General features: G+C 43.9%; 104 protein-coding genes, 1 tRNA gene and 2 pseudogenes (2 of these 107 cut by a window edge). 41 read left to right on the top strand and 66 right to left on the bottom strand.

The window, feature by feature from the left end:
• Both HF888_RS01060 and HF888_RS01055 read right to left on the bottom strand, forming a co-directional pair.
• On the bottom strand, positions 1 to 61 hold the 5' end (the start) of the coding sequence (locus tag HF888_RS01060; protein ID WP_007018037.1) for a DUF3127 domain-containing protein. 320 nt of this gene lie to the left of the window's left edge; the window shows 61 of its 381 coding nt (coding positions 1-61); the start codon lies at positions 59 to 61; its stop codon lies off the left edge, out of view.
• A 79-nt stretch (positions 62 to 140) separates the two neighbouring features.
• Positions 141 to 2,336 (bottom strand): VIT and vWA domain-containing protein, encoded by a 2,196-nt coding sequence (locus HF888_RS01055; RefSeq protein ID WP_007018038.1) that lies wholly within the window; start codon positions 2,334 to 2,336, stop codon positions 141 to 143.
• A gap of 159 nt (positions 2,337 to 2,495) precedes the next feature.
• On the opposite strand from HF888_RS01055, the gene HF888_RS01050 reads away from it, so the two are divergent.
• Both HF888_RS01050 and HF888_RS01045 read left to right on the top strand, forming a co-directional pair.
• Positions 2,496 to 3,095, top strand: coding sequence for a TetR/AcrR family transcriptional regulator (locus HF888_RS01050; protein WP_007018039.1), 600 nt, complete (start codon positions 2,496 to 2,498; stop codon positions 3,093 to 3,095).
• An 11-nt stretch (positions 3,096 to 3,106) separates the two neighbouring features.
• Positions 3,107 to 5,017 carry an MFS transporter gene (locus tag HF888_RS01045; protein WP_007018040.1) on the top strand — a complete coding sequence of 637 codons (1,911 nt, stop codon included), beginning with the start codon at positions 3,107 to 3,109 and terminating at the stop codon, positions 5,015 to 5,017.
• An 80-nt stretch (positions 5,018 to 5,097) separates the two neighbouring features.
• On the opposite strand, the gene HF888_RS01040 is transcribed toward HF888_RS01045, so the two are convergent.
• The 6 genes from HF888_RS01040 to HF888_RS01015 form a co-directional block, all read right to left on the bottom strand.
• Positions 5,098 to 6,549 carry a WG repeat-containing protein gene (locus HF888_RS01040; protein ID WP_007018041.1) on the bottom strand — a complete coding sequence of 484 codons (1,452 nt, stop codon included), beginning with the start codon at positions 6,547 to 6,549 and terminating at the stop codon, positions 5,098 to 5,100.
• A gap of 165 nt (positions 6,550 to 6,714) precedes the next feature.
• The gene (locus HF888_RS01035; protein ID WP_007018042.1) at positions 6,715 to 8,124 is read right to left on the bottom strand and encodes an NAD(P)(+) transhydrogenase (Re/Si-specific) subunit beta; all 1,410 of its coding nucleotides are present in this window, start codon (positions 8,122 to 8,124) and stop codon (positions 6,715 to 6,717) included.
• 14 nt (positions 8,125 to 8,138) lie between these two features.
• Positions 8,139 to 8,423 carry an NAD(P) transhydrogenase subunit alpha part 2 gene (locus tag HF888_RS01030; RefSeq protein WP_007018043.1) on the bottom strand — a complete coding sequence of 95 codons (285 nt, stop codon included), beginning with the start codon at positions 8,421 to 8,423 and terminating at the stop codon, positions 8,139 to 8,141.
• A gap of 4 nt (positions 8,424 to 8,427) precedes the next feature.
• Positions 8,428 to 9,564 (bottom strand): Re/Si-specific NAD(P)(+) transhydrogenase subunit alpha, encoded by a 1,137-nt coding sequence (locus HF888_RS01025; RefSeq protein WP_007018044.1) that lies wholly within the window; start codon positions 9,562 to 9,564, stop codon positions 8,428 to 8,430.
• Positions 9,565 to 9,605: 41 nt separating this feature from the next.
• The gene (mqo, locus tag HF888_RS01020; protein ID WP_007018045.1) at positions 9,606 to 11,093 is read right to left on the bottom strand and encodes a malate dehydrogenase (quinone); all 1,488 of its coding nucleotides are present in this window, start codon (positions 11,091 to 11,093) and stop codon (positions 9,606 to 9,608) included.
• Between the two features lie 301 nt (positions 11,094 to 11,394).
• A complete protein-coding gene (locus tag HF888_RS01015; RefSeq protein WP_207798124.1) occupies positions 11,395 to 12,120 on the bottom strand; it encodes an HNH endonuclease family protein in 726 nt (241 codons plus the stop codon).
• Between the two features lie 165 nt (positions 12,121 to 12,285).
• Here HF888_RS01015 and HF888_RS01010 point away from each other — a divergent pair, with 165 nt between their 5' ends.
• From HF888_RS01010 to HF888_RS01000, 3 genes are all read left to right on the top strand, one after another.
• Positions 12,286 to 14,646 carry a CCXG family PEP-CTERM protein gene (locus tag HF888_RS01010; protein ID WP_133308477.1) on the top strand — a complete coding sequence of 787 codons (2,361 nt, stop codon included), beginning with the start codon at positions 12,286 to 12,288 and terminating at the stop codon, positions 14,644 to 14,646.
• A gap of 93 nt (positions 14,647 to 14,739) precedes the next feature.
• Positions 14,740 to 15,987 carry a hypothetical protein gene (locus HF888_RS01005; RefSeq protein ID WP_007018048.1) on the top strand — a complete coding sequence of 416 codons (1,248 nt, stop codon included), beginning with the start codon at positions 14,740 to 14,742 and terminating at the stop codon, positions 15,985 to 15,987.
• A 21-nt stretch (positions 15,988 to 16,008) separates the two neighbouring features.
• Positions 16,009 to 17,295 (top strand): hypothetical protein, encoded by a 1,287-nt coding sequence (locus tag HF888_RS01000; protein ID WP_007018049.1) that lies wholly within the window; start codon positions 16,009 to 16,011, stop codon positions 17,293 to 17,295.
• Positions 17,296 to 17,332: 37 nt separating this feature from the next.
• Here the strand turns inward: HF888_RS01000 and HF888_RS00995 are convergent, their stop codons facing one another.
• Together HF888_RS00995 and HF888_RS00990 are read right to left on the bottom strand one after the other, a co-directional pair.
• Positions 17,333 to 17,785, bottom strand: coding sequence for an NfeD family protein (locus tag HF888_RS00995; RefSeq protein ID WP_007018050.1), 453 nt, complete (start codon positions 17,783 to 17,785; stop codon positions 17,333 to 17,335).
• 5 nt (positions 17,786 to 17,790) lie between these two features.
• Complete coding sequence (locus HF888_RS00990) at positions 17,791 to 18,735, bottom strand: SPFH domain-containing protein (RefSeq protein WP_007018051.1); 945 nt, start codon at positions 18,733 to 18,735, stop codon at positions 17,791 to 17,793.
• A gap of 164 nt (positions 18,736 to 18,899) precedes the next feature.
• On the opposite strand from HF888_RS00990, the gene HF888_RS00985 reads away from it, so the two are divergent.
• The 3 genes from HF888_RS00985 to HF888_RS00975 are packed head-to-tail and all read left to right on the top strand — an operon-like array spanning position 18,900 to position 26,590.
• Entirely contained in the window at positions 18,900 to 22,547 is a 3,648-nt protein-coding gene (locus HF888_RS00985) for an EAL domain-containing protein (RefSeq protein WP_007018052.1), read from the top strand.
• Positions 22,544 to 23,773: an ABC transporter substrate-binding protein gene (locus tag HF888_RS00980; protein ID WP_007018053.1), complete on the top strand. Its 1,230-nt coding sequence runs from the start codon at positions 22,544 to 22,546 to the stop codon at positions 23,771 to 23,773. Before HF888_RS00985 ends, HF888_RS00980 begins: the two co-directional genes overlap by 4 nt.
• A complete protein-coding gene (locus HF888_RS00975; protein WP_007018054.1) occupies positions 23,774 to 26,590 on the top strand; it encodes a hybrid sensor histidine kinase/response regulator in 2,817 nt (938 codons plus the stop codon).
• Between the two features lie 123 nt (positions 26,591 to 26,713).
• Here the strand turns inward: HF888_RS00975 and HF888_RS00970 are convergent, their stop codons facing one another.
• Both HF888_RS00970 and HF888_RS00965 read right to left on the bottom strand, forming a co-directional pair.
• Positions 26,714 to 27,037: a hypothetical protein gene (locus tag HF888_RS00970; protein ID WP_007018055.1), complete on the bottom strand. Its 324-nt coding sequence runs from the start codon at positions 27,035 to 27,037 to the stop codon at positions 26,714 to 26,716.
• Between the two features lie 38 nt (positions 27,038 to 27,075).
• A complete protein-coding gene (locus HF888_RS00965) occupies positions 27,076 to 28,509 on the bottom strand; it encodes a phospholipase D family protein (RefSeq protein WP_007018056.1) in 1,434 nt (477 codons plus the stop codon).
• A 121-nt stretch (positions 28,510 to 28,630) separates the two neighbouring features.
• Here HF888_RS00965 and HF888_RS00960 point away from each other — a divergent pair, with 121 nt between their 5' ends.
• Positions 28,631 to 29,230 carry a pyridoxamine 5'-phosphate oxidase family protein gene (locus HF888_RS00960; protein ID WP_007018057.1) on the top strand — a complete coding sequence of 200 codons (600 nt, stop codon included), beginning with the start codon at positions 28,631 to 28,633 and terminating at the stop codon, positions 29,228 to 29,230.
• A gap of 12 nt (positions 29,231 to 29,242) precedes the next feature.
• Here the strand turns inward: HF888_RS00960 and HF888_RS00955 are convergent, their stop codons facing one another.
• The 11 genes from HF888_RS00955 to HF888_RS00905 all read right to left on the bottom strand — a co-directional run bounded on the left by HF888_RS00955 (position 29,243) and on the right by HF888_RS00905 (position 41,907).
• Positions 29,243 to 30,592: an ABC1 kinase family protein gene (locus HF888_RS00955; RefSeq protein ID WP_007018058.1), complete on the bottom strand. Its 1,350-nt coding sequence runs from the start codon at positions 30,590 to 30,592 to the stop codon at positions 29,243 to 29,245.
• Positions 30,593 to 30,685: 93 nt separating this feature from the next.
• The gene (speB, locus tag HF888_RS00950; RefSeq protein WP_007018059.1) at positions 30,686 to 31,555 is read right to left on the bottom strand and encodes an agmatinase; all 870 of its coding nucleotides are present in this window, start codon (positions 31,553 to 31,555) and stop codon (positions 30,686 to 30,688) included.
• A gap of 17 nt (positions 31,556 to 31,572) precedes the next feature.
• Positions 31,573 to 32,772: a carboxynorspermidine decarboxylase gene (nspC, locus tag HF888_RS00945; RefSeq protein ID WP_007018060.1), complete on the bottom strand. Its 1,200-nt coding sequence runs from the start codon at positions 32,770 to 32,772 to the stop codon at positions 31,573 to 31,575.
• 66 nt (positions 32,773 to 32,838) lie between these two features.
• Entirely contained in the window at positions 32,839 to 34,062 is a 1,224-nt protein-coding gene (locus tag HF888_RS00940; RefSeq protein WP_007018061.1) for a saccharopine dehydrogenase family protein, read from the bottom strand.
• Complete coding sequence (speA, locus tag HF888_RS00935) at positions 34,059 to 36,002, bottom strand: biosynthetic arginine decarboxylase (protein ID WP_007018062.1); 1,944 nt, start codon at positions 36,000 to 36,002, stop codon at positions 34,059 to 34,061. The genes HF888_RS00940 and speA overlap by 4 nt, the downstream gene beginning before the upstream one ends.
• A gap of 381 nt (positions 36,003 to 36,383) precedes the next feature.
• Positions 36,384 to 37,145, bottom strand: a complete 762-nt coding sequence (locus HF888_RS00930; protein ID WP_007018063.1) for a phosphate/phosphite/phosphonate ABC transporter substrate-binding protein — start codon at positions 37,143 to 37,145, stop codon at positions 36,384 to 36,386.
• Positions 37,146 to 37,322: 177 nt separating this feature from the next.
• Positions 37,323 to 37,568, bottom strand: a complete 246-nt coding sequence (locus HF888_RS00925; RefSeq protein ID WP_007018064.1) for a YfhL family 4Fe-4S dicluster ferredoxin — start codon at positions 37,566 to 37,568, stop codon at positions 37,323 to 37,325.
• A 111-nt stretch (positions 37,569 to 37,679) separates the two neighbouring features.
• Complete coding sequence (gene coaD / locus HF888_RS00920; RefSeq protein ID WP_007018065.1) at positions 37,680 to 38,159, bottom strand: pantetheine-phosphate adenylyltransferase; 480 nt, start codon at positions 38,157 to 38,159, stop codon at positions 37,680 to 37,682.
• Positions 38,160 to 38,281: 122 nt separating this feature from the next.
• On the bottom strand, positions 38,282 to 39,874 hold the full coding sequence (locus HF888_RS00915) for a GMC family oxidoreductase (RefSeq protein ID WP_007018066.1): 1,593 nt from the start codon (positions 39,872 to 39,874) through the stop codon (positions 38,282 to 38,284).
• Positions 39,875 to 39,882: 8 nt separating this feature from the next.
• The gene (locus tag HF888_RS00910) at positions 39,883 to 40,437 is read right to left on the bottom strand and encodes a hypothetical protein (protein ID WP_007018067.1); all 555 of its coding nucleotides are present in this window, start codon (positions 40,435 to 40,437) and stop codon (positions 39,883 to 39,885) included.
• A gap of 27 nt (positions 40,438 to 40,464) precedes the next feature.
• Complete coding sequence (locus tag HF888_RS00905; RefSeq protein ID WP_007018068.1) at positions 40,465 to 41,907, bottom strand: coniferyl aldehyde dehydrogenase; 1,443 nt, start codon at positions 41,905 to 41,907, stop codon at positions 40,465 to 40,467.
• 139 nt (positions 41,908 to 42,046) lie between these two features.
• Between HF888_RS00905 and HF888_RS00900 the strand changes: the two genes are divergently transcribed.
• A complete protein-coding gene (locus HF888_RS00900) occupies positions 42,047 to 42,709 on the top strand; it encodes a TetR/AcrR family transcriptional regulator (RefSeq protein WP_007018069.1) in 663 nt (220 codons plus the stop codon).
• A 144-nt stretch (positions 42,710 to 42,853) separates the two neighbouring features.
• Positions 42,854 to 43,945, top strand: coding sequence for a chalcone isomerase family protein (locus tag HF888_RS00895; RefSeq protein ID WP_007018070.1), 1,092 nt, complete (start codon positions 42,854 to 42,856; stop codon positions 43,943 to 43,945).
• Here the strand turns inward: HF888_RS00895 and rsmD are convergent, their stop codons facing one another.
• Both rsmD and HF888_RS00885 read right to left on the bottom strand, forming a co-directional pair.
• Complete coding sequence (rsmD, locus tag HF888_RS00890) at positions 43,946 to 44,515, bottom strand: 16S rRNA (guanine(966)-N(2))-methyltransferase RsmD (protein ID WP_007018071.1); 570 nt, start codon at positions 44,513 to 44,515, stop codon at positions 43,946 to 43,948.
• 3 nt (positions 44,516 to 44,518) lie between these two features.
• A complete protein-coding gene (locus HF888_RS00885) occupies positions 44,519 to 45,655 on the bottom strand; it encodes a M16 family metallopeptidase (protein WP_007018072.1) in 1,137 nt (378 codons plus the stop codon).
• A gap of 123 nt (positions 45,656 to 45,778) precedes the next feature.
• Here HF888_RS00885 and ftsY point away from each other — a divergent pair, with 123 nt between their 5' ends.
• The 4 genes from ftsY (at position 45,779) to rpoH (ending at position 49,658) form a co-directional block, all read left to right on the top strand.
• A complete protein-coding gene (ftsY, locus tag HF888_RS00880) occupies positions 45,779 to 46,858 on the top strand; it encodes a signal recognition particle-docking protein FtsY (RefSeq protein WP_007018073.1) in 1,080 nt (359 codons plus the stop codon).
• Between the two features lie 9 nt (positions 46,859 to 46,867).
• The gene (gene ftsE, locus HF888_RS00875) at positions 46,868 to 47,566 is read left to right on the top strand and encodes a cell division ATP-binding protein FtsE (protein WP_007018074.1); all 699 of its coding nucleotides are present in this window, start codon (positions 46,868 to 46,870) and stop codon (positions 47,564 to 47,566) included.
• A complete protein-coding gene (gene ftsX / locus HF888_RS00870) occupies positions 47,559 to 48,539 on the top strand; it encodes a permease-like cell division protein FtsX (protein ID WP_007018075.1) in 981 nt (326 codons plus the stop codon). Before ftsE ends, ftsX begins: the two co-directional genes overlap by 8 nt.
• 252 nt (positions 48,540 to 48,791) lie before the next feature.
• Positions 48,792 to 49,658, top strand: coding sequence for an RNA polymerase sigma factor RpoH (gene rpoH, locus HF888_RS00865; protein WP_007018076.1), 867 nt, complete (start codon positions 48,792 to 48,794; stop codon positions 49,656 to 49,658).
• 54 nt (positions 49,659 to 49,712) lie between these two features.
• Here rpoH and HF888_RS00860 read toward each other — a convergent pair whose 3' ends face one another.
• Positions 49,713 to 50,816, bottom strand: a complete 1,104-nt coding sequence (locus HF888_RS00860; protein ID WP_007018077.1) for a GGDEF domain-containing protein — start codon at positions 50,814 to 50,816, stop codon at positions 49,713 to 49,715.
• A 271-nt stretch (positions 50,817 to 51,087) separates the two neighbouring features.
• Here HF888_RS00860 and HF888_RS00855 point away from each other — a divergent pair, with 271 nt between their 5' ends.
• Entirely contained in the window at positions 51,088 to 51,426 is a 339-nt protein-coding gene (locus HF888_RS00855) for a hypothetical protein (protein ID WP_007018078.1), read from the top strand.
• A 34-nt stretch (positions 51,427 to 51,460) separates the two neighbouring features.
• Here HF888_RS00855 and HF888_RS00850 read toward each other — a convergent pair whose 3' ends face one another.
• The 10 genes from HF888_RS00850 to HF888_RS00805 all read right to left on the bottom strand — a co-directional run bounded on the left by HF888_RS00850 (position 51,461) and on the right by HF888_RS00805 (position 59,557).
• Positions 51,461 to 51,949: a hypothetical protein gene (locus tag HF888_RS00850; protein WP_007018079.1), complete on the bottom strand. Its 489-nt coding sequence runs from the start codon at positions 51,947 to 51,949 to the stop codon at positions 51,461 to 51,463.
• Between the two features lie 43 nt (positions 51,950 to 51,992).
• Positions 51,993 to 53,171, bottom strand: a complete 1,179-nt coding sequence (locus HF888_RS00845) for a hypothetical protein (RefSeq protein ID WP_040297807.1) — start codon at positions 53,169 to 53,171, stop codon at positions 51,993 to 51,995.
• A gap of 231 nt (positions 53,172 to 53,402) precedes the next feature.
• A complete protein-coding gene (locus HF888_RS16795) occupies positions 53,403 to 53,504 on the bottom strand; it encodes a helix-turn-helix domain-containing protein (RefSeq protein ID WP_425321726.1) in 102 nt (33 codons plus the stop codon).
• 289 nt (positions 53,505 to 53,793) lie between these two features.
• Positions 53,794 to 53,869, bottom strand: a tRNA-Phe gene (locus HF888_RS00835).
• Positions 53,870 to 53,993: 124 nt separating this feature from the next.
• Complete coding sequence (locus HF888_RS00830; protein ID WP_007018081.1) at positions 53,994 to 54,266, bottom strand: oxidative damage protection protein; 273 nt, start codon at positions 54,264 to 54,266, stop codon at positions 53,994 to 53,996.
• Positions 54,263 to 55,315 carry an A/G-specific adenine glycosylase gene (gene mutY, locus HF888_RS00825; RefSeq protein ID WP_007018082.1) on the bottom strand — a complete coding sequence of 351 codons (1,053 nt, stop codon included), beginning with the start codon at positions 55,313 to 55,315 and terminating at the stop codon, positions 54,263 to 54,265. The genes HF888_RS00830 and mutY overlap by 4 nt, the downstream gene beginning before the upstream one ends.
• A gap of 64 nt (positions 55,316 to 55,379) precedes the next feature.
• On the bottom strand, positions 55,380 to 57,782 hold the full coding sequence (locus HF888_RS00820; RefSeq protein ID WP_007018083.1) for a sensor histidine kinase, YfiR-like protein-associated: 2,403 nt from the start codon (positions 57,780 to 57,782) through the stop codon (positions 55,380 to 55,382).
• Positions 57,782 to 58,330: a YfiR family protein gene (locus HF888_RS00815; protein WP_007018084.1), complete on the bottom strand. Its 549-nt coding sequence runs from the start codon at positions 58,328 to 58,330 to the stop codon at positions 57,782 to 57,784. Before HF888_RS00815 ends, HF888_RS00820 begins: the two co-directional genes overlap by 1 nt.
• A gap of 121 nt (positions 58,331 to 58,451) precedes the next feature.
• Positions 58,452 to 59,048: an MlaC/ttg2D family ABC transporter substrate-binding protein gene (locus HF888_RS00810; RefSeq protein WP_007018085.1), complete on the bottom strand. Its 597-nt coding sequence runs from the start codon at positions 59,046 to 59,048 to the stop codon at positions 58,452 to 58,454.
• A gap of 95 nt (positions 59,049 to 59,143) precedes the next feature.
• A complete protein-coding gene (locus tag HF888_RS00805) occupies positions 59,144 to 59,557 on the bottom strand; it encodes a GNAT family N-acetyltransferase (protein WP_007018086.1) in 414 nt (137 codons plus the stop codon).
• A 148-nt stretch (positions 59,558 to 59,705) separates the two neighbouring features.
• Here HF888_RS00805 and hisB point away from each other — a divergent pair, with 148 nt between their 5' ends.
• From hisB to hisF, 3 genes are read left to right on the top strand one after another with little or no spacing between them, the layout of a single operon-like run.
• On the top strand, positions 59,706 to 60,299 hold the full coding sequence (gene hisB, locus HF888_RS00800; protein WP_007018087.1) for an imidazoleglycerol-phosphate dehydratase HisB: 594 nt from the start codon (positions 59,706 to 59,708) through the stop codon (positions 60,297 to 60,299).
• Between the two features lie 2 nt (positions 60,300 to 60,301).
• Positions 60,302 to 60,946, top strand: a complete 645-nt coding sequence (hisH, locus tag HF888_RS00795) for an imidazole glycerol phosphate synthase subunit HisH (RefSeq protein WP_007018088.1) — start codon at positions 60,302 to 60,304, stop codon at positions 60,944 to 60,946.
• 2 nt (positions 60,947 to 60,948) lie between these two features.
• Positions 60,949 to 61,722 carry an imidazole glycerol phosphate synthase subunit HisF gene (gene hisF / locus HF888_RS00790; protein WP_007018089.1) on the top strand — a complete coding sequence of 258 codons (774 nt, stop codon included), beginning with the start codon at positions 60,949 to 60,951 and terminating at the stop codon, positions 61,720 to 61,722.
• A gap of 9 nt (positions 61,723 to 61,731) precedes the next feature.
• On the opposite strand, the gene HF888_RS00785 is transcribed toward hisF, so the two are convergent.
• Positions 61,732 to 62,454, bottom strand: coding sequence for a LytR/AlgR family response regulator transcription factor (locus HF888_RS00785; protein WP_007018090.1), 723 nt, complete (start codon positions 62,452 to 62,454; stop codon positions 61,732 to 61,734).
• Complete coding sequence (locus HF888_RS00780) at positions 62,451 to 63,500, bottom strand: sensor histidine kinase (protein ID WP_007018091.1); 1,050 nt, start codon at positions 63,498 to 63,500, stop codon at positions 62,451 to 62,453. Before HF888_RS00780 ends, HF888_RS00785 begins: the two co-directional genes overlap by 4 nt.
• Before the next feature lie 141 nt (positions 63,501 to 63,641).
• Here HF888_RS00780 and argH point away from each other — a divergent pair, with 141 nt between their 5' ends.
• Entirely contained in the window at positions 63,642 to 65,033 is a 1,392-nt protein-coding gene (gene argH, locus HF888_RS00775; protein ID WP_007018092.1) for an argininosuccinate lyase, read from the top strand.
• 79 nt (positions 65,034 to 65,112) lie between these two features.
• Here the strand turns inward: argH and HF888_RS00770 are convergent, their stop codons facing one another.
• The 6 genes from HF888_RS00770 to HF888_RS00745 form a co-directional block, all read right to left on the bottom strand.
• Positions 65,113 to 65,493, bottom strand: a complete 381-nt coding sequence (locus tag HF888_RS00770; protein ID WP_007018093.1) for a RidA family protein — start codon at positions 65,491 to 65,493, stop codon at positions 65,113 to 65,115.
• A gap of 33 nt (positions 65,494 to 65,526) precedes the next feature.
• A complete protein-coding gene (locus tag HF888_RS00765) occupies positions 65,527 to 67,659 on the bottom strand; it encodes a RelA/SpoT family protein (RefSeq protein ID WP_007018094.1) in 2,133 nt (710 codons plus the stop codon).
• Positions 67,660 to 67,712: 53 nt separating this feature from the next.
• Entirely contained in the window at positions 67,713 to 67,940 is a 228-nt protein-coding gene (rpoZ, locus tag HF888_RS00760; RefSeq protein WP_007018095.1) for a DNA-directed RNA polymerase subunit omega, read from the bottom strand.
• A 128-nt stretch (positions 67,941 to 68,068) separates the two neighbouring features.
• Positions 68,069 to 68,698, bottom strand: a complete 630-nt coding sequence (gene gmk, locus HF888_RS00755) for a guanylate kinase (protein ID WP_007018096.1) — start codon at positions 68,696 to 68,698, stop codon at positions 68,069 to 68,071.
• A gap of 64 nt (positions 68,699 to 68,762) precedes the next feature.
• Positions 68,763 to 70,256 (bottom strand): putative bifunctional diguanylate cyclase/phosphodiesterase, encoded by a 1,494-nt coding sequence (locus HF888_RS00750; protein ID WP_007018097.1) that lies wholly within the window; start codon positions 70,254 to 70,256, stop codon positions 68,763 to 68,765.
• 155 nt (positions 70,257 to 70,411) lie between these two features.
• On the bottom strand, positions 70,412 to 71,272 hold the full coding sequence (locus HF888_RS00745) for a YicC/YloC family endoribonuclease (protein ID WP_007018098.1): 861 nt from the start codon (positions 71,270 to 71,272) through the stop codon (positions 70,412 to 70,414).
• Positions 71,273 to 71,409: 137 nt separating this feature from the next.
• Here HF888_RS00745 and rph point away from each other — a divergent pair, with 137 nt between their 5' ends.
• From rph to hemW, 7 genes are all read left to right on the top strand, one after another.
• Entirely contained in the window at positions 71,410 to 72,126 is a 717-nt protein-coding gene (gene rph, locus HF888_RS00740; RefSeq protein WP_007018099.1) for a ribonuclease PH, read from the top strand.
• Positions 72,127 to 72,146: 20 nt separating this feature from the next.
• Complete coding sequence (locus HF888_RS00735; RefSeq protein ID WP_007018100.1) at positions 72,147 to 72,728, top strand: YggT family protein; 582 nt, start codon at positions 72,147 to 72,149, stop codon at positions 72,726 to 72,728.
• Positions 72,729 to 72,801: 73 nt separating this feature from the next.
• Entirely contained in the window at positions 72,802 to 73,947 is a 1,146-nt protein-coding gene (gene metX / locus HF888_RS00730) for a homoserine O-succinyltransferase MetX (RefSeq protein WP_007018101.1), read from the top strand.
• A 68-nt stretch (positions 73,948 to 74,015) separates the two neighbouring features.
• Positions 74,016 to 74,606, top strand: coding sequence for a methionine biosynthesis protein MetW (gene metW / locus HF888_RS00725; protein WP_040297865.1), 591 nt, complete (start codon positions 74,016 to 74,018; stop codon positions 74,604 to 74,606).
• 24 nt (positions 74,607 to 74,630) lie between these two features.
• Positions 74,631 to 75,065 (top strand): DUF4426 domain-containing protein, encoded by a 435-nt coding sequence (locus HF888_RS00720; protein ID WP_007018103.1) that lies wholly within the window; start codon positions 74,631 to 74,633, stop codon positions 75,063 to 75,065.
• A 79-nt stretch (positions 75,066 to 75,144) separates the two neighbouring features.
• A complete protein-coding gene (gene rdgB, locus HF888_RS00715; RefSeq protein WP_007018104.1) occupies positions 75,145 to 75,762 on the top strand; it encodes an RdgB/HAM1 family non-canonical purine NTP pyrophosphatase in 618 nt (205 codons plus the stop codon).
• A 2-nt stretch (positions 75,763 to 75,764) separates the two neighbouring features.
• A complete protein-coding gene (gene hemW, locus HF888_RS00710) occupies positions 75,765 to 76,925 on the top strand; it encodes a radical SAM family heme chaperone HemW (RefSeq protein ID WP_050758019.1) in 1,161 nt (386 codons plus the stop codon).
• A gap of 3 nt (positions 76,926 to 76,928) precedes the next feature.
• Here hemW and HF888_RS00705 read toward each other — a convergent pair whose 3' ends face one another.
• Genes HF888_RS00705 through HF888_RS00695 form a run of 3 tightly spaced genes read right to left on the bottom strand, consistent with a single transcriptional unit; the run spans position 76,929 to position 78,367 of the window.
• Complete coding sequence (locus HF888_RS00705) at positions 76,929 to 77,222, bottom strand: PA4642 family protein (protein WP_007018106.1); 294 nt, start codon at positions 77,220 to 77,222, stop codon at positions 76,929 to 76,931.
• A 17-nt stretch (positions 77,223 to 77,239) separates the two neighbouring features.
• The gene (gene trmB, locus HF888_RS00700; protein WP_007018107.1) at positions 77,240 to 77,965 is read right to left on the bottom strand and encodes a tRNA (guanosine(46)-N7)-methyltransferase TrmB; all 726 of its coding nucleotides are present in this window, start codon (positions 77,963 to 77,965) and stop codon (positions 77,240 to 77,242) included.
• A gap of 9 nt (positions 77,966 to 77,974) precedes the next feature.
• The gene (locus HF888_RS00695; RefSeq protein ID WP_007018108.1) at positions 77,975 to 78,367 is read right to left on the bottom strand and encodes a DUF423 domain-containing protein; all 393 of its coding nucleotides are present in this window, start codon (positions 78,365 to 78,367) and stop codon (positions 77,975 to 77,977) included.
• Between the two features lie 100 nt (positions 78,368 to 78,467).
• Between HF888_RS00695 and ggt the strand changes: the two genes are divergently transcribed.
• Entirely contained in the window at positions 78,468 to 80,210 is a 1,743-nt protein-coding gene (gene ggt, locus HF888_RS00690; protein ID WP_007018110.1) for a gamma-glutamyltransferase, read from the top strand.
• Position 80,211: 1 nt separating this feature from the next.
• Complete coding sequence (locus HF888_RS00685) at positions 80,212 to 80,982, top strand: ElyC/SanA/YdcF family protein (RefSeq protein ID WP_007018111.1); 771 nt, start codon at positions 80,212 to 80,214, stop codon at positions 80,980 to 80,982.
• Here HF888_RS00685 and HF888_RS00680 read toward each other — a convergent pair.
• Together HF888_RS00680 and HF888_RS00675 are read right to left on the bottom strand one after the other, a co-directional pair.
• Positions 80,976 to 82,343 carry a sensor histidine kinase gene (locus tag HF888_RS00680; RefSeq protein ID WP_007018112.1) on the bottom strand — a complete coding sequence of 456 codons (1,368 nt, stop codon included), beginning with the start codon at positions 82,341 to 82,343 and terminating at the stop codon, positions 80,976 to 80,978. The two genes, HF888_RS00685 and HF888_RS00680, sit on opposite strands and share 7 nt — an antisense overlap.
• Before the next feature lie 31 nt (positions 82,344 to 82,374).
• The gene (locus HF888_RS00675) at positions 82,375 to 83,421 is read right to left on the bottom strand and encodes an AraC family transcriptional regulator (RefSeq protein WP_165837037.1); all 1,047 of its coding nucleotides are present in this window, start codon (positions 83,419 to 83,421) and stop codon (positions 82,375 to 82,377) included.
• A 208-nt stretch (positions 83,422 to 83,629) separates the two neighbouring features.
• Between HF888_RS00675 and HF888_RS00670 the strand changes: the two genes are divergently transcribed.
• A complete protein-coding gene (locus tag HF888_RS00670; RefSeq protein WP_040297812.1) occupies positions 83,630 to 85,285 on the top strand; it encodes an alpha/beta fold hydrolase in 1,656 nt (551 codons plus the stop codon).
• A gap of 48 nt (positions 85,286 to 85,333) precedes the next feature.
• On the opposite strand, the gene HF888_RS00665 is transcribed toward HF888_RS00670, so the two are convergent.
• From HF888_RS00665 to HF888_RS00640, 6 genes are all read right to left on the bottom strand, one after another.
• The gene (locus HF888_RS00665; protein WP_007018115.1) at positions 85,334 to 86,041 is read right to left on the bottom strand and encodes an HAD family hydrolase; all 708 of its coding nucleotides are present in this window, start codon (positions 86,039 to 86,041) and stop codon (positions 85,334 to 85,336) included.
• A gap of 11 nt (positions 86,042 to 86,052) precedes the next feature.
• Positions 86,053 to 86,703 carry a DUF484 family protein gene (locus HF888_RS00660; protein ID WP_007018116.1) on the bottom strand — a complete coding sequence of 217 codons (651 nt, stop codon included), beginning with the start codon at positions 86,701 to 86,703 and terminating at the stop codon, positions 86,053 to 86,055.
• Between the two features lie 326 nt (positions 86,704 to 87,029).
• Positions 87,030 to 87,866 carry a diaminopimelate epimerase gene (gene dapF / locus HF888_RS00655; protein WP_007018117.1) on the bottom strand — a complete coding sequence of 279 codons (837 nt, stop codon included), beginning with the start codon at positions 87,864 to 87,866 and terminating at the stop codon, positions 87,030 to 87,032.
• Positions 87,867 to 87,874: 8 nt separating this feature from the next.
• Positions 87,875 to 89,128, bottom strand: coding sequence for a diaminopimelate decarboxylase (gene lysA, locus HF888_RS00650; RefSeq protein WP_007018118.1), 1,254 nt, complete (start codon positions 89,126 to 89,128; stop codon positions 87,875 to 87,877).
• A 15-nt stretch (positions 89,129 to 89,143) separates the two neighbouring features.
• A complete protein-coding gene (gene lptM / locus HF888_RS16790; protein WP_083771917.1) occupies positions 89,144 to 89,302 on the bottom strand; it encodes an LPS translocon maturation chaperone LptM in 159 nt (52 codons plus the stop codon).
• A 55-nt stretch (positions 89,303 to 89,357) separates the two neighbouring features.
• Positions 89,358 to 92,216 carry a class I adenylate cyclase gene (locus HF888_RS00640; RefSeq protein ID WP_007018120.1) on the bottom strand — a complete coding sequence of 953 codons (2,859 nt, stop codon included), beginning with the start codon at positions 92,214 to 92,216 and terminating at the stop codon, positions 89,358 to 89,360.
• A 373-nt stretch (positions 92,217 to 92,589) separates the two neighbouring features.
• Between HF888_RS00640 and rpmB the strand changes: the two genes are divergently transcribed.
• From rpmB to HF888_RS00620, 4 genes are all read left to right on the top strand, one after another.
• On the top strand, positions 92,590 to 92,826 hold the full coding sequence (rpmB, locus tag HF888_RS00635) for a 50S ribosomal protein L28 (protein ID WP_007018121.1): 237 nt from the start codon (positions 92,590 to 92,592) through the stop codon (positions 92,824 to 92,826).
• 8 nt (positions 92,827 to 92,834) lie between these two features.
• Complete coding sequence (gene rpmG, locus HF888_RS00630; protein WP_133308479.1) at positions 92,835 to 93,002, top strand: 50S ribosomal protein L33; 168 nt, start codon at positions 92,835 to 92,837, stop codon at positions 93,000 to 93,002.
• 141 nt (positions 93,003 to 93,143) lie between these two features.
• Positions 93,144 to 93,980, top strand: a complete 837-nt coding sequence (mutM, locus tag HF888_RS00625) for a bifunctional DNA-formamidopyrimidine glycosylase/DNA-(apurinic or apyrimidinic site) lyase (RefSeq protein WP_007018123.1) — start codon at positions 93,144 to 93,146, stop codon at positions 93,978 to 93,980.
• 87 nt (positions 93,981 to 94,067) lie between these two features.
• The gene (locus tag HF888_RS00620; RefSeq protein WP_007018124.1) at positions 94,068 to 94,394 is read left to right on the top strand and encodes a hypothetical protein; all 327 of its coding nucleotides are present in this window, start codon (positions 94,068 to 94,070) and stop codon (positions 94,392 to 94,394) included.
• A 64-nt stretch (positions 94,395 to 94,458) separates the two neighbouring features.
• Here the strand turns inward: HF888_RS00620 and HF888_RS00615 are convergent, their stop codons facing one another.
• Entirely contained in the window at positions 94,459 to 95,610 is a 1,152-nt protein-coding gene (locus tag HF888_RS00615) for an IS4-like element ISOsp1 family transposase (protein ID WP_007018125.1), read from the bottom strand.
• Positions 95,611 to 96,041: 431 nt separating this feature from the next.
• Here HF888_RS00615 and HF888_RS00610 point away from each other — a divergent pair, with 431 nt between their 5' ends.
• Positions 96,042 to 101,261, top strand: coding sequence for a M26 family metallopeptidase (locus HF888_RS00610; protein WP_133308480.1), 5,220 nt, complete (start codon positions 96,042 to 96,044; stop codon positions 101,259 to 101,261).
• 97 nt (positions 101,262 to 101,358) lie between these two features.
• Here the strand turns inward: HF888_RS00610 and HF888_RS16785 are convergent.
• The 3 genes and pseudogenes from HF888_RS16785 to HF888_RS00600 form a co-directional block, all read right to left on the bottom strand.
• Positions 101,359 to 101,772 (bottom strand): annotated as a pseudogene (locus HF888_RS16785) (NAD(P)/FAD-dependent oxidoreductase); the annotation flags it as partial.
• A pseudogene (locus HF888_RS16780) lies at positions 101,764 to 102,051 on the bottom strand (DUF4372 domain-containing protein); the annotation flags it as partial. The pseudogenes HF888_RS16785 and HF888_RS16780, both read right to left, overlap by 9 nt.
• Positions 102,052 to 102,198: 147 nt before the next feature.
• Positions 102,199 to 103,056 (bottom strand): SDR family oxidoreductase, encoded by an 858-nt coding sequence (locus HF888_RS00600; protein ID WP_007018128.1) that lies wholly within the window; start codon positions 103,054 to 103,056, stop codon positions 102,199 to 102,201.
• Between the two features lie 72 nt (positions 103,057 to 103,128).
• Between HF888_RS00600 and HF888_RS00595 the strand changes: the two genes are divergently transcribed.
• From HF888_RS00595 to HF888_RS00580, 4 genes are all read left to right on the top strand, one after another.
• Positions 103,129 to 104,031 carry a hydrogen peroxide-inducible genes activator gene (locus tag HF888_RS00595; protein ID WP_007018129.1) on the top strand — a complete coding sequence of 301 codons (903 nt, stop codon included), beginning with the start codon at positions 103,129 to 103,131 and terminating at the stop codon, positions 104,029 to 104,031.
• Complete coding sequence (gene recG, locus HF888_RS00590) at positions 104,016 to 106,103, top strand: ATP-dependent DNA helicase RecG (protein ID WP_007018130.1); 2,088 nt, start codon at positions 104,016 to 104,018, stop codon at positions 106,101 to 106,103. The genes HF888_RS00595 and recG overlap by 16 nt, the downstream gene beginning before the upstream one ends.
• Before the next feature lie 94 nt (positions 106,104 to 106,197).
• The gene (locus HF888_RS00585) at positions 106,198 to 106,944 is read left to right on the top strand and encodes a substrate-binding periplasmic protein (protein ID WP_040297815.1); all 747 of its coding nucleotides are present in this window, start codon (positions 106,198 to 106,200) and stop codon (positions 106,942 to 106,944) included.
• A gap of 159 nt (positions 106,945 to 107,103) precedes the next feature.
• A complete protein-coding gene (locus HF888_RS00580) occupies positions 107,104 to 108,501 on the top strand; it encodes an HDOD domain-containing protein (RefSeq protein ID WP_007018132.1) in 1,398 nt (465 codons plus the stop codon).
• Here HF888_RS00580 and HF888_RS00575 read toward each other — a convergent pair.
• From HF888_RS00575 to HF888_RS00545, 7 genes are all read right to left on the bottom strand, one after another.
• A complete protein-coding gene (locus HF888_RS00575) occupies positions 108,422 to 109,246 on the bottom strand; it encodes a hypothetical protein (RefSeq protein ID WP_007018133.1) in 825 nt (274 codons plus the stop codon). The two genes, HF888_RS00580 and HF888_RS00575, sit on opposite strands and share 80 nt — an antisense overlap.
• On the bottom strand, positions 109,233 to 110,525 hold the full coding sequence (locus tag HF888_RS00570) for a dicarboxylate/amino acid:cation symporter (RefSeq protein ID WP_007018134.1): 1,293 nt from the start codon (positions 110,523 to 110,525) through the stop codon (positions 109,233 to 109,235). The genes HF888_RS00575 and HF888_RS00570 overlap by 14 nt, the downstream gene beginning before the upstream one ends.
• Before the next feature lie 4 nt (positions 110,526 to 110,529).
• The gene (locus tag HF888_RS00565; RefSeq protein WP_007018135.1) at positions 110,530 to 110,904 is read right to left on the bottom strand and encodes a hypothetical protein; all 375 of its coding nucleotides are present in this window, start codon (positions 110,902 to 110,904) and stop codon (positions 110,530 to 110,532) included.
• A gap of 170 nt (positions 110,905 to 111,074) precedes the next feature.
• On the bottom strand, positions 111,075 to 111,350 hold the full coding sequence (locus HF888_RS00560) for an HU family DNA-binding protein (protein WP_007018136.1): 276 nt from the start codon (positions 111,348 to 111,350) through the stop codon (positions 111,075 to 111,077).
• A 32-nt stretch (positions 111,351 to 111,382) separates the two neighbouring features.
• Positions 111,383 to 112,525, bottom strand: coding sequence for an FAD-dependent oxidoreductase (locus HF888_RS00555; RefSeq protein WP_007018137.1), 1,143 nt, complete (start codon positions 112,523 to 112,525; stop codon positions 111,383 to 111,385).
• Positions 112,526 to 112,538: 13 nt separating this feature from the next.
• Positions 112,539 to 112,718 (bottom strand): rubredoxin, encoded by a 180-nt coding sequence (locus HF888_RS00550; protein ID WP_007018138.1) that lies wholly within the window; start codon positions 112,716 to 112,718, stop codon positions 112,539 to 112,541.
• A gap of 155 nt (positions 112,719 to 112,873) precedes the next feature.
• The gene (locus tag HF888_RS00545; RefSeq protein WP_007018139.1) at positions 112,874 to 114,064 is read right to left on the bottom strand and encodes an aromatic ring-hydroxylating oxygenase subunit alpha; all 1,191 of its coding nucleotides are present in this window, start codon (positions 114,062 to 114,064) and stop codon (positions 112,874 to 112,876) included.
• A gap of 154 nt (positions 114,065 to 114,218) precedes the next feature.
• On the opposite strand from HF888_RS00545, the gene HF888_RS00540 reads away from it, so the two are divergent.
• Both HF888_RS00540 and HF888_RS00535 read left to right on the top strand, forming a co-directional pair.
• Entirely contained in the window at positions 114,219 to 115,211 is a 993-nt protein-coding gene (locus HF888_RS00540) for a GlxA family transcriptional regulator (RefSeq protein ID WP_007018140.1), read from the top strand.
• Between the two features lie 91 nt (positions 115,212 to 115,302).
• Positions 115,303 to 115,343 carry the 5' portion of a chorismate--pyruvate lyase family protein gene (locus HF888_RS00535; protein WP_007018141.1) on the top strand. It continues 484 nt past the right edge of the window, so only the first 41 of its 525 coding nucleotides appear in the window; its start codon is at positions 115,303 to 115,305; its stop codon lies beyond the right edge, outside the window.

The following is a 115,343-nucleotide window of genomic DNA, read 5'->3' as shown; positions in this document are numbered from 1 at the left end:
CGTATTCTTTGGTATCGTCGATTGAGTGAATGACGCCTTGAGCGTCGAAGCTTTTAGACATAATGCTGCTACCTTCTTTTTTGATTAGCGAATGGTAGCAGCATTTTAGTTTCCTGACTAAGGCAGACCCATTAGTAGGGCTAACTCATCAACTTTGACATTTTCCGGCGGCCATAGAGCACAACCACCACCAATGCGATCAGCAAGAAATCCATTGAGCCACCTCCGCTACTTCCACCTAAAGTAGAGCGTGGTTGAGATAGCTGTTGGTGATTCTGAGCTTGATTACGTTGCTGAATCGGTTTTTGCTGACGCTGTGTTCGGGCTTGCTCTTCTTTTTGAATGCGAGTGCTATTGCTGCGTTTAATGTTATAAGCTTTAAACTGTTGCTCTTCTAATACCAGCATATTGGTATACGGCGTTACCAAACCATATTCTTTAGCCAAAGATAAGACCGCATCTTTTCGATCAGCACTCTCGCCAAAGTCTTCTTGCTCACTTAATAATCTTTGTATTTGAGAAAACGCCCACATGCGCTCTAACTCAGGGTATTCGGTATCCACTTCTGGCAAAGTAAACGGGACTTCATAGCGAACCGGCGTGCCGTTTCGTTTTGCTGTGACTTCAATTATGCCCTTGCCCGCTTGCCAATAATGAGCAAACAATTGTAGCTGAGCACCACGGTATAGACTCGTAATCTCTGTTGGTTCAACGTCTTTAACATTTAAACCTTTGAAACGAACTTTAATATCGCGCAGTGCTTCGTGTGTCACTTTACTTGCAGCTTTTTCTAACTGACCAATGATGTCATCGCTATTCGAAACATTGATGGCAAAACCATTGCTGGCTTTGGTGATGGCTTTCAAGAGTGGACGGTTCGCTCCATTACCCATAATGAAGGTAAACACGCGAATATCTTTTTGCTTAAGTAAATCGACGAATTTACGTTGCTTGGTTTCACCGACATTGGTGACACCATCAGTGACCAACCAAATGGCCGACGTTCGGTCTGCATCCAAACCACTCAGCGCAAAACGCACACCATCCATTAAGTGGGTCCCACCATTAGGGAGTACTAAATCCAGCTTGCGAATGATCTCTGCAATATTTTTCTGCGTTGCAGGCAAGAAACCGCCAGTTAAGTTGCTTGCATAATCATTAAACAATACCACTCGTACGCGATCTTGCGGATTGAAGCGTTTGAGACCTTTCTTTACACCTTCGATCAAAGTTTGAAATTTGCCTTGCATTGAACCACTGATATCCAATAACAGTGTCCAATCGGTACCGCGCTGGATAGGTTGCAAGTCATCCCCTGGTGTCAACGTCATCATCAAGGTTCCAGTTTTATTGGCTGATTCTTTATAGGCCAAGACATCTAGCCCTCCGGGTGTCCCCGGCTGTAAGCGCCAATAAAAGACAAGGTCGTTATTCAATTGATAAACATTGCTCGAACGAGCTACTGAATTTTGTACTGCAACTTGCTCAGCCGCTTCTTGCTGCGCTTGTTGATACTGCTGCATTTCATACTGCGAAATCTGTCCTTGAGGTTCGCCATCTGCTTTCAAAGTTTCTAAAGTCGTTTTTGTAGAGGGCGTTGTTGTGGAAAGAGCTAGCGAAGAACCACCTTCCGTGATGGAGACGGTCCATTCCTGAGAAGACAGTTGCTGAATATTTGCATTGGCTTGGTTTGGCACACGTACAGCATCCACCGGATAACCCGATCTCAACTTTGCATTAAAGCTAAAACGTTTTTTCACTTGGCTTTGCATGGTCCAAAACGCTTTTTGTTCTTCATCGGTACCGCCATCTTCAAGTGGATAGACATAGCGCCCGATGCCATGATCAATCTGTATTTTTTGTAAGTAGACCAGCTTCACTCGCACGTCCTCGCCAGGCATTAGATTGGCAACACGAATATCGAAGTGCTTATATCCTTGCTGCTCTGACATGGCCACCTTGCGGCCTTGCTGTTGCTCTTGCTGATAGATTTGCTGTGCTTTCTGTTTTTCAACAACTTCGCCGTGAATAGGCTGACCTGCTATCCAGTAAGTGAATTGACCAATCGCCGCTTCATCCGGCAGCGGAAACCGATAGTGTGCGTCTTCTACGGATTGACCTGGGTTTGCGAATACTTGCTCAACGGTGGTCATGGCAATGCCGTCTTGGAGTTTCACGTCGACATCATGGCTTACCATCTCTAGGGAGCTACTCGAGCCCGTAGGCACGAGTAGCCCCGCGCCATGGGTGATCGTGGATAAGCAGCTGGCAGCAATGCCCGTGGCCATAACCGCTGTGGTTTTTATCCATTGTTTGAGTTGGCGTAATGATCCCATTTCTTTCTCCTTGTGGGTGGTTGGCGCCTAAATTGAACACCGTTCAAAATAAAGCTAAAAAATATTGGACAGTGTTCAAAATAAAGGTATTATTGTGAACAGCGTTCAGAATGATAGAGCCAAATTCGCTCAAGTCAAGAATTTTTAACGGTGTTCAAAATGGCAAGAAGAAAAGACCATAGCCCTGAAGAGCTATCGGAACTGGTGCTAAAGCAAGTATTAGAGTTTCTACAGTCCGAATCCGCGGACCAGCTGAGTTTGCGTAAGTTAGCCAAAATGGTGGGGTATTCGCCTGGTACGTTGATTAACCTATTTGGTAGTTACGATAAGTTGATTCTAGCGGCGAATGCCAAGACGCTGGATATCATTGCGGACCAGATTGGCGAGGTGATGACCAAGATAAATGATCCCGAAAAGCGACTGCAAGGATTTGCTCATAGCTATTTCGATTTCGCGCAGCAGCATCCTTTTCAGTGGCAGATTCTATTCGAGCATCACATCGAAGATGATGAGATACCTCAATGGCAAATGAGCCGCATCGACCGATTGTTTGATGTTATCGAAAACTGCCTTGAATCCATTAAACCTAACTCTGATTCTGCCGATCGCCATCAAGTATCCCGCGTGATTTGGGCGGCGGTTCATGGTATTTGCACATTGGCCACCGATGATAAGTTGTTTGCCAAAGACAGCATCAATGGTCAAAGTATGATTGATTCACTATTAACCCATTACCTCGGTTCTTGGAAAAATTCATAAGGAGATACGTCATGTCACAGCAAGGACAGTTCAGTTTATTAAAGCACCGACGATTTTTACCCTACTTTGTCACACAAGCACTAGGTGCGTTCAACGACAACTTATTCAAAAACGCATTACTGTTATTCATTACCTTTGGTGGCTTGGCCGCCCAAGAAGATGCTGCCTTATATACAAACCTCGCGGCGGGCCTTTTTATTCTGCCTTTCTTTTTATTCTCACCTATTGCGGGTCAAATCGCGGATAGTCGAGAGAAGTCTCAATTAATCCGTTGGATCAAGTTGCTCGAAGTATTCATTATGGGCGTTGCCGCCATCGCACTGTTTTTAGATAGCGTCATATTACTGCTCAGCTTATTGTTTTTAATGGGGACTCAATCGGCATTTTTTGGTCCCGTAAAATTTGCGCTGTTACCACAACAATTAAAAGAAGAAGAATTAGTGGGTGGTAACGCACTGGTTGAGATGGGCACCTTCTTAGCCATTCTTGCTGGGACCATTACCGCGGGTCTCATGTTTGACCTAGAGGCCGCTAAGTATTGGATTGCCGCGGGTGTTATTTTCTTTGCTGTCACTGGCTACTTAAGCAGCCGAGCTATTCCAGAGGCGCCTGCCAATGATGCAAACTTGGTAATGAATTGGAATCCATTCAGTGAGTTAAAAAACACGTTAAGACAAGCTAAGCAAAAGCGTTCTGTCTTTCTATCGATTTTAGCCATCAGCTGGTTCTGGTTTTTAGGGGCAAGTTACCTAACGCAATTTCCAAATTTCGCGCGAGACTATCTAGGTGGTAATACGCAAATCGTTACGCTTCTACTGACTTTGTTTTCGTTAGGTGTAGCGGCAGGTTCTTTAATTTGTGAGCGTTTATCTGGCCATAAAATCGAATTAGGCATTGTCCCTATCGGCTCTATTGGTATGAGTATATTTGGTATCGATATGTATTTTGCTAGCCAGCATATCCATGTTTTAACAGACATGACCGCCATGATGTTCATTCAAGAAGAAGCTAACTGGCGCCTGATGTTTGACATTGCCATGGTCAGTGCTTTTGGTGGTATCTTCGTGGTACCACTTCAGGCATTAATTCAAAACCGCAGTGACGAAAAAAGCCGTGCTCAAGTAATAGCTGCGAACAATGTAATGAACTCGCTATTTATGGTGGCCAGTGCTGCTATTAGTATTTTGTTATTGACCGTGCTCAATGTATCTCTACCCGAGTATTTTTTGATTCTGGGTGTCATTAATATTTTTGTTGCTGCGTATGTTTATATGCAAGTACCCGAATTTGTCTTACGCTTCTTTATCTGGATTTTGACTCATACTATGTATCGCGTTAAAGACCATGACTTAGATAAGATTCCTGATGATGGTCCTGCAGTATTGGTATGCAACCATGTTAGCTATGTGGATGCGCTTATTATTGCAGGCTGTCATCACCGACCAATTCGTTTCGTGATGGATCGTAGTATTTCTGAGATGAAAGGCTTGAAAACCTTTTTTAAATGGGCAAAGACCATTCCTATCTGTTCACCCAAAGCTGATGCTGATGTTTATGAAACGGCCTTCAAACGTATTAAAGAAGAACTGGCTGAAGGCGAGTTGGTTTGTATATTCCCTGAAGGTAAGCTCACTAAATCTGGGGAGATCAACGAGTTTAAAGCGGGCATTGAACGTATTATTGCAGAAACACCCGTGCCGGTTATTCCTATGGGTTTAGAAGGGTTATGGGGCAGCGTGTTCAGCCATAAAGACGGCTATGCCCTCACCAAACGACCTAAACGCTTTTGGTCAAAGGTTCAGTTAAAAGCCGGAGATGCAGTTGCGCCAGAGAATGTAAGTGCCGTGGACTTGCAAGATAAAGTACAGGCCTTAGTTAGCGAACTGGAAGAAACCAATCCTGCTGTTAATAAACCAGCTTAATACCTTTCGTTGAACACATACTCCTAAGCATAAAAAAAGCCCGCTGATTTTCATCGGCGGGCTTTTTCATTTTTACTACATTACAAAGAGATAGATTCCCATTTCCCACCTACTTTCCCTTTCATCACTTTACTAGAAACTGGCTTAATTTCTTCATATTTAGCCTCTGTTACTAATCTAGCTTTCTTAAAATCGTACACTCCCCAATGTTTCCCCTTTAAAACAAACGCTAAATCATTAAATGGAATTTCGAGCCTATCAAAAATTGGCTCAACAACTACTTCGTTTCGATTATTTACAACACCCCATCTCCCATTCTTTTTAATCGTTATCAAGTCGTGAGAGAAAGGCCTAACATCATCGTAAATAGGCTCAGCAATAATATTTCGACTGCTATCAATAATGCCAATCAAACCAATCGCTTCTGGTTTTTCTTCACTCGGGTTTTTAACACCAATTTCCGCGTAGAGCTTCCCTTCTTGATCGGCTATATATTTGAATCTTTTCGTCATACGGTCCTCATCTTTTAAGAAAAAGAAATGTGTGACCTTGTAAAACCCATCTCGATCTAATTCAATATCTCTAAATTGTGGCTCTATAACCCAATTCCCCTTAAGGTCTATCACTCCTGTATGGACCTCTCTTTTTACACTTGTAAACGCAAGTACTGGAGAATCCTCGCTATGTTGAAAAAACTCTACTTTGTTAAAAATATAATCTGTCAGTAGTTTTCCGGTCTTGTCCATAAGAGCATTATAACTTCTAGAGCTACTGCTCCATTTACTTCGAGCAACAGAAACACCATGTTTGAATGGCATTGCCAGATGAGCCATGGCTGGAATCGCTATACTTCCGTCAAGATTGAAGAATAGCGTTTCATCCTCTGTCCACGCTGTGATTAAGCCATCCGATGGTTCAAATACACGCTTGTATACCGTTGGTAGTATTATTTTTCCCTTACTATCTATTAAGCCATATTTTCCATTCTCATAGACAACCGCAAAACCATCATTGAATTTCTCAATTTTCTGGAAAACAGCATCATCAAGTAATCCCTCATCAATTGAATATAGACTCGTAAGCTGCTTGTTCTCTCGGTAATGATGGTGACTAATCTTAAATAGTTTAATTTCCGGTATGTATTTGATGTTAAACTTATTTGGAGTGACTACTTCTTCACCTTTCTTGTTTACAAGGCCTTGCCGTTGCTTAGTAACACCGTTTTCTTCGTAATTATAGGTTACTATTGCGAGTTCTCCTTCGTAAAACTGTGTTATTTTCTCGTATTTTGGAGACACAATAACGATGCCAGAAGAATCAACCAGACCATACTTTCCTTCAGACTCAAACTTACGAACAATATCAGTACGTACGGTAACGTCACTGTCACTGTTTTCTAGTTTAGCGGCATCCTCAGGAACCTCGTGAAAATTCTGTTGAGACTTCTCTTTAATTGCCGTCAATTCTTCTTCGAAAATAAAAATTATGGCACCGACCAACAATAGACCTGCCAAAAGAGTGTTACTGTTCACCTTTAATCCTCTAAATCAAAAGCCAATGAAGGTAGGCAAAACATTTGCTCCGGTAAATAATACTTTAATCTTATTATTGCGCATATTTAGGCTCTTCATAAAAAAAGCCCGCTGATTTTCATCAGCGGGCTTTCTTTCCTTTTGTCTGATCGATCTACGAATTGATTATAGCTCTTTCAGTGCACTAATGGTTTCTTGCAATACGTCTTTCGCATCGCCTTTCACCATTAGTGAGTTGTCACGGGTAAACAATCCGTTTGGAATGCCAGCAAAACCTGGTGACAAACTACGCTTAACGTTAACCACGGTTTTCGCGTGGTGTACATCAAGAATAGGCATACCGTAAATTGGAGAGTTTGGATCGTCAGCCGCCGCTGGGTTAACAACGTCGTTTGCGCCTAATACGATTGCCACATCCGTCTGAGAGAACTCAGGGTTGATGGCATCCATTTCTACCAATTGATCATATGGTACCTCTGCTTCTGCAAGAAGAACGTTCATGTGACCAGGCATACGACCCGCTACTGGGTGGATCGCGTATTTAACGTCACAACCATTCTTCTCAAGCATATTCGCTAGTTCACGTGTTGCGTGCTGGGCTTGTGCTACCGCAAGACCATAACCAGGAACGAATACAACTTTTTGTGCACCGTCTAGCAACATGGCTAGTTCGTCTGGGCTTGAGTACTTCACTTTGCCTTCGTAGAAAGCGTCGTTTTCTGAACGGCTTACACCGCTCTGCTCAGACATTGAACCACCGAACAATACATTGGTTAATGAGCGGTTCATAGCTTTACACATGATGCTGGTTAGGATGATACCGGAAGCACCCACCAAAGAACCTGTGATGATCAAACCATTGTTGCCCAATACAAAACCTGCTGCTGCACCGGCCAAACCTGAGTAAGAGTTTAGAAGTGCAACCACCACTGGCATGTCGGCACCGCCGATTGGCATAACCAGGCAGATACCAAGAATCAAACACACAACAATCAAACCAATGATTAGAAGATCTGCTTGAAGTGGGTTGTACATGGTGAAGTAAACCGCACCGGCAATCAGGGTAGCGAAGCAAAGTTTAACGATCCACTTGTATAGACGCACTTTATTTGAATCGCCGATACTGCCTTTTAGTTTACCCACAGCGATGAAAGAACCGGTTAGTGTCACTGCACCGATTAGAATCGACAGGATAACCGCTAGCGACCAATCATAAGTTGGTGTGAACTGACCCATTTCGGCAAGCTTTTGGCTTTCAAGATAGTTGGCTGCGGCTACTAATAGTGAGGCACCACCACCGATACCGTTAAGCGTTGCTACCATTTCTGGCATGCCGGTCATGGCAACACGCTTAGCCATGATGAAACCGATCGTGCCACCAAGTAGTAGGCCAATAATGATGTATTCGAAGCTAACAACGTTGTGGTCTAGTAGTGCTGAAACCACAGCGATAAGCATACCTGTTGCTGACATCTGGTTACCGCGTACTGCAGTTTTAGGCGATGTCATACCTTTGATGCCGAGAATAAATAGCACGGCAGCAATTAGATAACCTAGGTTAATCAAAGTTTCCATTGTGTTCCGCTACCTTATTTCTTTTTAAACATGTTCAACATGCGGTCGGTTACCATAAAACCGGCAACAATGTTGATCGTGGCTAGAGTAATTGCGCCTACACCTAATACAGTTGAAAGCACTGTGGTGTGTTCGCTTGCGCCTGAACTGATGATGGCACCCACAACAACGATACCTGAGATCGCGTTGGTACCACTCATTAGTGGCGTGTGTAGCGTAGGTGGAACTTTGTTAATCACTTCCACACCGACGAAGATCGCCAGTACGAAAATGGTCAATGTCATAATAAACATTTCCATGATCTTACTCCTGCTCAAGCTGGGCTTTTAAGCCCTCATGTTTTACTTCGCCGTCTTCAGTAACCAAAGTAGCGGCAACGATGTCATCTTCCATATCAATGTTTAGCTCGCCTTCGGCAGCCATGTTTAATAGGAAAGTAGAAACGTTTTTGGTTAGAAGCTGTGAAGCGTGTACAGGTACACGACCTGGATGGTCGGTGTAACCAATGATGGTCACGCCATCAATGTATTCTTTATGGCCAGCAACTGTGCCTTCAACGTTACCGCCACGCTCTGCTGCAAGATCAACAATAACGGAACCTTTTTTCATGTAGTGCAGCATTTCTTTAGTGATCAAACGTGGAGACTGCTTGCCAGGAATCGCTGCGGTAGTAATCACAAGATCCGCTTGCGATACTTTTTGCTGCATTTGTTCACGCTGCTTGCGATAAAACTCTTCAGATTTCTCAGTAGCGTATCCGCCAGAGTTTGTGCCTTCTTCTGTTTCTAGATCAAACTCAACGAATTTCGCACCAAGAGACTCAACCTGCTCACGTACTTCAGTACGGGTGTCGTATGCTTCTACCACCGCACCAAGACGACGTGCAGTAGAAATAGCCATTAGACCCGCAACACCAGCACCAATGATGAATACTTTCGCAGGGTGAATAGTACCCGCGGCTGTCATAAGCATTGGGAAGTACTGTGGAAGCTCCATTGCACCTGTTAGTACTGAACGGTAACCGCTGATGGCACCCATTGAACTCAATACGTCCATGCTTTGTGCACGAGTGGTACGAGGAATGAATTCCAATGCGAAAGAACGGATCTTGCGCTCTGCCAATTTTTGTACAAGCGGAAGGTTAAACCATGCATCCAACATACAAATAAGAGTCGTGCCTTCTTTGATCAACTCAACTTCGTCTTCAAGTGGTTGACGCACTTTAATAACGATGTCTGCTTGCTCGTATAAAGACTTGGCATTGGGGGCAATGCTTGCACCGCACGTACGGTACTCTTCATCACTGAAATGTGCGCCTTCCCCGGCATCTTGTTCAACGATCACGTCGAAACCCGCGTTTAGTAGTTCTTGAATTCCTGTTGGAATCAGCGCTACTCGGGTTTCCCCAGGATATATTTCCTTAGGTACACCAATTAACATAGTGAACAACTCCCAGTTTTTAGTTTAAAAGTAAGTAAATATTAATTTTGTTGATCGAGCTTCAAAGCTTTCAATACATCTGGACGAACGCTTTCTAATAACGCTGCGTTGTCGACCAAGGATTCGCCGTACGATGGAATCCACTGCTTTAAGCGCTCTTGCCAGCCGTCGTTTAATTTGTCGGCCATGCATTTTTCTAATACTTCGATCATGGCTTGTGCCGCCACTGATGCACCAGGTGATGCACCTAAAAGCGCAGCCAATGAACCGTCTTTCGCGGCTACCAGTTCGGTACCAAATTCTAATTTGCCGCGACCTGTACCGTCTTTCTTGATGATCTGTACCCGTTGACCGGCTTGTGCCAATGTCCATTTTTCAGATGACGCTTGTGGGAAATAATCGCGTAACGCCGTCATACGATCTTCGTGAGACTGCATAACTTCACCAATTAGATATTTGGTTAAGTCCATATTGTTTACACCCACATCCATCATTGGCATGAGGTTGTTGCGGCGAACGGATTTTAATAAATCAAATTTCGAACCCGCTTTAAGGAACTTAGTGGTAAATCCTGCATAAGGGCCAAATAATAAAGCTGGCTTACCATTGATAATGCGAGTATCTAAGTGAGGCACGGACATTGGCGGCGCACCAATAGCCGCTTTACCATACACTTTGGCGTGATGCTGTTTGATGGTTTCTTCGTCTTGGCAAACGAGCCATTGCCCTGAAACTGGGAAGCCACCATAGCCTTTACTTTCTTCGATATCGGATTTTTGCAGAAGCGGTAACGCACCACCACCGGCACCAAGGAAAACAAACTTGGCTTTAACGGTTTTGGTTTTACCTGAGTTACGATCCTTTAGGCGTACGCTCCAACGGCCATCGTCTTTCTGCAAAAGGTCTGAAACTTCATGACTTAATAACAGTTCAAAGTTATCTTGCTTATCTAAACTTGAAACGAGATTGCGCGTTAACGAACCAAAATCTACATCGCTACCATATGCAACACGCGTAGCCGCAACCTTGTCTTGTGGCTTGCGCTTTTCCATAACCAATGGCATCCACTTGCGAAGGGTTTCATGGTCTTCGCTGTATTCCATATCTTTAAACAAGTGGTGAGCGCTTAACTTTTCCCAACGCTGACGTAAGAAGGCTACGTTTTCTTCGCCCCAAACAAAACTGATATGTGGGGTTGGGTTAATGAAGTTTTCTGGAGCAGGTAAATCGCCTGAAGCAATGAGCTTGCTCCATAGCTGAAGGGAGATTTCAAAATTCGCGTTGATGGTTAGAGCGCGATCGATGGCAACATTGCCCTTATCATCTTGCGGTGTGTAGTTCAGCTCACAATAACCCGCGTGGCCAGTACCGGCGTTATTCCAGCCATCCGTACTTTCGTGTGCAACATGATCTAATCGCTCAACCATAGTTAAACGCAAAGACGGATCTAGCTTATTTAAAAGCGTACCCAAGGTAGCGCTCATCACGCCGCCGCCCACTAGTAATACATCGATTTCTTTAGTCGCCATCTACCTTCCCGCTCACCAGAGATGATTTTTGGATAAAATTTAATCATCAAGGAAATTCAAACGGGCGTTTTATACATGCGTTAGGCATTTAGAGCAATATTGACACCAGAGCATTAGGGTGAATCACGCCATGCAATTGGACGTAACCCCTTGCTATATAAGGCTTTTGGGGTATTGATCAGTATTTCTTATAGATAATATTAGCCACTGATAAAAGTGACTAATATTTGTTCAACTACCGCCAAAACATAGAGCAAAAGCTTTAATTATCACAAAGACACGATTGCTCAAAGGTCGAGAATTAGTTCATTGCAGAGCATCGCAGTTTCAAGGCTTTTAGTGATGAGCCAACTGGTAAATCATAGATATGCAGTACTCTTACAAAACGAGCCACATACTGACACTGATTCTTCGGCGGCAACCATTGTGTTGGTCCACTGGCTCCTTTCTGGCGGTTTAGGCTTCTTTCCACTGCGATTAAATTCACAGGGTCATTAGCAAATTGTTCACGCTTATCTCTCGTCCATTTGCGGGCGCCATGATCCCAAGCCCATTTGAGCGGCACGACATGATCAATATCCACCTCTTGCGCGTTACTTAATACATTCCCCGTAAATGGCGAAATCCAGCGCCCATGAACCGCCCTGCAACCATTCTCATTAAGCACTGGCGTCACCGTTGAGCGACGAATCAGTATTTCATGACGAGTGTTTTGACAATCACCATCCTCATCATCCCAACCATGACCGAAGTGTTTGCGACTGTACGCGTCAGCTTTGGAAAGGCTAGGTACTGATTCACGATGCGAAGAATTAGGCTGCAACTCTTTCGGAAGACGTCCACCAGCATTTAGACAGGCCTCTAAAGACGCGAATGCTTGATAGCGTTTGACTCGATCATAATAGGGACTTTGCATTGGACCCGTTAAGGCGTGGCACACTCCATTGCGGGAAAGTTTTATTTGAGGGCTAGCATCTGTGGGCAGAATGACTGCCAATAATGTTATAAATAAGAATATAGGGCGCACGGTTTCACTCTCGCCGCACATCCTTATGCATCAACGCCAATGGTTCTCCAGAGGCACTCAGAATTAAGTATGAGCCGTATTATGTATGATTATTTCTTAACCTTTGCCATAGAAAATGTATACTGCCTCACACTTTTAGATTAGAAAAATAAACAAGAGCTTAAAGTGCTGCGTTCAACTATAAACGGATTAGTTTGTTTTCTTCTGGCTTTTATATTTAGCCTATCAAGCCACGCCCGTCAGTCATGCGATTGGCCATTCAGAACGACTGTCACCATTCAAGAAAATAGCGGCACTGTTCTCACGGACTACCAAGTTAAAATGACGGTCACTGGAGCTTTACTTAACGACCAATATAGCTGGACAAATAATGGTTTTGACTTACGTGTATTCGATAGCAATGACTCCACAGAATTAGAGTTTTGGATTGAGTCTTGGAATCAGGTTACAGAGACCGCTACCGTTTGGGTGCGCTTCCCTACACTTGCTGCCAATAGCAATCGAACTATTTATTTGTATTACGGGAATCAAAGCGCAACGCCGAGAGCCAATGTGCCTTTCACTTTTACTGAACCGGGCATTAAATTTCACACTCGCAACAGTAATGCTGATCCAGATTCTAAATCAGAAGCAATGAATGCCTTTGATTCGAGCAGTGACAATATCAATGGCTATGGTTGCACCTTTATTACCGACTTTACTGGTATTAATAACAGTTCAACTTTTGGTGCAGCCAACAATTTCATTGCTTACAGTGAAACCTTCTTCGAGGTAAAAGCAGGCGAAAGTGGGACATGGGAATTTCGTTATGGCGCTGACTTTGGCGGCGGCGGCGGACTCTATGTTAATAATGCTGCACTCGACGAAAAATGGATGGACGACTTATGGTGGGCCAATAATTGGGCAAACACAGGCGAGACACTTGCAGGGGCCGAAACTTTAACGCCCGGATACCATAAGTTAGAAGTCATTGGTGCCGAAGGGTGTTGTGACGGTGGCATAACCGTTCAATTTAAAAAGCCTGGCAGTAATTGGCAGACCTTTTCTACGTCTAATATTGATATCCGTTCACGTGCCTGTCCTGTTGTTGAACCCACAATAGTCTTCGGTGCGCACAATGTTTGCGGTACCGATATGGAAACACTAACAAGCAATGCATCAACACAAACATGGACACAAGGCAGCACTAATACCCTCAGTTTTAATGTTCGAAATAATAGCGCTTCGACGGATATCGCACCCGCTCCAACACAATTAACCATTTCATTACCATCAGAAATTTCTTTCATCAGTAATAGTGGTATGGACTGGAGTTGTGCTGGTAGCTCACCAGTAGTGTGTGACTACAATAAAAGCTTGGATAACATTCAAAATACATCAAGCGCTTTAGTATTAACGCTGTCAGCAAATACTGCCGTTAGTAATGGGGTTGTATCGGCACAAGTGAATGGTAGCCGCTTTGAAATCGACTCGAGCAATAATACTCGCACGATTTCCATATCCGTTTTAGATGGCGGCACCAATCCCGCTGCTTGCTCCAATCCACAACCTGGACTGTTGGCAAGGTTCTTCGATATCAACGGCCATACATATTCGAATCGCGCAGGGCGCATCAACAATACATCACAGATGCAAGCTTTAGTTGATGCTCGTGCTAACATGCAAAACTTAATGGGCCAAACCATTATTAACGACATTAATAAAGGTAGCAGTAATGATGGTAATGTTTTTGATACAGGATCCAATGATCAATGGCTACTGATTATTGACGGTTACATTTACCTAGATAGGAATCGAAATAGACGCTTTGCTATCGATGGTGATGATGCCGTAGAGGCTCAGGTTAACGGTAATATCGTCACTTCTTGGTATGGACTTCATGGTGCGAATAACGGACCAAGAAACAATGGTGCAGAAACGAGGCTTTCTCAAGGTTTTAACTCTGTTGAATTCCGTTTGCAAGAATACACCGGACAAGACGCATACGCCTTATATTGGAACACTGGCAATAATTATCAAATCATTCCAAGCAATGTTTATTATCACTGTGCCGGTAATCCAGATTTACAAATCACTTCTGATATTATCGTGCTCAATGATCCTATCAATGGCACCAATCAACCCAAAGCCATTCCTAATGCAGAAGTCCGTTATAAACTTGATATTCAAAATCCGGGAAATATCAGTACCGATTTAGGCAGTACACAATTAACTCAAGCAATCGACTCACAAAATAAGATGTTCGTAAATGGTCTGAGCGGCAGCAGCCCAATCATATTTACAGACGGTATCGGTTTATCAACCAGTGGCTTAAGTTACGTCTTTAATAGTTTAAACAGCACAAGCGATAGTATCGCATTCAGCAATGATAACGGCTTAAACTTTAATTATGTGCCGACGCCAGACACTGAGGGATACGATGAGAACGTGACGCACTTTCGATTAAACTTACCCGGTACATTCAAGCCAACGTATGACAACAACACACCGGGTTTTCAGATTGAATATCAGGTAATGGTGAAATAATACGCCGTAGCAATCCTTAGCTATTTACCTATTTTATAAGCCTAGGTAGAATGCGCCTGCTTAATTAATGGACAAAATTTCTAAGGATAGATGATGAAGCGATTCAGCCTCAAACAGCTGGTATTTCCTCTAGCTGCCTCCCTTTTGACCGCCTGCGGTAGCAGTGATGAGTCAGACAATGATAACAATCCAACACCCAATGTAGATCAAAACGACAACAGCTCACTGGTCATTGATTCGACAAATGCGGTCTATTTTGCATCAAAAGACGAAGATGGTACTTGGCACGAAATGAGTCAAAGTGAGCATGTCATGGAAGATGGTTATTTGCATATTGTTTATGTTTGCCAAAGTAAATCTGTCTATGATCCTGACACTACTCGCTATAAGGTAATATCAGAAGAAACATCCTATAACGAAACAAACGGATACAACTATCAGCTCTGCCCCGCTCCTAAACAAGACTTCTTTTTAAATACTGAAAATGTATCAGATGGTGTAGTACTAAAGCATCAACAAGATTTCTTTATGTATGATGACAATCATAATGAGGTCGACTATGTTGCGATCGGCTACGACCAAGAGCAAGACCAAGCCTATGCTTATAAGCGAACGCTCAAAATTGACGAATACGACAATAGCTCAAAACTAGAAGTCGACTTCAGAGACACAACCTATTCACAAAAAACTTCACATCATAAAATACCATTGGCGGACGCTTGGGGTTACGCTGTTTATCACATTTCACCAACAAATAATTTGCTTTTAAACTTTGAACAGCATAATACGGATGCCTCATGGGATATCACTGTTGAGCCCCCGATGTCTTGGCAGACCTCGGCAAGCAAATTTAAAGAAGAGTGGTCTATTCGAGGGATTGAAGAACATGCCATTCGTCGACTTATCAGTGAAAAGCCTAGCTATCAAGCCAATAGCTTCGAATTAGAAGAACCTATCTTTTATATCAATGACTTAAATGTTGATACAAATACAAGCTCTGCCACCATTAATGCACCCTCCTATTCTCCCGATGGTTTTATTGGCGCATTTTACGAGCTTTCATACATAAAAGATAACGTTAGGTTTTATTTCTATGCGGATGAACACGCAGGAGTAATCAACTTTGATTTATTGGACTTCTCTAGCCTACCAAACTTTCCCAATGACAAAATCACTATCGACCCTTATTCACAACCTGACTTTGATGCTGCAAACCTTCATTTAAGTGCAGAATACGTCAATGAATGGTGGGTAGAGTATGGTTCTGTTGGTAGAGAATCTATTTACATACCAGCAAGTCGCGTCGAAACCATCATTATTGAACCTAAACCTATTTATTAAGCGATCATAGGGAATATGAATATGTTAAACATTAGTAAGTTGTTAATCCTAATTACGGCACTGGTTTTTATGAGTGGCTGTGGAAGTGACGATAGAAATCAAGTCGATAAAAATATTGGTGATGATCGTCAAAATCAAGAAAATCACAATGATGATAGTCAGAACGACGATGATAAAAGCAACGATGATGATGCAGACGACACGGATGATGACAAGGTAATCGAACCACCCGTTAACAATGAAGTGACACTGGATCTAAGTCAAACCTATTATGCCGCGGTTAATAAAGGCAGTGAATGGCAACAAATCACCCAAGATTCGTTGACAATAAAAACCGGCGATGAATTTGTTCATGTTTGTAAAACGCAGAACGATTATGAGGTCGACTACAGCTCTTTTTCTCATCTACCGGAAGACTTGGATCAACTGGAAGGCTTGACTACAACATTATGCGATCAAGAGAGCGAATATACCTATATCCAGATTGATAACGATCAAAAGACGATCGACCTCTTTGAACAGCAAATCATAAAAAATAGTGAAACAAATGAATTAGAATTATTAGTCCTAGCCTATGATAAGACTAACCAAATCGGTTACTTTAAAAAAGAAGTGATAGATGCTCAGTTGCTTGAAAGTACTCTCCCATCTAAAAGCGTTTATTTCACACAGGAAGACCAAGTCGACGTTTTACCGCTTACTGCAAGTGATGCCGATAGATACAACGTATTCTATGCCGTGAAAAATCGTCAAGAACTCATTTCTTTAACCCCTTATGCAAGCGGTATCTATCTCGACCTAGGCCCAGACGACATTGCAGAGGGTCAATATCTTGAAGTCTTTAATTTTACTAGCAACGGTGCTTCCTATGTCAGACACACGAAAACGCCAGGTCAAGGCTTAGAAGTCAATATGCCAGAATACGAATTGAATAAAGAAAACCTAACAGTGGATGTGAACGCTGCAACACTTTCATTGAACAATCCTAAAATCATGATTGAAGGCCTAGATACAGCCACTCTATTGCTTTCATACGACCAATACGACCGTGCTACAAACCAAAGTACTTATGTGCATCTCTCAGTGGATACACATGTGAACAGCGACGAAGCGTCACTGGTCTTGCCGTTGATTAATTTCTCTGGTTTACCCAACTTCCCCACACAAGAGATCAATAATCTAACGCATTACCAAGGCAGTTTGAACGAGCTTTACAAAGATATTGGTTTTACTGTGAGAAGCTATGAAGGCAGCCAATACCGAGGATTACAATTCTATCCTCAGCGAGACATAATCGCTGTGGATTAACACATTCCTGCTATTGAGGTTCCAGTCATAGACTAGCTCACTCTACCGCTTCTACCCACATGGCGCCCACGTCTTTTTTGACCACACGCACCAGTTTTCCTTTAGCAATGGGCTGTTGGCTTTTTAGCTTCCAGTCCACGCCCGAATAGCGATAAAGGGTTAGGCCTTTACTATCCACATCTTCCTCTAATTCAAACTCAATCTCGGCAAAGTCAGAGTTCACTGGCTCTTTGCTTACTTGATTTTGCAAACGCTTTAATGGTTTCCACAATATCACACCGACAATTGGTGTGATAATGGCAGCGGACCAAAGTGCGGCATTCCAAGTTTGTGGAATGATGTCGATATACATGAGCAAACCGGTAAGCATCAGGGCCACCCCGAAAAACGTCAGGATAAACGTAGCGAATCCCAACGCCATAGCATCGATGATTAGAATCAATAGACCGCTGATTACTAAACTTTGCGCAATATTCTCGAGAAAGCCCATAACAATTATGCCTTTTGCTGTTGATTGATGCTGTTGATGATCGACATAGACGATGCTACTAAACTACTGGCATCTGTGTTGTTTTCTGGCAACAGTACAACCGAGCTCTCTTTGGCAATGGCCTGCTTAGCTTCAATAGCTTTAGTTGCTAGATCTAGCTGAATCGCTTTTTGACCTTCTTGAGTATCAGCAGCTTCACCCACTTTACGCAACGCTTCTGCTTGGGCATCAGCAACGGCAATAATGGCTTTCGCTTCACCTTCTGCACGCAATACTTGCTCTGCCTTATCAGCCTCAGCGGCCAATACCTGTGCTTGTTTTTGACCTTCCGCCACATTGATTGCCGCTTGGCGATCACCCTCTGATTCCAGAATTTGAGCACGCTTAACACGCTCGGCTTTCATCTGTGCTTCCATTGCATCCATAACAGACTTAGGCGGGATGATATCTTTAATTTCGTAGCGCAATACTTGAATACCCCAAGGCTCTGATGCCTCGTTAATAGATGTAACAATACTGGTATTTAATAGATTCCGCTCTTCGAAGGTTTTATCCAACTCCATTTTACCGAGTTCACTACGCATCGTAGTTTGCGCCAATTGCGTTACAGCAAACACGTAATCGTCTACACCATATGTCGCTTTATAGGGATCAAGCACACGAAAGTACAAAACACCATCGACGGACAAGGTAATGTTGTCTTTTGTGATAGCAGACTGGCTAGGCACATCAACTGCCTGCTCTTTGAGACTACGCTCGGCAGCGATACGGTCAATAAACGGTACAATGAAGTTTAAACCCGCTTCTTTGGTGCTCAGATACTTACCAAAGCGCTCGATAAGCCAAGCTTGGTTTTGAGGCACAAATTTGATGCTGCTTTTCAGCACCACAATCCCTAATACTAAGAGAAAGACTTCGATTGAAAGAATAAGATCGAATAGTTGTTCCATGATACTTAGATTTCCTTATTTCTAATACGGCTCCCTATTGAGCGTCGCAAAGTATCCCATGTTAAGCCCAGCCACGCCATGGCACAGTTCCGCTTTTGCGAGCAAGCATTTACGCAGACCCTGTCTATACTTTTTAAGTAGCCATTTATTAGCAACGAGGTCGAATGACTCCTCTGGCAATACCTCGAAATAAAAACATTCTGACTTTGTTGCTAGCCTTTCTCGCATTGGCTGGTAATAGCCTCGTTTTACCACTTTTTCATACCGTAGATATTATTTTCGGTTCCATCTTCGTACTCATTGCGGCAGTTATACTGGGTCCCTATCGCGCTATGTTTATCGCCCTGATTGGATCGAGCTATACCTGGATCATTTGGGATCATCCCTATGGCATGATTATATTTATAACCGAAGCCTATATGGTTACTCGTTTTTATAGAAAAACGGCCAATATTGTGTTGGCAGATTTGGCCTTTTGGGTCTCCATCGGCATACCCATGACCTTTGCCACAACGATCCCAGTTTTACAAATGAGTTGGGATACCGCCCTACTCATTTGCATGAAACAGCCATTAAATGGCTTATTCAATGCCATGATTGCAGGACTACTACTGCTTACGTGGCAACGATTTAGTCGAACTGAAGGTTATATTCCTGATCAGACGAGCAACTGGTATTTTCACGTAATCTTACTCATGGTCTTGCTCGGCGGAGCTTTCCCCATCATTCAGCAGGGTTATGAGTCACAAAAGGCAGAAGAATTAAATCTTGCGAAAGGCTTATTAAGACAAGCTCGAGATTTAGAATTTAATTTGTCCAACTCTGATGTTACCGCTTTAGACCTAGCGCAAATATTTGATGACATCCCGGTTGATGAGCAAACCTCTATCGCCATACTCGACAGCGAAGGAAACATCCTCGCACAACGGGGAGATATTATTACGCTCAACCAACCTGCTCATACTTTTAGTACCATCAATGATCATCTTATGCATTGGGCGCCTGTAAATCTCATTGATCCTATTCAGAAGTGGCACCAAGGTCGTTATCAACTATCTATAAGTGTGGGCGAGCTACCTTCAAGAAAGCGAATACTTTTCGAGATCAGTTCTGAACCCTTCATCGCGTACGTGAGAGCCAAAAGTATTTTAATGTTTGCCTTTCTCACTATATTAACCGTAGTGGCCATTTTCTTAACTTATTATTTAACACGCCCACTGAGGCGCATTATGCAAGTGGCGAGCGAAGCTACGGACGGTGTCATTATTACCGATGTTAAAGGAAACATTGAATGGATTAATAGAGCATTAACGAAAATAACTGGATACACATTGGCAGAAATGAAGGGACTTAAACCAGGTAAGCTACTACAAGGACCGGATACTGACCCAGAAGTTGTACAACGCATATCGGAAGGTTTAAGAAATAAACAACACTTTAAAGAAGTAATCTTAAATTATACAAAATCAGGCGATCCCCATTACGTTGAAATAATTTGTAACCCACTGCGCTCAGACAATGGCAACTTAAGTGGTTTCATGGCACTGCAACGGGATGTTACCCATCAGATTCAATTGGAAAAACTGGAAGCATTTAGTTCGCACATACTAGAAACCATCGCAAAAAAGGCATCAACTGATCAAATACTGACGCTCATCGTCCAAGGTGTAGAAACACTTAAACCCGATGCAATCGCGAGTATTGTTCTCCTCGATCAGAAACGAAAGTGTATTGACGAAACCTATTCCACTAAGCTACCTGATTTTTACAATGAGGCATTAAAAGGTTTAGAGATTGGCCCAAACGTAGGATCCTGCGGTGCGGCGGCGGCAACAGGCAAACGCGTTATCGTTGAAGATATACAAACACATCCGAATTGGGCTCCTTATAAACATCTAGCAAAACAAGCAGGGTTGGCCTCATGTTGGTCGCAGCCTTTCACAAATAGCCAAGGCCGTATAGACGGTACATTTGCCATCTATCATGACCACATAAAGGCGCCCACAGATAACGATATTGCCATAATTGAAAAAGCGTCCAAGTTGGTTTCCATCACAATGGAAAAGCACGATGCAGATAATCGCCTTATGCAAGCAGCGAATGTATTTGAACACGCTAGTGAAGGCATATTGATTACAGACATTGATGGTGAAATTATTGATGTCAACAAAGCATTTACTCAGATCACAGGTTATAGCAAGGAAGATGTGGTTGGTAAGAATCCAAGAATCCTAAGTTCCGGTAAATACGAGCAGGAGACCTATGAAGATATCTTTTCTACTTTAGAGAATATAGGCCAATGGAAGGGGGAAATTTGGAATAAAGATAAAAAAGGAAACTTATTCGCTGTCTTAGAAAGTATTTCTACTGTCTATGATGACTCTGGCAAACCAAGAAATTACATTGCATTGTTTAACGATATAACCAATATCAAAAGCCATCAAGAACAGCTAGAAAACCTCGCCAATTACGATAGCCTAACTCAGCTACCTAATCGAACATTATTAACAGATCGTATGCAGCAGGCTATGGCGCTCGCGAAGCGTGAGGGCCATTTGTTAGTCGTGATTTTCATAGATCTAGACGGATTCAAACCAGTAAATGATCGCTACGGCCATGACGTTGGCGATCGCTTGTTAATTGCTTTCAGTAAGAGAGTCTCACTACTACTTAGAAGTACAGATACATTAGGACGTTTGGCTGGAGACGAATTTGTCACATTGCTACCGAACGTCCAACAATTTGAGAATTGTGAACCATTGTTAGAACGTATCCTATCGGCAGTAGAAAAGCCTTTTATTATTGATGAGCATCAACTAAAAATTAGCGCCAGCATGGGAGTGACCGTGTACCCCCAAGCAGAAGATTTGGATGCCGATCAGTTATTAAGACAAAGTGATCAAGCGATGTATCTTGCTAAACAAGATGGAAAAAATCGATACCATCTTTTTGATGCTACTCAGCATCAACTGATGCGCGATCACCATGAAAATCTAGTTCGGATACAAGAAGCCATTAAAAACAAAGAATTCATTTTACACTACCAACCAAAAGTGAATTTACGCAGTGGTGAAGTGATTGGTGTTGAAGCATTAATTCGTTGGCAACACCGTGATAAAGGGCTACTACCTCCTGGGTCATTTTTACCTTTATTAGACAATCATCCCGCTATGATTCAATTCGGAAAGTGGGTTATGCACGAAGCATTAAACCAAATCAGTGTTTGGCAGAAGCAAAATCTTAATCTCAATGTCAGTATCAATATAGACCCTATGCATTTGCAAAGCCCTGATTTTATTTCTGATTTAGAAAGTGCATTACACAATTTCCCCGATGTTAATCCCTCATTCCTTGAGTTAGAGATTGTTGAAACCGCAGCTATCGAGGATATAAACGTGGTCTCCGACACCATCAATCGTTGTCACGATTTAGGCGTTCATTTTTCTTTAGACGACTTTGGGACTGGCTATAGTTCCTTAACCTATTTGAAGCGTTTACCGATACATGTTTTAAAAATAGACCAAAGTTTTGTAAGAGACATTCTAAGTGATCCAGATGATCTTGCCATTGTACAAGGTGTTTTGGGTTTAGCTAAATCCTTTAATCGAACGGCTATCGCGGAGGGTGTTGAAACACAGAAGCATGGCGAACTTTTGTTGCAACTGGGTTGCGAGCTAGCACAGGGGTATGGCATTAGCCGACCAATTGAGGCTAAGGCTATACCCGATTGGATAAAACATTGGGCAAAGGAGAATCCTAGCCAATCTTCATTAAATATAAATTCTATTAAGCAAGGGAGCTATGATTCATGATTCAGGTAATTAAGCTCTTTTGCTTGGTAGCATTTATCACGCAAAATGCTTTGGCCACCGAAAAGATGCTGAAAATCTATCATGATTCTGACTATAGTAGTCATGATCAAGCCGCGATTTCCATCTATCAAGGTTTCACTACAGCGTTGGCTGAAGTCAATCACAGTATTCAAGGCTACCAGATCAAAGTTATCAAAAAAGATCATAGGGGTAACAGCAAACGAAGCCTCAGAAACATGCAACAGTTTCTAAAAGATCCACAAGGACTTTTAATATTAGGAGGGTTACATTCGCCACCCTACATTCAAAATCGTCAGTTCATTAATGAAAATAGTATTTTACTGCTAGTACCTTGGGCGGCAGGCTCTCCTATCACCCGATATCCCGACGGAAAGAACTGGGTATTTCGATTAAGCATTGATGACTCAAAGGCTGGCTATCGCTTAGCGCAATTTGCTCTGGATGAAAAAGCTTGTAAACAACCACACTTATTATTAGAGGAGACTGGCTGGGGTAAAGGTAACCTTATTACTCTCAACGATGCTATTAAGACGCGATTAGGTATAGCACCCGATCATACTTGGTTTACTTGGGGAACGCGCTTTCATCAAGCAAAAGAGGTGGTGAAAGAAATTGGCGAGCTTGACACGGACTGCATTATCTTCGTAGGTAATGCCATAGAGGGTGAGCAATTTGTTAAGGCAATGGCCGACCTCCCTGTTGAATCTCGCCTACCGATTATTAGTCACTGGGGAATAACAGGTGGTGATTTTCACGAGAAAATTCCTCACGAAATACGTAGTAAAATAGATCTTAACTTTATTCAAACCTGCTTTTCGTTTCTACCCGAGCCGCAAAACGCACTCTCTAAGAAAGTATTTGAAAGTACCAAAATATTATTTCCAGATGCTATTAACGAGCCAAGAGACATACAAGCCCAAACTGGTTTTGCTCATGGCTATGATATAGGGAAAATTCTTATTCAAGCTCTCAATCAGATAAATATCAAAGGGCCGATGGATAAAGTTCGTTCTGAACTTAGAGACAAGTTGGAAAATTTAGACAAACCTATCGAGGGTCTGGTCAGAACATACCTACAACCCTTTACCAAATGGCAAGCAACTAAACCAGATGCCCATGAGGCTTTAGGGCTTGATGATATCTGTATGGGTTACTATCAAAAAGATAATTCCATTCGATTGCACTCTGATATCGTAGAGAAGTGAATGAAGACACATCATTTCTACTTATCTTTGTTGTCTGTTATCGCTTTAGCGCTACTAATCAGTGCGCTTTTAATAAATGAACGCTCGAAAAATACCGTCGAAAGTCTGTATTACAATGCGTTGAAACAAAATGCTGAACTTACCAGTTTTAAAGTAAAGCGATATATTGAAGATCGCTCCATCGTTTTGAAAAATACTGCTCAAGGAGACGTGCTATCTAACGCTGTTATGGGTAGTCAGCTCACCAAAGCAGGTATGTTTGACTATTTTGATGCCTATCAGTTAATTGGTGAAACCGTACCTATATTTGCCTATGATTTTATTGGTGAGCTTATCTACAAATCGAACTTTGAAGGGAAGCAGCCATTTAATACTCAAGATATTTGGTTTGCTGACTTGATGAACCAAGAGCGAAATCTTGTCGTCCTACCTTATATCAACGGCAAAAATATCTACTTTGCCATTGCCGTCCCTATTACTTATAACGAATTGCCAGAAGGTGTATTGATTACCATCTTACCCACTCCATTGGCCGAAATTGTAGATACTTTCGGTGATGAAGAAAATCAATACGCAATTATTTATGGTCCGTATTTTGATCATGATGTTGCGGTTGACAGGGAACAGTATGAAGTCTTGTTGAAAAATCCAATTGAAGGAACACCTCTCACCTTAGAATACTTAATTAACTCCAATTATATCGGTGTCCAGTCACGTGGTTTCGTAATAGATATGTTAGGGGCTATTCTGACTAGCCTTTTCATTGCATTTCTAATACTGGCGGCAGCTGGTCGGAAATTCTTGATTAACCCCTATCAAGAACTAAAGAATTCTCAAGAACAATTGTTAAAACAACAAGATTTAAATGTTTTGCTATCAGAAGCCATTGATGCGAGTCCTGTCGGAGTAACCATTGCAGACATCAACAAACCTGACGAACCTCTTATTTATGCAAATAGATTCTTTTATAAACTAACTGGATATTCTGAATCTGAAGTTATCGGGAAGAATTGTCGATTCCTTCAAGGTCGAAATACTAATCGAGAAGCACGACTAATAATCCGAGATGCGATTAATACACGAAGAAAAATCGTATTGGAGTTACTAAATTATAAAAAAGATGGGACAGAGTTTTGGGAAAAACTTTTCTTATCTCCAATATTTAAAGATGGGGAATGCCGCGCTTACGTAGGAATTCAGCAAGATATTAGCTATGAAATTCAAAATAAAACCAAAATGATCCAAGCAAAAGAACAAGCCGAACGTGCAACACAAGCAAAAAGTGAGTTCCTCGCTAACATGAGCCATGAAATTCGTACACCCATGAACGGTGTTCTTGGAATGCTTAAGCTCGTGAGAAAATCAAAAGGTCTGAATCGCGATCAGCTTCATCAAATTAATCTAGCTCATACCAGTGCCGAATCCTTACTCGTTGTCATTAATGATATTTTGGATTTTTCTAAGATCGAAGCGGGAAAAATAAATTTAGAGACGATTGACTTTAATTTGCTTGAATGGATATCAGATATTTCTGAGTCGTTAGCATTTCATGCTCATAAAAAAGATATTGATTTATCGCTGGATATTTCTGATGTTACTTATTTCAACTTAATCGGTGATCCTAATCGAGTACGTCAAGTTATTTCTAATCTCGTCGGTAATGCTATCAAATTCACCAATGATGGTTGGGTAAAAATAAAGTTATCTACTAAGCCTGAAAAGAGTAATCTTATAAAGCTTTCATGCTCAATTAAAGATACGGGTATTGGCATTGCTGAAGATAGGTTAGACAAACTATTTTCGGCATTTGAACAAGCGGATAATTCTACTACTCGTCAATATGGCGGTACGGGGTTAGGCTTAGCCATCGCTAAAAAACTCTGTGAAATAATGGGTGGCGATGTGACCGTATCAAGCACCCCTGGAGTAGGAAGCCAGTTTTCCTTTCATATATTCATAGAGCGCAAAAACTCTGTATTAGTCTCTGATTTAGTCAATCATCAATTTGAAGGGAAAAACGTGATCATTGCAGACAGCCAAGAACCCAGTAGCCAAACCATCGCCAAAACACTAAGAACATGGGGATTGCAAGTTCAAACATGCAGTACATATGAATCTGCAATAAAAGCATTGAACTGGTGCAGACAAACACATCACAGGCCTGATTTCATCTTCGTCGATTATACTTTCACTAGCAGCACTGGTCTTGATTTTATCGAGAAAATTAATCAACTAGAGTTAATCGACACAGCCAAAGTTGTACTCATGACACGCATTACAAATGAGGGACCAACGGATATTGCATCTTGTAAGCTAATTGATTTTTATTTTCCTAAACCGGCCACCCCTTTAGATCTATTTAAGTCACTGAGTGAAGGCTCATTTATTCGAGAATATGACGAACCAAGTCATCATGGAATCCAAGTCAAAGGACACATCCTGCTAGTAGAGGACAACCCTATTAATCAAGAGATTGCGGTTAGTGTTTTAGATGATTTAGGTATCACATCAGAAGTCGCTGACAATGGACGTATTGCATTGGATATATTGAAAAATAATCCTGATTGTTTCGACATGATTTTAATGGACTGCCAAATGCCTGAATTGGATGGATACCAAACGTCGATAGCGATCCGTGATGGCCAGGCTGGTGACCATGCCAAATCGTTACCGATTGTTGCTATGACGGCCAATGCGATGGAGGGTGATAAAGAGAAATGTATCGCAGCCGGAATGGACGACTATCTTTCCAAACCCATTGATGTTGATCTGCTATTAATCAAGTTAAAGCATTATATAGGCAGCGTTCATCACTAGGTACTTTGAGTTCTCGAGTCAATAGTAGAAAAGTGATTCGACAATCATCCAAAATGGGAAACCATACGTAACATAATATGTAGTGCTAGCAGCATGTTGGGAGCCAAGGAAAGGCTCCCTTTTTTAGTCACGCCATTTTCTTTCGCGAGGCTGTATAATATTCCAGCTGTCTCTTCGGAATTCATCAATATAGTATTGGACATCTAAGAAACGTTGCTGCTCGTCCCATCCAGCCACAACACGACTAGAGGCCTCGAAGACCCTGGTTGTCATATCCCAAACCACATGAGGAAAGCAAAACTCACCCAATTTGGTTTTAATAATCATTCCGCAATGAGGTTGAAACGGTAGCTTGGTACGCTTGTTAGCGAAGCCACAATGAGTCTTATCTTGATTCCAGATCTCAACATTCAAATAGATTTCAAAGGTAGGTGCATCGGTCTCCATATTTTGAGTATAGACAACTTTTCTACCTTGCTTCGGTTTTAAAGTAGGGACTCAATAGGTAACCATGAATAAACTTTGACTCTGATACGCGCCCATAGACTGGCGTTAGGGTCCTGCTTGGTGGCAATGATTTTGTCTTTACCTGTGGACACATCATACCAAATGAGTTCCTCGTCATGATTTAGACCCAAATGCCATGCAAGTTCGGGCAATTGCTCACTCACTATTTGTGTTACACGGTTTGATAAGGCTTCAGAATGAATCAATAGCCCCACTTCGGTATTGATGTTGATTGAGCGGTGGTCCAGATTCAAGGAACCAACGAATAGCCTCTGCTTATCCAACACCAAGGTTTTAGCGTGCAACGAGGCGCGAGTTTGTCCTATCTTTTTACGCTTTGAACGTAAAAGCTTAATATCAGGTACTGCATCTTTTAATTCCCAAAGCTGTACCTGGGCTCGAAGTAAACGCTTTCGGTAGCGCGCATAACCAGAGTGCACGATAGGCACGTCATTAGCAGAAAGCGAGTTAGTGAGTACTATGACATCATAGTTTTGTCGCTTCCAATAACGCATCTTTCTTATTAATCTTCCACCAGGTACAAAATACGGAGTGATTAACAATGCGCTTTGTGATACTTCGTCTAAATATTTCCACAGTTCAGCAGCCACACCCAAGCGCTTCTTACGCTTAAAGCGCAGTATCTTGTCAGGATGATCACAAAGCACATCAGCTTTCGCATAGTGCCATTGCCAATCATGATTGTGCGCGTCTTTATGCAATTTGCTTTCGATTACCTGTTGCAGGTAGGGTCTCGTCACTTTCGCTTGCATAAAGATATTCAAATCGTCTCGAATATTATTCAGCCAACGCTTTTTTGTATTACCTAAAATTTCTTCAACTGAGTGACTCAATCGATGTTGCCAGTATTCTTCAAACACATTATTCAACTCGACACAAACCAGTCCCATTGCTAATGCATCGAGATCTGCAAAACGTTCTTCCCCGTTATTAAAGTAATAGCTGTCTGCTATATTCCTGCCCCCTACAACGGCCGCACAACCATCAGCAATGAATAACTTATTATGCATGCGCCTGCTTTGTTTGGAGAAACGTGCCAACATTTCTAAATAGCGCAAGCGACGCCAACGCACAGGGTTAAAAAAACGAATCTCGATGTTCTGGTGGGCTTGCAAACTTAGCAGTGCGTCATCATCTAACTGCCCGTAATCATCTACGAGTAAGCGCACTGCTACGCCCCTATCAGCTGCCTCGACAAGCTTCTGGCATATGACTTTACCAGCAACATCATGACGAAAAATATAATACTGAAGATCCAGCGAAGTCTGTGCGTGCTCAATAAGAAAAAGACGAGCGGCTAAGGCATCCGGCCCCTCACCCAAAAGCCGAAAAGCAGACAAGTCACCACCTTGCTGCTGCACTGATTGCAACGCGTGTTCAATAGGGTTCAAATTAATGCACTGCCTTTCAATAAACGGTAGGATGACTCTATCAAGGCCAGACACGGCTATCAAGCAAGCGGTTTAACGCTGTGTGATAGCACAGTTATAAAATATTATAAGCGAGGCATCCATGCATTGGTGGACACTTGTTGATGAATGTATAGAGAACAATGCTTTTCCCAATCACTTTTTACAGCTGGCAACTATAAAAGACGACAATAGTCCCGCAGTACGAACATTGGTTTATCGCGGTAGAAACGAAGAGCAGCATATTTTGATGATCAGTGATACACGCAGCGAAAAATACGCACAACTGATGTCTAACCCGAAAGCAGAAATCAGTTGGTATTTTTATGATACTCGCGAGCAATTTCGGATCTCAGGTGAGACTCTGTGTGTCACTCCTAAAGATCAAGACTTTGATGTAAGTCGTCTTTGGCAAGATCTCAGCCCTGCAGCGAAGCAGCAATATTTTTGGCCAAAACCGGGTGTTCCTATCACGGATAAAACGAGCACTTATATAACGGGCAAAAATGATACGAGAGGAAAACAAGAAAAATTACACCAAGATGAGCTTGATCTTACGGATCCACCATCACATTTTTGCGTAATTAAATTAATACCTGTTAAGGTCGATTATCTGCAACTCTCGCAACCCAAACATGAACGTCAGATATTCGAATACGATATCGTTTCAAGTCAATGGCATAGCATAGCTCTAACGCCATAATCCATAGTGCTGCTATTTAATAAAATATGATTTCGTGATGGATTGCACATCAACACGTGCTCTTAATCGTGAAGCAAGTAGGTACAAGCCGGCAAATTTTCGATGAAGAAATAGAGAATCCACAGGAGGAGAATGCCAGTAGTTTTGCTGCATACTCAATGCTAAACCTTTTTCCCGAATTCGTTCCGGCAAGTCATTGTTCGCAAAGTCGTAAGCACCAGTGTGTTTAATCGGTTCACAAGCAATTTCAAACAGCTGCAATACGGTTTCTAGCTGTTCTTGAGAGATGTCTTCTTGAAAATAACCAATGTCTTGCGCCGCTTCCAACATAACCTGGCGATTGCCATCAAGACTGGACTGTAACAACTCTCGATAATGCTGCATGAACTCAGGTAGATATTGGCGGCAAGCACCAAAGTCCAGTAATACGATGTTATCGGTATCGGTTTGATAAAAATAATTGGCGAAATTGGGATCGGTTTGCAATAAATGAAAGTCGAACATTTCTCGCATTAGCAGTTCGAATAATCGAGTAACAATACTGTCCCGCACGCCTTGTGGTAGCGAGCTACATTGATCAATGCTCATGCCATGGTGATAGCTCATGGCCAATATGTTTTTATTGCTCCACTGCTCATGAAGTACAGGCACCGTAAAACCGTCCACGGATTCGAGAAACTGCCGATACTGATTTAGATATTGAGCTTCGCGAACATAGTCGGCTTCCTGATGCAGTTGTGCCTTTGCTTCGTCCAACAAATTATTGATCTCCAATGTCTTTGGCACTAGACCACTAATTCTTAACAAACTAGCAACATTGTCTACATCGCTGCTAATACTGTCTCTTACGCCAGGGTATTGAACCTTTATAGCCAAGGTTTCGCCGGTTTTTAATTGGGCTTTATGTACTTGACCAATGGATGCCGCAGCAATGGGATGATATGAAAAGTGCTCGAAACCATTGAGCCAATCTTTGCCCCATTCTCTTTCCAAGACTACGTTCAATTGACTCAGAGGCATGGGGCTAGCTTGATTACGCAGTGGCTCCAAAATTAAGCTGAACTCTTTCGGCAACATATCACCCGCGTCCATAGAGATCAGCTGGCCTAGCTTCATGGCGGCTCCACGCATGTGCGCCAAACGCTCAGATATTTTACGAGCGTTGTCCGCCGTTAATAACAAGTCTTGCATTTTTGGGCGTTTGCCTTGCGCCCACTGTTTCGCGCCTTCTTGCAGCATATTGCCCGCGACCCGAGACGCAACGCCTCCCAGTTTGGCTAAGCGACTTAGGCGGCCTTTAGGAACCTTACGTCCGTGACGATAACCATTGTGAGTAGAATGTTGAGAGTCGCTATAAGCCATAAAGAACACCACGTGTTCCGAGCATGTTCTATATGTATGTGAAGGATGGCTATTTGGATCACTTTGTATGACCCAAATAGAAATCGACTTTATTTAAGCCGAGAATTGAGTGCGCTGCACAATACCCATTAACTTATAAGTGAGTAACGCAGCACTAAAGTCATACGCATGGAAACCTTCTATCGGAGCAAACTCCATAACATCAAAACCAATGATCTTGCGTTGCTTAGCAACACTCTCAAATAAATTAAGCGTTTGATACCAGCTCAAACCACCGGGTACAGGGGTACCTGTGGATGGAAACACAGAGGGGTCCATGCCATCGATATCAAGTGTGAAAAACACGTTTTTTGGAAAGTCGTCAGGCAGCTGAATACTTTGAATATTTTGCGGTACGATATCATCCGCATCTTGATAACGAACCCCATGCTTTTCGCGAATGGCCATTTCTTCTTCACAATAAGCACGAATACCCAACTGATAAAGTGGAATGCCTTCATCCACTACCCGTTTCATAACGGAAGCATGACTTAACTTATCGCCTTCATAAGCTTCGCGTAAATCCGCATGGGCATCAATTTGTACCACGCCAAAGTCTTTAATACCCGCGTTTAGATAGCCTTTGATTACGCCATAGGTCACGGTATGCTCGCCGCCCAATACCACCGGCATGCTGCCCGCTTCTAAAATTGCTTGGGTCGCTTTGGCAATATTCTCAATCACTACATCCGGATCCACTTGGCAATCCACCGTATCACAGGTGTGAATCCCCAATGCGGAAGGATTAGACTTACCATCCCATGTCTCTAATTGCTCACTGGCAACAATGATGGCATTCGGGCCTAACGCCGTGCCGCCGCCATAAGAAACGGTTTTTTCATAAGGAACGGGTAAAACTGAAAACGCAGCCTGATCAATTGGGCTTTGCTCGATTTCAGATTCTAAAAAAATCGGTTTACTCATATACAACCTCGATATGTTTACAGACGCGACTTAAAGTCGTCGTATGAAAAAACTCTCACGACATTCAAGTCATCTGTTTGGCTATTCCAAATGGCAAGGGCGGGCAACTTGGTACCATTAAATGTTGTGGTTTTGACCATAGTATAATGCGCCATATCCTCGAAAATAAGACGATCGCCAACCTTTAATTCTTGCTCAAAACTATAATCGCCAATCACATCACCTGCGAGACAGGTTAGACCGCCAAAACGATAGTTGTAGCGCTTCTCATCCGCCATGCCTGCTAACTCATTGTTAAAACGAATATCCGGGCGATATGGCATTTCTAACGTGTCTGGCATATGACAAGTCGCACTGGTATCCAGAATCGCTTGCGGCAATTGATTAAAACCAATATCCAATACTTCTGCGCTTAATATGCCACTACCAATAGCCACCGCTTCGCCAGGCTCTAAATACACGTCCACCGAGTACTTCTGCTTAATGAGCCTGATTGCATTAACTAAACCATGGATATCATAATCTGGGGCAGTAATATGGTGACCCCCACCGAAATTCAACCAGGTCATTTGTGGCAACCATTTAGCAAATCTTTCTTCTACCGCCTTTAAGGTGCGCTGCAATGGTTTAAAGCCTTGCTCACATAACGTATGAAAATGTAGGCCACTCACCAAATGAAATGCTTGATGAAATTCATCGGTCTGCAATGCTTGCATTAATTCATCCTGCGTCGTACCTAAGCGCGAGCCTGCTGCACACGGATCATAAATGGGTACCGCGCCCTCACTATGCTCAGGATTAATACGCAAACCAAAACTGAGATCATCACGCTTTTCTTGAGCCGCCTTTAATAGTGGGTAGAAACGTAAAATCTGACTCGGCGTATTGAAGACAATATGATGGGCAAATTCTAATAAGCGAACTAAGTCGTCTTCACTATAGGCAGCAGAGAAAACATGTACTTCTCCACCATAGTATTCTTGCCCTAGTAAGGCTTCATGAAGTCCACTTGAACAAGTACCTGATAAATACTGGCGGCTAAGCGGTGCTAAGTGATACATAGAAAATGCTTTAAGAGCTTGCAGTACCTTTGCTCCACTTTGTTCTTGAACGTGATGCAGTATTTTCAAGTTGCGCTCGATCGCTACCTCATCCACAACAAAGCATGGAGAAGGTAAGCGCTTTAGATCAAGCTTAGAGAAATCAGTAAATTGCATTTAAGCATTGGCCTTTTGTTAATACTTACGGCAAACAAAAATAAGGCCGCAAGCGCGGCCTTCTGATTATTGGTCAAGGTTGAAATCATTCAACTCTGTTACTTTCCAAGGCAAACCAAATTCATTCATATCATCCATGAATGGATCTGGATCAAACTGCTCGATATTGAATACGCCTGGTTCTAACCACTTGCCTTCCATCATCATTTTTGCACCAATCATTGCGGGTACACCTGTGGTATAGCTAATAGCTTGGGATGCCACTTCTGCATAACAAGCTTCATGATCACAAATTTGATAGCAATACATGATCTTATCTTTGCCATCTTTTTTACCCTGAACCACTGTCCCGATACAGGTTTTACCCTTGGTGCGCGGCCCTAGTGTAGAAGGATCTGGCAGTAGCTTGGCTAGAAACTGAATCGGCACAATTTTTTGCCCTTCAAATTCCACTGGCTCTATGCCAGTCATTCCCACATTTTCTAATACTTCTAAATGCTTAAGGTAGTTATCGCCAAAACTCATCCAGAATTGTGCACGCTTCAGTGTCGGAAAGTGCTTGCTTAAGCTTTCTAACTCTTCGTGATACATACGATAAATATTGTAAGTACCCACACCGTCTGGACAAGTAAAGCTTGCTTTCTTACTCATAGGTGGCGTCGTTACAAACTCGCCATTTTCCCAGTGACGACATTCAGCACTCACTTCGCGAATGTTAATCTCTGGATTGAAGTTAGTAGCGAAAGGATAGCCATGATCGCCACCATTGACGTCAATAATGTCTAAATATTCGATTTCATCAAAATGATGCTTCGCCAAATAGTTGGTAAAAACGTTGGTCGCACCAGGATCGAAACCGCTGCCTAAAAGCGCAGTTAAACCGGCTTTTTGGAACTTCTCTTGATACGCCCATTGCCACTTGTATTCAAATTTAGCCGTGTCTAATGGCTCATAATTCGCAGTATCCATATAGTGGACGCCCGCTTCAAGACAAGCATCCATAATGGTCAAGTCCTGATAAGGTAAGGCCACATTAATAACAAGAAATGGTTTTTCTTCTTTTAATAACGCGGCAAGCTCGGGGACGTTATCCGCATCTACCTGTGCTGTGCGAATAGTCACGCCGGTTTTTTGCTTAACGCTTTCAGCAATGGCATCGCATTTACTTTTGGTACGACTGGCCAAAAGAATATCTTTGAATACTGACGATTGTTGCGCACATTTCTGTACGACAACATTACCGACACCACCAGCACCGATGATGACCACTTTTCCGTTTTCATTGCTCATAGCGTTCCCCTTTCAAAGTAGGTATAGCCATCTAAACTGGCTTTAAATGCTTTTAACATCTGCTTGCGTCGCGCAGGTGTTATACGACCTTGCCGTACAGCTTTTTCGGCGCGCTGGCGCAGCTCTTCACTCATAATGCGTGGATCATATTCCACGTACGACAATACATCGGCGATGCTATCCCCATGTATTTCTCGTACAAAATCAAAGCGACCATCTTCACGAATGGCAACACTGACCACGTGTGTATCGCCAAACAGATTATGCAGATCACCGAGTGTTTCTTGATAAGCCCCCACAAGAAAAACACCAAGATAGTATTCTTCTTCCTCTTTCAATGAGTGCAAAGCCAAAGTACTGCTAGTACCTTCTGCCGTGGCAAATACGTCAATTTTGCCATCACAATCACAGGTTAAATCTGCAAGCATGGCATCGCGCGTGGGTTTTTCATCCAAGCGATGGATGGGCATAACAGGAAATACCTGATCAATCGCCCACGTATCCGGCAAAGATTGAAACACACTAAAGTTACCGTAATAAATATCCGCCAGCATTTGTGGCAGGTGCTGCATTTCTTCTGGAACGCGCTCACTGCTGCGTATTTCTTTTGCCACTTTTTGAAAGATGCTTAATGCAATATTTTCCGCGATGGCACGCTCGCTTAGCGAGGCTTGACCACGCCTAAACAGTGACTGAATTTCATCACGATAAAACAACGCATCGTTGTAGCATTCCTGATAGTTTTCAGCGCCCACGTCTTGGTTCACCTGCCAAAGGCTTTGCAAAGTTGAACTGGCATCATCCGCTAATGATTCCGGTAATGGTGCTGGCTCATAGGTTCTAACATCCAATGTATTGAAAAGTAGCATGGATGAATAGGCTACAGTGGCCCTTCCCGATTCAGTCACAATCACTGGATGGGGAATATTCTCTGGGTCAAGACACTCCTGAATGGTTTCCACAATATTATTGCAGTACTCATCCAGTTGATAATTCATAGAATGCGTATGGTTGCTGCTTGCACCTTCATAATCCACTGCTAAGCCGCCACCAAGATCCAAGTAGCCCATAGGAGCGCCTTGCTCGATCAGTCCTGAATAGAAACGACAGGCTTCCATGACACCCATTCTAATATTACGAATATTGGGTATTTGTGACCCCAAGTGGCAATGCAATAACTGCAAGCAATGCAACATATTGGCTTGCTTTAACTCTTCTACAACCCGAACCAATGAGTGGGTCGACATGCCAAAAATAGAGCGATCGCCACTGTCTTCATTCCAATGGCCATCCACTGTCACACTTGAACGAATACGCACACCCAATAAAGGTTCGATACCCAAGGCTTCACTGCGTTCAAGAATGATAGGGAGTTCTTTCAAGCTCTCTAAAACAAAGATGCAGTTTATGCCCATTTCTTTGGCATAGAGGCCAAGCTCTATAAATTCTGCGTCTTTATAGCCATTGCAAACAATCATGCTTTCATTGTCATGCAACTTGCTTAAAGCAATAATCAGCTCTGCTTTACTACCCGCTTCTAAGCCATGGTGATAGCGACTGCCAAAGTCCGCGATTTCTTCAACCACGTGACATTGCTGATTCACCTTGATCGGGAAAACACCACGATAAACATTGCCATATTGGTAGCTTTGTATTGCACGAGCAAAAGCCTCATTTAGCGCACTGATGCGAGCATCCAATAGGTTTTCGATACGCAAAATAGCAGGCATTTCTAAGCCGCGTTCTTGCATACCTTCTATGATTTGAATTAGGGGTACAGATACCGTGTGGTCTTTGAAGTCCACTTGAACTTCTAGTTCACCGTTATCCGATACTTTGAAGAAATCACAACCCCAATCATTAACACCATAAAGATCGGCACTGTCTTGTGCTGACCATGGTGCTTCATGCGGGGGCGCAGCGAGCGGTTTTGTTCGCACTCAATCGTCCTCGTATTCATTGCCAAAAAGCTGTGTATTTTTCACCAGTGGCCATATAAAGCCGCTTATCTCTGGTTCCAGGCTTGCGCGCTTTCTGACTATGAGAAAACGCTTGGGCTAAACTCGCATAAATCCTCGAAGGGAAAAAAATGTGCGCGCATTTTAAGTACTGGCTTTGTTTTTACAAGCTATTTTTCAATGATTTCTCGAAATAATGACCGCTTTAAAACAGTTGTTTTAAAAACGTAAAAGAAGCACAACATAACGTTGTTTATTTTGAATTTCCGCCCAAGCTATAGGCTATCATTGCTTATCTGTTCATGAGATTAGCAAGTTAAGGACACTTGCTCAAACCTGGTCCGCAGAGCCACTTTTTTAAAGTTAAAACTGGCTGGGTATTTCCATGCTTTGCTCATATAAGAAGCGAGCAAACTCTGAAAAGCGATCTAATTCCTTTAAGTGATGTGGCTGCGGCACGATGAAGCGACTATCACCAAAGTCTTTTTTATATTGCTCGCCAAAAGCGGTTTGATGGAAATTAACCATCCACGTTTGTATATCAGCAAAGTGATCGAGATTACGCAATAAGATGTAGTGAGCAACCACTGGCTCACTTCGATACAAGATGCGTACATTGCGCTGCAAGCCATGGGCAATCAACTGCAAGTCATAGCCAGCGACAATGCCTGCCTCTTCGCGACCAGACAATACTTCATAAATGATATGGTCAACCTTGCTTTGCTGTTCAAACACCCAAGCATCGTCCTTCTCTAATAGAGGAAAAATGAGTTCATCCCGGGCGATTTCACTAACAATGTCATAGGCTTCTGGAATCAGTATGTTATGTCCTTTCAGTTGCTTTAAGTCAGTAAAATCACTTTGCTTAGAAACAAACAACACCGCATCCAAGGTTTGCACACTGGCGGCGACCAATTTAAAACCAAACTTCTGCCTTAATAACTGCGCCAAACCAGCTGAGGCAAATGCCATATCAATCATGCCTGACTTCGACATGGCGATATAATCACTGTATTCCATGGCGGGTTTGAAATTCGCTCGCAAGCCCTGCTTATTAAGATACGCAAGTACACTTTTATATTTGCTATGCAAAATGGCCGGGCTGGCGTAAGGCTCTTCCGTCACAGAAAAAGCCGAGACGTTATAAGAATAACTGGCCAAGAGGAGCAATAATGGGAGAAGGAGGAATCTCAATGGATAATTCCGCACAAATATTGAGGATGAAATAAGTATAGCGGAAATAAAAAAGGACCGATATGAGCGGCCCTTTTACACACAAAGCAATATGGTGTCAGATCTAATTTAAGCAGTTAAACGCTTATATTTATCCATTAGCTCGTCGTGAGTTTCTTCATTTTCTGGATCAAGCGGGATGCAATCTACAGGACAAACCAACTGGCACTGGGGCTCGTCATAGTGACCTACACACTCAGTACATTTGTTGGGATCAATTTCATAAATCTCTTCCCCCTCAGAAATGGCTTCGTTAGGACATTCTGGTTCACACACATCACAGTTGATGCAATCGTCGGTTATCATCAGTGCCATGGTGACAGCTACCTCTCAGGCAATAACACATTGGATATGGGATGCATTATAGCGCCAAACACGGGCTTTAAAATGCATCAAATCAACTTAATAAGCTTTAGGAGAGTTACGTTAGTGCCCGTAAGCTTGGATCAGAGCTTGCTCAACAGCAGGATGTACAAACTTCTTCACATCGCCTTCTAAGCGAGCGATCTCACGAATTAATGTAGAGCTAATATAAGAGTGGCGCTCGTCTGGGGTTAGAAACACGGTTTCCACTTCTGGCGCCAATGCACGGTTCATATTGGCCAATTGGAATTCATATTCAAAGTCCGATACAGCACGTAAACCACGTAATAACACCTGGGCGTTTTGTTCTCGTACGAAGTGCGCAAGTAGTGTATTGAAGCCAACGATTTCCACATTATCCAAGTGACCGAGTACCTCTTCTGCCAGTTGGCAGCGAGTATCTAGATCAAATAATGGTTTTTTGTGCGGGCTATCCGCCACTGCAACCACAATATGGTCAAATAGCTTAGAGGCCCGAGTCACTAGATCGGTGTGGCCATTGGTAATGGGATCGAAGGTACCCGGATAGATAACTCTGGTCATTAAACTTTTCTCTGAACCATTGTGAAGGCGCATGTTACCGAAAAGGCGGCAGCGCCTCAACTTGAGCTCTGTCTATTAAAGACGTCACATCTGTAAGATGAGGGCTGACAAAATAACGGGGATTATGCAGACGTCAGGGACTGAGCCAGTTTCTTCGCCTGCTTCAATGCCATGGCATAAATGGAAAGCTGGGGATTCGCGCCAATACTGGTAGGGAATACCGAGCCATCAATGACGTACAAGTTATCCGCTTGGTAGAATTTCGCATTATTATCCACTACGGACTGGCGTTCATCACCACCCATAGCGCATCCACCCATCAAATGAGCGGTCATAATACGTTCTCGATGTTTTTCCATGGGCAACGCATCAATCATCTTACGACATTCAGCCATGGTCTTGGCATAACCCGCATCATGGTGTAACGGCATAACTTGCTTCGCTCCTGCAGCAAACTGAGCTTCAGCCATGGTGTAATGAGCATGTTTAAGTCCTTGCCAAAGGTAGTCGGTAATGGGGTAATCCAATATCGGCTTGCCACCATCATCCAATTCAACCGTACCGCCTTGACTGCCTTCATGAAAGCCATCGCGCAACAAGGCAATCACCACCTGCATATTAGGTAAATCCGCCATTTGCTCACTCAGATCCAAACCGTGGAAACCTAGAATCTGTGAACTCAGCGCAGGCTGCAATGGTGGCACTTCCAACTTATAACCAATGCCATCTCGATCTTGCCATTGAAAGTGGTCACTGTAGATGGATTGCGGGGCACCATAAAAACCATTTACATCATGAGCCATACTCGCAAGGCTGGCGTTAACCGGATGAATGGTGGTGCGTTTACCGATGCGTCCATGAGGGTCTGGTGCTTGCGAGCGCAATAACAGTCCAGGGTTATTAATGGCACCACCGCTCAAGACAATGGTCGGTGCTTTGAAGGTTAAAGTAATGCCTGTTGGAGTTTGACCGTCTGCTTTTAATGCACGACATTCAACCGCATCGACTTTGTGTTCAGAAAAATGCAGTTTGTGGGCACTACAGCGGTAATACAAACTTGCACCGTTTTTTAGTGCTTCAGGCACTGTGGTCACCAACATGCTTTGCTTGGCATTGGTCGGGCAGCCTGTTCCGCAATATCCTAAATCCCAACAGCCGGCCACGTTACGTGGAATAACGCCCCAGCTCCAACCTTGCTTTTCACAACCTTGCTTTAAGGTATCGTTATTCGCATTCGGTGGCATGGCCCATTTAGAGACGTTTAAACGTTGCTCCATTTGCTCAAAATAGGGTGCCATCTGCTGTTGCGAGGCATCTTCAATACCAAATTCTTTTTGCCAAAAGTCTAATGTTTGCGGCGGAGTACGAAAGCTAGAGGTCCAATTAATCACAGTGGTACCGCCAACCGTGCGTCCTTGGAAAATAGAAATAGCACCGTCTTTAGTGCTACGGCCACCACTTTCTTGATACATATTTGCAGTGGCTTCTAATTCATCCATGTTGAAATTATCAGAAGTATACAAGCCGCCTTCTTCAATCATAACGACTTTGAGACCAGCCTGTGACAATACTTCTGCCGTTACGCCACCGCCGGCTCCAGTGCCCACGATGATGACATCTGCTTCTATTGTTTCGTTCTGCTGCTTTAGTCCGGCGTCGTGTAAATCCCAATTTTCACTTTGCGCGCGAGTTTTGAAAATATCTTGAATTGCCATTGCGCACCTTAATTATTATTTTTAGTAATTAGAGTATCTGCATACGGTGGACCTGGATAACGGGCTAGTTGCCAACCAATGGGATGACCATAAAAAGTTGCTGCCATTAGTTTGTTCAATCCGTTGTATGCCATATTGAATAATTCGAAACCACTGTCTCGCCAGCGATTCAAGAAATTGCTTATTTCGTCGTCATTGGCGTTTTTCCATTGACTCCATACACCCGTTGTTAAGCCCCGGCTTAATCCAAAGTTCAATAGTGTTAATAAATCTTTAAATTGCTTTTGATTATGTGGTCCAAGATTAAAGATTGCAGTGTCAATATTTTTTAGCATACTGTTTAAAACAGTTTCACGCTGTATTGGATCTTCAGGAAAATGCCCCTGTAACATAACCGGGGCAACGGCAATAATGAATTCACGGTCTTTTGCACGTAATACACGATAATTAGAGTTAGCAGGTAACGACTCACTGCAACCAGTTAAAGTTGCAGTGATACTAGTTGCTGTCAATGCGACCGTACTAGTCGCTCCCAGCTGTAAAAATTGGCGACGATTCATCATAGTTATTTTTATTCAGATAAAGTTCGTTTAGCGAATCATGAATTTGTATATAAGTTTATGCATCGTGCGGCCATAAGGCGCATGCACCAAACTTCCTAGATTAATTCGACCTTTTTTATGCACAGACTTAGCATGACTTAGCGATAAGAAACCTTCTTTGCCATGATAAGCACCGATACCAGAGTCACCAACTCCACCGAATGGCATATCATCTTGTGCAATGTGAGTTAAGCAGTCGTTTATAGTGACACCACCTGCATGGGTGTTTTCTAAAATAAAGTCTTGCTCACGCTTGTCATGACTAAATAAATATAATGCTAACGGTCGCGGACCCTTGTTGATGAATGAAACGACTTCGTTTAAATCAGAGTAAGGCAAAATCGGCAACAGAGGTCCGAAAATTTCGTCCTCCATTATGCTCATGTCTGAGCGAGTGTTTTCCACCAAGGTCAATGGAATTTTACGAGTTCCCGAAAAGTCTTCATTAGCATGATTTAATGGCTGGACTTGCGCGCCTTTGTCTTCTGCGTCTTTTAATACCGACGTTAAGCGATGAAATTGACGTTCGTTAACGATGGCCGTGTAATCTGGATTGTTTTTCAGCGTTGGATAACACTGCTTATAATAGTCAGCAATTTCCGCTTTTAATTCTGGAATCAGATCCTGAGGACATAGAATATAGTCTGGAGCGATACAGGTTTGACCAGCATTCGTCGCTTTACCAAAAATAATGCTTTTGGCTGCCGCTTTAATGTCACCTTTTTGCGTAACGATACATGGACTTTTTCCACCCAATTCTAGCGTAACAGGTACAAGATTTTTACCACAAGCACTCATCACGTGACGCGCAACGGCAGTAGATCCTGTAAATAGCAAATGATCCCAATGCATACTTGAAAACTCTGCACCCACTGCTGCTTCACCTGACATGACAGCGACTTGTTCCTCGGGGAAATATTTAGCCAACATGCGATAAAGTACTTCGTTGGTATAGGGCGTGAACTCCGACATTTTAATCACAGCGCGGTTACCCGCAGCCAACGCCGCCGCCAGTGGTGCAACTGCTAGTTGAACAGGATAGTTCCACGGCACCATAATGCCCACAACACCTTTTGGTTGAAACACAACTTTATTTGAAGCAGGTGCAAATAGTGGATTTACATGACGCTTGCTGGGCTTCATCCATTTCTTTAGGTGCTTGCGGTTGTATTTGATGCCCTCCAAAGAGACCATGATCTCCGCAATCATGGTTTCGCCTTCGGCTCGGCAACTGAAATCTTTGTTTACTGCCTGGCAAAGCTCTTCTTTAAATTCGCGTAGTGCATCTGCTAACTTGTCCAAGTCTTGCTGACGTTGCTTAGCGCTAGGATAGGGTGCATCTAAATACGCCGACTTTTGCTTGGCAAAAATGTCATGCAAGTACGTCAACTGCTGCTGTTCGTCTGTTAATTGAGCCGCTGTTGCTACCATGTGAGCACCTCTTTGATTGTTTTTTATACGTGTAATTGGTATTATTAGAGTTATTACTCTAAAGGTCAAATATATTTTATCTGATTGCCACGCAGGGCATCCCTTGCCAAAATAAGGTGATCTAACGGAAAGGCTGTATATGAAGACTCGTGATCGCATTATTCAAGCAAGCTTAGAATTGTTTAATGAACAAGGTGAGCGCAATGTCACCACCAATCACATTGCCTCTCATTTGGGCATTAGCCCAGGTAATCTGTATTACCACTTCAAAAATAAGCAGCAGATCATTTTTGATATTTACCTTGAATACGAAGCTAAAGTGGATGACAACCTTAAATTGCCTGCCGGTCGTCAACTGACCGTCAACGATAAACTCATATACCTACAAGCGATCTTCCAAGGCTTGTGGGATTACCGTTTCATGCATCGCGACCTACAGCATCTTTTAGCGAACGATCCTGAATTGCATAAACGCTATAACGCCTTCTTTAAACGCTGCTTGAAGAGTACACAAGAAATCTACTTTGCCATTCGCGAGGCAGGAATTATCAGTGCCAACGACGAGGACGTTCGCGCATTAGCGCTGAATACTTGGATCCTTGTTACGTCTTGGTTTGGTTTTATGCACACAAACTTATTGGTAGATAAAAACCAAAAAGAAAGCCAAGAATTATTGAATAGCGGCATCTATCAAATTTTCGCATTGGAAAAACCTTACCTAACGGAAGATTACCAACAGCCAGTCGCTGATATCGCCAGTCAGCTTGCGAAATCACTGCACGAGCTGAGCGACATAGGCTAGCGCTACCTTCTTGTGAATGCGCCACATGACAGCAAGTGGCGCGCTTCGACATAACCCAAATAGAGAACTAGTCGTATACTAAAAACCACTATTTAACGCGCTTGGCTGCACGGAACCGCAGCTGAAACGATGAGGGAATACTCCATGAAGCGTTATATCATCGTCGGTTTAACCGTATGGCTAAGTTTCACATCAGTCTATGCATTAACTCTGAACGGCGCCGCACAATTCAATAGACTATCTACATCCTTATATTTGGCCGCCCTATACTTGCCCAGTAAAAACAATGATGCTCACGCTATTTTAAAAAACGAGCAAAGGCAACGCATGGATATTTACGTGCTGAGCAATGAGTGGCGCCCCCGTCAATGGCAACGTCAATGGCTCAACGACATCAGCATTAGCACACCGCCCAAGCAACTTGAAAAGATGAAAGACTCGGTTCATGACTTTGCGCAATTGCTGCCTGCGGCTTTAGTAAAAAACGATCACATCAGTATCGAATTTTATCCAGACAAAGGCACGTCCGTTCGCATTAACGGTGTTCTATTTTTGCAAACAGATGATCGCGATTTATTTCAAAGCTTATTGAGCATTTGGATCGGTGAATTACCACCAAGCCGTCAATTTAAAAAACAAATACTAGGAGAAGATCTAGAGCAAAAATGGTTAAGTTTTTTGACAGATTTTCAACCCAATAAAAAACGTATTGCGATGGCAAATAGTTGGAAGCAAGATCAAGATGAAAAAACGAAATTACTTAAAGAAAAGCAATTACAATTAGCTGCTATTAACGCTCCTATCACAGCTGAAACAAAGCAAAAAAGCATACCCAAACCCAGATACGAATCCTTGACAGAAGAACAGAAGTCAACATTTCGCCAAAACTTTTTGTTGAAGGATTTAAATTGGCGTTTGCACAAACGCATTTATGATTCGGTCCAACCGCCGGCATGGATCGTCAATCGCTTAGCAAAGGGGGAAATCGTTTTTCGTTTTAAACTGGATCGAAACGGTGCGCTGTATGATCTGACAGGCGATAATAAAGGTATGCCTGTGATGCTTGTCGCTGATGTACATAGAGCAATAAAACGTGAGATTCCGGGCACCGCAATCCCAAGTCAGCTTGATGGTGAAGCATGGCAATTTGAATTACGCTTTCCCATCAAGCAAACACTTGGCGATATTATTCAGCCGCCCAAAAAACCCCGCTTCATGTTAGGGCAGGCCAACTAATCATGACGCTGATTGGTTTTGAAATAGGCGAAGAAAAACCTGTCCTGCTTTTTTCTCTCGATGCAAATGCCAGTGGGCAGGCAGATTTAAATCGGGGACAGTTAATTCGCTTTCGATGTAAATCCAGCCATCTTCTTTCAATAAATCCTTATCTTGAATCGCCTGTAAACAGCTTGGTAATAAGCCTTTATTGAACGGCGGGTCTAAGAAAATTACATCGAAGGCTTGCTCACAGTTTTGCAAAAATACCAAAGCATCGGTTTGCACCACATCGGCATTGCAAGACAGTACTTGGCAATTCTCTTTCAGTTGCTTCACGGCTTTGGCGTTTTTCTCCAGTAAAACCCCGTGCTCTGCACCTCTGGACAGGGCTTCAAACCCTAGCGCCCCTGAACCAGCAAATACATCCAAGACATGAGCGGCGGGAATATACGGCGCCAACCAGTTAAAAAGGGTTTCACGAACGCGATCTGTGGTAGGACGTAGACCTTCAATCTCAGGGAAACTTAAAAGACGAGAGCGCCATTGGCCGCCAATAATACGCAATCGGTTTGGAGTTTTTTTAGCCATAATTTATTGATTCGTGAGCCACTTTTCGGTCAATCGTTTAAAGCGCTTTTCATCCCAGTCTTGCAGTTGATCAAAGCTTTGCTGGAACGCCATAGCCGTGTGATCAAAGGTATTGTGTTTGGCTAAATTATACGCCAAACGAGCCGCAGTACTGGTCTGCTCAAACAAGGTTTTACCCAGCTTGCGCTTTTCCCGCGGCATAATACCGCTTTCTAGCCAATCTTCCATGGCTTCATCGCGATAAACTGGATTTTGAATCAATAAACTGGCATTGCTTTTTCCCATGTACAAACGCACTTTCTGACCTGGCATTTGCCCAAGCACATGGGCAAACATGCGTAAATCCAGTTGCTCTTCAACCGTTAACGCAGGTACTAACCTATGAAACTCTACATTCGCTTTCTTGATCACCGATGACTCTTGATTGACCAACAAATTGGTCTCTGCTGCGGCATAGCGACTGTCTGGCAATAGTTTTTCCATAATGATTTGTGCCGCGGGTAATACGAGATCGCCAGCGATGCTGGCATGTAAACGCTGTGGATGCAGATAATGACGTTGAAATTGCTGCAATTCAGCACGGGTTATCAGCCCCAAACTGGTTTGATCACCCTGGGCGGGACCGGCATACGGATGCTCAGGATACGCCTGCTTCCACAGCTCATCACTGGCTTTCGACGTCACCGCTTTGTATTGCTGGATTTTTTCTTGCGCTAAATCTGGACGATAAAGAATTTCACTCAAGCGAGCCAGTTGCGCGTTTAATCTTTCTGGCTGAGCCGGCAGCTGCACCGCTACTTGAATATAGTCACTGGTATGATGCACCTGAGCGGTAATGCCTGCTTGTTGCAGCTCATCCTGCAAGGCTCGGCTTAACAAATAACTGATACCCTTGCGCTCATCATCAAAGCCAAACCCTGCTTCATACCAAAGCTGAATCTGTACATGATCACTAAACATGGGACTAAACCAAACCTTGCTGCCAGAATCCGTATTCCACACACTGATATCCAACTTGGGTGGTGATGGCAGCGCCACTTCCGACTCTTTTGGGGCGGTGGCGGTTAAAAGTACAATCAGCAAAATACTAACGGCGATTAAGATATTATTGAGGGTGGTACGTTTCAGCCCTTGTGCCATGAATCCTGTCCTAGCTCTAATTGGGTGAAATTGACCGCTTTCGATACTGCTTCCTAAAGGATGTAGCGGAATTTTTATTGGAATACTGATAGCATAGCCGTTTTTTTAGTACTAGGTGAACTCATGTTCGGTTGGGGAAAATCCAAGAAGAAAGCTGACGACAAAACCAGCCCATCTCAAGAGCCATTAAAAGAGAATAGCGACGTTGTTGCCGAACCTTCGCAAGAATCGGTAGTGGAAGAGACCACCACATCAGAAGAAACGGAAAGTACGTCCAGCAAAGGTTTTTTTGCGCGTATTAAAGCAGGCTTAAGCCGCACGCGTTCAGGATTAAGCGAAGGGCTTGGCGACTTGCTACTGGGCAAAAAAGAGATTGATGAAGATCTATTAGAAGACATCGAAACTCAACTGCTCATGGCGGATATCGGTATCAACGCCACACAGGCCATCATTGACGATTTAACCGAACGTTCCAGTCGCAAAGAGCTGAAAGACAGTGAAGCCTTACTTGAAGCACTTAAACAGCATTTGAAAGACATTCTTGAACCTTGCCATGCGCCTTTGGAAATCCCACAAAGCGACAAGCCGTTCGTCATTCTCATGGTGGGCGTCAATGGCGTAGGTAAAACCACCACCATTGGTAAAATGGCCAAGCGTTTCCAAAGCCAGGGTAAAAGCGTGATGTTGGCCGCCGGTGATACATTCCGTGCAGCCGCCGTCGAGCAATTGCAAACCTGGGGCGAGCGCAACAAAGTTCCAGTTGTGGCTCAGCACACAGGAGCCGATAGCGCTTCTGTTATTTATGATGCGGTTCAGTCTGCACAAAGCAAAGGTGTGGATGTGGTCATTGCCGATACCGCCGGCCGTTTGCAAAACAAAGCCAACCTCATGCAAGAACTGGAAAAAGTAGTGCGCGTTATGCGCAAGCTGGACGACACAGCCCCTCACGAGGTGATGCTAGTATTGGATGCTGGCACCGGTCAGAATGCGCTAAGCCAAGCCAAAATTTTCCAAGAAGCCGTTGGCGTAAGCAGTCTGACATTAAGTAAGCTGGACGGTACAGCAAAAGGCGGTGTGATCTTTGCCATCGCTAAAGAATTGCAATTGCCGGTTCGCTTCATTGGTGTTGGCGAGCAAATCGACGATCTACGACCTTTTAATCATGAAGAGTTTATCGAAGCCCTCTTCGCCCAAGACGAGTAAGGAAACACTATGGCCCATGTTCGCTTTGACCATGTGAGTATGAGCTACCCCGGTGGCCATCAAGCCCTTTTAGATCTCAACTTTGAGGTAGAACAAGGGGAGATGGCCTTTTTGACCGGCCATTCCGGTGCAGGTAAAAGCACCTTGTTAAAGCTCATCATGCGCATGGAAAAAACCACTCAAGGGCAGATCCTCGTCGATGGCGTCAACCTCAACCGTTTACGGGCCTCACAAATTCCCTTCCATCGTCGCCGCATTGGTGTGGTCTTTCAAAACCACCAGCTATTATTTGACCGCAGTGTTTTTGAAAACGTCGCCCTACCCCTGCGCATTAGTGGTTATTCCAGTCGAGACTTAGAACGTCGCGTACGCGCGGCTTTAGATAAAGTGGGCTTACTCGACAAAGAAAAGCAAAATCCCATTGAGTTAAGTGGTGGAGAACAACAACGTGTGGGCATTGCTCGCGCGGTGGTGAACAAACCCAGTTTAATTCTCGCAGATGAGCCAACCGGTAACCTAGACCCAAAACTATCAAAAGAAATCATGAGCTTGTTCGAACAGTTTAATGATGTGGGCGTTTCGGTACTGATTGCCAGTCACGATCTCAATCTTATTGGTCGCCTGCCCTATCGCGTGATTGGCTTGGAAAACGGCAAAATCATTGGTGAGCGTCCACCGCAAACTCAAGAGGAGGCCCCTCGTGAGTGAACAAAAAACCGCGCCTAAAATCAGCAATCAGCAAAGCAAAATCACCGCACAAAGTCAGTGGCAAAGCTACATTCAGCACCACAAGCTGATGGCAAAAGACAGCTTGTCCCGACTGTTAAAAAGTCCTGCCTCGAGTTTTATGACGTGGCTAGTACTGGCCATTGCTCTGTCGCTCCCCATGACATTGTATGTATCCCTAGAGAATCTTAAGCAGTTGAGCAGTAGCTGGGACCAAACCAGTCAAATGAGTGTGTATCTGAAAAAGGGCACTCTTGAGCGTTTTGCCAATAACATCGTCAATGAACTGGAACAAAAACCCGAGATTCGATCTGCGGAATACATTAGCCCAGAGCAAGCCCTAAGTCAGTTCAGTGCCAGTACTGGTCTGAGCGATGTGATCTTAGGCTTGGACGACAATCCATTGCCGGGCGTCATTACCGTGATGCCCAATTTAGATAGCCAAAATACCGAAGCGTTGGAAGCGCTGCAGCAAAGCATTCAACAAATGGCCTATGTGGATAGCGTCTCGTTAGATGTCATCTGGGTTCAGCGCTTATATCAGTTCATGGAATTAGGTCAGCGTCTAGTCTGGGCCTTGGCCGCCCTGTTAGGACTGGCTGTGCTACTCATCATCGGTAATACCATTCGCCTTTCAATAGAAAGCCGCCGCGATGAAATATTGGTGGTTAAACTAGTGGGTGCGACGGATGCCTTTGTGCGTCGCCCATTCCTTTATACCGGGCTTTGGTTTGGCCTCGGCGGTGGCATCATCGCGTGGATTTTACTTAGCATCGGCTTATATTGGCTGTCAGGCCCTGTGGATAACTTAATTAGCCTGTATGGCAGCGACTTCCAACTGAAAACGCTAGGGCTAAAAGACAGTCTATTACTCATCTTTGATGGCGTCATATTAGGCTGGTTAGGGGCTTGGCTCGCGGTTTCCCGCCACTTAAGCACGATTGAACCCAAATAAGAAAAACCTGTCTTTCATGATCTGGCATCAACTGCAGGGCGTACAATGTAGGCATACTCACGGGTAAAAGCGATGCATTGTTCCATTTGGTGTACACTGATTTTCAAAGTTATCCACAATGGAACTTCTACTGGAATTGGCGCTCATATTAACGAGTGCTAAAATAGCATTGTCGGTTTACAAACACCTGTGCGTATTGCAGGATAACCAAACAGAATTAAAACTTGTTCTTAATAGGAGAGCATTATCAACATGAGCACTAGCTTAATGGCCCAAAACATCGCAAGCCTGTCACCCGGTCGTGACCTCGATGGCTACCTAAATGCGATCGGCGGCATTGCTGTGTTGAGCGCCGAAGAAGAGCGAGAACTGGCTGATCGCCTTTATTACGAAAGCGACCTAGAAGCTGCGCGCCGTCTTGTTCTATCTCATCTGCGCTTTGTAGTTCACATTGCCAAGAGCTACAACGGTTATGGCTTGAACCAATCTGACCTCATTCAAGAAGGTAACGTTGGCCTCATGAAAGCGGTAAAACGCTTCAACCCTGAGGTAGGCGTTCGTCTAGTGAGCTTTGCTGTTCACTGGATCAAAGCAGAGATTCACGAATTTATCCTCAAGAACTGGCGCATTGTGAAAGTGGCCACCACAAAGGCTCAGCGCAAATTGTTCTTCAATCTGCGTAGCGCGAAAAAGCGGAATGGCTGGTTGAACGAAGCTGAAGCACACAAAATCGCTGAAGATCTAGGTGTGAGTGCTAAAGAAGTATACGAAATGGAAGGTCGTTTGAGCTCCCATGACAGTACATTCGATAGCCCAGTTGCTGATGATGAAGATAGCGCTTATCAGGCGCCAGCTAACTATCTAGAAGACCATAGCTTTGACCCAGCCCTCGCGGTGGAGAATGAAAACTATGAGCAAGACAGTACAGCACGCCTACAAGACGCGTTAGTGCAGCTAGATGATCGCAGTAAAGACATCTTGATGCGTCGTTGGTTAGGAGAGCATAAAGCCACGCTTCATGAACTAGCTGACGAATATGGTGTATCTGCTGAGCGTATTCGCCAGCTTGAGAAAAACGCCATGAAGAAAATCAAAGGCATGATTGAAGCTTCCCACTGATAAAAACTTCGATCTTTGTTCATAAAGCCAGCATTCGCTGGCTTTTTTATGCCATCAGAGCTTATGCGTCTCCTCTACTTCAGCACGATCTCGACCATTGTTTTTAGCTCGATATAACGCATCATCCGCTGTTTTCATCAATTGTGTTCGCGTTAATCCAATACTTCCATCCCAATAAACCACACCAGCACTGGCAGTGACACACTGCGCAATGGGCGAATCTTGATGATCAATATTGAGTCTACGAACCTGCTCCACAATAGCTTGAGCCCACCACTGAACTTGGTTAGCGGAAACGCCATATTTGATCAATATAAACTCCTCACCACCAAAGCGTACACAACGGTCCAGTTCGTGCTCTCTGAGCCGCAGGAAGGCTTTGGCAACACGAATAAGGCAATCATCCCCCTTCATATGTCCATAAAAATCGTTAAAGCGCTTAAAGAAATCAATGTCGACGATAGCAATACCTAATCCAGTGTCTTGCTCTCTAGCACTTTTCATAAGCTGCTCGAAACGCTCCTCAAATTTGTGGCGGTTTTCGGCTCCGGTTAACTGATCAGTGTGAGCAAGATCCTTTAGAAACAGATTTTTTTGATAATTAGCCTTACGGTGCGCGTCAAAACTCACACTATGGAGACTACCCACTGTAATAATTAATCCCAAATACAGTCCGGCCTGAATAAAAACATCCGCACTAGCACTCACAAGCACCAAATAGAGCAGATAAACAAATAAGGCGCTCAAACCGATAATTAATTTTTGCTGATAAAAAATACTAGGAAGAAAAAATACAGCAGTGATAGCCAGCATCAGCGCGTTAAAATCCAGCCACTGACCCACCGAATGGTAAATCCAGTAAGAAAATACAATAGGCACACAAAGCGCAATCCCCATTAAGGTCACTAAAATATCGACGCGGTAGTGTTTATTACTGCGCGTCCAACATTGCATCAGAATCAATATAGGAATCATGGGAACGAAGCGCACTAGCAATATCAATAAAAGCTCTTGGCTTTGCCAGCCCAAGTCCGATGCATCCCAGAGAGTAAATAGAATCAGAGCGACTGAAGCCGCATAACTGGCAAGACGGGACTCGACGCTGTAGTCGGAATTGAACTTCCGGATATAGTCGGGACTATGCCGAATTGAAAACACCCTATGCTCCATACACAACAGCCATAGCTTAAGCATAGACCAGTAAAGTGCGTGAGGGCTTTACGGTATTAATTTCAGGCATAAAAAAACCAGCTACTTGAGCTGGTTTTTAAGAATTCGGATGGTGCCCGGAGGCGGAGCGGAAATCTGGGAACCACCTTCTCTACAACCCGCATGATTACTGAGTCGAGTTACACCGCCTAAACGCGAAGTGTACCAAAAGTGTACCAATTTTAAACTTAAAGACTGTAAAACCGTTAGGGAAACGAGCATGAATTCTTATCAATGCGAATACCTAGACCTTCTTAACAGGGGACTAATTGGGACAGAGGTCGGTTTCCAAGCCATCCGCGCTAGGAAAGACTATATAGATTACTTTGGAGCAAAGATTAATACAGGTGAGATTTACTACGCTCGTTCGTTAGAGAACAACTCATTGATCAACACAAGGGTTTCTCAAGAGAGCATTGAGAAGATAATAGCTCTGTTATTCACCAAGAGCCGAGCTCAGCTTAAGTTATTAGAATCCATTAATGTAGATGAAGACGAAGCGTTTAAGAGGCATCAAGCAGGTCTAAAGTACCTAAACAAGAAAGCCAAAGCTCATTAGCTCTGGCTTACAGTCATTTGTTTATGTGGCTAGCTCAGTAAGTTTTATCCTCAATCTGGCCCACAGCGCTTGATAGCTTAAAGGGCTTCTCTACAGTCTCTATTGAGCCATCCATATACTCTACTCTGATTTTTTGTACTATCAGCTGAATTGCATTACGGTGGTAAATGGCGTTCTTCCATTTAGGAAAAGACCAGCCATTAGCTTCTATCGGGCCTGTATCTTTTAGTATAGTTACTTTTTTACCGCGTATCTCTCCAGCAACAACGTCATTTACAGCATTAAGAGCCACAACCTCAAAAGTCACATATTTCATTGTCTTAGAGCTGATATTTGAGTAAGTAATCATCACTTCTATACCATTGGCTGTGTTTCTTTGACCAAAAATTGCGGACAAAGCAATAGGACTATTTAGTTTTCTAGCCTCTTTGATCTCTTCATCTGATGGTGGTTGAGATATAGATGCTATCCCAGAGCAAGAGCAAAGAAAAATGAGGAGGATTGAGAGAAAAATAGCTTTCATGCTGCAGGTCCTTTTTACTGGTACATACTCGTCGAATCTAATTTCAGTGCTCGTGCCTGTTTGAGTCTTTAACTTCTTTAGCGCTAGCCTTAAGGTCAATTCGCTCAATTAGCTTAGTGAGGATATCATGTACACTAATAGGGTATTGATCCGTTGCAACTTCGTTACTTTTAGTGCCAAATATTCTTAGTGCAACTTCAGATTTCAGTCTATGCTGCTCTTCTATAGGCAAGGAGGACATAAACGGATCCATCGCTTTAAGATCCAAAGAAATTTGTAAGTACTTATTCATCAGTTTTCTGTGTTTATCTGACTCTCGCGCAAGATATGCAGCAGGTACGGAGACCAATACGATAAAAACTAGTCTAAAAATAGAGTTTTCCCATTTGAAACTGTCTAAAGTAGTTTCATATAAGGAATAGGCAGTGACAACCGCAATAACTACCATAAATATTAAAGAGGTCGTTCTAAGCCAATCGGCTGACTTCTTCTCAACACTTGCGCTTTCTTCGTAATTACCGGCGACAATTGTCTCAGACATTGTCTCTATCAGGCTGTCGACTCTAGCTTGTTTTTGATTCAAGCTTTCTTCCGCTTCGACGAATTGCTGATCTACATCCTGAATAGTCCGACTTGTCTTGTCTGAAAGTCCATCAAGCTTTAGTTCAACTTCTTCCAGTTTCCTGCGAAGCTCTGCTTCTTTCTTAGAGTGTACTTCTTGAGCAAGCTCCAACTCTTTTAGTAGAACATCATAGTCAGACTTCAGATTCTTATCTTTAGAATCATCACTGGCCAAGTGCTCTCGTCTTGCTCTAAGCTGTGAAAGATTAGCTTTATCTTTGTCCGAGCCTGTATAATTAAAGGTTACAACGCCGTCTGACAATAATAGCTTAGCCTGCTCAACTCCATTTTTTAATTGATCGCATACAAAGCGCACACCATCATCATCACTATAAAATGAGTCGCTCAGTACTATAGATATAGCGAAAATACGATCCAAGATCGCTTTTGCTCTGGGCTGCAAATTTTCAAAGGTTACTTTTGCGTCAATTTGCTTTCTAAATTCTAAATAATCTTTATCATAACTCGCCAGAAGGCTTTTCAACTTCGCAGGCACTTCTCGGTTATCCAGATAACCTTTTAGATCTCTAATAATCTCATTCAATTCAACAATATGAAGAGCCAATTGTTCTTTGATCTTGCCCTTTTTTTCCATATTCATACTCTTCCTAAGCTATCTCTGATCAAGACCTTACACTTGACTGAGAACCCTTTCAATTGACTGTTAAATCACAGCAAGCCGTTCTTGACTATATAATTGCTAGGTCAGCTCCAAAAACACAACCCAATAGCCGGCCTAATCCAAACTGAACCAGTTGATCATAATAAGCAGAAATGACACATTGCATTTACTACACTTGCAACCAATCTCTCTTCAACAGATCTAAGCAGACTAATTCGGTAGTGATATAGCCCTCATAATCGTCATCCGACTAACACCGTATTCTTGAGCCAGTTTAGATTTACTCAATCCTTGCTCGTACTTAGAGCGAATCTCAGCGATCTGCTAGTCTTGGAGACTACGAGGCTTTCCACCTTTGCGCCCAGTGCGCTCTCGGCCTGATTGAAGTCAATCAGGCCGAGAGCTGAATCTTGAGACTTACATAGCCAAGTAACCATTTTTAGTCACGTGTGTTTAAAAGCAAATCAATCATGCAATTGCTAAGCATTCGATCGCAACTTAACAATCTTGATCGTTGTTTGGCTAATCTAATTACTTTCTGAGTAGCTTTCTTTCAGACATAAAAAAACCAGCTACTTGAGCTGGTTTTTAAGAATTCGGATGGTGCCCGGAGGCGGAATCGAACCACCGACACGAGGATTTTCAATCCTCTGCTCTACCGACTGAGCTATCCGGGCATTCAGCTGAGGCGTTGCCGCGCTGAGGTGGCGTATTAAACCTTCAATTGGCGTTGGTGTCAACCCTGACTCTAGAAAAAATCTGCTTACTTTTCAGCCACTTAGTGATTGACGTACGATTCACTTATTCACTGGGTGGGACATAGCCCTCTGCTTGATCGACAGCCTCTCCAGCGAAAAACTTTTTCATTTGGTCTTGCAAGTATTTTCGACTCGTCATGTCCATCATATTGAGATGCTGCTCATTGATAATACGTGTTTGGTGCTCCATCCATTCATGCCAAGCTTGTTTGCTAACATTATCATAAATGTCCTGGCCTAGAGGCCCCGGAAACGGTGGCTTATCAAGCCCTTCCAATTCTTGCTTTAGACGACGGCAGTTTACTGTTCGACTCATAATTGCGTCTCCAATAGTTTTTTTACAGGAGCGGCCAAACCTACATTGGCACCCTGCTGAAGGGAATACCAGAGTTGATCGCTCTCGTTGATCGTATTTGGTTTTCGTTCGATATCGATGCGTATCGGCTTGATGTCCAAATGGTAGTGACTGAAGGTGTGACGGAAGCCTTCAAGTTCGTAAACAGCTTTAATGTCGCAACCTTGCAAAAACGGCAACGATAGAGCGTCATCATTTATGGATAGTTGAGGAAAAATCCACAACCCTCCCCATATCCCAGTACTCGGCTGCTGCTGCAACAATATTTCATCATCATGACGAACTAAAACCATTTGCGTAGTTTTTACAGGCTTATCTTTTTTCGGCTTACTATTGGGAAACTCTTTGACACGATTCTGAGCATAAGCTTCGCATTGCGCGTGAAGCGGACAAATCTCACACCCAGGCTTACTACGAGTACACAGCGTCGCCCCCAAATCCATCATGGCCTGAGTATAATCTGCCGTGCGTTGTTGAGGTGTATAGCGCTCTGCGATATCCCAAAGCTGATCTGCCACTTTTTTATTTCCGGGCCAGCCTTCCACTGCATGAAAGCGCGTCAGAACGCGTTTAACGTTGCCGTCCAAGATAGCAGCGTATTGCCCCATACTAATGCTGGCAATAGCACCTGCGGTACTGCGCCCAATACCGGATAGACTTTCTAGCTCAGCAACCGTGCTTGGGAAGACGCCTGCATATTTTTCGACCACAGTTTGAGCACATTTATGCAGATTACGAGCCCGAGCGTAGTAGCCAAGTCCTGTCCATAGGTGGAGCACTTCATCTTGCTCTGCTGCAGCCAAGCTTTTTACATCAGGAAAGCGCTGCATAAAACGCTGGTAATACGGAATAACCGTGGTGACTTGGGTTTGCTGCAACATTATTTCAGAAACCCAGACGCGATAAGGCGTTTTGTTGTGCTGCCATGGAAGATCATGACGACCGTGCTCATCAAACCAGGCCAGCACAGCGTCGCTAAACTGCTTCGACGTTTTTGCAATAGAATTCATTGAGATGGTACTTCCATTAGATTGCGGCAAGCCTAACGGATTACGTAGGGTTTTATAAGAGGGATTACATCAAATTTGCTTGTAAAGGACGTTGAATAAACCGTTCGAGCTCGTCTGACGGCATAGGACGGGCAATCATAAAACCTTGGCCATATTCACAGTAGTTGGATTTAAGAAAATCGATTTGCTCTTGGGTTTCAATTCCTTCTGCCACAACCTGTAAATGCAGTTTGTGCGCCATGGCGATAACCGCTGCTGTAATTTCCATATCATTTAGATCATTGGGGATATCCATAACAAAACTACGATCGACTTTAAGAACGTCAATCGGGAAGCGCTTAAGATAAGCCAAAGATGAATAACCTGTACCGAAATCATCAATGGCAATAGAAATACCCATTTCTTTAATCTGACGCATCGTGAAAATGGCATTTTCTACGTTATCCATCAGAGTACTCTCAGTGATTTCAAACTCCAACACATGCACTGGACATTTTGTTTGCTCAAGAATTTCTTGTAATTTACAAATCAAATCCGGATCACTAAATTGACGCGCCGACAAGTTAATTGCGACTTTCCCATCTTCAGGCCAGATACCAGTATTAATCATGTACTTCACCTGCAAGCAAGCTTGACGAATAACATGCGCACCAATAGGAACAATTAAGCCACTTTCCTCAGCAATAGGAATAAAACGATCTGGTGGAATCATGTCTTTGCCTTCTGGCTTCCAGCGAATTAGAGCTTCCGCCCCGACAAAGCGACCGCTATGCAGTTCGATTTTTGGTTGATAATAAATAATAAAGTCTTCTGGATAGTCGATGGAGTGACGTAAATCTTTTTCAATTTCTAGATATCCCATCATTTCTTTATTCATTTCTTCACTAAAGAATTGATAGTTGTTCCGCCCCATTGCTTTGGCCTGATACATGGCCATATCAGCATTACGCATTAAGGTATTTACATCGTCACCGTCTGTGGGTGCCAAGGTAATACCGATACTCACTGTATTGATGATTTCCTGATTTTTGACCATGATCGGGCGGCAAACTTTTTTCAATATTTTTTCAGCAATGTGTCGCACGCCATGGGTATTTTCTACATCATTGAGCAGCACGGTGAACTCATCTCCACCGATACGGCTCACAGTATCGCTTTCACGCACACTATTTTCTAAACGACGAGCGGTTTCCTCCAAGAGTACATCGCCAGCATCGTGACCCAACGAATCATTAATGCGTTTGAACTGGTCTAAATCTAAAAATAATAATGCGACAAAGCTCCCTCGTCGTTTACTCTCACTGATTGATTTATGCAGTCGGTCTTTGAATAGTCGACGATTCGATAGTCCAGTTAAAGGGTCGAAGAACGCAAGATTTTCCATTTGTAATTGAGCAACTTTCAGATCGGTAATATCACTGATGGCCCCCATGTAGCCATAAATTTCACCCTGACCGTCGTACAATACACTGGCTTCTATGATGGCCCAGGTTATTTGATCACGATTGCGTTCAAAACCGACTTCAACGACAAATTCTTGATGATTTTCGATGAGGTTTCGCCACGCCCTCACTGCTGCGCGACGATCCTCTTGGCGGATATGACTTAACCAGTGCTCCAATGTCGCATTGGGCTGCCGAATGCCTGTAATGTCAGACCAACGATTATTGACATAGGTAATATCGTGTTTGAGATTAATCTGAAAGATTCCGACAGGGCTAAGGGAAGCGAGTTGTCTAAACTTTTCCTCACTAGAAGTCAGGTCACTACGCTCTTGCTCGATCTTACTGAGCATAGAGTTAAACACATCAACCATTTCGCCTAATTCGTCTTTGACCTCTCGTTCAGCGCGCAAGCTATAGTCTTGTTTACGAGTGATGTCTCGCGCTGTAGCAGCGATTTTCTGAATTGGCTTCACCAATAGATGCTGCAGATATTTAGCCAATGCTAGAGACAGCAACAAACTCAATACGGTGACCATGACAATGAAAACCAATTGTTCCTGCCAACGCTGAGCAAGCCAACCAAGATTCAAATTCATATACAGCGTACCAATATTGAGGCCGTCCAATTCTATTGGTTCGTATATTTCCAGCAGGTTGGTACCGATACTAAGCTCAGATTCTTGTGGTTCGTCTGGACAGGGTTTTTGGTCAAGATGAACAAAATGGTGATACGCAAATACGGAGCCGCTGGCATCATAAATACATGCCATTGAGACGTTGGGGTTTTCGCCCAAGGCTTTCAAATTGGCCTCAGCCTGACGAGCATCACCAAAAATCAAGGCAGCGGTCGATCGATTAGCAACAATAGCCGCAAGGATACGCATATCCTCAGACACGTTTTCAATTTCTTGCAATCGGTCGTATCGAACCAATGCATAACTGGTCAACATTACCGCGATAACACTGGTGAGTAATATGGCGCCAATTAATTTTGTTTTAAGGTGAAGTTTAGACAACCACATTAACCCTCACTCCCGCGATAAATATGAGTCGCTACCTCGAGTAAGTTTGCTGCAAAGGTGAGTCTCGCCTGTTTAGCCAGATTTAGGTTGATATGCAAGCGTACCCGTTGATCTTCAATGACGAAGACCACCATACCCTTTTGGTGATTTTGCTGTCCGTCAACGACGGTCAAGATCGGTGTTTGTTTGAGCTTACCTTCTAACTCTTTGGCGCTGACGCGCTCAGGCTCAGATAAAATTAGGAGTTGGCAATTAGTGACTTGGTCTAACGAGCTTATTTGAATGACCTTAATGGGTTTATCCGCGACAGAGCGCCCATTTAGTTTGCTTAGATTACCACTGTAGGAATCAGGACCTAATTGGCAAACAGTAAATGTTTGTGTCTCATCAAGACTGGGAGGCCAAAATACAAACTTGCTGATTTGGTATAAATAGGCTGCTTTTACCTGATCTTCTTTAAGGTCGCCATAAGACGCGGAAGCGAGCACAAGCATTAGCACCAACGCCCCTATGGGAATATTTGTAGCAGCTCGCCAACCCTTGGCCATAAATGACGTTATCCGGAAATTAATCTCGTACGAAGAGTGGGATACTTCCTGCAATCCCCACTCTTAGAGATTAGGCGGTTTCGCTGGGTTAAGCAAACCTAATATGGGTACTAACGACGACTTATAACTGAACGCTATTAAGTTTAGAAATGGTTTGATCGATTCCCTCTTTTTCGATCTGTTCACTGAACTGAATGCGATACGTCTTGATAAGGCTCAATCCGGCAATATTCGCATCGTAAACCAACCAGTCCCCATCATCATTCTGATAAAGGCGGTATTGCAGACGAATAGGACTACCACTGGACATCTCAATTTCGCTGTTGACGATGGCTTTACTGCGGGTCTTGTTAAAGCGAGTTTCACCATACGTAACGGCTTGCCCTGTGTACGCCTTGAACGCACCTGCATAGGTTTTTACCAATAAGCGTTTAAAACCAGTAATGAAGTCCTGCTTCTGTGCTTCATCGATATTGTCCCAGTTATCACCTAACGCCAAGCGCGACATAAGGCGCTGATCGATAATGGGCAACATGTGAGTTTCTACCAGTTTCATTAGAAACTCTGGACCTTGTTCCAGCTGATCCTTGTTATCAAGAATTTGCTTAAGAACGACATCAGCCACTTGTTTCACTGTCTCTTGCGGCTCAGTACTGCTTGCTTGGGTATGACCTAGTGTCAGGCACAACATAACCAAAATGGATAAAACCTGTTTCATCTTAATCTTCCTTAAAAAATCAATAACTGAAGTTTAATTACCTAATTGACTGAAATAAACACTAAAAAGCTCAACGGATTGATCCATTTACTAGATCAATTGCGCCTTATCCAAAGGTCACCGTGTTTTTGAAACCCAAATGCCAACAGTTGATTCAATCTCTCGCCTTCATCACGAATAAGCAAAGTAGCGTGTTCTTTGTCGGCCCACTGACTCAAACGATGCACCAGCTGCGTTGCAACGGTGCGGGCTCGAGTAGCCTCACGTACTAGAATACGCTCTATATGCAGGCCTTGATCACTGCGTTGTAATTCACATAGCGCAACAATGCGTCCGTTGAATATACCCAATGCAACCGTCGCTGCCACATCACCTGCCATAATGGCAACATAGTCTTCTGGACAGTCTGGTACATTCCAAGCGTCAGGCGCGTCTTGCAATAACTTACGTAAATCGGACGTTTGCTGGGTTGTCGGCTGATCAGTGAGCCAATCAAGATAAACCGGCACGGCCGCTCCTTGCTATCAACTTGAAGAAGAAAGCGAGGCATTCTACCCAGCTCAACAAGGATTACCAATTAATTCCCCGAGTAACTGCTGCGCTCCTCAAGGGAAATCGCTATAATGGGCGCTTCATTTCATTGCCGCGGAGATCACCATGGCGCAGCGCACAGCGTCTGTTGAACGCAATACTTCAGAAACAGAGATCAGCGTAAAAGTAAACATAGATGGCACGGGTAAAACCCAATTCGATACAGCTATGCCTTTCCTTGAACACATGATGGATCAAATCGGCCGTCATGGTTTAATTGATCTAGATATTGTGTGCAAAGGCGATAATCACATTGATGATCACCATAGCGCAGAAGATACCGGTATTACACTCGGTCAAGCATTTGCAAAAGCCATTGGCGATAAAAAAGGCATCCGTCGCTATGGTCACGCCTATGTTCCATTAGATGAGGCGCTAAGCCGCGTTGTAATCGACTTTTCTGGTCGTCCTGGCTTGGAATACAATATTCCGTTTACTCGTGCCAGCATTGGCGGGTTTGATACTGAATTGTTTTACGAGTTCTTCCAAGGCTTCGTTAACCATGCTCAAGTAACGCTGCACATTGATAACTTAAAAGGTCATAACGCTCACCACCAAATTGAGACTGTATTCAAGGCGTTTGGTCGCGCGCTACGTATGGCTTTGGAAATGGACCCTCGCATGGAAGGGGTGATTCCTTCGACCAAGGGTTCGCTGTAAATATGAGCAGTAAACAATGTGCCGTTATCGATTATGGTATGGGCAATTTGCACAGCGCCAGCAAGGCGCTGGAGCATGTCAGCAACAATACTGAAATCATCGTAACTTCAGACCCTGAAACCATTTTAAAGTCTGATCACGTAGTGCTGCCTGGTGTGGGTGCCATGCGCGATTGTATGGCCGAAATCAAACGTTTAGGCGTTGATCAAGTGGTTGCCGAAGTAGTGAAAACAAAACCTTTGCTTGGCATTTGTGTGGGCATGCAAGCTCTTATGAATCATAGTGAAGAAAACCAAGGCGTGGACTGTTTAGGGCATTTCCCCGGCGAGGTAAAATTCTTTGGCCGAGATCTAGAAGAAAACGGTGAAAAACTAAAAGTTCCACACATGGGCTGGAACCAAGTTCAACAAATTGCGCACCCAATGTGGCACAACATAGAAGACAATAGTCGCTTTTATTTTGTTCATAGTTTTTATGTGGAAGCAGAGAATCAGGAACACGTAAAAGGCCGCGGCCACTACGGTAAAGATTTTGTTGCTGCCATAGCAAAAGACAACGTATTTGCGGTGCAATTTCACCCAGAAAAAAGCCACACATCAGGTCTTCAGCTGCTACAAAATTTCCTTCAGTGGGATGGACAGAATTAATTATGAGCTTAGCGAAACGTATCATTCCTTGTTTGGATGTTGATGGCGGTCGTGTCGTTAAAGGCGTTCAATTTGTTGATATCCGCGACGCCGGCGACCCTGTTGAAGTAGCCAAACGCTACAATGAGCAAGGCGCCGATGAAATAACATTTCTGGATATCACAGCAAGTCACGAAGGACGTGAAACTACAATTCACATGGTAGAAGCCATTGCTGAACAAGTTTTCATTCCATTAACAGTGGGCGGTGGTATTCGTAAGCTGGAAGACATTCGCAACATGCTAAATGCGGGTGCGGATAAGGTATCCATTAATAGCGCTGCCATAACCAACCCTGACTTCGTTAGAGAAGCTGCCGAGAAGTTTGGCAGCCAATGCATTGTCATTGCCATTGATGCAAAAAAAGTCAGCTCTGAAGGTGAAGCCAATAAGTGGGAAATTTTTACTCACGGTGGCCGTAAACCGACGGGCATCGACGCCATTGAGTGGGCAGTAAAAATGACACAACTTGGCGCGGGTGAAGTACTACTGACATCAATGGATAAGGATGGTGTGAAAACCGGGTTTGATATTGAACTAACACGTGCCATCAGTGAAGCTGTGGACGTGCCGGTAATAGCTTCTGGCGGTGTGGGTAATCTCCAACATTTAGCAGATGGTGTAACAGAGGGCAAAGCCGATGCGGTTCTTGCTGCCAGTATTTTTCACTTTGGTGAGCACACTGTCCAAGAGGCCAAGCGGCACATGCAACAACAGGGTATTGAAGTTAGGTTGTAATTTCTTAGCTTAAATTTCTTGCAGACGTTTTCTTACGTCTGATAAGTGACGACGTGAGACCTGAATCTCGTCGTCCAAGCCTTTCATTTTTATTAACGACTGGCCGTCTTCGGTTTTTTCTAATCCACAAATATACGCTTTATTCACAAGTGCACTACGATGCACACGAATAAAGCGGTCGCCGAATTCTTCCTCTAAGCTTTTTAAAGGTTCATCAATCAATACTTCTCCATCTTCGTAAATGACGGAAATGTATTTTTGGTCCGCACGAAATACCTGAATTTTCTCTACTGGAATAAGCTCTATTCCACTGTGAGTTTTGGCGCTAATGTGACTTCGGCTTTTATCTTGCTGGAATATTTGTGTTTGCGCCTTATTAAGCTTACTTAATTTCGAAAAGGCATGTTGCAATGCATCCGAGCTAACTGGTTTAACCAAATAATCCACTGCGTGTACTTTAAACGCCTGCAATGCAAACTCATCATAAGCGGAAGTAAAAATCACCGCAGGCGGAGTCTCTAATTGCGATATATGCCGAGCTGCTTCTAATCCAGTCATTCCCGGCATCTGAATATCCATTAATACACAATCTGGGGCATATTGATTGACCATTTCAACAGCTTGGACACCATTTTCAGCCTCCGCTAAAACATCACCCAATTTCAGCTTGGCAATAAGGCGTTTTAACCGGTTACGAGCCAAGCTCTCATCATCCACGACAAGAATATTCATGAAACTATCACCGGATATTCAATTATCATTTTGTATTCCTGATCGCATTGCTCAGACTGCATTTTCACCGAATCACCATACAAAGCCTGCAGACGATGCTCGATATTTTGCAATGCCATTTGGTTCCCTGATTTCTTATTATGATGATGATTGCAATACAAACTATTAACGACTTCAACGCTCAGCCGATGATCGGTAGTGGTTGAGGCTATAAGCGTGATATTTACCTTGATATAACCTCCATTCGGATCAGGACTAATTCCATGATAGATGGCGTTCTCAAGTAAGGGTTGTATGGTCAGAAGTGGAATTTTAATGTTGTGGGGTGCATCCACAGCCCAATCACATTGTAATCTTGGACCCAGTCTTAAACACTCTATGTGCAAATATTTCCTGCATAAGGCCAATTCCTCCGCCAAAGTCACTTCCACTCCCGCTTCCTTTAAACTCGCTCGAAACAACGCGCTCAGGTCCTCTACCGCCTCCTCAGCCGTGTCTGGATCTTCGTGTATAAGACTTGCAATAATATTCATGCTGTTAAATAAAAAGTGGGGGCGTATACGACTCTGTAAAGCCTGTACTCGGGCTTGCAATTCACTTCGAGCATGCAGGCGATTTTGCATCTGTACGTAAAAATAATGCATTAATAGAGCAGACAAAATTGCGCTAATAATGACATTGCGTACGATCCAATCCACGCCCAATGGTTGATAAAACCATTGTTCCATCCCCCAACGAGACAAGATACTAATGAGCAAATTGGTCATTACTACAATGATGAAAATAACGAGCATCAGTGGGTTAAGGGACAACGGCGGGGCCAATTCTCGAAAACGGCACAGTAAAGCAGCACAAACCAACACTACCCATTGCACATAAAATGCTAACAACCCAAAGCGCTGCCAACCAAACTCTTCCAAGTTGCTAGAAAGCAAAATCAATACAATCACCAAGGACTGACTAAATAGAGTCAGACCCAATAAACTGCGCCCTTGGCAAAAATCAGGCAAAAAATCGCTAGCGTCTATTTTGTTATGATCGATCATATAGCTCCCTATCAGGGCTATAGTCTCGCTTATGCAGATAATTGCCACAAGTAGGCCATGTGTATTTTGTGGGCATGGCTGCAAACCGTTATAATGTCGGGCACTTTCGGTATCAGATTTTCAGCATAGGAAATGACATCTATGAGTCAGCCCACCAACTCCGCATGGGGTGGTCGCTTTAGCGAAGCCACCGACGCCTTTGTTCAACGCTTTACCGCCTCTGTTGAGTTCGATCAGCGCATGTACGCACAAGACATTCAAGGCTCAGTGGCCCATGCCACCATGCTGGCAAAAGTCGGGGTACTAACCGAGCAAGAGCGTGACGACATTATTCAAGGGCTGACAGAAATCAAAGCTGATATCGAAGCAGGTAACTTTGAGTGGTCTATCGAGCTTGAAGATGTACACATGAACATCGAAGCCGCTCTGACCAAGAAAATCGGTATTACTGGTAAGAAATTACATACGGGTCGTAGCCGTAATGACCAAGTAGCCACAGATATACGCCTATACATGCGTGATGAAATCGATCACTTAAGCAGTGAGATTACACGCTTACAATCGGGCTTGATCGAACTAGCAGAGAAAGAAGCGGATACCATCATGCCAGGTTTTACGCACCTGCAGACGGCTCAACCTGTGACCTTTGGCCACCATCTTCTGGCTTGGAACGAAATGCTAGAGCGTGATTACGCTCGCCTACAAGATTGCCGCAAGCGTACCAATATCATGCCTTTGGGTGCAGCTGCTTTGGCGGGCACCACTTATCCCATCGACCGTGAAATGACCGCTGAGCTTTTGGGCTTCGATGCACCCACTGAAAATAGCTTGGATAGCGTATCCGATCGTGATTTCGCGATCGAATTCACGGCGGCAGCATCTACCATCATGATGCACCTAAGTCGCTTCAGTGAAGAATTGGTACTTTGGGCCAGCGCACAATTTAATTTTATCGACCTGCCTGATCGTTTTTGCACAGGCTCGTCCATCATGCCGCAAAAGAAAAACCCTGATGTACCTGAATTAGTACGCGGCAAGGCCGGTCGTATTTTTGGTCATCTAATCAGTTTGCTAACACTAATGAAAAGCCAACCATTGGCCTACAACAAAGACAACCAAGAAGACAAAGAGCCGTTGTTCGACACCATCGACAATGTAAGCGGCAGCTTGCGTTCGTTTGCAGATATGATGCCTCATGTGAAATCCAATAAAGAAGTGATGCGTGAAGCCGCTTTACGAGGTTTCTCTACGGCAACAGACCTAGCAGACTACTTGGTGCGCAAAGGCGTTGCTTTCCGCGATAGCCATGAAATTGTAGGCAGTGCGGTTGGCTATGGCGTTAAAACTGGTAAAGACTTGGGCGAAATGTCGCTTGAAGAACTTCAACAATTTGGCGAGATGATCACTGAAGATGTATTCGATGTTCTGACTTTAGAAGGCTCGGTTTCCGCTCGTGACCATCTAGGTGGTACAGCACCAAAACAAGTTCTTGCCGCTGCGAAGCGTGCTAAAGAAAGATTAGCCAATCGTTAATTCTTTTTTAATACAATTGAACAAAATAAAAAAGGGACGCTGCAGCGTCCCTTTTTTATGAGCGTAAACCTAATAAAAGTTACGCGAGCTCCAAAATACCATCCATTTCTACGTCAGCATTTTTAGGCAGAGCAGCGACCCCAATGGCCGCTCGAGCTGGGTAAGGCTGTTCAAAATATTCCGCCATGATCGTGTTTACTGTAGCGAAGTTTGATAGATCGGTTAAGAAGATATTCAACTTGGCAATATCTTGAAGAGAACCACCCGCCGCTTCACACACTGCAGTTAAGTTATCAAACACGCGACGGATTTGTTGATCAATACCGCCTTCTACCATTTCCATGGTTTCAGGTACAAGCGGAATTTGGCCAGAAAGATAAACAGTTTGACCGACTTTAACTGCTTGGGAATAAGTACCGATGGCTTCTGGTGCCTTATTGGTATTGATGATTTCTTTCATTATTTGTATCTCTGTTTGAATTCAGAAAGGTCTCTATTTCTTACGCGTATTCTTCAGACGGGTAATCTTGGAGACTTTATTGTTCTTTTTCAACTTGCGCATAACATCAGCCAAATGCTTACGACCCGTTACACCAATTTGTAAACTCAAAACACTAAGTTTAGCGTCTTTATCGTCCACACTGATCTGCTCTAAATTGCCTTCCGCTTCTGTTACCGCTGCCGCTAGTTGAGCAATCAATCCGCGACCATTTTCGATCCACACGCGCAGGGTCACACTGAAATCTTCATCAATATGTTCATCCCACACTAATGGCATGATCTTGTCGTTCTGTTCAATCATGTCCAGCAGGTTTTGACAATTACTGGTATGAACAACCAGACCACGTCCAGCACTGGAGTAACCCACAATGTCATCACCTGGAATTGGGCTACAACAGCGAGCATAAGTGACAACACCACCCTCTTTGCCACTGATACTAAATATACCTTTGCCAAGTGCAGAAAAATTATTGTTTTCACCCAGAGCAAATTCGGCAATGCGCTGTGCAATATTCTGTGGTGAGCGGGTACCTAAACCGATATCAGCCAATAACAAGTTAAAATCTTTTAATCCAAACTCGCGTAACAAATGTTCAATGTGTTCTGGATCAAGATTATCCAACTCTATTTTGAACATGGCCAATGCACTGCTTAGTAAACGACGGCCAAGATTAATTGACTCATCGTGTTTTTGATTCTTCAGATAATGCCGAATACTGCTGCGCGCTTTACTGCTGACCACAAAATTAAGCCATGAAGGATTTGGTTTGGCCCCAGGAGCGGTAATGATTTCTACAGTCTGGCCACTGATAAGTTTGGTACTTAGTGGTGCTAATTGTTGATCGATACGACAGCCAACGCATGTGTTGCCCACATCCGTATGCACGCTGTAAGCAAAATCCACCGCCGTGCTGTCTTTTGGCATCTCGACAATGCGACCTTTTGGTGTAAACACATAAGTATCATCTGGGAACAAATCAACTTTCACACTTTCGATAAATTCTTGTGGATTTCCAGCGCGCTGTTGCAACTCCAATAAACCTTGCACCCATTGTCGAGCACGCTTCCCACCATTGGCTTCAGACTGAGCATTGTCGTCCTTATATAGCCAGTGCGCAGCAATGCCGTTGTGAGCCATGGCTTCCATTTCTTCGGTACGTATTTGTATTTCAATATGCACCCCACCCACACCGACAACGGTGGTGTGCAAGCTTTGGTAACCATTGGATTTTGGAATGGCGATATAGTCTTTAAAGCGACCAGGCACAGGTTTGTAAAAGTTATGAACAATACCTAACGCTCGGTAACAGCTATCCACATTGTCCACAATGATGCGGAAGCCATAAACATCCATAATCTGCTTGAAGGACTTTTTCTGTTCCTTCATTTTGCGATAGATACTATAGAGATGCTTCTCGCGACCCATGACTCGGGTCTTGAGGCCTTCTTCTTTTAATCGAGTTTTGAGCGCTTGATTAATCTTTTCGACCAGCTCACTTCGATTACCGCGGGCTGACTTCACCGCCTTTTTAATCATGTTGCTGCGCATTGGATGCTTGGCATTAAAGCACAAGTCTTCTAATTCAATGCGGATATTGCTAATGCCTAAACGGTTAGCGATGGGGGCATAAATCTCAAGCGTTTCGCCGGCGATACGACGCTTTTTCTCTGGCGGCATGGCACTCAAAGTGCGCATATTATGCAAGCGATCCGCCAGCTTGACCAAAATAACTCGAATATCTTTGGCCATAGCCATGGCCATTTTCTGGAAATTACCCGCTTGTTTTTCTTCTTGGCTTTCAAACTTGATATGTGTGAGCTTACTGACACCGTCCACTAACTCGGAAACCGTTTCCCCGAATTGGTCTTTTAAGGCATCTTTCGGAACAGCGGTATCTTCGATGACATCATGCAGCATAGCCGCCATCAAGCTTTGGCTATCCATATGCATTTCAGAAAGAATATTGGCAACGGCAAGGGGATGAACGATATAGGGATCACCACTACGGCGGAATTGACCCTCATGGGCTTGTTCGGCGTAATAGTATGCCCGGCAAACCTGATTGATTTGCTCGGGCTCTAGATAGCTGCTTAGTCGTTCGGCTAAAGCATCAATCGTTGGCAAGCTTGACACCTCCAGTTAAAACTTCACTACTAGAGAGAGTGCTGCCATTAGAATTACTCTTGCTCAGCAGCAGCGGCTTCAGCAGCAGCCATGGTAGCAGGGGTTACCTTACCTTCAGCAATTTCACGTAATGCAACAACAGTTGGCTTGTCGTTTTCGGCTGCAACTAGTGGCTCAGCACCTTGCAGTACGATTTGACGAGCGCGTTTAGTCGCCAACATAACCAATTCAAAGCGGTTATCTACATTGTCTAGGCAATCTTCAACGGTTACACGAGCCATGCTTTTCTCTCTTACTTTAATGATGGGACGTTTTTATCGAAATCCAAGGGAAACACAATAAAAGCTAATGCCCAATAAAAATATATTTATCGATAGTTTACAAAATCACCACTGGTTAAGCCAGTGTTTTAGCGGTTTTCACTGGGATCCAATAGTTGAGCAATCATAGCGCTATGACGAATACTCTGCAGAGGGGTTCTCAGGCGATTGGCCTTGAAAATACTCTTCAATTCATCCAGAGCCACTTCAAAGACATCATTAATCACAACATAATCAAACTCGTTGTAATGACTCATTTCGCTCACAGCTTCGTCCATTCGCCCTTTAATGATCTCTTCACTGTCCTGACCACGACCAGTCAGGCGCTGGTGCAGAGCCTTGCTGGACGGGGGTAAAATGAAAATGCTCACTGCCTGAGGCATCAAACGACGCACTTGCTGCGCACCTTGCCAGTCTATTTCTAAGATCACATCTTGGCCAAGATTGAGCTGCTTTTCCACCGCACTTTGGCTGGTGCCGTAAAAGTTACCAAACACTTCGGCGTGTTCTAAAAAGTCACCGGCTTCGATCAACTGGCTGAAAGTCGCTTTGTCGACAAAATGGTAATGCACTCCGTCTTCCTCACCTGGGCGGGCCGCCCGAGTGGTGTGACTAACACTAACATTGACGTGTTCGGTTTGCTCAATAAGGGCTCTTAATAAACTGGTTTTTCCAGTGCCACTGGCTGCACTGACAATATAAAGCGTACCTGCACTCATGAACTTCTCAAATTCGATGGCTTAATTGAACAATAATAGCAAAAAAGGCTTTGCCCCACACGACTTAAAGACCACTCCGTACCGTCGCTGCAAGCTGTTTTACATTCAATGGCTTGGCTAAGAAATAGCCTTGGCCTTCACTACACCCCATGACTTTGAGTAGATCGAGCTGTTCTTTATTTTCAATTCCCTCCGCTACAATACTGATTCCGAAGCCATGGGTCATACCCACGATGGCCTCAACAATCGCTTTCGCTTTCGTTTCATGAACCATGGCTTTGATAAAAGAACGGTCGATTTTCACTTCATCAATAGGCAGATCTTTCAACATGGCCAAGGACGTATAGCCGGTTCCAAAATCGTCCACACTGAAGCGTAAGCCTTCGGCCTTAAGCGCTTTGATATTGGCCGCGCTTTTTTCTAAGTTATTGAGAGTAGCCGTTTCCGTTATCTCAATTTGTAACCATTGCTTAAGGTTCGGCAACGATTCTATTTCCATCAACAACGCATCCAACATCATGCGACTATTAAACTCTACCGCTGAGATATTAATGGACACGCGCTCAATTGGATTGCCAAGTAAACGATATTGCTGAAGATCCTGATAGACCTGATGCACCACGAACCGAGAGATTTCATTAGCTATGGAATTATCTTCCGCCAAAGGAATGAATACATCAGGAGATATAAAGCCATGTTCAGCATGCTCCCAACGGATCAAGGCTTCCACGCCAACTAGAGTCTGATCCGCCAGTCGATATTGCGGCTGATAAACCATATTTAACCGGTTTGCGGCCAAATCTTGGCGTAAATCTCCTAAGAGTTTTTGCCGCTGATTTTCCAATTCCGATAACTGCTTATTGAAGAATTGGACGCTATTACGCTCGCGAGTCTTAGCATGTCCCAATGCATCACTGGCTGCCGCCATTAAACCCTTGGCCTGCCTAGAGTCACTGGGTCCCATGGCAACGCCAAGCGTGCAAGTAACTTCTACTTGCTGCTCATACATATATTGGTCAAACATTTGCCTGAGGCCTTTGATTCCCGCTTCAATTTCTCCCATGGATTTATCACTTAAGAAAGCGATAGCAAATTGGTCTGGAGGGAAGCGTCCCAGTAACACATGAGCACTGTAATGATCTTTCAGAGCCCGGGACAAACCCATCAGAATTTGATTGGCCTCGTTGAATCCCAAAGCACGATTTAAATGAGAGAAGTGATCGATATCGAGATATATCACAACAAGAGTCTGCTCAGGCTTGCGCATAGCCACCTTGCGTTCCAACTGCGCCGAAAACATGTGGTGATTGAGCAAGCCTGTCAGTGGATCAAACTGATTAAGAAGCTCGGAGGTTTGTACAGACCGCGAGACCATTGCAAATAGCAAAACGCTGGTAACCAACACAAAGAACCAGCCTTTAAATGTCTGAAGTTGACTGAGCAAAGCAATATCGTGGACCGCAGCTTGCAATGCCACATCTGAAAATAAGATCCACGCGCCGGCAAACACAGCATAGGTAATTGCGATTTTCAGAGCAGAAAAAAGACTAATCTTCATGTATAAAGCGAAAACTCAAAATTAAAATAGCCCTGCGCACAAGCACACCCTTATCTGAGCCTAGCATCTCTTCTGATAAGGGATTAATTTTCATGGTCAGTACAAATACTTTAATAAACTAGCATGGAATTATAAAAAATCGAGTTTTAATAACTTTATTCGATATTCTGAACTTGCTCTCGCATCTGCTCAATTAAGACTTTGAGCTCCACCGCGATATTCGTCGTTAGTGAACTCATACTTTTGCTGCTCAATGTATTAGCCTCACGATTAAGCTCCTGCATCATAAAATCCAATCGGCGGCCCACAGGCCCAGACTGTTCCATGATATGGGATACTTCCTTTACATGAGCTTCAAGGCGATCAAGCTCCTCATCCACATCCGTTTTTTGTAGCACTATCATCATTTCTTGCTCTAGACGCTCTGGCTCAACATTGACCTGTAGATCAGCCAATTTTTTCTGTAAATGCTCGCGCTGAGCTTGAATCAATTGAGGCATTAATCTTCGAACTTCGTCCACTTGCAGCTGTATGCCTTCTATCCGCTGTGTGAGAAATTGATTAAGTGCATCCCCTTCTCGCTGACTCATGTCCAGTAGACTCTTTATGGCTTCGTCAAAGCACTGCAAGGTTTGCTCTTCGATTTGAGCTTTATCTAATTGCGCTTCATTAAGGACGCCTGGCCATTTGAGGATCTCGAGTGCATCCAGTGCATTACCTGGACCAATGATACCGTGCACTTGATCGGCTGCTTGGTTGATCCGTTCAACCAATGCCTCGTTCAAAGATACGCCTTGTTGACTCATATCCGCTCGAAACTTGATGCTGACTTCTAGCTTTCCTCGGCTGAACACATTTTTCAAGCGCTCGCGTAATTTTGGTTCCAAAGCGCGCATAGAATCCGGCAACCGAAAATGTGGTTCCAAGTAGCGTGAATTTACACTGCGAATTTCAACACTATAGTGACCTAAAGGAGTTTCTAAATCCTGACGGGCAAATCCTGTCATGCTGCGCATTACACGATCCTCTAAACAAATAATGTAGAGTTTACAATCAGAAACATCATCAAGCGAATCAGATTCGCTTCTTTAAATCTTAACGCCAAGCCACGTATAATGCCCTCACATTCATTTTTTAGTTTGTGAGACATTATATGAGACCAAGTGGCCGCGCCCTGGATCAACTGCGTGACGTTAAAATTACTCGCAACTTCACTAAGCATGCTGAAGGCTCAGTACTAGTAGAAGTGGGCGATACCAAAGTCATTTGCAATGCCAGCGTGGAAAACAAGGTACCACCGTTTTTACGTGGGCAAGGCCAAGGCTGGGTAACGGCTGAATATGGCATGCTGCCGCGCTCTACCGGTTCACGCATGATTCGTGAAGCCGCCAAAGGCAAGCAAGGTGGTCGCACGGTTGAAATCAGCCGATTGATTGGTCGTTCTCTGCGTGCTGCGGTGGATTTAGAAGCACTGGGCGAAAACAGCATCACCATCGACTGTGATGTGATTCAAGCGGATGGTGGTACTCGCTGCGCATCTATCACAGGTGCGTGTGTGGCCTTGGCAGACGCCATCAATTCAATGATCGAAGCGGGTACACTAAAAGCCAGTCCTCTCAAATATATGATTGCCGCTGTGAGCGTGGGCGTATATGAAGGCCAAGCCATTTTGGATTTGGACTACCCAGAAGACAGCAATGCCGAAACGGATCTCAACGTCATCATGGCCGATAACGGTGGTTTTGTTGAAATCCAAGGAACCGCCGAAGGCGAGCCTTTCCAACCTGAAGAGTTGACGGCCATGCTGGATCTCGCTAAAAAAGGACTAGCTGAAATCACAGAGATTCAAAAACAGAGTTTGGCAAATTAATCCGGCCTCGGAGCATAGTTATGGACGTTTCATCGCAAATTGGTTTAATGGTGATCAATACCATTGCCGGTCTTTATTTGTTTATCGTCGTTCTGCGTTTTTTATTGCAGGCGGCTAGAGCAAACTTTTACAACCCTATCAGCCAGTTTGTGGTGAAAGCTACGGCACCTGTACTTAATCCACTGCGCAAAATCGTGCCTGGATTTGGCGGCTTTGATTGGGCCTCAATTGTATTAGCGGTTGTGGTACAAATGCTGGCCATTGGCTTAAGCCTGCTAGTAGCGGGTTATGGTACACCAGTGGAAAAGATCATTATCTGGTCGCTATTGGGTACTGTGGGCTTATTCTTAAAGCTATATTTCTGGGGCATTTTGATTATGGTCATTTCCAGTTGGATCGCACCGCAATCTAGCAACCCAGCATTAGAGCTTTTGCATCAGATCATTGAACCTGTGATGAAACCCATCCGTAAAGTCATGCCTGATATGGGTGGTCTAGATCTTAGCCCGATCATTGCGTTCCTCTTGATTAATATTTGCAATGTAATATTAGCCAACTTCGTCATGAAAACAGGCGCTCCAGGATTTATCATTGGCCTATAACCACGTTTTGTGAATTTGCCGATCGCTCGCGCAGTGGCTACACTGCGCGGCATCATAATAAATGGACCATTCAATGCCCCAACACATACCTGCTGATTCTGTAGGAATTGTCGAACCGCAAACCGCTGTCTTTGATGAGCCACTTGAATTAAAAAGTGGACGAGTTTTACCCAAATATGAGTTGGTATATGAAACCTATGGCACGCTCAATGAAGATAAAAGCAACGCAATATTAATCTGCCATGCGTTAAGCGGACATCATCATGCCGCAGGCTTCCACAGTGAAGACGATACGAAACCCGGCTGGTGGGATGCGTGCATTGGTCCGGGCAAAGCCATCGATACTAATCAGTTTTTTGTCATTTCTTTAAACAACTTAGGCGGCTGTCATGGCAGCACTGGGCCCACCAGTATCAACCCTGAAACCGATGAGCCTTATGGCGGTGACTTTCCGGTACTGCGTGTTTACGACTGGGTAACCAGCCAAGCGCGTTTGGCCGATCGCTTAGGCATCGAATGTTTCGCTGCTGTGGTTGGCGGTAGCCTGGGTGGTATGCAAGCCATGCGTTGGAGCATTCAATACCCTGAACGTTTAAAGCATTGTGTGATTATTGCGTCAGCGCCAAAACTGAGCGCACAAAACATTGCGTTTAATGAAGTCGCGCGCAATACCATCATGAAAGACCCTGAGTTCCATGATGGCCATTACCTCAAACACGATACCCTTCCCAAAACCGGCTTGATGCAAGCACGCATGTTGGCACATTTAACGTATTTAAGTGATGACGCCATGGGTGAAAAATTTGGTCGTGATTTGAAAACCGATGAAGTGAGTTATGAGTTCGTGCCCGAATTCCAAGTAGAAAGTTATTTGCATTATCAAGGGGAGAAATTCTCAACCACCTTTGATGCCAATACCTACTTGTTAATGACCAAAGCCTTGGACTATTTCGATCCCGCTCAGTATTACGATAACGACTTATCCAAATGCTTAAGCCAAGCCACGTGCAAATTTTTGGTCATGAGCTTCACTACTGATTGGCGTTTTAGCCCAGAGCGCAGTGAAGAAATTGTAGACGCCTTAATCGAAGCCGATAAAGACGTTACGTACGCCTGCATTGAATCGGAAAAAGGCCATGATGCGTTCCTTATTCCTATACCGCGCTATGTAAAAACGTTTGGCGCCTATATGAATCGCATTGCCAAGGAGGACATATAATGAGCACTCAAGTCCTCAATACCCAAGACGCCGATGCAGCAAATGAACTGCGTAGCGACTTACAAAAACTGCGTAGCGATTTACAAATCATCCAGCAATGGGTGCAGCCCAATAGCCAAGTACTTGACTTAGGTTGCGGTGAAGGCGCTTTACTTGCCTATTTAAAACATCACAAGCAATGCTTGGGCTATGGTATGGAAATTAATCCAGACAGTATTGTCAGCTGCGTTGAAAAAGGTGTTAACGTCATCGAGCATGACTTGAATAATGGCCTGAACCATTTCAAAGACGATAGCGTAGATACAGTTATTATGACGCAAGCACTACAGGCAGTTCGCCGCCCAGACTTGCTACTCGATGAAATGCTGCGTGTTGGACAAGAAGCCATTATTACTTTTCCGAATTTCGGTTACTGGCGTACGCGTTTTTATTTATTAAACAAGGGCCGAATGCCCATGTCGAAAACTCTGCCCTATAATTGGTATGACACGCCCAATATCCACCTTTGTACCTTTGGTGATTTTGAGCAGTTGTGCGGTGAAAAGGGATTGAGAATTTTGGATCGCACCGTGGTCGATAGCCAGCATCAAGAATCACTAGCCGCTCGCCTGTGGCCTAATATGCTAGGCGAAATTGCGATTTATCGCATTAGTCGCTAATCCATCTATATAGAGGTAATTGATATGCGTACCCTACTTTTACTTTGCTTTGTTCTGTTGACCGGCTTCGCGCAAGCAGAACAAAAACAAGTCTTTGGCGACTATGAAGTACATTACATGGGCCTAACCAGTAGTGAATTAGACGCAAAAGTCGCTCGTCTTTATGACATCCCACGTAGCCGCAATGTAGGCTTTTTAAATATAGCCGTGTTGAAAAAAGGTGTCTCTGACATGCCTGTGGCTTGGGACGCAAAAATCGAAGGTGAAATGTCGAATCTCATTGGGCAAAAAAGCGAACTAGAATTTAAACGCATTCAAGAAACCAGCGCATTGTATTTTATTTCGACCTTCGATTTCTATGACCAAAATATGTATCGCTTCCATATAAAAGTCACGCCGGAAGGCAGCAAGCGAACATTCGACGTAAAGTTTAATCAAAAGTTTTACCGCGGCGAATAACTGGTTCATAAACGGGCAGTATTTTACTGCCCCGCTTCCTTTTTTCTCCCACTCATTCGATTTAATAAGTTTTATCACTATGTCCAAGCAAACCATCGTCCTCGCAAGTGGCAATAAAGGCAAACTAGCAGAATTACAGAATGCCCTTGATGGCTTTGATGTAGAGCTTGTGCCGCAGAAAGAATTTGATGTTACTGATGTCGATGAAACCGGTTTAAGTTTCATTGAAAATGCCATTCTAAAAGCGCGCCACGCCAGCTTGGCAACGGGCCTTCCTGCATTGGCCGACGATAGTGGCTTAGAAGTGGATGCTTTAGATGGTGAGCCTGGAATTTATAGTGCGCGTTATAGTCAATTAGATCCTGTATTTAGCGAATCTGATGACAAGGATGAAAACAATAACCTGAAATTGCTAAAGCAATTAAAACATGTGCAACCGGAAAACCGCAGTGCACGCTTCCATTGTGTTTTGGCGTTTGTACGTCATGCCAAGGATCCTAATCCACTCATTTGCCAAGGTAGTTGGGAAGGCCAAATAGAGATCGAGATTTCAGGGGACGGGGGTTTTGGTTATGACCCGTTATTTTTTGTCAAAGAAGAAAACTGTACAGCCGCTCAATTAAGCAAAGAAAAAAAGAATGAAATAAGCCATCGCGGCAAAGCCATCGCGCAGCTCAAACAGGTCTTTCGTTTGTGAGCATGCAGTTACCGCCGCTTAGTCTTTATATTCACATTCCGTGGTGTGTGCGCAAATGTCCGTATTGCGACTTCAACAGTCATAAAGCGGACATGGAACTGCCGGAGCGTGATTATGTAACAGCACTGCTGGATGACCTTGACCAAGAATTGCTTTGGTTAAATGATAAAGGTATAGCGCAGCGTCCTATTCATAGTATTTTCTTTGGCGGTGGCACGCCCAGTTTATTAAGTGTTGAAGCCTATGAGCAATTATTTGCAGGCTTAAGACAACGCCTCATGTTTGAGCCCGATATCGAAATCACGTTAGAAGCCAATCCGGGCACATTTGAAGCAGAAAAATTTAAAGGCTATTTTGAGCTTGGTATTAATCGACTAAGCATTGGTATTCAAAGTTTTCAAAATAAGCAGCTGCAACACTTAGGACGTATTCATAGTGGTGAAGAAGCTGTAGCCGCAGTGCAACTTGCCAAGCAAGCAGGCTTTACCAACTTTAATTTAGATTTCATGCATGGTCTGCCCGAACAAAGCCTTGATGACGCCATGGCCGACTTGCAGCAAGGCCTTGATCTTGATCCAACCCACATCAGCTGGTATCAACTGACCATCGAGCCTAATACAGAGTTTTATAAGTTTCCACCTGTACTTCCCAAAGATGAAACCCTATGGGATATTCAAGAACAAGGACAAGCTTTGCTAGCTAAGCACGGCTTCAAACAATATGAAGTCTCTGCCTATGCGCAACCTAATAAGCAAGCCAAACATAATCTTAACTATTGGCAGTTTGGGGATTACATTGGCATTGGTGCAGGTGCACATGGCAAGTTGACCTTGCCACACGACGACATCAATGAAAGCCGCATTTATCGAACCGCAAAAACCCGCCTACCCAAAGACTACCTGAATTTAGCAAAACCCTTTTTAGTCAAGCGTGACAATATTGCAGCCGAAGATCGGGACTTGGAATGCTTGATGAATGGCTTGCGTCTGTTTGATGGCATCAGTGCAGAATTGTTTGAGGCCCGAACAGGTCTCAGCTTTGCACACATAGAGGGAAAAGTTCAGCAAGCTCAACAGCAAGGCTTACTGGAACCTGGCCGCGGCATTCAAGCAACGGCACAGGGTCAGCTATTTTTAAACGAACTACTTGAGCGTTTCTTATAACGCTTATTCGGCACCCGCTTCTTTCAATGCGTTGGCATATGCTTCACTATTGGCATGTTCGCTAATGATGCTCAATGCGGTTTCACCATTTAGGTTTGTCGCGTTAAGGTTATGTCCTTCCTCTTTAAAGAAGTCAACAAATTCAGCAAATGTTTCTTCTGTCATGTGCTGGTAAGCGCGGATTAAGTTGATGAAATCCACGTCAGTGCCGTCATAGCTTTTGCTATCCAGGAAGAAACGCATGTGCTCTTCTGTCCACTCACCACCAAATACTTTTTGCTTATCTTTCTTCAACATGTTGTGTCCTTGAAATATTAATTAATACGCTTATAAATCAAATCCCAAACGCCATGACCTTTATTCTCGCCACGGACTTCAAATTTGGTGAGTGGGCGAAAGTCTGGGCGCGGATGGTATTGGTTTTTACCCGCTACATTTTCATAGCCCGCTTGTTCTTCCATTACCTCAAGCATGTGCTCGGCGTAATTTTCCCAGTCAGTGGCCATGTGGAAAGTACTGCCCACTTTCAGTTTTTTACGAATGTTCTGTGCAAATTCAGGCTGAACAATGCGTCGTTTATGATGCCGTTTTTTGTGCCATGGATCAGGGAAGAACAATTGCATACCATGCAATGATTCATCTGGAATACATTGCTCCAAGACTTCAATAGCATCGTTTTCGAATACTCGAATATTGTCGATGCCTTTTTCATTCGCATCACGCAATAGCTTGGCTACGCCCGGTGTATGAACTTCAATACCAATATAGTTTAACTGCGGATTGGCTTCTGCCATTTCCACAAGGCTTTTACCCATGCCAAAGCCGATTTCTAGGACCACAGGATTGCTGTTACCGAACACGGCTTGGTAATCCAGCATTCCTGCATCAAGGGTCAAACCTTGCTTGGCGAATTGCTCAGCATAAAGCTCGCGCTGGGCAGGTGAAATACGACCGGCACGTACCACAAAGCTTTTAATGCGTTTGGCAAAAGGCACATCACTTGGCACGCCTTGCTGTGAGTCTTTCTGAGAATCGGACATGGGGTTTACCTATTTATCGGCTGCATCCAGTCGGATGCCCGCATATATTAACAAAGACCATGCAATCAAGAATAACACCCCTCCGATTGGGGTGAGCAGCGCAAGGCCAGTTAGATTAGTGATTGCCATCGCATATAGGCTGCCACTGAACAATAGTATTCCGGCAGTAAAGCACCCTGCGGCATACGCTAATATTCGAGACTGAGCACTCTGTTTCAAGCACGCGGCTAATAGCAAAATGGCAAGCGTATGAAACATTTGGTACTGCACACCCGTATCGATCCAGCCAAGGGCTTTTTCTGACAATAGGTTACTCAAGCCGTGGGCAGCAAAGGCGCCGATGGCGACACTGGTCAGCCCCAAAACAGCGGCAATGATAAAGAATGTACGATGGATATTCATAAGGGTGGCAAAGATACTGAGGTTGAGAAATATATCAAGTGGCGCCTTTCATATCCTTTAGAATATGTTTATATAGAGGGCAATAACTGAGGGGGTATTTGTGATTAAAACCAGCGTAATCAGTCTTTTCATATTGGCACTCATGGCGTGCTCCGACGCACCGCAAAGTGATCTGACCAAACAACAACAGGATACCGGCCAAGGACATAAGCAAGCGGCCATTGCTAGTGCCCATCCTCTTGCCACACAAGCCGGTTTAGATATCTTAGAAAAGGGCGGCAACGCCTATGACGCAGCCATCGCAACAGCGGCGGTGCTGGCCGTTGTTGAGCCCTATAGTGCGGGCATGGGCGGCGGTGGTTTTTGGTTGCTGCATGATGAAGCCACGCAACAAACTCGCTTTATTGATGCCCGCGAAAAAGCACCTTTGGCAGCCCATCGAGATATGTATTTAGATGAAGATGGCAATGTCATTGAAGACCTTAGCATCAATGGCCCCATGGCCGCTGGTATTCCAGGTCAAGCAGCGGCCTTTGCTCACATTGCCAAAGAATATGGCAATTTGCCATTGAGCACTTCTTTAGCAGCGGCCATTCAGCATGCGCAAAACGGCTTTCAAATCGACCGTAAATATCAAATCTTGGCGCGCTGGCGTTTAGATGCTTTACGTGACTATCCATCAGCAGCTGAGATCTTTTTACAAGACAACGACGTGCCCAATGAAAATCATGTATTAGTACAAAAGGATCTAGCCAAAACTCTCACGGCGCTGGCTAATAACGGTAAAGCCGGTTTCTATGAAGGCCCGGTAGCCAAGCAAATGGTAGACAGCGTGCAAGCCGCTGGCGGTATTTGGACACTGGAAGATTTGAAAAAATATGAAGTTGTAGAACGCGAACCCGTCACCAGCGAATACCGCTTAGCTAATCGCCAATATAAAGTAACCAGTGCGCCTCCACCTAGCTCCGGAGGTATCGCTATCGCGCAGATGTTTAACATGCTAGAAGCCCTAGAACAGCATCATGAAATCAGCTGGAGTGAATTGGACGGTGCCGATGAAATTCACCTGCTAAGTGAAGTCATGCGTCGTGCCTATTATGATCGTGCTCATTATTTGGGGGACAGCGATTTTGTACAAGTGCCTACCGACACGTTGTTAGACAAGCAATACGCAAAAAAAATCAGCAAAAATATTAAGCTGGGCAAGGCAACCAAAAGCGCTGACCTAGGCACTCAACAACAAATTTACGAAGGCTTTCATACAACCCACTTAAGTGTCATCGATCAGGATGGTAATCGCGTCAGTGCAACTCTCAGCATTAACCTACCTTTTGGTAGCGCTTATTTAGCAGAAGGAACCGGCTTATTATTAAATAATGAAATGGATGACTTCTCAGTAAAACCTGGTGTACCTAACGCATATGGTCTTGTCGGCAACGAAGCAAACGCGATTGCTGCAGAAAAACGTCCGCTCTCATCCATGTCACCCAGTTTTATTGAAACAGAAGACAAGATAGCAATTATTGGAACACCAGGCGGCAGCCGCATCATTACCATGGTGTTCCTAGGCATGCTCGAATATGTAAGAGGAAATCCTGTAGAAGACTGGGTTTCACGCCCCCGCTTTCATCATCAATATTTACCCGATGTCATCCAATACGAAAAAGACAGCTTAACTCTAGTGGAAATAGCGAGTCTAAAAATGAAAGGCCATGAGCTTAAAGAAATTCAGCGACAATATGGCAACATGCAAGCCATTCTTTGGGATAAAAAGAACAATAAGATTACTGCAGCCGCTGACCCTCGCGGTGTAGGCAGTGCAGAAGTGAGGCACATCAAATAGAATGGAATTTCTATTTTATCTAAAGAAATTCATAGGCTTTTGGTTAATGCCATTAAGCCTTGTGGTGGTCATGTTGAGCGTGGCCACTGTTTTACTTTGGCGCCAGAATAATCTTAATAAGCCCATTAAAACCGCTCGCGCCTTATTATCTTTAGCACTGCTGAGCTTGCTTTTATTTTCTTGGCATCCTGTTACCACCCCACTACTGCGCAATATTGAACAAACTTATTCTGGTTTTGATATCAAGCAGCCGGTGGATTATGTCATTGTTTTAGGCAACAAAGTAGAAAGTGATCCTTCTGTTCCGCTTACCAGTCACCTTTCCAGCTCCGCCACGGCACGACTCATGGAAGGATTGCGAATACTGAATGCTAATCCCAATGGCAAATTGATTGTAACTGGTTACGCTAGTGGCAATAGTAAAAGCAGTGCACAGGTCTATAAAGAAGTCGCCATCGCCATGGGAATAGACGAGTCACGTATTATCGCACTTGAAGAACCCAAAGATACCGTAGAAGAAGCCAATGCCGTAGCAAATGCATTAAACAATCATAAAGATCTGAATATCGTCTTGGTCACCAGTGCCAGTCATATGCCAAGGGCTATCATATTTTTCCAAAGCTACTTTCCTGATATACAACCAGCACCGACTTTTTTCATCGCCAAGCATACCGAATCTACAGATTGGCGATTTGATTCTGCCGGTTTGTTGAAAGCGGAAAGAGCGATCTATGAGTATTTAGGGCAAGCATGGCAATGGTTGACTCATTGACGAAAAAAAATCTTGAACTGGGTTCCTTTACCTAGCTCACTTTCAACATCAATCGAGCCATTTAAATTTTGGGTCAGCAATGTATGGATAATGGATAGTCCTAGACCAGTACCGCCTTCTCCGCGTCGGGTAGTAAAAAATGGGTTGAATATTTTTTGGCAAGTGGCTTCATCCATACCAATACCATTATCTTTTACGCTCACAGTAACATCGCCTGATTTACTTTGCTGAATATCAATTTGGATTTTGGCTTGATCTTGGTATCCGTCAACAAAAGCATGTATACAAGCATTACTAACGAAGTTAGTAATCACCTGTGCAATGGCCCCTGGATAAGTATTCACGATAAAGTCGCCACCTATTACGATAACCTCTGCTGGTATTTGTTTGGTAAGCGGAGTCAGTGTGGATACCACTTGTCGAACATAGTCAGATACATGAATACGTTCTTTTTCAAAGTGATTTTGATCCGCACTTGTTCGTTTAAAGTTACTAATTAACGTTGCTGCCTTGTTTAAATTGGAGTGGCTTAGATCGACGGCTTCCGTTGCTGACTCAATAAAGCTTTGCAGCTGTGTCTTGGTAATCGCACCCGCTGAAAAATCTTGCTGCAGTTTTTTCAATTGATCATTTAAATGTGTCGTTGCTGTGAGCGCCACCCCCAAAGGCGTATTCACCTCATGGGCAACACCACTGACCATACCACCCAGAGCTGCCAATTTTTCGCTTTCTACTAACTGCTGTTGTAATTGCTTCTGTTGTGCTAGTGCTTCATCCAAAAATCGCGTTCGCTCCGCAACCTTTTCTTCAAGATTTTGGTTTATGGACTTGAGTTGTTGTTCGTAATCCAAGCGCTGACGAGCGTTCAATACGCGGCCAAACAAATCCGATAAAACGCCAGAGAAAATAATTTCATCCGGCCGCCATTGGCGAGGCTTTCCGCGATGCTCATTGCAAATGATCCCCACAGTAACGCCATTGTGACGGATAGGAGTATCTAGCATTGAGCTTATACCCAGTAAATCAAGATAGCCTTTCGCGAACTCCTTAGTCTCGGGAGCATTCACAGCATCGTTCGCGGCAATCACTCGGTCTTCATCTAATGCCTTAAAGTAACTTGGGAAGTCTTCTCGCGCCAAGACTAAGCTTTCTTGTGGCGCGGCCATATCGCTGTCCATTAATAAGTGACATCGAATATGATCTTGTACGTCGCTGTCATATAACCAAATGCCGCTTCGATTAATGCCTAATCCTTCCATGGCCGCTTCTAGAATCAAGCGCGCAGCGGCGTCTAAATCACCCTCATCGATCACAGGGGATTTGCTTAAGCGATTGAGTATAGATTCATGAAACTGACTCATTGAATCATTATAGACCGTTATTCAGGAGGGGCTACTGGGCCTTATCTGCAGGCAAACGCCGATACAAACTGGGCGACATACCAATGTGCTTGACGAAAGCTCGACTAAACGCACTAACACTAGAAAAGCCCACTTCCGCTGCAATCACTTGGATTGACTTATCCGAAGCAGAGAGCAGTAGCTGGGCTTTATTTAACCTCACTTCTCTCACAATTTGGCGCCAAGTAATACTCTCTTTTTCTAGGTGACGGGTCAGAGTTCGTTCACTCATATGCAGCACTTGAGCTACTTGACTCTTATCCACAGACATATCGCCATTGGATAATAAGATGGTTGTTACTTTTTTACGAAAACTGCTTTCACAATCCGTTTTTCTCAATATTGATTGGTAGGTAGACTCAATGGCATTAGCGTTAAGCTCGTTGCTAAGCGGAGGCTTCACTGAAAGTTGCTTTGCATCGAGGCGAAGATAGCAAACATCTTGATTATATTTAACGGGACATGAGAATGCTCTGGCCACGTCATCCATGCCCTTTAGATAGGGAAATGAAAAACCAATTTCATAGTTGCTGCTCGCTGTTTGGTCCAGCATATAGCGCTGCACGACATGGCAAATACCAAAATCCCGCGCAGTAATAAATTGCGTAATACTATCTTCCAGCGGAATACGTAAGTGCCATTGAATTTGTAGTTGCCCATTTACAATGCGCAGCTCCATATCGGTAAAGTTAAACGCATTGGCAAAATACCGTTCGGCAATTTGTGCAGCATGGGCTCCATTCTTACTACTTAATAGCGCCATCCCAAAGAGCCCTAGATCGCTTATTTGATAGCGACAACCTAAATGAAAGCCAGCGGAAAATGGTTGTGGTGTATATCTCAGCAAATTGCCAATCAACTGCAGTTCACTGGATACGTCAATGTCATAAGGCTGCTGAAGAAAATTCAAAGGTACGTCAGAACCATGGACGATGTCTGCCAACTCCAAGCCAAGATCCAGCCCATAGCGCAATAAACACTCGCCATGCCCTTTTCCTAAGCCCGGTGCACGGGTTAATTTATCTGCCGAACCGAACACGACATTACCTTTATTATTTTTATTCTTCTGGCGCGTTATACCCATACTGATTGAAAATGAAAAGCGCCCTCCAGCTATTTATCCATAAAACGTCCTAACCGAGCAAGAAGTTGTCCTGTAAAAGCATGTGAGATCTGACCTGCACTACTAAACTTCAGAAACGATTTTGCAATCGTGCATCTCACAATAAAGATAATAAGGTCCGCTTATGAAAAAGCTTCTTCTCACATGGGGGCTCAGTGTGTGTCTACTGCTGCCCACTCATTTTACCCATGCCGATGGTTTACTACCCATCATCAGCTTCGCAGCTGGTCTACTTAATCAAGGCGTATTTCCAAAAAGTGATGCCTATACAACAGATGACGATATAGAAATCATTGCAGATGATGGCGTCAACTTATCTGCCAATATATTTGTACCCAATGACATTAATGGCCAAGCCCCGGCAATTATTTTCATCAATAGCTGGGGTTTAAATGAATATGAATATTTAAAGCAAGCTGGAGAGTTAGCGGAAAAAGGTTATATCGTCCTGAGCTACAGTACTCGTGGCTGGGGAACCTCCGGTGGTCAAATTAATACGGCAGGTCCAAAAGACATGGCGGATCTTAGCAACGTCATTGATTTCTTGATAGCCAATTACCCAGTGGATCCTAATAACATTGGTTCAGCCGGTATTTCCTATGGCTCGGGAATAAGTCTGTTGGGTGCTGCTCATGATGATCGCATTAAAGCAGTATCGGCCATGAGTAGTTGGGGCGACCTAGTGGATGCGCTATACGGAAATAATACACCGCGTTTAGTTTGGGGCGAGATTCTTACGCTCACTGGTGATTTGTTGGGGGACATGGATCCCATCGTCAATCAACATTGGGATGATATTAAAAATCAAAATCTTGCCAATATTCCTACCGTAAAAGACTGGGCATCCATTCGCAGCCCAATTAATTATGTACAACAGCTTAATGAAAATAATACGGCAGTGTATCTGGGCAAGGCGTATGGCGATAATCTATTTCAACCAAACACATTGCTGGATATGTTTTCACAGTTAACCGGACCTAAGCATATTGATTTAGTACCCGGCACTCATGCAACGGCTGAACTGCTGCCGAGTTTAGTTGGCATTGGTGACAACCTCATTTGGGAAAACACTTATAAATGGTTTGATATTCATTTAAAAGGAGAAAGCAATGATCTTAGCAATGCCAAGCCATTAAACATGCGTATTAAGTTTGAAGGGCGCTATGAAAGCTTTGATGACTATCCAATAGCAGAAACCCGCAATACTGATCTGTACTTCCATCCGCGATCAACCTTTGATACCGGCGATCTCGAAACTTATTCCTACGATGCTTGGTTTGGAAAAGACAATACGATTAACGCTTGGGCTGGAACGCTCTTCAGTACACAGATTCCTTTGCTATCACAGTTACTAGAACAATTTGAAATACCTATACTTGCTGATGTAAGCGCTGCATCTGACTATCGCAGTATTTATTTTGAAAGCGATCGTCTAGATAGCACTATGAAGATTCGCGGTAATCCTAGTATAAAGGTAAACGTACAACCCCATTATAATAAGATGCAGCTAGTGGCGTATTTGTATGATATGGATTGGACCGGCACCGGACGCTTGATTACTCATGGTGTGATTACACTACCGCAAGCGCCTTGGGGTGAAAAAATTGAACTGAACTTTGATATGGTCACCACGGCGTATGATGTTCCCAAAGGGAATCGCTTAGTCATTGCCTTTGATACCAAGGATCCAGAGTATAAATCACCAACAGGGGCAGATTATTTTGTTGATTTTGAATTCAGTCGCAACATGGAATCAAAATTGACCGTGCCGCACTTATAAAATAGAAAGCAAAATTAAAGCAATAAAAAAGGGCTTTTCAGCCCTTTTTTATTGAATCAATTCAATCACATCCGAAATAATTAAATCGGGCTGAAATGCATGAGGCCACTCCCGCGTTCCATCTTTTAACCAAGCAGTGTGCATTCCGACTTCATGGGCTCCTTGCATATCATGAAATGGATGATCACCCACGTGTAGACACTCATGAGCTTCAATATTTAACTGATGTAATGCATGCTCAAAAATGTCAGCATCTGGTTTGGGTGCGTCAAAATCTTCAGCGTTTAGAGAAAGACTTAAATAATTGTCCAAGCCGATAGTTTTAGTACATGCATTACCGTTGGTAATCGCTATTAGTCGATAGTCTTGCTTTAAACGTTTGAGGGTATTCGGTACTGCATCAAATAGGCGCACCTGCTGACGCACACGATAAAAGTGCTGAAAGCATTGCTCGGCAGCGTGCTCAGGATGCTCGATATCACATTGAGCGAATAGATACTCTAAAAAACGCTGACGTAATTGTGAGGTTTTATGTAGCAGTTCCGGATGTTGTTTCGCAAAGTTTACTTTAGCAGCGCGCAAGTCATCTTTATCAAACTGCAAAAGTACATTGGATGCATTCACTGAAATCCAATGCATCATAGCTTGCTCTGCTTTGACAATCACTTCAGTGCCATCCCACAAAGTATCATCTAAGTCAAAGCTGATGACTTTTACATCGGGCATCTGCTGTGCAAGCTTAAGTGAGGAGGACATAATAGGGTTTCTTACAAAAGGATATCCAGCCGACGACTGACGATCTCTGCAACGTAATCTAAAAACAAAGTATCCATATTGCTTTTAAAATATTCCTCGCTGCGATGACCTAAAGATAAAATACCCAAGTCATTCTTTAATAAACAAGCAGCCATAGAACCTACTTTATTGTCTTCATGGAAAAATAACTCCATTTCTTCATCACTTAATTGGCCACAAATGGCTTGCTTGCGTCCAAAATGTTGCAATAGTTGATGCTGCATTTCGACTTCAGTCACCGCTTGCATGCTCATGGCGGGTACAAATAAAGTAATACAAGCATAGTCTACGCCATACACTACGCGCATGCTGTCTTGTAGCGACTGCTCCACTTCTTCGATGGATTGAGCATCCAATAAATCTAAAGTTAAACGTCGGGTCTGTTCAAATAAGCGATCGTTGCGACGAGCATTTTCAATCAGTTGCTGTAAGCGTGAATGCAGCTCAGTATTTTTCTCTTTCAGTAATCGACTTTGATATTCCACCAAAGACACCGCACCACCGGTATCATGTGGGATATCAAGCTGTTCAGTTAAATCTGGAAACTTACGAAAAAAATCAGGATGCTGTTTTAAAAAAGCAGCCACTTCCTTTTCACTAAGCTGTTTTTCATCCTGTTGCATGGAAACCCTTTAATACTTTTTTATGTTTAGTGTTTAGTGTTTAGTGTTTAGTGTTTAGTGTTTAGTGTTTAGTGTTTAGTGTTTAGTGTTTAGTGTTCAAATATAAATAGATAAACAAGTTATCAAGAATAGTTAGCTCTTTTATAGCAACTAAAAGCGTTGTGCGAGGCCGTCTAACTAAAAAATCTAATTAACAACCATTTGAACGCTCGTGAGGCAGAGCTAGCAAGGCGCAGAAGCTTGGATAAACCGCAGTGTGCTCCAGCACATGAGGATTTAGACTAGGGTCTGCAACACAGCTCGATCAACGCAACTCGTTCAAATAGTTAAACTTGGAGGCGACCATCAAACACTCGCACCACCGGCCCCTTCATAATCACATCACCTTCACCATCCCAGCGAATCGTCAACGCACCACCTGGCAGATTTACTTTTACTTCATCATCCACCAACCCCCACTTGTGGGCAACGGCAACCGCCGCGCAAGCACCTGTACCACATGCCAGTGTCCAACCTGCACCGCGCTCATAAACTCGTAAGTCCATTTCATTACGGTTTTTGATTTGCATGAAGCCGGCATTTACACGTTTGGGGAATTGCTCATGGCCCTCAAGCTGTGGACCTAATTGATTGACCAATTCACTATGAATATCATCAACAACCATTACGCAGTGGGGATTTCCCATGGATACAGCTCCGAATTCAGCTGTGTAGTTACCGTCGTTTAATGGTACTTGTACTTGATAGCGCTCTGCTTGCTCAGCATTAAATGGTAAATCACTTGGACTAAAACGCGCTGCCCCCATATTCACCACCACATCACCATCTTGCTCAATGTTGAGTTCAATAATGCCGCTACTGGTTTCCACTTTAATTGGATTCTTTGCGGTCAAACGAACATCATGAACAAAGCGAGCAAAACAACGGGCCCCATTTCCACACTGCTCCACTTCGCTACCATCTGCATTGAAGATGCGATAACGAAAATCTACTTCTGGATTACTGGGTGGCTCGACAATCAACAGCTGATCAAAGCCAATACCAAATTGGCGATCACTCAACTGACGCACAAATTCAGGGCGAAACGCAAAGTGTTGGGTTACTAAATCCACCACCATGAAGTCATTGCCTAAACCGTGCATTTTAGTAAATTTTAAAAGCATGCTATCGCCTAGTCTTGAATTAATGCTTCTAACATTAACTGATCCGAAATCGTTTCGCGACGGCGAATCAAGTGAGATTGATCACCATCCACCATAACCTCCGCTGGTTTATTGCGAGTATTGTAGTTGGACGCCATGACAAAGCCATACGCGCCGGCACTTTTAACTGCTAATAAATCGCCAGGTAAAATCGCTAGTTCACGATCTTTCCCTAAAAAGTCGCCCGTTTCACAAACAGGTCCCACCACATCATAGTTTTGCTTAGGGGTTTTTTCACGGGGTTGAACTTCCACAATACGCTGCCAAGCACTGTACAGGGAAGGACGAATTAAATCGTTCATACCGCCGTCGATAATGGCAAAATGTTTATCACCATTACTCTTTAGAAACTCCACTTGAGTGACGAAAATACCTGCATTAGCTGCAATGGATCGCCCAGGCTCCAATACCAATTTTAAGTTGCGACCCGCTAGTTTTGGCAACACGGCATCTGCAAATTCTTGCGGTGTCGGCGGTACTTCGTCGTCATAAGTCACGCCTAAACCACCACCTAAGTCAATATGCTCTAGTTCGATAGCTTGTTCTTTTAGCTCGTCCACTAACACCAAAACGCGATCAAGTGCGTCCATAAACGGCTCAAGTTGAGTCAATTGAGAACCAATATGGCAATCTACTCCCTTAATCTCGATACCCTGCATGCCTTTGGCTTTGGCATAAACCTGCTTAGCGGTATCGATATCCACACCAAATTTATTTTCTTTTAATCCTGTGGAAATATACGGGTGAGTTTGCGCATCCACATCAGGGTTAACACGCAATGACAGGGGCGCTTTGACGCCCATCTCTTCGGCTACCGCATTAAGACGTTCTAGTTCTGATTCGCTTTCTACGTTAAAACAATGCACACCTACTGCCAAAGCACGACGCATTTCATCAGCGGTTTTTGCGACACCAGAAAAAACAATTTTACTTGGATCTCCACCGGCTTTAAGAACACGCTCAAGTTCACCGACTGATACAATATCGAATCCCGCACCCAATTTTGCCAGTACATTCAGCACTGCGATATTGCTATTCGCTTTTACTGCGTAGCAAATAAGTGCATCTTCATTTTTAAATGCATTGGCATATTCCAAGTAATGTTCACTAAATGCCTTACGTGAATAAATATATAAAGGCGAACCATAACGATCGGCCAAGTCGCTTACGGCACATTGCTCGGCAAATAACTCGCCATTCTGATAATCGAATACATCGGTCATAACAGGGTTTACATCCTAACTGCGTGTTTGATTGGCTGACGTAGCTGGCGCTGATTCTTGTTCCACTGGTTTGGCGGAATCTTGAGGCAGATATAAATCCCCTTTCTGCCCACACGCGGTAAGCAATAAAAAACTCACAACCCAGATAAAGCGCATTACATTTAGCCTATGCATAAAACCGTGAATTATAGGGATTTAGCGGGCTATAAGCCAGATTTCTGCCTAGTTTTTATGCCGGGTACAGTTCCGCAAGGGCCTGGTTTAGGCGAGTCTCAAGCTTGTGCTTGTAGTCCAGGTAGGTAGCGGTTTGTAACACCTGTTTGAAATGACGATTGTGCAATCGGTCGCTGATAGCAATATCGGTGATGTACACGGGATAGGGTTTATTGTGTTTACGCAAGCTAACTAAATAGCGAACCAATGCCTTGTAAACCTGCTCGCCATGCTCCAGTTGGCTGAATTCCCGCTGCTCGCAGAATAAAGTAAAGCCTAAACGGTTTTGAGCATCGTAATCCACTTGCGCGTGTACATCGAAGTAGCGCCCTTTGCCCAACCCTTCTTTCGGGCGAATTGGACGTAACCGCAGGGATTCTTCCTTGTTAGGTAGTTGCACTTCGTAATATTCGATAGGCCGCTCGCGTACCGTTTTGTTACCGTAGCGATGACGATTCTGGCGATATTCTACCTGTCGTAAAAAATGATGAATCGGGTTGATTAATGCTGCTTCGTTATACATTGGCGTACGCCACCGAATGATAGAGCCGCGCTCATCTATTAGATAAATTTGTGCGGTTAGTTGCTGTTGCTGCCCAATTTCCTGAACATAAAACACTTGTAACACGCCAGGCTTAGAGTGTTTGCAAATCATCTGCAAAATAGTGCCTTTTAGCGCCTGGCTATCCAGTACCACTTGTGAATAATGAGGCTGTGGACTGGCGAGCTTCTTGAATAAATGTGCCGCCCGCTCGAAGTGATCAATCATGGGCCGGCCTTGACGCATTTGAATTAAATGATATTGCTCGCCAATCTGCAAAACATAACGTCGACGCTCAGCAATACGATTACCGTAAAAGCACAGCTGCATTTCTTCTAAGACTTCCTTAACCCGCGCTGCAATGGCTTTGGCGCGAGTGGCGCAATAGCAATGCACTTGCATTTCTGGGCGATCCTGCTTAGAACCTGGCGGATAAGCGTTGAGAAAATCCTCGATAACACGCAACAAAGCATTTTGGCCTTCATATCGTGTAGATAGAACTTCGCGCCAAGAATTGTATTGCAACTGATCAATGGTCAGGACCAAATTCTCTTTAAGTGCACTAAACCCCAGCGAATCAGTGCGGTTAGAAATCTTGCTAATGCCACGCCGAGTGTAATGACTCATGGGGTCAACAAACACATTCACATACAAGGCAAGAAATGTAGGAACCGGCGTCGCGTTAAAGTCTGGCTCAATGGCATCCGGCAATGGCATGGTCTGAAAACTATTCAGTATTTCTTTCAGCTCATAATCTTTACCATGCTGCTGACCCTGATACATGACCACATTGGTACCTCGATCCATGATGCGATTAACGTGGCACCAGCCTAATAACTCAATCAAATTTGCAGAGCGCTTCACTGGCGCGTCTGTCGTTCCTGGCCGCGCAATGCCGGTATATAGACTCCAATTCATTTGCGGAATCCGCCGACGTACGTGCTGTCGCAATAGATGTAAGCTCAGCTTATCTTCTTGAATATGCTTGCTAATACCAGGGTTAATGAAATCTATCTTTCCAGGTTTGCGGTCAAATGTGGCATAGAGTTTATGACCCAAGAGCGTCATATCTTTTGCGCTCATCATGGTTTCATCTTCATGCTCACGACCGAAGGCACTTAGAAACTTATAACTATGAATGAGCTCATTAACCAAATGTTTGCGCTCTTCCATGACGATATGCACATGCCAATGAGAGCGGTTATCTAAATGGGCAAGCTGGCCGTCGCTCCAGCCCCAATTGAGAATCAACGGCCGTAATAGGTCTCGTTTCCAATGCTTGCGGCGAGTTGATTGTCCCATGGGGATATTTGCCTTGAAGTACAGGCAACGACGTACAAGCTCGAGTCGCTCGCCCTCTTCTCGCTGCAGCAAGTAATCTTCCAACTTGTCGTATAACAGCAGATATGGATCGAGTTTCTCCAATTTAACCTGATCGTCAAACAAACGACCTTTTAGAGAAATGCTTAGCGGCTCATGATTTGGATAAGCGCTAGCGTAGGACTCTGTGAGAAACAATTTAAGTATCGATTTATAGGGACTACCAATCGCTTTATAGAGCTGCCACATGCCAGCACCCACAAATTCTCCCGCTGGAATCTCTGCCAAACCACCAAAATCAATAACATCTTCTTCACTGGCAAAACGTTGCTGGTATAAACGATACACGAAGTCGTCGTAAAGGTGCTCATACTCTGGCGGCACCAGCCACCAAACAGGGTAACAACCAGCCAGCAAAATACTGGTCCGATAGAACTCATCGAGCAAAAGCTGATGCTGTGCACTGCCGCAATCCTCTTGGCCTAAATCATTACGTTCACCCCGAACGAAGCGCTTTGCATCCATGAGAAAGAAATGCAGTTCAATACCTAGGGTTTCGGCGTAGCGTTCAATTTCCAAAGCCTTGTTTTGCAGTAGTGCCATAGACTCTTCATCGAGATTCGAGTCATGGCACAGCCAAATATCAAAGTCACTGCCGCCACTGTGGCCAAGCGATCCGCAACTTCCCATTATGAAGAGACTACGAATAGCAGGATGGCCCATCCGTCTCTGCTGATATTGAAAACCCATGGATAGAGTGCTCGCGGAGCGAAGGACATCTTTGCTAGGTTGATAGCGAGCCATACCGCAAGGACAGTCTGGCCCAACGAAACCGGGTAATTTGTCGCTATTTACGTGATACAGCAAAGGAAGAACATCAAGGAAGTGTTTTTGGCGTTCGGTTAACGCTGACAACGTCCTCTCATAGCGGTACTGATTATACGCCAATAGTCGCTTAACCACTTGTTGAGCACGGGCCTGATCAAAGCCCGCGCCCCCTAAAAGATCCGACATCCTGCGTTTATTCCCGACACAAAAGTATTGCCCCTGCACATTTTTTCATCGCAATCGACTTTCTGCGCCACATCTCCATGGCTTTCTGTTACAATTACAGGGCTTGTATCTTTTGAGTATAGAAGAGCTTTTTGTGATTACCTCTTGAAGCCTTCGCTCGACCGCTAAAGAATCGCTGCACTTCTCTGGCATTATCAAGCTCATTTTTTACCCAATTTGCTTGCGAAGTAGTGGGGTTTTTGGTATAAAACGCAGCTCTTTTTGACGGGGTGACCGATGTGCCTTTGCAAATACCCTTGCAAGGCCCGTAAACATTGGCCCCGAACGAATTTTTTAGTAGTCGCTTATTTGCAAAAAATATCGGGGCAGAACAATGGCTAAAGTTTGTCAGGTTACGGGTAAACGCCCTGTAACAGGTAACAACGTATCGCACTCAAACATCAAGACTAAACGTCGTTTCCTACCAAACCTTCAAACGCATCGTTTTTGGGTTGAGAGTGAAAACCGTTTTGTAAAACTACGCACCTCAACCAAAGGTATGCGTATTATTGATAAAAAAGGCATCGACACAGTTCTTGCTGAACTACGTGCTCGTGGCGAAAAGGTTTAAGGAGATAAATCATGGCTGCAATTCGTGAAAAAATCCGCATGGTTTCTTCTGCTGGTACTGGTCACTTCTATACTACTACCAAAAACAAGCGCACCATGCCTGACAAGTTGGAAATGAAGAAATTCGATCCAACTATCCGTCAGCACGTGATGTACAAAGAAGCAAAAATCAAGTAATTGGTTTTTGATTCGAAAAAGCCCGCCTAGCAATAGTCGGGCTTTTTTTATGCCTGTCATATTGGGAGCCAATACGCGTTAGGTTACGTAAACCCATAGCGATAATTGACAACCTAGTAATAACAAAGCAGATAACGAGCCATGCCTGAATTACCCGAAGTCGAAACGACCCGCGCCGGAATCGAGCCGCATATTATTGGCCATCAGATCAAAGCCTTCCACGTGCGTCAGCCACAATTGCGTTGGCCGATCCCTACTGAGCTGGCCACTTTATTAACCGGCAATCGCGTGCAAGCGGTGCGCCGTCGCGCCAAGTATTTATTAATTGATATTGCGGCGGGCAAAAGCGAGGATCTGCTCGGCACTTTGATTATCCATCTTGGCATGTCTGGCTCGCTGCGTGTGATTAATGCCAAACCTTATCCAGACCCCAAAAAACACGAGCACTTTGATATTGAGTTTGATGACTGCCTAGTGCGTTTTAATGATCCAAGACGCTTTGGCGCGTGCCTTTGGCAAGCAGCCGACGAAGTAGACAGCCGCTTACAACACCTGGGGCCAGAACCGTTAAGTGATACCTTCAATGGCGATTACATTTTCGCCAAAAGTCGCGGCCGTAGCAGCGCCATCAAAACCTTCATCATGGATCAGCGAATTGTCGTAGGCGTTGGTAATATTTATGCCAGTGAATCGCTGTTCTTGGCTGGCATCAATCCCAAAAAAGCCGCTGGTAAAGTGAGCAAGAAAAAATACCAAGAACTCGTCAGCGCCATTAAAATTGTTTTAGATAACGCCATCGCGCAAGGCGGTACAACACTGAGAGATTTTACTAGCAGTGATGGCAAAGCGGGTTACTTTGCTCAAGAATTGCGCGTGTATGGCCGAGAAGGCCTAGGCTGTATTCAATGTCAGCAACCTATAAAGCAGATTGTGCAGGGCCAACGCAGTACTTTTTATTGCACAAAGTGCCAACGCTGACACCCTGAGTATTAACAGGTCATGTTGAAAGCTGTTATAGTTAAGTCGCTATTCAGCAGCAAGCGCCTAATGACGAGGAATATAAGAATGATGTTTGCCAGTGTTAAGAAAACCTTCATGATTTTCGCAGCTTTATTTATGTTCGCGCTGCCAATGCACTCTCAGGCGCAAGAAATTGATGAAACCCCTTCTGCCGCTGCGATGGTATTTGATGGCCTTATCGTACGCCCAATTACCCTCGTTGCCACGGTTATTGGTACCGCTATTTGGACCGTCACTTTGCCATTTAGTCTATTAGGCGGTAACGCTGGAGATGCGGCAGAAGTGCTTATTTTGGAGCCAGCGGCAGCTACTTTCGTTCGATGCTTGGGCTGCACCAATAATGGCCGCAAGATTGATTTCGAAGACGAGTAAACCATTGGAGTTACTTGTTCATTAAAAAAGTGGCTTCAAGCCACTGCTGTCCCACAGTTTTGACTCATATCGCGAACCTCATCTGAGGTTCGCTTCGTTTCCCCATAGGCCGATCCGGTTGTAGCAGCGATTTTAGCGTTTTTCTCTCAAATAAATTCACCTGAAACACCCTCATTATTCTCAATACCGTCCAGCCCGTTTTAGCGCTGTGTTTCGATATGGATACCAGTAAATAAATGATCATAGCGATCCATATTTGAGTTAAAACAGCATTCTTTGAATACCCTGCGAAGTTCTTGATTTTGAGTGTTTGTTTAATGGCTTTGAAGAACAGCTCCACCTGCCAGCGATCTTTATAAATAGCTGCGATGGTTCTCGCAGACAGTTGAAAATTGTTGGTGACAAAATGGTATAGCTGTCCGCTTTCTTGGTCGATGTAGTGAACCAGACGCAACTCTGGCTCGCTTCGTTTTTTGGCATGAACACTCGTTAATTCGATTCTTTCATCACTTAAGATACCTTGATCGGGGTTTGACCCTAAGTGCTCTAACACGCTAAAAACACTTCCCGAACGCAATCGTGTGACGAAGCTAACCCCTTTATTTGTAAGGTCTCCAAACCATTCGTAATCAATATAGCCTTTATCGAGGGCCACCATGCTGCCGGCTGGAAAGTCAAACTTGCGACCTTCAATCATGTCATTTTCGTTCCCATCACTAATCGCTACGAACTCAGGAATTTGACTGCCGTTATTCAAAGCCACACTTAACTTTACATTGGATGTATCGTCACGATGTTCAGCCCAAGGGCAAATATTCAAAGATAAATCTATGGCGCTGGCATCCAGCGAATAGAGTGGATTTTTAAAGCGAAACTTGTGATTCGAAGGACAGTTTTGAGTTTTACCAAGAAGCTTGTAAAACAAAGATTGGTAAAGTTCAGCAGGCTGTTTTTCGTTGATTCTAGCTAAGGTGGAGCGAGCAATCGGCTTGGCCCCAAGATGATAAAGTTTATCTTGCTGAGCGAGAAGATTGGTTTCGATATCTCGAAGGCTTTGCCTACCAGAGAGTTGCGCCATAGCCATGGCCGTAAATTGATCCCAGCGAGTGGCAGAGCGCAGTTTTTGACCCGAATGATGCTCAGATGCAAGGCTTTCAAATTCATGTCTCGAAATAGGTTTTAGCAACTGATGAAAAGCGGTGTTAGAATGCGACAAAGCCTGAATTCCTTGTTATTAGATGTTTTTTCGATAATCACATTCTAACAATTTGGATTCAGGCTTTCTCATTTATCCCAAACTGTGGGACAGCAGTGGGTATTGCCTTCCTTTTTTTATTGGGTCTATTCAAGCGCTTGGCTTAAAAGCCTAACTTGTCGCGAAGGTTGTAGTAGAACGCCCCCATTGCGGTAAACGGTACGCGGAAAGGGTATTGAGAGAGCCCTGCTTGCGGTATCAATACTTCCCCTGATCATGCAAAGTGATATGAGAGGTCATCTTTTACTTGAGTGAAAATTATTCATTTCTAAGTCATAAGGCTTATTTGTAACCGTGAAATGAGTCCCATTTCATTATTTGTACGATATTAACTACAGCAATGTGTTTTTCAAATTGGTAGGATGCTGCAAATTTTTCAATGGAATGAAGCGATGTTCAAAAAACGTCCCGGCAAGTCCTATTTGCCTTCTTTACTTAAAAGCAGTGTTTACGCTGCATTATTATCAACCTCAATATGTTCCTATGCCGCTGATGGTCGTTCTGATTACGATTTAGACGATGATGGCTTAATCGAAATTAACGATATTAGCGATCTTATAGCAATCCCACGTTACACTAGCGGAATAAGTCTTTATGGCAGTAGTGCAGGTTGTCCGGCAGCTGGCTGTTTTGGCTTTGAGCTAACCAAGGATCTAGATTTTGATACCAATCAGGATGGAGTCATTAATTATAAAGACACTAATGATGATTATTGGACCCCAATTAGTTTGAGAGATGCGACTTTTGAAGGGAATGGGCATGTCATCCTAAACCTGCGAGTTTTTAATTTCGATTCTTATTCTGGCTTATTTGGTTACGTGCAAAATTCAATAATACGAAATATTGGTTTATCGGGTCCGCTTATGTATGTGAGGGGTGGTTTTAGATCTGGTTCTTTAGTTGCAACAGCAAATAATACTCATATTGAAAACGTATTTAATACGGGCAGCGTAAGAGCGAGAGTGACGGATGGTCAAATAGAAGGTGAGCTAGGTTATGCGGGTGGCTTGGTTGGGGAGCTTTCAAATGGTAGTAGTTTGATAAATGCTTTTAATAGTGGTCCAGTATATGGTGCTTATCCAGGTGGATTAGTGGGGCATTCTGCGACTAGGGCTGATCTTGAACAAAGTATCATTCGCAACGGCTTAAATATAGGGAAGCTATCTCTCGACAGAAGTGTAGATGGATATGCTGGTGGGATTCTCGCTTCTCATGGGCCTTACTATGTTGAAGATTTGAAGGTAGAGAACAGTTATTGGGCTACAGATGCGAGCGGGGAAATGGATAGTTATGGTAGTGGTAGACCTGATGCGCGTACTACCAAAAGTTACTTCGGCTTATCACTAGAGGATTTAAAATGTGCTGAGCAAGCCAATATTTCTGGTGCCAACAGGTGCTTTTACTTAGGCTCTACTCCGATCTTATTCAAAGATTGGGATAAAGCTCAATTTGATGGTCAGCCCTTTTGGGATTTTGGTTCTGATATTCAAATAGCGGCTCCAAACATGCATGGCAATGCTTATCGAGATACTGATAACGATACTGTTCCAGACTTTAAAGACGACTTTCCATTCAACATTGCGGTAAGTAAAGATTCTGATAAGGATGGTTACCCGGATAATTGGAACTCAAATTGTGATGTTACTTGTAGAGAGGAGTCAGGTTTAATTTTAGATCAATTCCCAAATGTTGATGCTGCTTGGCAAGATGAGGATTTAGATAGTCTGCCAGATAGTTGGGCGCAAGGTTGTGACACTAGTTGTAAAAATAATTCAGGACTTACATTAGATAGCAGTCTTAATGATACTGATAACGACGGTATAAAAAATCATGTCGATAATGATGATTCTGGAAATGGCTCAATAGATATTGATGCTAATAGTAATGGCTTGGTAGATATATATAACCTTGAGCAACTTAACGCGATACGTTATCAGTTAGATGGTAATGGTTTACGAATGGAGAATAGAGGAAGCTTAGATCAGTCTGGATGCCCTTTAGTTACATATGAAAGCGTACTAATGAGGCGCTGTCATGGTTATGAGCTATTAACCGATTTAGATTTTGATACTAGTCAAGATGGTGTCTTGGGTATCGGTGATGACTTCTGGAATGATGGAAAGGGCTGGATTGCGATTGGTGGTAGATCTCACCCATTTACAGGTACTTTCGAAGGTAATGGTTATACGATTCACAATTTACTAATTAATCAGAGTACTGATTACCAAGCCTTATTTGCTACTGCTGAGAATGCAGTGATTCGTAATCTTAGGTTAAGTGGATCGCTGATGAGTGTACAAGGAGCTAATTATGTTGGCTCATTGGTAGGGTATAGTAAATTAAGCAGGATCGAAAATGTATTTAATACTGGAGCCGTACAGGGGAGTCAAATAATAGGTGGCATAGTGGGGTACTTAAGGGACAGCCACATGGAAAATGTTTTAAACACGGGGTCGATTACAGGGGATAATCGTGTAGGAGGTCTAGTGGGATACTCCAGCGGTGCATACCAATATGAAAATACTCCTCTCCGAATCAGTATTATTAACGGTCTTAATACTGGCTTTGTGACTGGTTATGATGGTGTTAACGCAGGAGGCTTGGTTGGTGTCGTAGATTCTTCTTCAATAATTGAAAATAGCTACTGGGCCGAAGATGCTTCAGGCTTATCGATTAGTTCTCGCGAGTCTGAAGATAGAAGTTATGTAGGGCTATCACTGGCAGTACTGCAATGTGCCATTCAAGCGAATACACACTCAGGGAATAGCAATTGTGTCTCCTCTGATGGTTCAGCAGAAGGTTTAACGAGTGGGGTCACCCTGTTTAAAAATTGGAATCAAGCCATGCTTAATGGTTTGAAACTTTGGGATTTTGGCAATAGTAGTCAGCTACCAGCCATGGTGTTTAGAGGGGAAGTTTATCGAGATTCAGATGGAGATTTCATTGTTGATGGTCAAGATGCCTATCCGTATATCCCCCTTGAAGGTAGACCGGATACCGATAATGATGGCATCCCAAATGAATGTGACCAGGCTTGTTTGGTTACAGGTATGTCGGAAGACATAGATGATGACAACGATGGTGTGTTAGATGTACAAGATGCTTACCCGTTGGTTGCCATCGGTGATTTGACGGATACAGATAATGACGGTGCACCAGATAGTTGTGATGCAACTTGCATCGAATTAGGTATGGCAGCTGACAGGGATGATGACAATGATGGTGTGTTAGATGCACAAGATGCTTATCCGTTGATTGCCATCGGTGATTTGACGGATACAGATAGTGACGGAGCACCAGATAGTTGTGATGAGGATTGTTTAGCATTAGGCATGACTGCTGACTTAGACAACGACAATGATGGTGTTGCCGACGTCAATGACGTCTATCCTTTAATCGCACTAGGTGAACGCTTAGATACAGATAACGACGGTATTCCAAATGAGTGCGATAGTGCTTGTGAAGCATTAGGTATGCTTGCGGATATTGATGACGATAATGATGGTGTTGCGGATGCTAATGATGCTTACCCTTTAATTGCACTAGGTGAACGCTTAGATACCGACAGTGATGGAATTCCAAACGAGTGTGATACCGCTTGTGAAGAATTGGGCATGCTTGCAGATACCGACAACGACAACGATGGCGTGGAGGATGCAAACGACGCTTATCCATTAATTTCACTAGGTGAACGCTTAGATACCGACAATGACGGTATTCCAAACCAGTGTAATGAAACCTGCGTCGCACTAGGCATGACTGCCGATACTGACGACGACAACGATGGCGTGTTGGATGCTAATGATGCTTACCCTTTAATTGCACTAGGTGAACGCTTAGATACCGACAGTGATGGAATTCCAAACGAGTGTGATACCGCTTGTGAAGAATTGGGCATGCTTGCAGATACCGACAACGACAACGATGGCGTGGAGGATGCAAACGACGCTTATCCATTAATTTCACTAGGTGAACGCTTAGATACCGACAATGACGGTATTCCAAACCAGTGTAATGAAACCTGCGTCGCACTAGGCATGACTGCCGATACTGACGACGACAACGATGGCGTGTTGGATGCTAATGATGCTTACCCTTTAATTGCACTAGGTGAACGTTTAGATACCGATAATGACGGTGCGCCAGATACCTGTGACGAAGCCTGTACCACACTTGGTATGGCTGCAGATACCGATGACGACAACGATGGCGTGGCGGATGCTAATGATGCTTATCCATTGATTTCACTGGGTGGTCGTTTGGATTCTGATAACGATGGTATTCCAAACCAGTGTGATACCGCTTGTGAAGAATTGGGCATGCTTGCCGATACCGATGACGATAACGACGGTGTATTGGATGTTAATGATGTCTTCCCATTAGACCGTACAGAACACAGTGATTTTGATAACGATGGACTAGGTGACGTTGCCGATACAGATGACGACAATGACGGTGTTGATGACATTAACGACCCTAATCTTGGTGCCGATAACGGCGCACCTGAAATTGTCTTCGTACCGACTATTCCACCGGTTGCTGTGACAACAGAAAATGGTGATGCGTTTGAGTTATTAGTGGATGAAACTTTCTTAAACCACTTCCAAACTGTTGATGCGGTGGATACCGTCTTTACTTATGAAGGCAGTTTAGATGGTGAGGTGTTAGCCATTGATGAAAACAACATCATGCTAATACCTGCAGGACATCAAGCCATTCAATTAGTAGCAATCGATACCTCAGGTAATCGCAGTGAACCTTATGAGTTGGTTGTGAATGTGTATCCACGTATTCGCTTTGAACAAAGCACTTCAATAACCGGTGAGCATTCAACCACAAATATTAAAGTTCAATTAACAGGGGATTCTCCAGAGTATCCTGTGGTGGTGAATTTTAATGTGAGTCAATTAAGTGATGTTGATCAAAATGATTTAGATGATAGCTTTGATATTGAAGCGCAGCATCAGGTGATAATTGAAGCGGGTGAGGCGGAAGCTTTAAATCGTGATGGCTTCATTGAGATTCTAATCATTGAAGATAATGAAAGTGAAAACGACGAGCTTTTAGTTGTTGATTTATTATCTGCTCAATTAGCGAGTGAAAGTGAGGGGGAAATTGAAAGCCTATTTGCTATTGATGAAACAAATCAACAACACGAGCTTACGGTGACCTATCAAAACCTAGCGCCAACTGTTCAGCTTAAGCTGGAGCAAGACGGTGTTGAGGTTGCTAATGTGACTCAAGGCGGTGGCCAGGTTTCTATCACGGCATTGATCCAAGATGGTAACGGTATGGATACCCATACAATCACTTGGGACTTAAACGATATTGGTTTAAATGCCCCACTTGGTGAAATGTTGAGTTTTAACCCAGATAATATTCCTGCTGGCAGTTACAGCATCTCGGTTGAGGTTGTGGATAGTGGTATTGGTAACCTAACCGATACAGCCACCATTGAGTTCAATATTGTTGAACCAGTTGTGCAACCGGATAACCGTGAAGGTGAATCTTCCAGTGGTGGTGGTTCGCTACCGCTTTGGTTCATACTGCTTATGTTTATGAGTTTGTTAACAAGGCAACAAGCAAATAGACAAAAGACTTACGTTAAATAATTAATGAAAATTAATGTTTAACTGATAATAAAATAAACCCCATTGGCTTGCGCTAATGGGGTTTTGCTTTTTGAGGTTGTTGAATTTATTGAGGTAATTAAAATCCCAGCTTATCCCTCAAGTTATAATAAAACGCGCCCATTGCGGTAAACGGTACGCGGAAAGTGCGCCCACCTGGGAATGGGTATTGCGGTAGTCCCGCAAACACATCAAAGCGTTGGCTGTCCCCTTGAATCACTTCGCTCAGTACTTTACCAGCAAGGTGAGTACAAGTTAGACCATGGCCTGAGTAACCTTGGGCGTAGTACATGTTCTTGCCGATACGACCGAACTGAGGCAAACGCATAAGGGTTAGTAAGAAGTTACCTGTCCAAGCGAAGTCTACTTTAGTGCCTTTTAGTTGAGGGAAAGTCTTCAACATGTTTGGCACGATCATGGATTCAATTTTCTTCGGCTCACGGGCGCCGTAAGTTACGCCGCCGCCGTAGATTAAACGACCTTCTTTAGAAAGTTCAGCAGGCTGTTTTTCGTTGATTCTGGCTAGGGTAGATCGAGCAATCGGCTTGGCCCCAAGATGATAAAGTTTATCTTGCTGAGCGAGAAGGTTGGTTTCGATATCTCGAAGGCTTTGCCTACCAGAGAGTTGCGCCATAGCCATGGCCGTAAATTGATCCCAGCGGGTAGCAGAGCGCAATTTTTGACCGCGATGGTGCTTAGAAGCGAGAGACTGAAATTCATGTCTCGAAATAGGTCTTAGCAGTTGATGAAAAGCAGTGTTAGAATGTGACAAAGCCTGAATCCCTTTGATTGCTGTTTGTTTCGCAACTCCAGTTTACCAATTTGATTCAGGCTTTTTTAGTGCTACCCCAAAACTATGGGACAGCAGTGGGCTTCAAGCCCCTTTTTTATTGTCCATGGGTTTGCTATTTCACCTTGATCAATAGCCCATTTCCGTGAGTATTTCATCATAGCCTTGCTGATAATCTTTATACTTAAAGCGATAGCCTAGTTTCACTAAACGGCTGGAATCACAGCGTTTGCTGCCGCGGCGGGTCACCTCGGGCACATCATGGTCGGGCTCCACATCACCTATGCGATCTTTCAACCACTCAAATACTTCAAATATAGGCGTCGGTGTTGGATCTGATGCTAAATACACAGAATCCAAAGCAGTGCCCTTCTCGTCTTGCTCAATGAGAAACGATAAAACACCAATGCAATCATCACGATGTATGCGATTGGTCCACACATCGGGTTCAGGATCACAATGAGCGCCTTTTTTTGCTTGATTGATTAGCCTTGTGCGACCTGGACCATAAATACCACTGAAGCGCACTACGGTTCCGGTAAAATCGCTATGCAGCAATGTTGACTCTGCTTCTAACATCTTACGACCGGCAAATGCTGTGGGCTCCAGTTCAGTTTCTTCGTTTACCACGGCGCCATCATGATGCGGATAGACACTGGTACTGGAGACAAAAAAGATGCGTTTAGGACTTTCATGATTCTGCTTAAGTAGCGCCAAAATATGGCGTAAACCCATGACGTAATATTTGTCATAACCTTCTTCGGAGAACTCAGGGCTGGCTACACAATAGACTACATAATCGATTCTCTCTGGTAGGATTCCAATAAGAGTCTCCATATCTGAAACGTCTGCACTGATCGTATGAATGCCTTCGCCAATGGACTTTTCGCTACGGCGCATACCCCAAACGTCATGACCTTGCTGTTTGAGTGATCGGGCTAACCCGCCACCGATGTCGCCACTGCCGACGATTAAAAATCTTGCCATAGGCCTTACTCCCTATTTTGTTTCACTCGCTCATTGGTATAAGCTATTGGCTGGCTTAAATAGATTAATACCATGACATTATCGGAACTAAAATACATTGTCGCCCTCGCCCAAGAGAAACATTTTGGCCGTGCTGCTGAACGCTGCTTTGTCAGCCAGCCTACTCTTAGTGTGGCTATAAAAAAACTAGAAAGCGAGCTAGGCATTAGTATTTTTGAACGCTCCAAGAACTCAGTGAATCTTACGCCGCTTGGTGAGCAAGTGGTTCAACAAGCGAATGTAGTGCTCGAAAACGTAAAGAGCCTGAAAGAAATCGCCCAAGGAGGCAAAGATCAGCTGAAGGGAGCCCTCAAAATCGGTGCGATTTACACCATTGGTCCTTATTTATTCCCGCATCTAATTCCACAAGTTCAGTCCTTAGCTCCGGATATGCCGCTTTACATCGAAGAGGACTACACAAAAAATCTGCGACGCAAACTGCGTGAAGGCGAGCTGGATGTGATTATCATTGCTCTGCCTTTCACCGAACCTGATGTCCTGACAAAAGCCATCTATGATGAGCACTTTGAAGTTCTATTACCCAATGGACATCGGTGGTTGCAAAAAGACGCCATTCATCCTGATGAACTGCCTGAGAGTGACTTGCTACTATTGGGCGAAGGCCATTGCTTCCGTGACCAAGTGTTGGAAATGTGCCCAGCACTGGCTAAGCATCAAAACAGTAAATTAAAAGCCGTAATGGAAGGCAGTTCGTTAGAAACCCTTCGCCACATGGTCGCTTCAGGTATGGGCATAACCGTATTGCCAAAGAGCGCCACTGGCACCAATCAATACCCAAGTGAAGTGTTGCAAACTAGGCCCTTCATCAAACCCATGCCGTCACGAACGGTAGCGATCGCATGGCGTGCTAGTTTCCCAAGACCCAAAGCTGTGGACTTAATTACTCAAGCCGCGAGTTTATGTCAGCTGTTCTAGATTCATTGGTTGAAACGCCGGTCACGGCGCTAAAGAATGTGGGCCCAGCCATGGCAGAAAAACTCGCCAAACTGGGTATCCACAATGTTCAAGACTTAGCCTTCCATTTACCACTTCGTTATCAAGATCGTACGCGAATTACGCCCATCGGTGGCTTAAGAGCCAATCTAGACGTGGTAGTCGAAGGGGATATCAAAGCCGCTGACGTGGTATTCGGTAAACGCCGCTCATTGGTTGTGCGCATTCAAGATGGCACTGGCACACTGACGTTGAGATTTTTTCATTTTAGTGCCGCCCAAAAAAACAAATTAAAAAAAGGCGAACGGATTCGCTGTTTTGGGGAAGCGCGTCCGGGTAAATCTGGGCTAGAACTCTATCACCCAGAGTATCAGTTCATGGATGAACTCAATGATACGCCAACCGAGCAAACACTCACCCCGATTTATCCGAGCACCGAGGGACTGGCGCAGATCCGCTGGCGTCAGCTCATGAGCCAAGTGGTGGCACTGATTAAACAAGGCGTGGGCGTGGAAGACTTGTTACCAGCAGAACTGTTAACGTCGAAAAATATGCCGAGCCTGGCGCAGGCATTGCTTTACCTGCATCAACCGCCGGTCGGTTCCGATCTTGATCAAATGGAATTATATGCCCACCCCGCTCAGCATCGACTGATCATAGAAGAACTGTTGGCCCACAACCTCAGCATGCAAAAAATGCGAGAAGAAATGCAGCGCCATGCGGCACCGGCTATTCCTGCTAGCCAGGATTACTTAGCCAAATTGCTCAAGCAATTACCCTTTACTCCCACTAATGCACAGCAAAGAGTGAATCAAGAAATCGTTGCCGACTTTGCCAAAGGCTTTCCCATGCTTCGTTTAGTACAAGGGGATGTTGGCTCAGGCAAAACTCTGGTCGCTGCCATGGCCGCGTTGCATGTTTTGGAGCAAGGCTATCAGGTGGCCATCATGGCGCCCACAGAAATATTGGCAGAACAGCATCTTAAGAATTTCCAAGGCTGGATGGAGCCTTTGGGGATTTCCATGGCGTGGCTTGCAGGCAAAGTCAAAGGCAAAGCCAGAGAGGCAACTCTGAATGCTATAAAGCAGGGTGATGCACAATTGATCGTAGGTACCCATGCACTATTTCAAAACGATGTAGAATTTAAAAATCTTTGCTTAGCTATCATTGATGAGCAACATCGCTTTGGTGTTCATCAGCGCTTAGCCCTGCGCGAGAAAGGCAAGAGTATTAACCCTCACCAACTCATCATGACCGCAACACCCATTCCACGAACGCTAGCAATGAGTGCTTACGCAGATTTAGATACCAGTATCATTGATGAATTACCGCCCGGTCGCAGTCCAGTGAATACTGTGGTCATTGATCAAGATCGCCGTGATCAAATTGTTGAACGTATTCGCGCCGCTTGCATAGAAGGGAGACAAGCCTATTGGGTTTGTACTCTCATCGAAGAAAGCGAAGAGATGGAAGCGCAAGCTGCCGAAGTCACAGCTCAATCTCTGCAAGATGCGTTACCTGAGTTGAAAATTGGAATGGTCCATGGTCGCTTAAAAGCTCAAGAAAAAGCCGACATTATGGCCGCCTTCAAAGCTGGCGACTTGCATCTGTTGGTCGCCACCACAGTGATAGAAGTAGGCGTCGATGTACCCAATGCCAGTTTGATGGTCATTGAAAATCCTGAGCGCTTGGGTCTTGCCCAATTGCACCAATTACGAGGCCGTGTCGGACGCGGCACTGCACAAAGTCATTGCGTATTGCTTTATCAAACGCCATTAAGCCAGCAAGGTAAACAGCGTTTGCACGCCATGCGCGATACCAGTGATGGATTTAAAATTGCCGAGATTGATTTACAAATCCGCGGTCCAGGTGAAGTGTTAGGAACACGACAAACCGGTCTCATGCAAATGCGTATCGCTGACTTACAGCGAGATGGCTATTTGCTCGACGATATTCAACAATTATCACAACAACTTATGCAGCAACATCCACACTGGGTAGACGCCTTAATACAACGCTGGCTCGGTGAAAACGTGCGCTACGGTCAAGTCTAAAAACAAATTAAAAATTTCCTCTGGAAAACGCGCACCACAAAATATTTTTCGTTAGAATTCGCGCCGCATTCTACACACCGACTAAACTACCAATATGAACATACGAACTTTAAAATACGGCCTGCTAGCCATGTTAATGTCAGCCGCTTCGTGGGCTGCCTCTGATGTCACTTTATACACAGAACAATTTCCTCCCTACAACATGACGTCCGATGGAAAAGCTTTTGCGCATAAAGCTGAAGATATTTCAGGTTTATGTACCGATATCGTGAAGCAAATTCTGCAACATGTATCTCTAGACGTTCGCATGAAGCTGCGTAATTGGAGCTACGGCATGAGCAAAACTAAGCAAAAGCCTAACACGGGTCTTTTTTGTACAGCTAAAACACAAGAACGATCAGAACTGTTTCAATGGGTTGGACCTTTAACTGAGATCCGCTGGACGCTATTTGCCCGACCAGACTCCAGCATTAAGCTAGACAACCTTGAAGCTGCAAAACAATACAATATCGGCGGTTACAAAGACGATGTTATGACCACTTATTTGCAAGACAGAGGCTTTAAAATATCGGCACTAGCCAATGACAGTGTGAATCCTAAACGCTTAATGTTAAATCAAATAGACTTATGGGTAGCCGACGAACTATCGGGCCCCTATGTAGCCTCAGACAGCGCCGATATCGACGGTTTGAAAAATGTGCTTGTATTCAAAACAAGTCCACTCTATATCGCATTTAACCCGAAAACGGATCCGCAAATCATTAAAGGCTTCCAGCAAGCCTACGACAAAGTGAAGCGTTCTGGTCAAATAGAGGTCATTGAGAGGACATACGGCCGCTAGTCTTTTCTTTTAACTGGGCTCTAGGATAACTAGGGTCTAGTTCACATTAATACGATCAGTAACATCTCTCTGCGCTTTTTTGTCTATAGTTTGAAGATATCCGCCAAGGTCCAAGCAAGGTCGTGGTAACTGACTATAATTGTTCTAAGAGGGAGACACATGGGACTGCCAAGTCGTATTCAGAAAGTGCTCGATGAATGGAAGGTAACCTATCAGGTCTCTGCTAATGAATCCGTACCCATTACTTCATCGGTTTATCGTATGCCAGGTCTGACAGAAAACAGCGCTCAACTCTCTATACTCGAAGATGAACACGGTCGCATTCAAGTCATTTTTCCAGCCAGCCAAATACTCGACCTAAACAAGGTCTTCACTCTAACGGCACGGCAATTCAAACCCGTTGATCAAGCCTCTGTGCAGCGTCTTTGCCAAGGCCTCAATCTCGAAAGCCTGCCCGCGCTTCCACAAATTACGGGCCTTGAAACCTACGTTGACCAGCACTTACTCGAGCAAGATCAGATCGACATCATCATTGATGGCGAACAGCAACTGCAGATGGAAAAAACCGATTTTCAGACCATGGTGAGTTCAGCACGTATCGGTGACTATTGCTCCAAACCACCGGTTCCTGTTACGCCCGATAAAGATTGGACACAAAAAGATATCGCACAAATTAATCAAGCAGTTAAGACCTTCACTCAATTAAGAATTCATCAGCGTTTGGAAGAAACCCTGGATATTCCACCCATGCCCGAAACGGCCCGTGACATTATCGACTTACGCATGGATCCAGATGCAGAAACAGAGCAGCTCGCCAAGCTTGTTCAGCGTGATCCTGGGCTTGCAGCGCAAGTTATCTCTTGGGCTAATAGTCCGTATTACGGGATCAGTGGCACCATTACCAGCGTTCAAGAAGCGGTTATACGTGTACTAGGCTTTGACCTCGTCATTAATTTAGCCTTGGGACTATCATTAGGTCGTACCTTAAGTGTACCTAAAGAGGGGCCTCAAGGTTACACGCCGTATTGGCAACAAAGCGTTTATACGGCGGCATTAACCTCTGAACTAATCCGAGCGATGCCATCGGAAAAAAGGCCTTCCCAAGGCATGGCCTATCTATGTGGACTGTTGCATAACTTTGGCTTTTTGATTTTAGCCCATGTCTTCCCGCCGCACTTCCAATTAGTGAGCCGTCACATGGAAGCCAACCCTCATATCAATCGCTATTACATTGAACAACATTTAATGCATATCACTCGCGAGCAAATTAGTAGTAATTTATTGAAGCACTGGGGCCTGCCCGATGACGTATGTGTTGCCATCCGCAACCAAAATGAACCTGGCTATCGGGGGGAGCATGCTGAGTTAGCTTTGCTGTTGTTTGTCGCGTCACGCTTACTTAGTGTTGAACGTCTTAACGATGCGCCTGCAGAAGCCATTCCACAGGAAGTAAAAGACTACTTACAACTTGATGATACTAAGGTTCAAGGAGCTTTGGAGAAGGTGCTGGATTCCCAAGAGGACCTTCAAGAAATGGCTCGTCAGCTCGAGGCTTAGTTGGCTCAAGTAATGCCACAGCCAATAGCGAAGCGTGCAAACGAGTAAAGTACTGATTAACAGCAGTTGATGCGGCTTCAAACCATGCTCGATAAGCCGCAGAATCCTTGGCCAGTATATTTAGCTGAGTATTATCTATCTGTCGGAATGCAAAAAAGTAGAATGCCGATAGCTCGTTGTATAGGGCTTTACGAACCTCCTGCTTCTGTGCTTGCCAGCGCTGGTCGATAGACAGTTGCAATTGCTCGTTGTCTAAACCCGTCAGGTTCAAGCTGTAACAGCTTTTCCATAGTCCCTCATGCAACGCTAAATTTACACGCAATATTGGATCAACAATCATATTTACCAGTTCTAAGCGGGTTTCAGTCGGCGTTTGTGTCTGCAGTTTGAAATAATACTCTCGTAATTTGTCACGCTGATTGGTTTCGAGAGCTGATGCCTCAAGTCGTTTTCGTATACCCCAAGACTTTGCTTGCCAAGGAACAGCGGGAGGATTATTGAGATTTGCCAAGATTCCATCAGCCACTCGACTTGCCGTGAAATTTTGCTTTGCAAATTGCAACCTCTCAGATACTCGATATTGCATCTGTGGTTGCATGGCCAACAAGCATGCAGAGTGGATATCTTGCCATAATGGCGACACTTGAGCGCTCAGATCTTCGATCACTGTACGCTGAGACGCGGCCAGAGAATCAAAAGATATGACTAAGATAAAATGACAAATAACAAGTTTAATCGCGCGCATCTTCAAACCCACCCGCGTTGGGATCTGCAAAAACCGCTTCGTCCAAGCGCTGTTCGGATTTTGCTACGACACAAGTCACCGCGGCATCACCGGTAACATTCACAGCCGTTCGCGTCATATCGAGCAAACGATCCACACCGATAATCAACGCAATACCTTCAACAGGTAAGCCCACTTGAGTCAGCACCATAGACAGCATCACCAGACCAACCCCAGGCACTCCGGCAGTACCGATAGATGCCAAAGTAGCCGTCGCAATGACGGTTAAAAAGTCTGTTACTGATAAATCAATACCATATGCCTGAGCAATAAACACAGTTGCCACTCCCTGCATAATAGCAGTGCCATCCATATTGAGTGTAGCTCCCATTGGTACAGTAAACGAAGCAATACTATTATCCGCGCCGAGCCGTTTCTCTACAGTACGCATGGTGATAGGGATAGTGGCATTACTTGAGGCAGTACTGAAGGCAAACAATTGTACATTGCGCATCTTCTTAAAGAATGTAGCCGGACTTAAGCGAGCGAGCAGCTTTACTAATAAACCATAAGTCATACCGGCATGGATAAAGAGTACTAGCAATACAGTTACAAAATACACCGCCAACTCAGCGATGGCTGACAAACCCTTGCTTGCGAACACATTAAACAGCAAAGCAAAAACACCATATGGCGCAACTTTCATTAGCATGGTTACTAGATTTAAGATGACCTCATTCCAATCACTGAAATTGTCTTTAAGACGCTTGCCAGCGGCACCACTATGATTCAATGCCAAACCTAGCAGTAATGCAAAGACGATGACCTGCAACATCTTGCCTTCCGCCATGGCAGTAATTGGATTGGTGGGGACGATATCCACCAGCACCTGAACAAACGAAGAGGCCTTAACTTCAATAGACTGGCTCTTTGCCGATAGGTCAGCCCCCACTCCTGGTTCAATCATGAATGCAAACGCCATTGCAAGACTAATCGCAATAGCGGTTGTGGCGAGATAGAGCAGCAGCGTCTTAGCACCTAGGCGACCTAAATCTTTTCCGCCACCTAAATTTGAAACACCATAAACCAGAGAAACTAAAACCAGAGGGACTACCAAAAGTTTAAGCGTGGCAACGAACACTTTTCCCACCACAAAAAACACACCGCCAACAAGCCACTCATCAAGTAAGGCGTCATACCAAGGCGCAATACCATATAAGGTTTGTGCCAAACTGCCTGTAACGATGGCCAAAATCATGGCCAACAGAATCGCTTTGGTGAGTCCTTGTGGTTGAATCATAGGCTTATTTTTTTCTAGGTTTGAGGAATTTGGTTAACCCTTGGAACCACATCACTTCGGAAAAATCGCCTTTTATCACCAGATCTTTATTTTGAATACCGGCCATAAACGCGTTTTTATCTTTGGCAGTCAATATAGAAAGTCCGGCAGCGGCATCTTTGAAATCCAAAGCAAACGTTGGCTCATCGACTAAACCACGCTTAGTTTTCACATTACCATCTTTAACAACGTAATGACGACCAGTTCCACTGTGGGTTTGAATTTGAAATACGAGATCTTTGCCAGCAATATATTCTTGGCAAGCAGGATTGTCTTTGGCTGCTTTCTTTAGAATTTTACCTAAAGCCCAAAGCAAGATTTTAAATTTTATTGTTTGCATTGATAAAACCAGATTGTTGAGAACAAGGAACGCACTCGGCTAGCGCACACGTCATGTAAATGCGTGTAGACCGCTCGCTAGGAGGCTGCGGCATAATACCATGCCACCTAGCTTCATCAATGACTATAAATGATCATAATGACCACTTAATCAGTGCGGTATATACAGAACTAGTTGTTTACTGCGTCTTTTAACGCTTTACCTGGTTTAAAACCGACAGAGTTGCTGGCCTTAATAGTGATGGCTTCACCTGTCTGTGGGTTTTTACCTTGACGCTCTGGACGGTGTTTTTGCACAAAACTGCCAAAGCCAATTAAGCTAACGGAGTCGTTTTTGCGAAGAGATTCAGTGATTTGATCAGTAATGATCGTGATGATTTCTGACGCTTTTTCTTTAGAAATATCTGCATTCTCAGCAACAGCCGCCGCTAATTCAGGTTTGCGCATATTGATTACCCATCTTTTTTATTGTTTTTAATTTATGCCAGCAACGCAGGCAATTCCTTATTGAGTTTTATCTTTTCAGCAACGCAGTCACCGGTCAAGGCGTAACCCAGCAAATTTTCTTCGGAATCACGGAAAAGTGCCTGAATATTCGGAGATTGGCCTTCAAACACCCATGAACCTTGGACATTTTCCGCCGGCGGGCAAGTGACCACAGGCAAACTTGGCGTTTTTACCATAATCGGCATAACCGGATATTTGACTTCCGTAGCATCTCCGCACAGGGTTTTTGCCAACGCTCGAGCACTGTTCATAAGAGGCAAGACATACAACAAATGATGCCCTTCAACTTCAGCACAATCACCCAAGGCATAAATATGAGGTTCACTAGTTTGAAGTAGTCGATTTACCTGAATGGCCTTGCCTACATGCAATCCGGCAGCTTGCGCGATATCTGTATTGGCCTTTAAGCCCACCGCAGATAGAACTACATCCACTTCAAGCGTTTGTCCGTTGTCCAAGGTCACCATGAATCCCTGGTCTTGAGCGTTAATCTTCACCACGGATTGCTGTAAGTGTAAGTTAACGCCAAGGGTTTCCAGTGCCGGAATTAATGCTTGTCCACATGGCTCTGGTACCAATCGACTAAGAGGCTGAGCATCAGGCGCAACGAGATCTACATGGAAACCAGCACTACCTAAATCGTGGGCGTACTCTGTACCCACTAAACCCGCTCCCATGACGAGGACTTTCTTCTTACCCTTTACTTGCTGATAGAAACGGTCGTAGTCTTGTAAATCATTCACGTGCAAAGCGTGTTCAAAACCATCTATTGGAATTTGTATAGGGCTGGCACCCATGGCAAGAACCAAATCGCTGTATTCTAGAGTCTCTGCACCCAACGCAATGGTTTTTTGCTCAGGATTAATCGCCGTTACCGTTTGCTGTGTACGAATTTCAAGCTTTAATTGCTCTGCCATCGTGGCAGCGTCCGCCATGGCCAAACCGTCTGCGTCTTTTTGCTTGCTGAAGCCTGTGGATAACATAGGCTTACTGTATTGGCGACCATCATCTTGAGTAATCAAGATAATCTGACGCGAATCATCCTGCTTGCGAATTTCTTTAATCAAGTTATAGCCGGCTAGACCAGAACCAATAACGATAAGAGGTGCGGACATTTAGAACTCCAGATTACGCTAATTCGATCATTTCGAAATCTTCTTTACCTACGCCGCAATCAGGGCAAAGCCAATCTTCTGGGATATCTTCCCATTTCGTACCTGGCTCTATGCCTTCTTCAGGGCACCCTTCCGCTTCATCGTAAATCCAGCCACAAACAATACACTGCCATTTGGTAAACTCTTGAGACATGAATCTCTCCTACTTCTCTCTAACTGGTACAAAACCGTGTCAGAATACATATTGTCCGACAATTTGACAAATGCAATCCTGTCAAAAGTCATGATAGCCAACTTATTAGGTTGGCGTCATCTTGGTTTTATACAATGCTTCATTCTTTATCCATCTCAATTGAAGCGCGCGATTACATCTTCGTTGAGTTCCATAAGTTTCTCGTATTCTTGATGGAACCAAATCAATGCGGATTCAAACCGACCAAAATGAATTTCCCCGACTACGCCACTTGCCATATTGGATTGTATGGTTTCGCCCAGCACCCAATCTTCCATAAGAATTTTGTTTACCAAGTGATGATTTGTTTCATGCATTTTAAGCTCATCATCAGACCATTGATCGGAACCATCAGCAGGTTGCTCGACGAGCAGCACTTCTTCAATCAATGTTTCCCCTGCAGACAAAGGTATCGTGCGGATAATAGAGAGATTGTCCGGTTGAGCAAGAAACAGTAACCCAGGCGGTAATGCGTAAATAATGTTCGCCATTTTGCGCAAGTCCCATTTGTCTTCCGATAGTTCGCTGGCCTCAAGAATAGGTTTTTTCGGCAAAACCATTCGCATGTTTCTGCTTCCAAAGCCCTCCCATGTTGACAAGTTCCCTAAGAAAAACGGAGCTAACGTGTTCTTGTGAGCAACGTTGAAATGGTAAGCCTCGATTCCGCCTTCTAAAAGAATTTTCCAGTTCGCGTTGATCTTATAGCTACGAGACTTATAGACACGCAAATTGTCGAGATTCAAATACTCAAACCCAGAGATCATTTGAGGCTCCAGAACATCACTGGGCACTTCTTTATTAGGGTTTAAACAGACATAGACAATGCCACCAACAACACGACTGTTGAATTCGATTAGGCCAAGCTTGTTCTTATCCAAGTCGGAAAAACCGCGATCAAAATCAGGAGCTCCTGCAAGATTCCCTTTATCGTCATACGTCCAAGCATGATAAGGGCATACGAAACGCCGTTTGCAACCACGCTCCCCTTGATCAACCAGACGAGCATTGCGATGACGACATGCATTCGCGAAAACCCGTACCGTGTGATCATCGCCTCGAACGATCAGTAACGAAATACCATTCGTCCATTGCACACTTATGTAATCTCCCTGATTCGGAACTTCACACGCAGCCGCTATAGCGATTGGTCGATCAGTAAAGATTTTTTCGTTTTCACGAGCAAACCACTGAGGAGAGACATAACGATCAATGTCGTGCGCCACAGCAGATTGAGCATATTGCGTTTCGCCCTGCTCTCTCAGTGCTAAAACTTCTTCAATTAGTCTGATTTCTGTTTTTCTGTCCATTAATCCCTCCACTCACTTTAGTGATTCTCGTTAAATCCAACTTATGTTCGGTAATAACAATAGCAACCTGAAGTAAACTAAAAGTGATGTTTTTGGACTATTTATAATCTAATATGGACAATCTAACGGATTAATCTGCGTAAATGTGAGAGCGATGTCTGAGACCGGATTGAATAAAAGACCTATTGAAATCGCCTTCCTAATCCCTGATCAGTTCTGGAGTAGCACCATTACCTCTTTTGCCGAGGTATTTCATGGTATGCAACTCAACGCAAAGCTTTTTCAAAACAACGAGTTCAAGGGCATCAATAGTACTTTTCTGCGCTGTACAGATGAGCCCGTAAATGGGTTTTCTGGCTTAAATGTCGGTACAGAGCGGTTTGATGCTTACCCAGGCACGCATTTTGACGTCATTATTGTTCCATCTGTTTGGGATTTATCGGTTAAAAAACTAGAACTGGTTCACGATGCATTGCTTTGGTTAAGACAGCAACATGACGCGGGATGCCGCGTGATCGGCTTAGTGACGGGCGTCTTTTTTCTTGCAGAGGCCGGGATTCTTGATGGAAAACAAGCCAGCGTCCATTGGGCCTCGAAAAACACTTTTAAGCAGCGTTTTCCTAAAGTGCAGATTTCAGATAAATCGGATATTACTCAATCTGGTCACATTATTACGACTTCAACAACGCCCGCCATATTCGATGTGATTTTATTGATCATTCAGCATTTTCTTGGTGATCGCTCAGCAGATATGGCCTCTCTTTACTTCACCTTTCGCGATCGCGATGAGCCTGTTCCATTTTTTATCGAGCCAGATACTAAAGATACGGTGGTTGAAGCCGCTCGAGAATACATTCGAATGAATTACACTCGGCCCATAAAACTTCAGGAATTAGCTCAGCAACTCAATGTTACTCAACGTACTCTTACACGTCGTTTTAATGCTGCTCTGGGTGAAACTCCAATTGCATACCTACTTAGCTACCGACTTAAGATTGCTAAAAACTTACTTAAATCGACGGATTATCAGGTTCAACAGATCGCAGAACAAACTGGGCATGCGTCGGCAACGGTTTTTTGCCGTAACTTTAAATCCATGTTTGGTTGCAGCCCAAAGGAATATCGAAAGGATATGAATCAACCGTAACCGAGTTACATATATCAACATTTCATTATTTCCCTTGATTTTGCCACACCCATGACGCATCCTGCGCGCGCCTTATCTGTCAAATAAGTATATGTCTTTTCATTTTTGCACTCGCATACGAAACCAGTCTTG

Origin of the sequence: Bermanella marisrubri, from assembly GCF_012295615.1 — a bacterium.
Taxonomy (GTDB): Bacteria; Pseudomonadota; Gammaproteobacteria; order Pseudomonadales; family Oceanobacteraceae; genus Bermanella; species Bermanella marisrubri.
The sequence above is the reverse complement of the archived record's forward strand: the minus strand, read 5'-3'. Positions and strand labels throughout refer to the sequence as shown.

What these genes read in the sequence shown, in the direction of transcription:
- HF888_RS00915 (WP_007018066.1), bottom strand. Translation starts at nt 39,874, where the DNA reads ATGGCAATTCAAGATATTTTCAAAACTCGCGCGCAAAGTGAAAATTGG.
- ftsY (WP_007018073.1), top strand. Translation starts at nt 45,779, where the DNA reads ATGTTCGGTTGGGGAAAATCCAAGAAGAAAGCTGACGACAAAACCAGC.
- HF888_RS00910 (WP_007018067.1), bottom strand. Translation starts at nt 40,437, where the DNA reads ATGATGAATCGTCGCCAATTTTTACAGCTGGGAGCGACTAGTACGGTC.
- HF888_RS00670 (WP_040297812.1), top strand. Translation starts at nt 83,630, where the DNA reads ATGAAAAAGCTTCTTCTCACATGGGGGCTCAGTGTGTGTCTACTGCTG.
- hisB (WP_007018087.1), top strand. Translation starts at nt 59,706, where the DNA reads ATGGCGCAGCGCACAGCGTCTGTTGAACGCAATACTTCAGAAACAGAG.
- HF888_RS00885 (WP_007018072.1), bottom strand. Translation starts at nt 45,655, where the DNA reads ATGGCACAAGGGCTGAAACGTACCACCCTCAATAATATCTTAATCGCC.
- HF888_RS00850 (WP_007018079.1), bottom strand. Translation starts at nt 51,949, where the DNA reads ATGAAAGCTATTTTTCTCTCAATCCTCCTCATTTTTCTTTGCTCTTGC.
- HF888_RS00685 (WP_007018111.1), top strand. Translation starts at nt 80,212, where the DNA reads ATGGAATTTCTATTTTATCTAAAGAAATTCATAGGCTTTTGGTTAATG.
- HF888_RS01025 (WP_007018044.1), bottom strand. Translation starts at nt 9,564, where the DNA reads ATGTTAATTGGTGTACCTAAGGAAATATATCCTGGGGAAACCCGAGTA.
- HF888_RS00845 (WP_040297807.1), bottom strand. Translation starts at nt 53,171, where the DNA reads ATGAATATGGAAAAAAAGGGCAAGATCAAAGAACAATTGGCTCTTCAT.
- ftsE (WP_007018074.1), top strand. Translation starts at nt 46,868, where the DNA reads ATGGCCCATGTTCGCTTTGACCATGTGAGTATGAGCTACCCCGGTGGC.
- rpmB (WP_007018121.1), top strand. Translation starts at nt 92,590, where the DNA reads ATGGCTAAAGTTTGTCAGGTTACGGGTAAACGCCCTGTAACAGGTAAC.
- HF888_RS00970 (WP_007018055.1), bottom strand. Translation starts at nt 27,037, where the DNA reads ATGGAGACCGATGCACCTACCTTTGAAATCTATTTGAATGTTGAGATC.
- hisF (WP_007018089.1), top strand. Translation starts at nt 60,949, where the DNA reads ATGAGCTTAGCGAAACGTATCATTCCTTGTTTGGATGTTGATGGCGGT.
- hisH (WP_007018088.1), top strand. Translation starts at nt 60,302, where the DNA reads ATGAGCAGTAAACAATGTGCCGTTATCGATTATGGTATGGGCAATTTG.
- recG (WP_007018130.1), top strand. Translation starts at nt 104,016, where the DNA reads ATGTCAGCTGTTCTAGATTCATTGGTTGAAACGCCGGTCACGGCGCTA.
- HF888_RS01055 (WP_007018038.1), bottom strand. Translation starts at nt 2,336, where the DNA reads ATGGGATCATTACGCCAACTCAAACAATGGATAAAAACCACAGCGGTT.
- gmk (WP_007018096.1), bottom strand. Translation starts at nt 68,698, where the DNA reads ATGAGTGCAGGTACGCTTTATATTGTCAGTGCAGCCAGTGGCACTGGA.
- HF888_RS00925 (WP_007018064.1), bottom strand. Translation starts at nt 37,568, where the DNA reads ATGGCACTGATGATAACCGACGATTGCATCAACTGTGATGTGTGTGAA.
- HF888_RS00695 (WP_007018108.1), bottom strand. Translation starts at nt 78,367, where the DNA reads ATGAATATCCATCGTACATTCTTTATCATTGCCGCTGTTTTGGGGCTG.
- rpoZ (WP_007018095.1), bottom strand. Translation starts at nt 67,940, where the DNA reads ATGGCTCGTGTAACCGTTGAAGATTGCCTAGACAATGTAGATAACCGC.
- HF888_RS00785 (WP_007018090.1), bottom strand. Translation starts at nt 62,454, where the DNA reads ATGAATATTCTTGTCGTGGATGATGAGAGCTTGGCTCGTAACCGGTTA.
- HF888_RS00895 (WP_007018070.1), top strand. Translation starts at nt 42,854, where the DNA reads ATGAAGCGTTATATCATCGTCGGTTTAACCGTATGGCTAAGTTTCACA.
- HF888_RS00560 (WP_007018136.1), bottom strand. Translation starts at nt 111,350, where the DNA reads ATGCGCAAACCTGAATTAGCGGCGGCTGTTGCTGAGAATGCAGATATT.
- HF888_RS00955 (WP_007018058.1), bottom strand. Translation starts at nt 30,592, where the DNA reads ATGGCTTATAGCGACTCTCAACATTCTACTCACAATGGTTATCGTCAC.
- HF888_RS00985 (WP_007018052.1), top strand. Translation starts at nt 18,900, where the DNA reads ATGACTCCTCTGGCAATACCTCGAAATAAAAACATTCTGACTTTGTTG.
- HF888_RS00900 (WP_007018069.1), top strand. Translation starts at nt 42,047, where the DNA reads ATGAAGACTCGTGATCGCATTATTCAAGCAAGCTTAGAATTGTTTAAT.
- HF888_RS00940 (WP_007018061.1), bottom strand. Translation starts at nt 34,062, where the DNA reads ATGAGCAATGAAAACGGAAAAGTGGTCATCATCGGTGCTGGTGGTGTC.
- HF888_RS00600 (WP_007018128.1), bottom strand. Translation starts at nt 103,056, where the DNA reads ATGGCAAGATTTTTAATCGTCGGCAGTGGCGACATCGGTGGCGGGTTA.
- HF888_RS00780 (WP_007018091.1), bottom strand. Translation starts at nt 63,500, where the DNA reads ATGATCGATCATAACAAAATAGACGCTAGCGATTTTTTGCCTGATTTT.
- lysA (WP_007018118.1), bottom strand. Translation starts at nt 89,128, where the DNA reads ATGACCGATGTATTCGATTATCAGAATGGCGAGTTATTTGCCGAGCAA.
- trmB (WP_007018107.1), bottom strand. Translation starts at nt 77,965, where the DNA reads ATGTCCGATTCTCAGAAAGACTCACAGCAAGGCGTGCCAAGTGATGTG.
- HF888_RS00750 (WP_007018097.1), bottom strand. Translation starts at nt 70,256, where the DNA reads ATGAAGATTAGTCTTTTTTCTGCTCTGAAAATCGCAATTACCTATGCT.
- HF888_RS00815 (WP_007018084.1), bottom strand. Translation starts at nt 58,330, where the DNA reads ATGGCCAAGGGTTGGCGAGCTGCTACAAATATTCCCATAGGGGCGTTG.
- HF888_RS00705 (WP_007018106.1), bottom strand. Translation starts at nt 77,222, where the DNA reads ATGTTGAAGAAAGATAAGCAAAAAGTATTTGGTGGTGAGTGGACAGAA.
- HF888_RS01050 (WP_007018039.1), top strand. Translation starts at nt 2,496, where the DNA reads ATGGCAAGAAGAAAAGACCATAGCCCTGAAGAGCTATCGGAACTGGTG.
- HF888_RS00610 (WP_133308480.1), top strand. Translation starts at nt 96,042, where the DNA reads ATGTTCAAAAAACGTCCCGGCAAGTCCTATTTGCCTTCTTTACTTAAA.
- HF888_RS00960 (WP_007018057.1), top strand. Translation starts at nt 28,631, where the DNA reads ATGCATTGGTGGACACTTGTTGATGAATGTATAGAGAACAATGCTTTT.
- speB (WP_007018059.1), bottom strand. Translation starts at nt 31,555, where the DNA reads ATGAGTAAACCGATTTTTTTAGAATCTGAAATCGAGCAAAGCCCAATT.
- mutY (WP_007018082.1), bottom strand. Translation starts at nt 55,315, where the DNA reads ATGAATTCTATTGCAAAAACGTCGAAGCAGTTTAGCGACGCTGTGCTG.
- metX (WP_007018101.1), top strand. Translation starts at nt 72,802, where the DNA reads ATGCCCCAACACATACCTGCTGATTCTGTAGGAATTGTCGAACCGCAA.
- HF888_RS00565 (WP_007018135.1), bottom strand. Translation starts at nt 110,904, where the DNA reads ATGCAAACAATAAAATTTAAAATCTTGCTTTGGGCTTTAGGTAAAATT.
- HF888_RS00550 (WP_007018138.1), bottom strand. Translation starts at nt 112,718, where the DNA reads ATGTCTCAAGAGTTTACCAAATGGCAGTGTATTGTTTGTGGCTGGATT.
- mqo (WP_007018045.1), bottom strand. Translation starts at nt 11,093, where the DNA reads ATGGCGACTAAAGAAATCGATGTATTACTAGTGGGCGGCGGCGTGATG.
- HF888_RS01000 (WP_007018049.1), top strand. Translation starts at nt 16,009, where the DNA reads ATGTTAAACATTAGTAAGTTGTTAATCCTAATTACGGCACTGGTTTTT.
- HF888_RS00585 (WP_040297815.1), top strand. Translation starts at nt 106,198, where the DNA reads ATGAACATACGAACTTTAAAATACGGCCTGCTAGCCATGTTAATGTCA.
- lptM (WP_083771917.1), bottom strand. Translation starts at nt 89,302, where the DNA reads ATGCATAGGCTAAATGTAATGCGCTTTATCTGGGTTGTGAGTTTTTTA.
- HF888_RS00830 (WP_007018081.1), bottom strand. Translation starts at nt 54,266, where the DNA reads ATGAGTCGAACAGTAAACTGCCGTCGTCTAAAGCAAGAATTGGAAGGG.
- coaD (WP_007018065.1), bottom strand. Translation starts at nt 38,159, where the DNA reads ATGACCAGAGTTATCTATCCGGGTACCTTCGATCCCATTACCAATGGC.
- rpoH (WP_007018076.1), top strand. Translation starts at nt 48,792, where the DNA reads ATGAGCACTAGCTTAATGGCCCAAAACATCGCAAGCCTGTCACCCGGT.
- rsmD (WP_007018071.1), bottom strand. Translation starts at nt 44,515, where the DNA reads ATGGCTAAAAAAACTCCAAACCGATTGCGTATTATTGGCGGCCAATGG.
- HF888_RS00820 (WP_007018083.1), bottom strand. Translation starts at nt 57,782, where the DNA reads ATGTGGTTGTCTAAACTTCACCTTAAAACAAAATTAATTGGCGCCATA.
- HF888_RS00640 (WP_007018120.1), bottom strand. Translation starts at nt 92,216, where the DNA reads ATGTCGGATCTTTTAGGGGGCGCGGGCTTTGATCAGGCCCGTGCTCAA.
- HF888_RS00735 (WP_007018100.1), top strand. Translation starts at nt 72,147, where the DNA reads ATGGACGTTTCATCGCAAATTGGTTTAATGGTGATCAATACCATTGCC.
- HF888_RS01005 (WP_007018048.1), top strand. Translation starts at nt 14,740, where the DNA reads ATGAAGCGATTCAGCCTCAAACAGCTGGTATTTCCTCTAGCTGCCTCC.
- HF888_RS00620 (WP_007018124.1), top strand. Translation starts at nt 94,068, where the DNA reads ATGATGTTTGCCAGTGTTAAGAAAACCTTCATGATTTTCGCAGCTTTA.
- HF888_RS00720 (WP_007018103.1), top strand. Translation starts at nt 74,631, where the DNA reads ATGCGTACCCTACTTTTACTTTGCTTTGTTCTGTTGACCGGCTTCGCG.
- HF888_RS00555 (WP_007018137.1), bottom strand. Translation starts at nt 112,525, where the DNA reads ATGTCCGCACCTCTTATCGTTATTGGTTCTGGTCTAGCCGGCTATAAC.
- HF888_RS00905 (WP_007018068.1), bottom strand. Translation starts at nt 41,907, where the DNA reads ATGGTAGCAACAGCGGCTCAATTAACAGACGAACAGCAGCAGTTGACG.
- HF888_RS00665 (WP_007018115.1), bottom strand. Translation starts at nt 86,041, where the DNA reads ATGTCCTCCTCACTTAAGCTTGCACAGCAGATGCCCGATGTAAAAGTC.
- argH (WP_007018092.1), top strand. Translation starts at nt 63,642, where the DNA reads ATGAGTCAGCCCACCAACTCCGCATGGGGTGGTCGCTTTAGCGAAGCC.
- HF888_RS01030 (WP_007018043.1), bottom strand. Translation starts at nt 8,423, where the DNA reads ATGGAAATGTTTATTATGACATTGACCATTTTCGTACTGGCGATCTTC.
- HF888_RS00595 (WP_007018129.1), top strand. Translation starts at nt 103,129, where the DNA reads ATGACATTATCGGAACTAAAATACATTGTCGCCCTCGCCCAAGAGAAA.
- HF888_RS00810 (WP_007018085.1), bottom strand. Translation starts at nt 59,048, where the DNA reads ATGAAACAGGTTTTATCCATTTTGGTTATGTTGTGCCTGACACTAGGT.
- hemW (WP_050758019.1), top strand. Translation starts at nt 75,765, where the DNA reads ATGCAGTTACCGCCGCTTAGTCTTTATATTCACATTCCGTGGTGTGTG.
- HF888_RS00745 (WP_007018098.1), bottom strand. Translation starts at nt 71,272, where the DNA reads ATGCGCAGCATGACAGGATTTGCCCGTCAGGATTTAGAAACTCCTTTA.
- HF888_RS00570 (WP_007018134.1), bottom strand. Translation starts at nt 110,525, where the DNA reads ATGATTCAACCACAAGGACTCACCAAAGCGATTCTGTTGGCCATGATT.
- HF888_RS00995 (WP_007018050.1), bottom strand. Translation starts at nt 17,785, where the DNA reads ATGGGCTTTCTCGAGAATATTGCGCAAAGTTTAGTAATCAGCGGTCTA.
- HF888_RS00680 (WP_007018112.1), bottom strand. Translation starts at nt 82,343, where the DNA reads ATGAGTCAGTTTCATGAATCTATACTCAATCGCTTAAGCAAATCCCCT.
- HF888_RS00770 (WP_007018093.1), bottom strand. Translation starts at nt 65,493, where the DNA reads ATGAAAGAAATCATCAATACCAATAAGGCACCAGAAGCCATCGGTACT.
- HF888_RS00575 (WP_007018133.1), bottom strand. Translation starts at nt 109,246, where the DNA reads ATGCGCGCGATTAAACTTGTTATTTGTCATTTTATCTTAGTCATATCT.
- HF888_RS01035 (WP_007018042.1), bottom strand. Translation starts at nt 8,124, where the DNA reads ATGGAAACTTTGATTAACCTAGGTTATCTAATTGCTGCCGTGCTATTT.
- HF888_RS00975 (WP_007018054.1), top strand. Translation starts at nt 23,774, where the DNA reads ATGAAGACACATCATTTCTACTTATCTTTGTTGTCTGTTATCGCTTTA.
- rph (WP_007018099.1), top strand. Translation starts at nt 71,410, where the DNA reads ATGAGACCAAGTGGCCGCGCCCTGGATCAACTGCGTGACGTTAAAATT.
- nspC (WP_007018060.1), bottom strand. Translation starts at nt 32,772, where the DNA reads ATGCAATTTACTGATTTCTCTAAGCTTGATCTAAAGCGCTTACCTTCT.
- HF888_RS00980 (WP_007018053.1), top strand. Translation starts at nt 22,544, where the DNA reads ATGATTCAGGTAATTAAGCTCTTTTGCTTGGTAGCATTTATCACGCAA.
- dapF (WP_007018117.1), bottom strand. Translation starts at nt 87,866, where the DNA reads ATGCTTTTAAAATTTACTAAAATGCACGGTTTAGGCAATGACTTCATG.
- HF888_RS01045 (WP_007018040.1), top strand. Translation starts at nt 3,107, where the DNA reads ATGTCACAGCAAGGACAGTTCAGTTTATTAAAGCACCGACGATTTTTA.
- HF888_RS00540 (WP_007018140.1), top strand. Translation starts at nt 114,219, where the DNA reads ATGTCTGAGACCGGATTGAATAAAAGACCTATTGAAATCGCCTTCCTA.
- rdgB (WP_007018104.1), top strand. Translation starts at nt 75,145, where the DNA reads ATGTCCAAGCAAACCATCGTCCTCGCAAGTGGCAATAAAGGCAAACTA.
- HF888_RS00855 (WP_007018078.1), top strand. Translation starts at nt 51,088, where the DNA reads ATGAATTCTTATCAATGCGAATACCTAGACCTTCTTAACAGGGGACTA.
- HF888_RS00990 (WP_007018051.1), bottom strand. Translation starts at nt 18,735, where the DNA reads ATGGAACAACTATTCGATCTTATTCTTTCAATCGAAGTCTTTCTCTTA.
- mutM (WP_007018123.1), top strand. Translation starts at nt 93,144, where the DNA reads ATGCCTGAATTACCCGAAGTCGAAACGACCCGCGCCGGAATCGAGCCG.
- HF888_RS00580 (WP_007018132.1), top strand. Translation starts at nt 107,104, where the DNA reads ATGGGACTGCCAAGTCGTATTCAGAAAGTGCTCGATGAATGGAAGGTA.
- HF888_RS00660 (WP_007018116.1), bottom strand. Translation starts at nt 86,703, where the DNA reads ATGCAACAGGATGAAAAACAGCTTAGTGAAAAGGAAGTGGCTGCTTTT.
- HF888_RS00545 (WP_007018139.1), bottom strand. Translation starts at nt 114,064, where the DNA reads ATGGACAGAAAAACAGAAATCAGACTAATTGAAGAAGTTTTAGCACTG.